The sequence below is a fragment of the Streptomyces lydicamycinicus genome (assembly GCF_000829715.2).
GTDB classification, from domain to species: Bacteria; Actinomycetota; Actinomycetes; order Streptomycetales; family Streptomycetaceae; genus Streptomyces; species Streptomyces lydicamycinicus.
Map to the genome: position 1 here is coordinate 494,284 of NZ_BBNO01000002.1, position 114,882 is coordinate 609,165.

Annotated in this window: 103 protein-coding genes, 3 tRNA genes and 1 pseudogene (2 of these 107 cut by a window edge); 62 read left to right on the forward strand and 45 right to left on the reverse strand. The window is 69.8% G+C overall.

The genetic code is table 11. From position 1 onward, the window contains the following. The 3 genes from TU31_RS07590 to TU31_RS07595 form a co-directional block, all read right to left on the reverse strand. Window positions 1–1,169, reverse strand: partial view of a serine hydrolase domain-containing protein gene (locus tag TU31_RS07590; RefSeq protein ID WP_078885606.1) — the 5' portion only. Its footprint begins 280 nt before the window's first position; 1,169 of the gene's 1,449 nt are visible here — the first part of the coding sequence; its start codon is at window positions 1,167–1,169; the stop codon falls past the left edge of the window. Window positions 1,170–1,345: 176 nt separating this feature from the next. Continuing rightward, window positions 1,346–1,468, reverse strand: a complete 123-nt coding sequence (locus TU31_RS37895) for a MerR family transcriptional regulator (RefSeq protein WP_370682708.1) — start codon at window positions 1,466–1,468, stop codon at window positions 1,346–1,348. Window positions 1,469–1,550: 82 nt separating this feature from the next. Then, window positions 1,551–2,525 (reverse strand): GlxA family transcriptional regulator, encoded by a 975-nt coding sequence (locus TU31_RS07595; protein ID WP_042150933.1) that lies wholly within the window; start codon window positions 2,523–2,525, stop codon window positions 1,551–1,553. A 143-nt stretch (window positions 2,526–2,668) separates the two neighbouring features. Between TU31_RS07595 and TU31_RS07600 the strand changes: the two genes are divergently transcribed. Then, window positions 2,669–3,634, forward strand: coding sequence for an NADP-dependent oxidoreductase (locus tag TU31_RS07600; protein ID WP_042150935.1), 966 nt, complete (start codon window positions 2,669–2,671; stop codon window positions 3,632–3,634). A gap of 80 nt (window positions 3,635–3,714) precedes the next feature. On the opposite strand, the gene TU31_RS07605 is transcribed toward TU31_RS07600, so the two are convergent. Beyond that, window positions 3,715–4,560 carry a helix-turn-helix transcriptional regulator gene (locus TU31_RS07605; RefSeq protein ID WP_042150937.1) on the reverse strand — a complete coding sequence of 282 codons (846 nt, stop codon included), beginning with the start codon at window positions 4,558–4,560 and terminating at the stop codon, window positions 3,715–3,717. A 209-nt stretch (window positions 4,561–4,769) separates the two neighbouring features. After that, the gene (locus tag TU31_RS07610; protein WP_042150938.1) at window positions 4,770–5,309 is read right to left on the reverse strand and encodes a GNAT family N-acetyltransferase; all 540 of its coding nucleotides are present in this window, start codon (window positions 5,307–5,309) and stop codon (window positions 4,770–4,772) included. 189 nt (window positions 5,310–5,498) lie between these two features. Between TU31_RS07610 and TU31_RS07615 the strand changes: the two genes are divergently transcribed. Together TU31_RS07615 and TU31_RS07620 are read left to right on the forward strand one after the other, a co-directional pair. Then, entirely contained in the window at window positions 5,499–5,855 is a 357-nt protein-coding gene (locus tag TU31_RS07615) for a hypothetical protein (RefSeq protein WP_052718845.1), read from the forward strand. Window positions 5,856–5,870: 15 nt separating this feature from the next. Further along, window positions 5,871–6,878: a GNAT family N-acetyltransferase gene (locus TU31_RS07620; RefSeq protein WP_042150940.1), complete on the forward strand. Its 1,008-nt coding sequence runs from the start codon at window positions 5,871–5,873 to the stop codon at window positions 6,876–6,878. Window positions 6,879–6,923: 45 nt separating this feature from the next. Here the strand turns inward: TU31_RS07620 and dnaB are convergent, their stop codons facing one another. Further along, window positions 6,924–8,384, reverse strand: coding sequence for a replicative DNA helicase (dnaB, locus tag TU31_RS07625; RefSeq protein WP_042150942.1), 1,461 nt, complete (start codon window positions 8,382–8,384; stop codon window positions 6,924–6,926). 476 nt (window positions 8,385–8,860) lie between these two features. Here dnaB and TU31_RS07630 point away from each other — a divergent pair, with 476 nt between their 5' ends. Both TU31_RS07630 and TU31_RS07635 read left to right on the forward strand, forming a co-directional pair. Then, the gene (locus TU31_RS07630; RefSeq protein ID WP_042150944.1) at window positions 8,861–10,198 is read left to right on the forward strand and encodes an MATE family efflux transporter; all 1,338 of its coding nucleotides are present in this window, start codon (window positions 8,861–8,863) and stop codon (window positions 10,196–10,198) included. 65 nt (window positions 10,199–10,263) lie between these two features. Beyond that, complete coding sequence (locus tag TU31_RS07635; RefSeq protein WP_245698448.1) at window positions 10,264–11,112, forward strand: trypsin-like serine peptidase; 849 nt, start codon at window positions 10,264–10,266, stop codon at window positions 11,110–11,112. Between the two features lie 79 nt (window positions 11,113–11,191). Here TU31_RS07635 and rplI read toward each other — a convergent pair whose 3' ends face one another. The 4 genes from rplI to rpsF all read right to left on the reverse strand — a co-directional run bounded on the left by rplI (window position 11,192) and on the right by rpsF (window position 12,961). Further along, window positions 11,192–11,638: a 50S ribosomal protein L9 gene (rplI, locus tag TU31_RS07640; protein WP_042150948.1), complete on the reverse strand. Its 447-nt coding sequence runs from the start codon at window positions 11,636–11,638 to the stop codon at window positions 11,192–11,194. A gap of 18 nt (window positions 11,639–11,656) precedes the next feature. Continuing rightward, a complete protein-coding gene (gene rpsR, locus TU31_RS07645; protein WP_003978893.1) occupies window positions 11,657–11,893 on the reverse strand; it encodes a 30S ribosomal protein S18 in 237 nt (78 codons plus the stop codon). 107 nt (window positions 11,894–12,000) lie between these two features. After that, window positions 12,001–12,588 (reverse strand): single-stranded DNA-binding protein, encoded by a 588-nt coding sequence (locus tag TU31_RS07650; protein WP_042150951.1) that lies wholly within the window; start codon window positions 12,586–12,588, stop codon window positions 12,001–12,003. Window positions 12,589–12,670: 82 nt separating this feature from the next. Beyond that, window positions 12,671–12,961 (reverse strand): 30S ribosomal protein S6, encoded by a 291-nt coding sequence (rpsF, locus tag TU31_RS07655; protein ID WP_006604399.1) that lies wholly within the window; start codon window positions 12,959–12,961, stop codon window positions 12,671–12,673. Between the two features lie 228 nt (window positions 12,962–13,189). Here rpsF and TU31_RS07660 point away from each other — a divergent pair, with 228 nt between their 5' ends. The 3 genes from TU31_RS07660 to TU31_RS07670 all read left to right on the forward strand — a co-directional run bounded on the left by TU31_RS07660 (window position 13,190) and on the right by TU31_RS07670 (window position 15,840). Continuing rightward, window positions 13,190–13,504 carry a hypothetical protein gene (locus TU31_RS07660; RefSeq protein WP_042150954.1) on the forward strand — a complete coding sequence of 105 codons (315 nt, stop codon included), beginning with the start codon at window positions 13,190–13,192 and terminating at the stop codon, window positions 13,502–13,504. A gap of 123 nt (window positions 13,505–13,627) precedes the next feature. After that, entirely contained in the window at window positions 13,628–14,746 is a 1,119-nt protein-coding gene (locus TU31_RS07665; protein ID WP_042150956.1) for a lipid II:glycine glycyltransferase FemX, read from the forward strand. A gap of 62 nt (window positions 14,747–14,808) precedes the next feature. Next, complete coding sequence (locus tag TU31_RS07670) at window positions 14,809–15,840, forward strand: alanine racemase (RefSeq protein ID WP_042150959.1); 1,032 nt, start codon at window positions 14,809–14,811, stop codon at window positions 15,838–15,840. A 92-nt stretch (window positions 15,841–15,932) separates the two neighbouring features. On the opposite strand, the gene TU31_RS07675 is transcribed toward TU31_RS07670, so the two are convergent. Both TU31_RS07675 and TU31_RS07680 read right to left on the reverse strand, forming a co-directional pair. Beyond that, window positions 15,933–17,414 (reverse strand): glycosyltransferase family 87 protein, encoded by a 1,482-nt coding sequence (locus tag TU31_RS07675; RefSeq protein ID WP_042150962.1) that lies wholly within the window; start codon window positions 17,412–17,414, stop codon window positions 15,933–15,935. A gap of 122 nt (window positions 17,415–17,536) precedes the next feature. Then, on the reverse strand, window positions 17,537–20,191 hold the full coding sequence (locus TU31_RS07680) for a transglycosylase domain-containing protein (RefSeq protein WP_078885608.1): 2,655 nt from the start codon (window positions 20,189–20,191) through the stop codon (window positions 17,537–17,539). 361 nt (window positions 20,192–20,552) lie between these two features. On the opposite strand from TU31_RS07680, the gene TU31_RS07685 reads away from it, so the two are divergent. The 4 genes from TU31_RS07685 to TU31_RS39060 all read left to right on the forward strand — a co-directional run bounded on the left by TU31_RS07685 (window position 20,553) and on the right by TU31_RS39060 (window position 24,381). Continuing rightward, the gene (locus tag TU31_RS07685) at window positions 20,553–21,233 is read left to right on the forward strand and encodes a PadR family transcriptional regulator (RefSeq protein ID WP_042150964.1); all 681 of its coding nucleotides are present in this window, start codon (window positions 20,553–20,555) and stop codon (window positions 21,231–21,233) included. Window positions 21,234–21,279: 46 nt separating this feature from the next. After that, on the forward strand, window positions 21,280–22,362 hold the full coding sequence (locus TU31_RS07690; RefSeq protein WP_042150966.1) for an inositol-3-phosphate synthase: 1,083 nt from the start codon (window positions 21,280–21,282) through the stop codon (window positions 22,360–22,362). 78 nt (window positions 22,363–22,440) lie between these two features. Beyond that, window positions 22,441–23,700 carry an MFS transporter gene (locus TU31_RS07695; RefSeq protein WP_042150968.1) on the forward strand — a complete coding sequence of 420 codons (1,260 nt, stop codon included), beginning with the start codon at window positions 22,441–22,443 and terminating at the stop codon, window positions 23,698–23,700. A gap of 111 nt (window positions 23,701–23,811) precedes the next feature. Continuing rightward, window positions 23,812–24,381 carry an LppU/SCO3897 family protein gene (locus tag TU31_RS39060; RefSeq protein ID WP_181018559.1) on the forward strand — a complete coding sequence of 190 codons (570 nt, stop codon included), beginning with the start codon at window positions 23,812–23,814 and terminating at the stop codon, window positions 24,379–24,381. An 89-nt stretch (window positions 24,382–24,470) separates the two neighbouring features. Here TU31_RS39060 and TU31_RS07705 read toward each other — a convergent pair whose 3' ends face one another. Further along, on the reverse strand, window positions 24,471–25,946 hold the full coding sequence (locus tag TU31_RS07705; protein ID WP_042150970.1) for a CCA tRNA nucleotidyltransferase: 1,476 nt from the start codon (window positions 25,944–25,946) through the stop codon (window positions 24,471–24,473). A 249-nt stretch (window positions 25,947–26,195) separates the two neighbouring features. Here TU31_RS07705 and TU31_RS07710 point away from each other — a divergent pair, with 249 nt between their 5' ends. The 7 genes from TU31_RS07710 to trxA all read left to right on the forward strand — a co-directional run bounded on the left by TU31_RS07710 (window position 26,196) and on the right by trxA (window position 36,030). Next, window positions 26,196–28,451: a DUF6049 family protein gene (locus TU31_RS07710; RefSeq protein WP_042150971.1), complete on the forward strand. Its 2,256-nt coding sequence runs from the start codon at window positions 26,196–26,198 to the stop codon at window positions 28,449–28,451. A 46-nt stretch (window positions 28,452–28,497) separates the two neighbouring features. Beyond that, the gene (gene murJ / locus TU31_RS07715) at window positions 28,498–30,687 is read left to right on the forward strand and encodes a murein biosynthesis integral membrane protein MurJ (RefSeq protein WP_042150974.1); all 2,190 of its coding nucleotides are present in this window, start codon (window positions 28,498–28,500) and stop codon (window positions 30,685–30,687) included. A gap of 107 nt (window positions 30,688–30,794) precedes the next feature. Then, window positions 30,795–32,507, forward strand: coding sequence for a protein kinase family protein (locus TU31_RS07720; RefSeq protein ID WP_042150976.1), 1,713 nt, complete (start codon window positions 30,795–30,797; stop codon window positions 32,505–32,507). 433 nt (window positions 32,508–32,940) lie between these two features. Continuing rightward, on the forward strand, window positions 32,941–33,624 hold the full coding sequence (gene sigM / locus TU31_RS07725) for an RNA polymerase sigma factor SigM (RefSeq protein ID WP_042151851.1): 684 nt from the start codon (window positions 32,941–32,943) through the stop codon (window positions 33,622–33,624). Continuing rightward, window positions 33,621–34,568 (forward strand): RsmA family anti-sigma factor, encoded by a 948-nt coding sequence (locus tag TU31_RS07730; protein ID WP_042150979.1) that lies wholly within the window; start codon window positions 33,621–33,623, stop codon window positions 34,566–34,568. The genes sigM and TU31_RS07730 overlap by 4 nt, the downstream gene beginning before the upstream one ends. A gap of 114 nt (window positions 34,569–34,682) precedes the next feature. Continuing rightward, window positions 34,683–35,657, forward strand: a complete 975-nt coding sequence (gene trxB / locus TU31_RS07735; RefSeq protein WP_042150982.1) for a thioredoxin-disulfide reductase — start codon at window positions 34,683–34,685, stop codon at window positions 35,655–35,657. Window positions 35,658–35,703: 46 nt separating this feature from the next. Then, window positions 35,704–36,030 (forward strand): thioredoxin, encoded by a 327-nt coding sequence (gene trxA, locus TU31_RS07740; protein ID WP_042150984.1) that lies wholly within the window; start codon window positions 35,704–35,706, stop codon window positions 36,028–36,030. Window positions 36,031–36,119: 89 nt separating this feature from the next. Here the strand turns inward: trxA and TU31_RS07745 are convergent, their stop codons facing one another. The 9 genes and pseudogenes from TU31_RS07745 to rpmH form a co-directional block, all read right to left on the reverse strand. After that, window positions 36,120–36,737 carry a GNAT family N-acetyltransferase gene (locus TU31_RS07745; protein WP_030075726.1) on the reverse strand — a complete coding sequence of 206 codons (618 nt, stop codon included), beginning with the start codon at window positions 36,735–36,737 and terminating at the stop codon, window positions 36,120–36,122. A gap of 309 nt (window positions 36,738–37,046) precedes the next feature. Then, entirely contained in the window at window positions 37,047–38,138 is a 1,092-nt protein-coding gene (locus TU31_RS07750) for a ParB/RepB/Spo0J family partition protein (RefSeq protein ID WP_078885609.1), read from the reverse strand. Beyond that, complete coding sequence (locus TU31_RS07755) at window positions 38,135–39,205, reverse strand: AAA family ATPase (RefSeq protein WP_078885610.1); 1,071 nt, start codon at window positions 39,203–39,205, stop codon at window positions 38,135–38,137. The genes TU31_RS07750 and TU31_RS07755 overlap by 4 nt, the downstream gene beginning before the upstream one ends. Window positions 39,206–39,508: 303 nt before the next feature. Further along, on the reverse strand, window positions 39,509–40,234 hold the full coding sequence (gene rsmG / locus TU31_RS07760; RefSeq protein WP_078885611.1) for a 16S rRNA (guanine(527)-N(7))-methyltransferase RsmG: 726 nt from the start codon (window positions 40,232–40,234) through the stop codon (window positions 39,509–39,511). Window positions 40,235–40,368: 134 nt separating this feature from the next. Next, window positions 40,369–40,875, reverse strand: coding sequence for a Jag family protein (locus TU31_RS07765; protein ID WP_042150991.1), 507 nt, complete (start codon window positions 40,873–40,875; stop codon window positions 40,369–40,371). Between the two features lie 14 nt (window positions 40,876–40,889). Further along, window positions 40,890–42,029 carry a membrane protein insertase YidC gene (yidC, locus tag TU31_RS07770; protein ID WP_042150993.1) on the reverse strand — a complete coding sequence of 380 codons (1,140 nt, stop codon included), beginning with the start codon at window positions 42,027–42,029 and terminating at the stop codon, window positions 40,890–40,892. Window positions 42,030–42,032: 3 nt separating this feature from the next. After that, window positions 42,033–42,350 carry a membrane protein insertion efficiency factor YidD gene (gene yidD, locus TU31_RS07775; protein ID WP_042150996.1) on the reverse strand — a complete coding sequence of 106 codons (318 nt, stop codon included), beginning with the start codon at window positions 42,348–42,350 and terminating at the stop codon, window positions 42,033–42,035. Window positions 42,351–42,436: 86 nt separating this feature from the next. Continuing rightward, window positions 42,437–42,805, reverse strand: a pseudogene (gene rnpA / locus TU31_RS07780) (ribonuclease P protein component); the annotation flags it as partial. A 21-nt stretch (window positions 42,806–42,826) separates the two neighbouring features. Beyond that, entirely contained in the window at window positions 42,827–42,964 is a 138-nt protein-coding gene (rpmH, locus tag TU31_RS07785; protein WP_003949374.1) for a 50S ribosomal protein L34, read from the reverse strand. Between the two features lie 378 nt (window positions 42,965–43,342). Here rpmH and dnaA point away from each other — a divergent pair, with 378 nt between their 5' ends. The 12 genes from dnaA (at window position 43,343) to TU31_RS07840 (ending at window position 58,631) form a co-directional block, all read left to right on the forward strand. Continuing rightward, window positions 43,343–45,250, forward strand: a complete 1,908-nt coding sequence (gene dnaA / locus TU31_RS07790) for a chromosomal replication initiator protein DnaA (RefSeq protein WP_078885613.1) — start codon at window positions 43,343–43,345, stop codon at window positions 45,248–45,250. A gap of 1,019 nt (window positions 45,251–46,269) precedes the next feature. After that, the gene (gene dnaN, locus TU31_RS07795) at window positions 46,270–47,400 is read left to right on the forward strand and encodes a DNA polymerase III subunit beta (RefSeq protein ID WP_018092092.1); all 1,131 of its coding nucleotides are present in this window, start codon (window positions 46,270–46,272) and stop codon (window positions 47,398–47,400) included. A gap of 203 nt (window positions 47,401–47,603) precedes the next feature. Next, window positions 47,604–48,482, forward strand: a complete 879-nt coding sequence (gene gnd, locus TU31_RS07800) for a phosphogluconate dehydrogenase (NAD(+)-dependent, decarboxylating) (RefSeq protein ID WP_042151010.1) — start codon at window positions 47,604–47,606, stop codon at window positions 48,480–48,482. Between the two features lie 67 nt (window positions 48,483–48,549). Next, on the forward strand, window positions 48,550–49,686 hold the full coding sequence (gene recF, locus TU31_RS07805) for a DNA replication/repair protein RecF (RefSeq protein ID WP_042151013.1): 1,137 nt from the start codon (window positions 48,550–48,552) through the stop codon (window positions 49,684–49,686). Further along, window positions 49,683–50,216 (forward strand): DciA family protein, encoded by a 534-nt coding sequence (locus tag TU31_RS07810; RefSeq protein ID WP_042151016.1) that lies wholly within the window; start codon window positions 49,683–49,685, stop codon window positions 50,214–50,216. Before recF ends, TU31_RS07810 begins: the two co-directional genes overlap by 4 nt. A gap of 319 nt (window positions 50,217–50,535) precedes the next feature. Beyond that, window positions 50,536–52,590, forward strand: coding sequence for a DNA topoisomerase (ATP-hydrolyzing) subunit B (gyrB, locus tag TU31_RS07815; protein WP_042151019.1), 2,055 nt, complete (start codon window positions 50,536–50,538; stop codon window positions 52,588–52,590). A 50-nt stretch (window positions 52,591–52,640) separates the two neighbouring features. Then, window positions 52,641–55,262: a DNA gyrase subunit A gene (gene gyrA, locus TU31_RS07820; protein ID WP_042151021.1), complete on the forward strand. Its 2,622-nt coding sequence runs from the start codon at window positions 52,641–52,643 to the stop codon at window positions 55,260–55,262. A 15-nt stretch (window positions 55,263–55,277) separates the two neighbouring features. Continuing rightward, window positions 55,278–55,955 carry a DUF3566 domain-containing protein gene (locus tag TU31_RS07825; RefSeq protein ID WP_042151024.1) on the forward strand — a complete coding sequence of 226 codons (678 nt, stop codon included), beginning with the start codon at window positions 55,278–55,280 and terminating at the stop codon, window positions 55,953–55,955. A gap of 88 nt (window positions 55,956–56,043) precedes the next feature. After that, window positions 56,044–56,117, forward strand: a tRNA-Ile gene (locus TU31_RS07830). 189 nt (window positions 56,118–56,306) lie between these two features. After that, window positions 56,307–56,441 (forward strand): DLW-39 family protein, encoded by a 135-nt coding sequence (locus TU31_RS39360; protein ID WP_003958712.1) that lies wholly within the window; start codon window positions 56,307–56,309, stop codon window positions 56,439–56,441. 356 nt (window positions 56,442–56,797) lie between these two features. Continuing rightward, on the forward strand, window positions 56,798–57,199 hold the full coding sequence (locus tag TU31_RS07835) for a hypothetical protein (protein WP_042151027.1): 402 nt from the start codon (window positions 56,798–56,800) through the stop codon (window positions 57,197–57,199). A 10-nt stretch (window positions 57,200–57,209) separates the two neighbouring features. After that, on the forward strand, window positions 57,210–58,631 hold the full coding sequence (locus tag TU31_RS07840) for a hypothetical protein (RefSeq protein WP_042151854.1): 1,422 nt from the start codon (window positions 57,210–57,212) through the stop codon (window positions 58,629–58,631). A gap of 54 nt (window positions 58,632–58,685) precedes the next feature. Here the strand turns inward: TU31_RS07840 and TU31_RS07845 are convergent, their stop codons facing one another. Further along, window positions 58,686–60,170, reverse strand: coding sequence for a serine/threonine protein kinase (locus TU31_RS07845; protein WP_042151028.1), 1,485 nt, complete (start codon window positions 60,168–60,170; stop codon window positions 58,686–58,688). A 58-nt stretch (window positions 60,171–60,228) separates the two neighbouring features. Next, window positions 60,229–60,777: a helix-turn-helix domain-containing protein gene (locus tag TU31_RS07850; RefSeq protein ID WP_042151031.1), complete on the reverse strand. Its 549-nt coding sequence runs from the start codon at window positions 60,775–60,777 to the stop codon at window positions 60,229–60,231. 127 nt (window positions 60,778–60,904) lie between these two features. Between TU31_RS07850 and TU31_RS07855 the strand changes: the two genes are divergently transcribed. Beyond that, a tRNA-Ala gene (locus TU31_RS07855) sits at window positions 60,905–60,977 on the forward strand. A gap of 174 nt (window positions 60,978–61,151) precedes the next feature. Here TU31_RS07855 and TU31_RS07860 read toward each other — a convergent pair. Further along, window positions 61,152–61,862 carry a DUF5324 family protein gene (locus TU31_RS07860; RefSeq protein ID WP_042151032.1) on the reverse strand — a complete coding sequence of 237 codons (711 nt, stop codon included), beginning with the start codon at window positions 61,860–61,862 and terminating at the stop codon, window positions 61,152–61,154. Between the two features lie 319 nt (window positions 61,863–62,181). Here TU31_RS07860 and TU31_RS07865 point away from each other — a divergent pair, with 319 nt between their 5' ends. Further along, window positions 62,182–62,709, forward strand: a complete 528-nt coding sequence (locus tag TU31_RS07865; RefSeq protein WP_042151035.1) for a peptidylprolyl isomerase — start codon at window positions 62,182–62,184, stop codon at window positions 62,707–62,709. A gap of 150 nt (window positions 62,710–62,859) precedes the next feature. Then, the gene (locus tag TU31_RS07870) at window positions 62,860–63,777 is read left to right on the forward strand and encodes a rhomboid family intramembrane serine protease (protein ID WP_042151038.1); all 918 of its coding nucleotides are present in this window, start codon (window positions 62,860–62,862) and stop codon (window positions 63,775–63,777) included. Window positions 63,778–64,012: 235 nt separating this feature from the next. On the opposite strand, the gene crgA is transcribed toward TU31_RS07870, so the two are convergent. Continuing rightward, the gene (gene crgA / locus TU31_RS07875; RefSeq protein ID WP_018092078.1) at window positions 64,013–64,267 is read right to left on the reverse strand and encodes a cell division protein CrgA; all 255 of its coding nucleotides are present in this window, start codon (window positions 64,265–64,267) and stop codon (window positions 64,013–64,015) included. A 181-nt stretch (window positions 64,268–64,448) separates the two neighbouring features. Between crgA and TU31_RS07880 the strand changes: the two genes are divergently transcribed. The 6 genes from TU31_RS07880 (at window position 64,449) to TU31_RS07905 (ending at window position 69,107) form a co-directional block, all read left to right on the forward strand. Beyond that, window positions 64,449–65,219: a DUF881 domain-containing protein gene (locus TU31_RS07880; protein ID WP_042151041.1), complete on the forward strand. Its 771-nt coding sequence runs from the start codon at window positions 64,449–64,451 to the stop codon at window positions 65,217–65,219. Window positions 65,220–65,256: 37 nt separating this feature from the next. Continuing rightward, window positions 65,257–65,979: a class E sortase gene (locus TU31_RS07885; protein WP_042151044.1), complete on the forward strand. Its 723-nt coding sequence runs from the start codon at window positions 65,257–65,259 to the stop codon at window positions 65,977–65,979. A gap of 81 nt (window positions 65,980–66,060) precedes the next feature. Next, entirely contained in the window at window positions 66,061–66,234 is a 174-nt protein-coding gene (locus TU31_RS39065) for a hypothetical protein (RefSeq protein WP_018092075.1), read from the forward strand. Continuing rightward, entirely contained in the window at window positions 66,231–66,887 is a 657-nt protein-coding gene (locus TU31_RS07895) for an aminodeoxychorismate/anthranilate synthase component II (protein ID WP_042151047.1), read from the forward strand. Before TU31_RS39065 ends, TU31_RS07895 begins: the two co-directional genes overlap by 4 nt. Next, the gene (locus tag TU31_RS07900) at window positions 66,884–68,341 is read left to right on the forward strand and encodes a class E sortase (protein WP_078885615.1); all 1,458 of its coding nucleotides are present in this window, start codon (window positions 66,884–66,886) and stop codon (window positions 68,339–68,341) included. The genes TU31_RS07895 and TU31_RS07900 overlap by 4 nt, the downstream gene beginning before the upstream one ends. Window positions 68,342–68,366: 25 nt before the next feature. Then, entirely contained in the window at window positions 68,367–69,107 is a 741-nt protein-coding gene (locus TU31_RS07905; protein WP_042151048.1) for a class E sortase, read from the forward strand. Between the two features lie 177 nt (window positions 69,108–69,284). On the opposite strand, the gene pknB is transcribed toward TU31_RS07905, so the two are convergent. The 6 genes from pknB to TU31_RS07935 form a co-directional block, all read right to left on the reverse strand. Continuing rightward, a complete protein-coding gene (gene pknB, locus TU31_RS07910) occupies window positions 69,285–71,279 on the reverse strand; it encodes a Stk1 family PASTA domain-containing Ser/Thr kinase (protein ID WP_042151051.1) in 1,995 nt (664 codons plus the stop codon). A 146-nt stretch (window positions 71,280–71,425) separates the two neighbouring features. After that, the gene (locus tag TU31_RS07915) at window positions 71,426–72,895 is read right to left on the reverse strand and encodes a peptidoglycan D,D-transpeptidase FtsI family protein (RefSeq protein ID WP_042151053.1); all 1,470 of its coding nucleotides are present in this window, start codon (window positions 72,893–72,895) and stop codon (window positions 71,426–71,428) included. Beyond that, on the reverse strand, window positions 72,892–74,277 hold the full coding sequence (locus tag TU31_RS07920) for an FtsW/RodA/SpoVE family cell cycle protein (RefSeq protein ID WP_042151054.1): 1,386 nt from the start codon (window positions 74,275–74,277) through the stop codon (window positions 72,892–72,894). The genes TU31_RS07915 and TU31_RS07920 overlap by 4 nt, the downstream gene beginning before the upstream one ends. 23 nt (window positions 74,278–74,300) lie before the next feature. After that, entirely contained in the window at window positions 74,301–75,869 is a 1,569-nt protein-coding gene (locus TU31_RS07925; RefSeq protein WP_042151057.1) for a protein phosphatase 2C domain-containing protein, read from the reverse strand. Window positions 75,870–76,001: 132 nt separating this feature from the next. Further along, window positions 76,002–76,532, reverse strand: a complete 531-nt coding sequence (locus TU31_RS07930; protein ID WP_042151061.1) for an FHA domain-containing protein FhaB/FipA — start codon at window positions 76,530–76,532, stop codon at window positions 76,002–76,004. A gap of 10 nt (window positions 76,533–76,542) precedes the next feature. Next, the gene (locus TU31_RS07935; RefSeq protein ID WP_042151065.1) at window positions 76,543–77,376 is read right to left on the reverse strand and encodes an FHA domain-containing protein; all 834 of its coding nucleotides are present in this window, start codon (window positions 77,374–77,376) and stop codon (window positions 76,543–76,545) included. Window positions 77,377–77,910: 534 nt separating this feature from the next. Between TU31_RS07935 and TU31_RS07940 the strand changes: the two genes are divergently transcribed. Then, a tRNA-Leu gene (locus tag TU31_RS07940) sits at window positions 77,911–77,994 on the forward strand. Between the two features lie 199 nt (window positions 77,995–78,193). Here TU31_RS07940 and TU31_RS07945 read toward each other — a convergent pair. Next, window positions 78,194–79,117, reverse strand: coding sequence for a LysR family transcriptional regulator (locus TU31_RS07945; protein WP_042151068.1), 924 nt, complete (start codon window positions 79,115–79,117; stop codon window positions 78,194–78,196). A 113-nt stretch (window positions 79,118–79,230) separates the two neighbouring features. Between TU31_RS07945 and TU31_RS07950 the strand changes: the two genes are divergently transcribed. Then, a complete protein-coding gene (locus TU31_RS07950) occupies window positions 79,231–80,478 on the forward strand; it encodes an MFS transporter (RefSeq protein ID WP_078885616.1) in 1,248 nt (415 codons plus the stop codon). A 203-nt stretch (window positions 80,479–80,681) separates the two neighbouring features. On the opposite strand, the gene TU31_RS07955 is transcribed toward TU31_RS07950, so the two are convergent. Continuing rightward, complete coding sequence (locus TU31_RS07955; RefSeq protein ID WP_042151071.1) at window positions 80,682–81,332, reverse strand: FMN-dependent NADH-azoreductase; 651 nt, start codon at window positions 81,330–81,332, stop codon at window positions 80,682–80,684. Window positions 81,333–81,457: 125 nt separating this feature from the next. Between TU31_RS07955 and TU31_RS07960 the strand changes: the two genes are divergently transcribed. Then, window positions 81,458–81,820, forward strand: a complete 363-nt coding sequence (locus tag TU31_RS07960; RefSeq protein WP_042151074.1) for a winged helix-turn-helix transcriptional regulator — start codon at window positions 81,458–81,460, stop codon at window positions 81,818–81,820. 83 nt (window positions 81,821–81,903) lie between these two features. Here TU31_RS07960 and TU31_RS07965 read toward each other — a convergent pair whose 3' ends face one another. Further along, window positions 81,904–82,338, reverse strand: a complete 435-nt coding sequence (locus tag TU31_RS07965; protein ID WP_042151077.1) for a MarR family winged helix-turn-helix transcriptional regulator — start codon at window positions 82,336–82,338, stop codon at window positions 81,904–81,906. Window positions 82,339–82,495: 157 nt separating this feature from the next. Here TU31_RS07965 and TU31_RS07970 point away from each other — a divergent pair, with 157 nt between their 5' ends. The 4 genes from TU31_RS07970 to TU31_RS07985 all read left to right on the forward strand — a co-directional run bounded on the left by TU31_RS07970 (window position 82,496) and on the right by TU31_RS07985 (window position 87,197). Next, complete coding sequence (locus TU31_RS07970; RefSeq protein WP_042151079.1) at window positions 82,496–83,860, forward strand: ABC-2 transporter permease; 1,365 nt, start codon at window positions 82,496–82,498, stop codon at window positions 83,858–83,860. A 157-nt stretch (window positions 83,861–84,017) separates the two neighbouring features. Continuing rightward, on the forward strand, window positions 84,018–85,505 hold the full coding sequence (locus TU31_RS07975) for a DUF2252 domain-containing protein (RefSeq protein ID WP_042151081.1): 1,488 nt from the start codon (window positions 84,018–84,020) through the stop codon (window positions 85,503–85,505). Between the two features lie 188 nt (window positions 85,506–85,693). Beyond that, a complete protein-coding gene (locus TU31_RS39070; protein ID WP_181018560.1) occupies window positions 85,694–86,842 on the forward strand; it encodes a J domain-containing protein in 1,149 nt (382 codons plus the stop codon). Window positions 86,843–86,852: 10 nt separating this feature from the next. Next, on the forward strand, window positions 86,853–87,197 hold the full coding sequence (locus tag TU31_RS07985) for a rhodanese-like domain-containing protein (RefSeq protein WP_042151082.1): 345 nt from the start codon (window positions 86,853–86,855) through the stop codon (window positions 87,195–87,197). A gap of 291 nt (window positions 87,198–87,488) precedes the next feature. On the opposite strand, the gene TU31_RS07990 is transcribed toward TU31_RS07985, so the two are convergent. From TU31_RS07990 to paaA, 6 genes are all read right to left on the reverse strand, one after another. Further along, on the reverse strand, window positions 87,489–88,622 hold the full coding sequence (locus TU31_RS07990) for an acyl-CoA dehydrogenase family protein (RefSeq protein ID WP_042151085.1): 1,134 nt from the start codon (window positions 88,620–88,622) through the stop codon (window positions 87,489–87,491). A 512-nt stretch (window positions 88,623–89,134) separates the two neighbouring features. After that, window positions 89,135–90,178: a 1,2-phenylacetyl-CoA epoxidase subunit PaaE gene (gene paaE / locus TU31_RS07995; protein ID WP_042151088.1), complete on the reverse strand. Its 1,044-nt coding sequence runs from the start codon at window positions 90,176–90,178 to the stop codon at window positions 89,135–89,137. Then, window positions 90,178–90,675: a 1,2-phenylacetyl-CoA epoxidase subunit PaaD gene (gene paaD, locus TU31_RS08000; protein WP_042151091.1), complete on the reverse strand. Its 498-nt coding sequence runs from the start codon at window positions 90,673–90,675 to the stop codon at window positions 90,178–90,180. Before paaD ends, paaE begins: the two co-directional genes overlap by 1 nt. Further along, complete coding sequence (gene paaC / locus TU31_RS08005; RefSeq protein WP_042151093.1) at window positions 90,669–91,385, reverse strand: 1,2-phenylacetyl-CoA epoxidase subunit PaaC; 717 nt, start codon at window positions 91,383–91,385, stop codon at window positions 90,669–90,671. Before paaC ends, paaD begins: the two co-directional genes overlap by 7 nt. Then, window positions 91,385–91,711: a 1,2-phenylacetyl-CoA epoxidase subunit PaaB gene (gene paaB / locus TU31_RS08010; protein ID WP_042151096.1), complete on the reverse strand. Its 327-nt coding sequence runs from the start codon at window positions 91,709–91,711 to the stop codon at window positions 91,385–91,387. The genes paaC and paaB overlap by 1 nt, the downstream gene beginning before the upstream one ends. Then, on the reverse strand, window positions 91,708–92,658 hold the full coding sequence (gene paaA / locus TU31_RS08015; protein ID WP_042151099.1) for a 1,2-phenylacetyl-CoA epoxidase subunit PaaA: 951 nt from the start codon (window positions 92,656–92,658) through the stop codon (window positions 91,708–91,710). The genes paaB and paaA overlap by 4 nt, the downstream gene beginning before the upstream one ends. A 169-nt stretch (window positions 92,659–92,827) precedes the next feature. On the opposite strand from paaA, the gene TU31_RS08020 reads away from it, so the two are divergent. The 3 genes from TU31_RS08020 to TU31_RS08030 are packed head-to-tail and all read left to right on the forward strand — an operon-like array spanning window position 92,828 to window position 95,546. Continuing rightward, entirely contained in the window at window positions 92,828–93,499 is a 672-nt protein-coding gene (locus tag TU31_RS08020) for a DUF5819 family protein (RefSeq protein ID WP_042151102.1), read from the forward strand. Further along, window positions 93,496–94,875, forward strand: coding sequence for an HTTM domain-containing protein (locus TU31_RS08025; RefSeq protein ID WP_052718846.1), 1,380 nt, complete (start codon window positions 93,496–93,498; stop codon window positions 94,873–94,875). The genes TU31_RS08020 and TU31_RS08025 overlap by 4 nt, the downstream gene beginning before the upstream one ends. Then, window positions 94,872–95,546: a TrmH family RNA methyltransferase gene (locus TU31_RS08030; RefSeq protein WP_042151104.1), complete on the forward strand. Its 675-nt coding sequence runs from the start codon at window positions 94,872–94,874 to the stop codon at window positions 95,544–95,546. Before TU31_RS08025 ends, TU31_RS08030 begins: the two co-directional genes overlap by 4 nt. 67 nt (window positions 95,547–95,613) lie before the next feature. Here the strand turns inward: TU31_RS08030 and paaN are convergent, their stop codons facing one another. Further along, on the reverse strand, window positions 95,614–97,296 hold the full coding sequence (gene paaN / locus TU31_RS08035) for a phenylacetic acid degradation protein PaaN (protein ID WP_042151107.1): 1,683 nt from the start codon (window positions 97,294–97,296) through the stop codon (window positions 95,614–95,616). Between the two features lie 146 nt (window positions 97,297–97,442). Between paaN and TU31_RS08040 the strand changes: the two genes are divergently transcribed. Together TU31_RS08040 and TU31_RS08045 are read left to right on the forward strand one after the other, a co-directional pair. Further along, window positions 97,443–98,963 carry a 3-hydroxyacyl-CoA dehydrogenase gene (locus TU31_RS08040; protein ID WP_042151109.1) on the forward strand — a complete coding sequence of 507 codons (1,521 nt, stop codon included), beginning with the start codon at window positions 97,443–97,445 and terminating at the stop codon, window positions 98,961–98,963. A gap of 2 nt (window positions 98,964–98,965) precedes the next feature. Then, window positions 98,966–99,556, forward strand: coding sequence for a TetR/AcrR family transcriptional regulator (locus tag TU31_RS08045; protein ID WP_042151113.1), 591 nt, complete (start codon window positions 98,966–98,968; stop codon window positions 99,554–99,556). Window positions 99,557–99,659: 103 nt separating this feature from the next. On the opposite strand, the gene TU31_RS08050 is transcribed toward TU31_RS08045, so the two are convergent. Then, window positions 99,660–100,199: an Lrp/AsnC family transcriptional regulator gene (locus tag TU31_RS08050; protein ID WP_042151116.1), complete on the reverse strand. Its 540-nt coding sequence runs from the start codon at window positions 100,197–100,199 to the stop codon at window positions 99,660–99,662. A 225-nt stretch (window positions 100,200–100,424) separates the two neighbouring features. On the opposite strand from TU31_RS08050, the gene pdhA reads away from it, so the two are divergent. From pdhA to TU31_RS08095, 9 genes are all read left to right on the forward strand, one after another. Next, entirely contained in the window at window positions 100,425–101,618 is a 1,194-nt protein-coding gene (pdhA, locus tag TU31_RS08055) for a pyruvate dehydrogenase (acetyl-transferring) E1 component subunit alpha (RefSeq protein ID WP_042151119.1), read from the forward strand. After that, window positions 101,615–102,649 (forward strand): alpha-ketoacid dehydrogenase subunit beta, encoded by a 1,035-nt coding sequence (locus TU31_RS08060; protein ID WP_042151122.1) that lies wholly within the window; start codon window positions 101,615–101,617, stop codon window positions 102,647–102,649. The genes pdhA and TU31_RS08060 overlap by 4 nt, the downstream gene beginning before the upstream one ends. Further along, complete coding sequence (locus TU31_RS08065) at window positions 102,649–104,238, forward strand: dihydrolipoamide acetyltransferase family protein (RefSeq protein WP_042151126.1); 1,590 nt, start codon at window positions 102,649–102,651, stop codon at window positions 104,236–104,238. Before TU31_RS08060 ends, TU31_RS08065 begins: the two co-directional genes overlap by 1 nt. A gap of 126 nt (window positions 104,239–104,364) precedes the next feature. Then, complete coding sequence (locus TU31_RS08070; RefSeq protein WP_042151133.1) at window positions 104,365–105,282, forward strand: DUF6457 domain-containing protein; 918 nt, start codon at window positions 104,365–104,367, stop codon at window positions 105,280–105,282. Continuing rightward, on the forward strand, window positions 105,279–106,937 hold the full coding sequence (locus TU31_RS08075) for a molybdopterin molybdotransferase MoeA (RefSeq protein ID WP_042151136.1): 1,659 nt from the start codon (window positions 105,279–105,281) through the stop codon (window positions 106,935–106,937). The genes TU31_RS08070 and TU31_RS08075 overlap by 4 nt, the downstream gene beginning before the upstream one ends. Next, window positions 106,934–108,073 (forward strand): potassium channel family protein, encoded by a 1,140-nt coding sequence (locus tag TU31_RS08080; RefSeq protein WP_042151140.1) that lies wholly within the window; start codon window positions 106,934–106,936, stop codon window positions 108,071–108,073. The genes TU31_RS08075 and TU31_RS08080 overlap by 4 nt, the downstream gene beginning before the upstream one ends. Before the next feature lie 94 nt (window positions 108,074–108,167). Beyond that, window positions 108,168–109,145 (forward strand): NAD(P)H-quinone oxidoreductase, encoded by a 978-nt coding sequence (locus TU31_RS08085; RefSeq protein ID WP_042151141.1) that lies wholly within the window; start codon window positions 108,168–108,170, stop codon window positions 109,143–109,145. Between the two features lie 152 nt (window positions 109,146–109,297). Further along, complete coding sequence (locus TU31_RS35825; protein WP_158894288.1) at window positions 109,298–110,185, forward strand: hypothetical protein; 888 nt, start codon at window positions 109,298–109,300, stop codon at window positions 110,183–110,185. A gap of 140 nt (window positions 110,186–110,325) precedes the next feature. Then, complete coding sequence (locus TU31_RS08095; RefSeq protein ID WP_181018561.1) at window positions 110,326–110,892, forward strand: bacterial proteasome activator family protein; 567 nt, start codon at window positions 110,326–110,328, stop codon at window positions 110,890–110,892. Between the two features lie 127 nt (window positions 110,893–111,019). Here TU31_RS08095 and TU31_RS08100 read toward each other — a convergent pair whose 3' ends face one another. After that, window positions 111,020–112,681 (reverse strand): protein kinase domain-containing protein, encoded by a 1,662-nt coding sequence (locus TU31_RS08100; protein WP_042151145.1) that lies wholly within the window; start codon window positions 112,679–112,681, stop codon window positions 111,020–111,022. A gap of 314 nt (window positions 112,682–112,995) precedes the next feature. Here TU31_RS08100 and TU31_RS08105 point away from each other — a divergent pair, with 314 nt between their 5' ends. Beyond that, window positions 112,996–114,570 carry a protein kinase domain-containing protein gene (locus tag TU31_RS08105; protein ID WP_042151149.1) on the forward strand — a complete coding sequence of 525 codons (1,575 nt, stop codon included), beginning with the start codon at window positions 112,996–112,998 and terminating at the stop codon, window positions 114,568–114,570. A gap of 12 nt (window positions 114,571–114,582) precedes the next feature. Here TU31_RS08105 and TU31_RS08110 read toward each other — a convergent pair whose 3' ends face one another. Then, window positions 114,583–114,882, reverse strand: the end of a protein-coding gene (locus TU31_RS08110; protein WP_042151153.1) for a phosphotransferase. Its footprint extends 744 nt past the window's final position; only the last 300 of its 1,044 coding nucleotides appear in the window; its start codon lies beyond the right edge, outside the window — the gene reads right to left on this strand; its stop codon occupies window positions 114,583–114,585.

The window sequence follows — 114,882 nt, forward strand, 5'->3', positions numbered from 1 at the left end:
TACCAGGGTCCGGTCAGCGCCAGCAGCTCCGGATCCAGCGGGCCGGGCAGCGGACGCCAGGGCTCGGGGATCCGCGGCTCGTGCGCGATGACGATCCCGGTGAGGTCAGTGGCGACGGCCCCGGCCGCCGGGCCCGAGGTGCAGTTGGTGAGGACGACCGCGGCCACGTCCTGCTCGACATCGGCCCACAGCGCCGCAAGGAACCCGGGCATCGAGCCGTGATGCCCGACCAGCATCCGTCCATCCCGCCGCAGGAGCTGCGCTCCCAGCCCGTACCCCGCATCCCACGCACCGCTCTCCGGCGGCACGGCCGGTGTCCGCAGCTCCGCCAGACTCGCCGCGTCGAGCACCCGCCCGTCACCCCGCAGCAGGAATACCGCCCAGCGGCAGAGGTCCTGGAGCGTCGACCACAGCTGCCCGGCCGGGCCCATCAAGCCGGTGTCCGCGGCCGGTTCCGGCAGGAGCGCGTCGGCCCACGGGTGCACCGCCCAGCCACTCGCGTATGGCCGCTCGGCCCGCAGCGTCGTACGGCTCATGCCCAGCGGTTCCAGCACCTCGCGCCGCAGCACCTCGCCCCACGGCAGACCGCCCCGCAGCCGTTCGACCAGCGCGCCGAGCAGTGCGTAGCCGACGTTGGAGTAGTGGTGCCGCCGGCCGGCCGGGTGCCGCTGCGGGCGCACGTCGAAGAGGTCGGCCGGCTCGGGCCGCAGCTCACCCGAGGTCCGCTCCCACCACGGCCCCCGCGGCTCGGCCGCCAACCCCGCACTGTGGGAGAGCAGTTGCGCGATCGTCGCGTCCGGCACCGGAGTGTCCGCCAGATGCGCGCCGACCGGGTCCGACAGCCGCAGCAGCCCCTCGTCCCGCAGCCTCAGCACCAGCACGGCGACGAAGGTCTTGGTGAGCGAACCGATCCGGTACTGCACATCACCGTGCGGTACCTCTCCGTCCACCGAGCCCCGGGCCCCGCTCCACACCGCTCGTCCGCCACGGACGACCGCGCCCGTCATCGACGGTGCCCGCCCCTCGGCCTGCCCGACCGCCAGCCGGTGCAGCAACGCTCGCCGGGTCTGCGGCAACAGCTCCGCGCACTCATCGGGTGCACCGGCCGTGCCCGGCTCCCGGCCGACGGCCTCGGAAGGGGGAAACTCCGTGGACTCTGCGATGGTCATGGTGCTCCTCAACAGCGGATCCGGCTCGGCCGGGCCCCATCCTCGCCGCATCACCGGAGCGCTGCCGACCCGCCCACCGCACCCAGTTCCGTCTGCTCGTCCGCCGGCAGCCGGCGCGCAGTTGCCACGGCTTCACCCCCGCGCCGTCTGCCCCTCCCCATAGCGCCGATACCCCGTCACGGCATCCACCCGCGCCGGCCGAGCAGCCCGCGGTCGTCGTAGAACCGCAGGGCACTCGGCGCGAGGCCCACCCGGTGCGCGAAGACGCCGATGGTCAACAGCTGTTCGGTGTCGTCCATGGACGACGCGACTGTGCGGCTTCCACCGGCCTGAAGGTCAACGCCGAGGGCAGCTGCACACGGGCTCCGGTGCGGCGGCGCCTCAGGCGGTCAGCGCCGTGGCGCTGCGGAACGTCCGCCGGTAGGCCAGCGGTGCCACCCCCACCGCACTGTGCAGATGCTGGCGCAGAGAAGTCCCGGTGCCGAAGCCCGCGTGATGGGCAACGAGGTCGATCGACCAGTCCGTGGTCTCCAGCAGATGCCGGGCGCGCTCGATGCGCTGTCCGGCGAGCCACTGACCAGGGCTCATACCGACCTCGTCACGGAAACGCCGGGTGAGGGTGCGCACGCTGACCCGGGCGTGCCCGGCGAGGTCGGTCAGGGTGAGCGGCTCGCCGAGACGCTCCAGGGCCCAGGCGCGGGTGGCGGCGGTGCCGCCCGCCGAGGGCTCCGGCACGGGCTGCCGGATGAACTGCGCCTGTCCGCCGTCACGCCATGGCGGCACCACACACAACCGGGCCACCTCATTGGCGACGGCGCTGCCGTGGTCCCGGCGCACGATATGCACACACAGATCCACCCCCGCCGCGGCCCCGGCCGAGGTGAGGACATCGCCGTCGTCGACGAACAGCACATTGGGGTCGACTCGTACGGTCGTGAAGAGCCGTTGCAGCTGGGTGGCCTCCCGCCAGTGCGTGGTGGCCGGGCGGTGATCGAGCAGCCCGGCCGCGGCCAGGACGAAGGCACCGGTGCAGATGGCCACCATCCGGGTGCCGGGCCGGACGTGCTCCAGCGCCGCCCGCACGTCATCGGACAGCCGGCCGTCCTCCCGGAGCGTGTCCGGCGAGTGGGCCGGCGGGATGACGACGGTGTCGACGTGCGCGAGGACGGAAGCGTCCGCGGAGACCGCGATGTCGTAGTCGGCATCGGTGCGCACCGGACGCCCGTCCGGGCTACAGGTGACGACGGAGTAGAGCGGCTCACCGGCGGCGTCCCGTGCGGCGCCGAAGATCCGCGCGGGAATCCCCAGCTCGAAGGGGACGACACCATCCAGGGCGAGCACTCCGACGCGATGCATGACCCGATTCTTTCAAACGTTGGCCATCAGGACACCGCCGGGCTCCCGGCCGCCGCGCAAAGCTGACGGCACCTCGGGAAACGCGGCTGCCAGGCGGCGCGTGCACCCGATCCCCCGCCATTGGCACAGAAGAAGGAGACACCATGTCCGAGACCGGGACCCCGCAGATGCGGGCCGTCAGCCAGGACACCGCCGGAGGCCCGGAGGTCCTCAAGGTGATCACGACCGCCCGGCCGGTGCCGGGCCCCACGGAGATCCTGGTCCGGGTGCACGCCGCGGGCGTCAACCCGGCCGACTGGAAGACGCGGAACGACGGCCGGTTCCTCAACGGCAGCGAGCCGCCGTTCATCCTGGGCTTCGATGTCTCCGGTGTGGTCGAGGCCGTCGGCCGCGGTGTGACCCTCTACGAACCGGGCGACAAGGTCTTCGGCATGCCGCACTTCCCGCACCCCGCCGGGGCCTACGCCGAGTACGTCACCGCTCCGGCGCGCCAGTTCGCCCACCTTCCCGAGGGCCTGGACCACGTCCGGGGCGCCGCCCTCCCGCTGGCGGCACTGACCGCCTGGCAGGCCCTGGTCGACACCGCGAACGTGCAGCCCGGCGCGCGGGTGCTGATCCACGCCGCGGCGGGCGGCGTCGGTCATCTCGCGGTGCAGATCGCCAAGTCCCGCGGCGCGTATGTGATCGGCACCGCCCGGCGGGCCAAGCATGACTTCCTGCGTGATCTGGGCGCCGATGAGCTCATCGACTACACGGAAGAGGACTTCGCGACCGCGGTAGACGATGTCGACGTCGTCCTCGACACCATCGGCGGCGACTACGGCGCCCGCTCACTGCGCACCCTGCGTCCCGGCGGTTCGCTGGTCTCGATCCTGCCGCTGGACGACGCCTTCCCCGCCGACCGGGCGCGTGAGGCAGGGGTACGTGCGGTGTTCGTCCTCGTCGAGCCCGACCGGTCCGGCCTGCAAGCCGTCGCCGGCCTGGTGACCTCCGGAGAACTGAAGGTCAACATCGACACGGTCGTCCCGCTGGAGGAGGCCGCGAAGGCCCACGCCCTGGGCGAGACCGGTCGCACCACCGGCAAGATCGTCCTCACGGTCACGCCCTGACGACCGGCATCGAGACCCCTCTTGCGGCAACGGGCTCCCGGTGGGGGCCGTCGTGGCGGCCCCCACCCAGCGAACACGCCCTAGGGGCGCGGGTCTTGTGCCGTCTGCCGTCGGGTGGCGTTGAGGGCGCCGAGCAGGGACAGCGCTTCGGCACCGGGGCTGCCCGGTTCGGCGTGGTAGATGACGAGTTGCTGGCCGGGTGCGTCGCGGACGTCGAAGGCCTGGTAGGTGAGGGTGAGCGGCCCGACATCGGGGTGGTTGAACAGCTTGGCGTCCTGGGTCTTGCCGCGCACGGAATGGGCCTGCCACAGAGCCGCGAAGGCGGCGCTCTGCTCGGTCAGGGTGGCGACGAGCGCGTTCAGCCGGGGGTCGTCGGGAGCGAACCCGGCCGCCTGACGAAGGTTGGCCACGGTGGCCTGCGCGGTCCAGTCCCAGCGGGTGTAGAAGTCCCGGGCGGCCGGGTCGAGGAAGGTCATACGGGCGAGGTTGTCCGCCGGGTCGAAAGGTGAGTACAACGCGTCGGCCAGGGCGTTGGCGGCCAGGATGTCCAAGGCGCCGTTGACGACGAAGGCCGGGGTGTGCGGGTAGCCGTCCATGAGCTGGCGCAGCGCCGGGCTGACCACGTTCCGCTGCCGCGTCGGGCGGTCGTTCGGGGCGATACCGGCCAGCCGGTGGAGATGGGCGCGAGCGTCGGTGTCGAGGTGGAGGGCCCGGCTGAGGGCGTCCAGTACCTGCGGCGAGGGGTGGCATTCGCGGCCCTGTTCGAGCCGGGTGTAGTAGTCGACGTTCACTCCGGCCAGCACCGCGACCTCCTCACGGCGCAGCCCGGCGACTCTGCGGACGCCGTAGCTCGCCATACCGATGTCTTCGGGCCGCAGGCCGGAGCGCCGGGCGCGCAGGAAGTCTCCCAGGCTGTTGTCGGACATCCCCCCAGGTTAGGGAGGAGAGCGGTGGCCTGCCTGGGTGTGTGGCACCCAGGCAGGAAGCGTCCTGGTCACCGGCTTCCCGTGCGTCCAGGCGCGGTGGCCGCAGGCGACGACATCGCACGGGAGGACAACCCCTGTGACGGGCCCACGACTTGACGGCACGGTCGCACCGATCACCGAGGCGGGCCGGAGGGTGACGCTCCGCGGACTCACCGGCCGCTGCGGAGTCTCCGACGCTCGACGGAAAACAGCGCCTGGGGTGCGCCGAACTCGACGAAGCGGTCGATGCGCCGCATGCCGATGGCTTCCAGGAGGCGGCATGAGCGGGTGTTGGCCTCTTGGGTGACCGCGATGATGGAGGCGTCGTCCGAGGGGACGTTCACGAAGGCCCACTCAACTACGGCGGCCACGGCTTCCCGTGCATACCCCTGGCCCCAGTGTTCGGGCAGGAGTCCATAGGAGACCTCCCGCCGGTCGTCGAACCGCGACGCCGAATCGATCAGTACGGAACCCACGACGGCCATGTCCTTGCGCGTGGTCACAGCGAACACGTTGGGGCGGCTCGCGAAATGCTGCTGGTAGAGGGGAAGCTTCTCTTCGGCCACCGGCCCGCCGAGGAACCGCCGGACTTCGGGGTCCGTCCAGAGCCGGCTGAATTCCTTCACGTCGGTGGTCTCAGCAGGACGTAGCAGGAGCCTGGGCGTGCTGATGGTGGTGGGCCAGGGGGACGACTCGGACTTCGAAGGCATGCCCTGAGCTTCACACTGCGGACCCACGACCGCTCGCTGTTGTGGCGCTTTCCCGCCACGGCTCTTCCCGGCAGCGGTGACGACCTATCAGCCGAACGGTGACACCCTGGCCGCGATGGTCAACCCAGGTCTTGCATGCCGTGCGAGCCCGCGTAGCCGGTCGCCGGCTCACCCTGCCAGCATCAGCCCATGACCGAGTACTCCTGGCCCGACCACGGCCCCGGGGCCGCCGCCCGGGTGCGGGAAGCGTGCAACCGTACGGTCGCCGATCTGCCGGCCGGAACTCCCGTCACCGGTGAGGTCATCGGCCGCCGGCCGTTCGGCGTCTTCCTCCGCATCGACGGCCACCCCGACGCGGTCGGCCTGGCCGAGGTCGTCCGTATGCCCGGATGCGGGACCCTCCCGCTCATGGGCGAGTGGGTGTCCGGCGAGGTCATCTGGCATGCCGCACACCACCACCAGGTCAAGATCGAGCTCACCGAGTGGGCCGGACATGAAGACCGCCTGTCGGCGCGATCGGCCCGGCCGGCCGGACGCGAGACATAAGGACTCGGGCGCGCTATGGCGAACTCAGAGCTGGTGACCGCCGCGGACGTGCAGCTGATGCGGGGTCTGGCGCAGCGTGTCACCGCCACCCGCCCGGACCTGGTGAACGGCGACGCGACGTACGGCGAACTGGCCTGGAACTGGGGCAAGGGGCAGGCGAGCGACGGCGCAAGCTGGCGGCGTCGGCTGTGGTTCTCCGGCGGTGATTTGGTGGCGTGGAGCTGGGCCCATCTTCCGCACCAGGTGAGGCGGAGCGACGGGTCGGTGCAGGACGTCACCGGCGCCTATCTGGCGTATCAGGTCCATCCCGACCACGCCGGGCTGGTTGACGAGGTGATCGACTGGTACGGCGGTACGGCGGCGGGCATCGAGCGTACGGTGAGGCCGAGAGCCGCCGATGAGTTCGCCCTGAAGCGATGGGCGGCGCACGGCTATGAGACCGACCCCGCCTCGCTGGGCGACACCGGTTCCTGGATCCAGCTCAACGAGCGGGACCTCACCGACCTGGAACAGCCGGTACTGCCCGACGGATTCCGGTTCCGCGCTGCCGACGAGGCCGGGCCGGAGGCCGTGGTCCAGGCCCATTTGGACGCCTGGGCTCCCTCGACGTATACGGCCGAGGGCTACCAGGGCGTCCGGCAGACGGAGGGGTACCGCGGCGACCTGCACATCCTGGTGGAGGCGCCGGACGGAACGATGGCGTCCTCGACGATCATGTGGCTCGACGAAGCGAACGGGACCGCTGAGTTCGAGCCGGTCGGGACGCATCCGGACCACCGGCGTCTGGGGCTGGCAAGGGCGATGCTCCTGCACGGGATGCATCTGGCGCGGGCGGCCGGGGCCCTCCATATGACGGTCGCCTGCCTGGGTGCGCCGGGGCATCCCCAGGCGCGCGGGCTGTACTACAGCGTCGGGTTCCGGGAGTTCACACGGGACGCGCCGCTCATCGGGACCAGGACCGCAGAGCGGCGGCCCGGGCGGGAGCCAGGCTGCGCGGGACGGCCCGCCGGGCAGGGCACGTAGGAGCGTCCACGACCTCGGCCGACAGGGACATCTCCACGACCACCCTCACGTCTGCGCCATATCCACAAACCGCGAGTAGTGGCCCTGGAACGCCACCGTGATCGTGGCCGTGGGGCCGTTACGGTGCTTGGCCACGATCAGGTCGGCCTCGCCGGCGCGCGGGGACTCCTTCTCGTAGGCGTCCTCGCGGTGCAGCAGGATGACCATGTCCGCGTCCTGCTCGATCGACCCGGACTCACGGAGGTCGGAGACCATCGGCTTCTTGTCCGTGCGCTGCTCGGGGCCACGGTTCAGCTGGGAGAGCGCGATGACGGGGAGCTCCAGCTCCTTGGCCAGCAGCTTGAGATTTCGGGACATGTCCGAGACCTCCTGCTGACGGCTCTCGGCGCGCTTCGAGCCGCCGGACTGCATCAGCTGGAGATAGTCGATGACGACCAGCTTGAGCTCATTGCGCTGCTTGAGCCGACGGCACTTCGCGCGGATCTCCATCATCGACAGGTTCGGCGAATCGTCGATGTACAACGGCGCGGCCGAGACATCCGGCATCCGGCGCGCCAGCCGCGTCCAGTCCTCGTCCGTCATGCTGCCGGAGCGCATGTGATGCAGCGCGACCCGCGCCTCGGCGGACAGCAGACGCATCGCGATCTCGTTGCGCCCCATTTCCAGCGAGAAGATCACGCTCGGCAGATTGCTCTTGATCGAGCAGGCCCGCGCGAAGTCGAGCGCGAGGGTCGACTTACCCATGGCGGGACGGGCCGCGATCACGATCATCTGGCCCGGGTGCAGGCCGTTGGTCAGGGAATCCAGGTCGGTGAAGCCCGTCGGCACACCCGTCATCTGGCCCTGGCGGGAGCCGATCGCCTCGATCTCGTCGAGGGCGCCTTCCATGATGTCGCCGAGCGGAAGGTAGTCCTCGCTGGTCCGCTGCTCGGTGACGGCGTAGATCTCCGCCTGGGCGCTGTTGACGATCTCGTCGACATCGCCGTCCGCGGCGTATCCCATCTGCGTGATCCGGGTGCCGGCCTCGACCAGGCGGCGCAGCACGGCACGCTCATGGACGATCTCGGCGTAATACTCGGCGTTCGCGGCGGTCGGTACGGACTGGACGAGGGTGTGCAGATACGAGGCGCCGCCGACCCGTGCGATCTCGCCGCGCTTGGTGAGCTCCGCGGCGATGGTGATCGGGTCGGCCGGCTCGCCCTTGGCATACAGGTCGAGGATCGCCTGGTAGACGAGCTCATGGGCGGGGCGGTAGAAGTCTTCGCCCTTGAGGACCTCCACGACGTCCGCGATGGCGTCCTTGGACAGCAGCATGCCGCCGAGCACGGACTGCTCGGCGTCCAGATCCTGCGGGGGGACCCGCTCGAAGCCGCCGGTCCAGGAGCCGCCGCCGTCGTCGTCGCGGTCCTGCCGGTCGCCGCGGCCGCGGCCCTTGCCCTCGCCCCGCCGGGAGCGGGCGGCCGGCAGCAGGTCGCTGGGACCGGAGTCCGCCCAGGGGTCTTCCATGGGCTCGGGAATGCTCACCCCGGCACCTCCTCCCGTCCGCGACGCGGACCTTGCTGTGCTGTTCTTTCTTACGGCACAGCTCTGACAATCGAGACGCCCGACTCCGGTTACGGCGCGTCGAGTTCGGACGATTTCTCAAGCCGGAACAGGCGGCGGGTGCCGGACCACGGTAGGCCCGCGGGCACCGTCCGCCAATCTGGTTATCCACAGGCCATGTGGATGACTGCCCTTCAGCTGTGGAGAAGTCCCCGGATCCTGTGCACGGCCCGGGGGAAACTGCTGTGGACAAGCACACAATCACCCTGCCCCCAACCCCCTGACCTGCATCTTTCTCATCCATAGCCTGTGGGGGAGAAAAACTTCTGCCAGCGGTTCAAGATCGCGACAAACGGCGCAGGGGAGTGGACTCCACACAGCGGAAAGTAAGGAGTGCACAAGGTTTGCATCTCTTACCTGTGGAAGATTAGATTGCGCGCATGACCCAGGCTCCCGCGACACCACGCCGCACCGGCCGCCGCCATGACCGCGAGATCATCGCCCTCGCGCTGCCCGCCTTCGGTTCTCTGGTCGCGGAACCCCTCTTCGTCATGGTCGACAGCGCCGTCATCGGCCACCTCGGCACCCCCCAGCTCGCCGGCCTCGGCGTCGCCGCCGCCCTGCTGACCACCGCCGTCTCCGTCTTCGTCTTCCTGGCCTACGCCACCACCGCCGCGGTCGCCCGCCGGGTCGGCGCCGGCGACCTGCCCGCCGCCATCCGCCAGGGCATGGACGGCATCTGGCTCGCCCTGCTGCTCGGCGCCGCCGTCATCGCGGCGGTGCTGCCCACCGCGCCCTGGCTCGTCGAGGCCTTCGGCGCGTCCGGCACCGCCGCCCCGTACGCCACGACCTACCTCCGCATCAGCGCGCTCGGCATCCCCGCGATGCTCGTCGTACTCGCCGCCACCGGCGTGCTCCGCGGCCTCCAGGACACCCGGACCCCGCTCTATGTCGCCGTCGGCGGCTTCTCCGCCAACGCCGCGCTCAACATCGGCCTGGTCTACGGCGCCGGCCTCGGCATCGCCGGCTCCGCCTGGGGCACGGTCCTCGCCCAGTGCGGCATGGCCGCCGCCTACCTCGTCGTGGTCATCCGCGGCGCGCGACGGCACGGGGCCACGCTGCGCCCCGACGCCGCAGGCATCCGTGCCTCGGCCCAGGCCGGCCTGCCGCTGCTGGTCCGTACGCTCTCGCTGCGCGCGGTGCTGATGATCGCCACCGCCGTAGCCGCCCGGCTCGGCGACGCGGAGATCGCCGCCCACCAGATCGTGCTCACCCTGTGGTCCCTGCTGGCCTTCGCGCTGGACGCGATAGCCATCGCCGGGCAGGCCATCATAGGCCGCTACCTCGGCGCGGGGGACCGCGACGGTGCCCGGGCCGCCTGCCGCCGCATGGTCGAGTGGGGCATCGCCGCGGGCCTGGTCCTCGGTGTGCTGGTCGCGCTCGCGCGCCCGCTGTTCATCCCGCTGTTCACCTCGGACCCGGCGGTGCAGGGACCGCTGCTCAGCACGCTCCTGGTGGTGGCCGTGACCCAGCCGGTGTCCGGCATCGTCTTCATCCTCGACGGTGTGCTGATGGGGGCGGGGGACGGGCCCTATCTCGCCTGGGCCATGGTCGTGACGCTGGCCCTGTTCGCGCCGGTGGCGCTGGCCGTCCCGCTGCTCGGCGGCGGACTGGTCGCCCTGTGGTGGGCGATGGCCCTGATGATGACCGTCCGGATGCTGACCCTGTGGCTCCGAACCCGGTCCGGCCGGTGGATTGTGACCGGAGCCTCTCGTTGAAGCATCTCCCGTAACACGCAGCGCGTGCTGATAATGACCCTGTGCGCTCGCTTGCCAGGAATTCCGTGCTGCCCCTGACGTTCGTCGTCATGGTGGCTGCTGCTGTGGTGGGGTACGCCACGGAGGAAGCCGATACGAACAGCGGCAGCGGCGGCGGTGGCCGCAGCAGCTTCGGCAAATCCGGCGAGGCGGGCCAGGACCCCCAGGACCAGGATCCCGCCGCGACGGCCCCGGCCGGTGACGGCAATGCCTACACCCCGCGCCGGACCGAGCAGAACGCGCGGGTCGGTGCGGTCTTCGAGAAGGACGACACCGGCGACCACTTCTGCACCGCGAGCGTGGTGCAGAGTCCGGGCCGGAACATGCTCATCACCGCGGCACACTGTGCCTTCGACAGCGATGGCAAGACCCCGGTGGACGACCTGGTCTTCGCCCCGGACTACCGCAACGGTGAGGAGCCCACCGGCCTGTGGAAAGTCAAGAAGGTGGTCCTTGACGACCGCTGGGCCAAGTCCAACGACGAAGATCTCGATGTCGCCTTCCTCATCCTCGACAAGAAGAAGGGCAAGCAGATCCAGGACGTCCTCGGCGGAAACACCCTCGGGATCGACCGTGGCTTCCACAACGAGGTCAAGATCACCGGCTATCCCACCAGCCGCGAGACCCCGATCTCCTGCCAGAACCGCACCACGAAATACAGCAACACCCAGCTGCGCATCCGGTGCACCGACTTCGAGGGCGGTACGAGCGGCAGCCCGTGGCTCGCCGATTACGACCCGAGGAGCCACACCGGCACGGTCATCGGCGTCCTGGGCGGCCACGAAGGCGGCGGCGACGAGGACGATGTCTCCTACGCCGCCTACTTCGACGACGACATCGCCACGCTCTACAAACGCGCCCAGGACGAGGACTGACACAGTCCGTCCGCGCTCCGCACACGGCGAAGGGCCGCACCCCGGTGACGGGATGCGGCCCTTCGGCTGGGTGCTGCGATTACGCGGCGATGACCTCGACGCCGAGCTTCGCGACGACCTCGGCGTGCAGACGCACGGAGATCTGGTGCGCGCCCAGGGTCTTGATCGGCGAACCGAGCTCGACACGACGCTTGTCGACGTCCGGACCACCGGCAGCCTTGATCGCCGAGGCGATGTCGGCCGGGGTGACGGAGCCGAACAGGCGGCCCGCGTCGCCGGCACGGACGGCCAGCTTCACGTTGACGCCCTCGAGCTGGCCCTTGATCTCGTTGGCCTGCTCGATCGTGGCGATCTCGCGGATCTTGCGACCGCGACGGATCTGCTCGACGTCCTTCTCGCCACCCTTGGTCCAGCGGATCGCGAAACCACGCGGGACCAGGTAGTTGCGGGCGTACCCGTCCTTGACGTCAACGACGTCGCCGGCGGTGCCGAGGCCGGAGACCTCGTGGGTGAGGATGATCTTCATGATTCGGTCACCCTTCCCTTATCGCGCGGTGGACGTGTAGGGCAGCAGCGCCATCTCACGGCTGTTCTTCACGGCCGTGGCGACGTCACGCTGGTGCTGAGTGCAGTTGCCGGTGACCCGGCGGGCACGGATCTTGCCGCGGTCGGAGATGAACTTCCGCAGCAGGTTCGTGTCCTTGTAGTCGACGTAGGAGATCTTCTCCTTGCAGAACACGCAAACCTTCTTCTTAGGCTTGCGAGCAGGCGGCTTCGCCATTATCTCTCTCCAATGAGTTCAAGAAGTTTGTGCTGACGCCCTCAAGGCCGTCGGCCGTCGCAGGGCGCGGTTTCACGTGAAACCGCGCGCGGCGGGCCGCTGTGGACCTAGAAGGGCGGCTCGTCCGAGTAGCCGCCGCCGGAGCTACCGCCCCAGCCACCGCCGCCGCCACCCTGCTGGCCACCGCCGGCCGGGCCGCCGGTCGCCCACGGGTCGTCGGCAGGAGCTCCGCCGCCCTGCTGACCGCCGCCGGGGCCGCCGCCCCAGCCGCCGCCACCCTGGCCACCGCCCTGCTGACCGCCGCCGAAGCCGCCGCCCTGGCCACCGCGACCGCTGGTCTTGGTGATCTTGGCCGTGGCGTTCTTGAGGCTCGCGCCCACTTCCTCGACGTCGAGCTCGTAGACCGTGCGCTTCACGCCCTCGCGGTCCTCGTACGACCGCTGCTTGAGGCGGCCCTGGACGACCACGCGGGTACCCCGCGTAAGGGACTCGGCGACGTTTTCCGCCGCCTGACGCCACACCGAGCAGGTCAGGAACAGGCTCTCGCCGTCCTTCCACTCATTGGTCTGACGGTCGAAGGTGCGGGGAGTGGACGCGACGCGGAACTTCGCGACCGCCGCACCGGACGGGGTGAAGCGCAGCTCGGGGTCGTCGACAAGATTGCCGACAACCGTGATGACGGTCTCGCCTGCCATTAGGGGAACCTCTCGGCGGGTGTGCTGCTGGCTGCTGGTGTTGCTGCTACTCGAACCCGGTTACCGCTGGACGCTGACGCGTTCAGTGGGTCTCGGGACGGAGGACCTTGGTCCGGAGGACCGACTCGTTCAGGTTCATCTGACGGTCGAGCTCCTTGACGACCGCAGGCTCGGCCTGGAGGTCGATGACCGAGTAGATGCCCTCGGGCTTCTTCTTGATCTCGTAAGAGAGACGACGACGGCCCCAGGTGTCGACCTTCTCGACCTTTCCGTTGCCCTCACGGACGACGGAGAGGAAGTTCTCGATCAGCGGGGAGACAGCGCGCTCCTCGAGATCGGGGTCGAGGATGACCATCACCTCGTAGTGACGCATGTAGAACCCACCTCCTTTGGACTCAGCGGCCACGGTCGTTCCGTGGCAGGAGGGTCGTATGCGTTCCGCACCCGGCCCGTCCGGTGCTCCGGACAGACATAGGCGCAGACCGTACAGAGTACCTGGCTGATGCCTTCCGGTTGAAATCGGTCCGCTCCACCCCGCAATCTGGAACACAACGGGTGTGAGCGGCGTTACAGTGCGCCGCCTTGTCATCGGAGGTGCCGCATGGCACAGGCACGGACCCAGCGCAGTTTGCTGTCGCTTCTCAACAGCGACGGCAAGGAGCATCCCGTCGAGAACACCTTCGCCATCGTGACCGTGGTGCTCGGCGCGATCGCCATCTTCACCACGCTCTCTCCCAGCCTGCACCTGGTCAGTTCCTGGGTCGGTCTGATCGGGATCGGCACCGGCCTGTGGGGCCAGTTCATCTCGTCGACCACCGGCGAACGCTTCCTGTTGATCATCGGCCTCGGCGCAGCGGCCGTCGGCTTCTACCTCGGCCTGGCACACGGCGGCCTCTTCGGCGGTCTCATCGGCTAGCCGATGCGGCATCCGGGCCCCCAGCCCGTATGGCCCAGACGGGGCGCTCCACGGTCACAGTAGGCTTCGGCGCGAGAGCCGGAGCCCCGACCATGGGGACACACCTGCCGAGGAGCGCCCCGCATGAGCCTGACCCTGAGGACCATCAGCCGAGAGCAGCATCTGGCATATATCCAGAGTCTGCCCGCGGCCAGCCACATGCAGGTCCCTGCCTGGGCGGACGTCAAGGCCGAATGGCGTTCGGAGAGCCTGGGCTGGTTCGACCCGAGCGGTGAGATGGTCGGCGCCGGGCTGGTCCTTTACCGCCAGGTCCCCCGGGTCAAGCGCTACCTCGCGTACCTCCCCGAGGGCCCGGTCATCAACTGGTACGCGCCGAACCTGGAGGACTGGCTGCAACCGATGCTCGCGCATCTCAAGCACCAGGGTGCCTTCACCGTGAAGATGGGCCCGCCGGTCATCATCCGCCGCTGGGACTCCCCGGCGATCAAGGCCGGCATCCAGAACCCGGACGTCAAGCGGCTGCGGGACGTCGAGGCGACCCACATCGAGCCGCGCGCCTTCGAGGTGGCCGACAAGCTGCGCCGCATGGGCTGGCAGCAGGGCGAGGACGGCGGCGCCGGCTTCGCCGACGTACAGCCCCGCTATGTCTTCCAGGTGCCGCTGGCCGACCGTTCGCTGGAAGAGGTCCACAAGGGCTTCAACCAGCTGTGGCGCCGCAACATCAAAAAGGCCGAGAAGGCCGGCGTCGAGGTGGTCCAGGGCGGCTACGACGACCTGGCCGAGTGGCAGCGTCTCTACGAGATCACCGCGGTGCGTGACCAATTCCGGCCGCGTCCGCTGGGGTACTTCCAGCGCATGTGGACGGCCCTCAACGCCGAGGACCCCGACCGCATGCGGCTGTACTTCGCCCGTCATGACGGCGTGAACCTGTCGGCCGCGACGATGCTCGTCGTCGGCGGACACGTCTGGTACTCCTACGGTGCCTCGGACAACATCGGCCGTGAGGTCCGGCCCTCCAACGCGATGCAGTGGAAGATGCTCCAGGACGCCTACGCGCTCGGCGCCACGGTCTACGACCTCCGCGGCATCAGCGACTCGCTCGACGAGAACGACCACCTCTTCGGCCTGATCCAGTTCAAGGTCGGCACGGGTGGGCAGGCAGCGGAGTACCTCGGTGAGTGGGACTTCCCGCTCAACAAGCTGCTGCACAAGGCATTCGACTACTACATGGCGCGCCGCTGACGCTCCACCGCACCGTTCGTTCCCCTGAGACACCAGCCACGAGAAAGGTTCCGGGCCCGGCCATGGCGCTCACCCTCTACGTCGACACCGCGCGCTGGCGGGCGCATCAGCAGAGCGTTCTCCAGCAGTTCCCCGGGTTGGTCCCGGTCTGCAAAGGCAACGGCTACGGCTTCGGCCATGAGCGCCTCGCCGACGAGGCGACCCGCCTCGGTGCCGACATCCTCGCGGTCGGAACGACCTACGAAGCGGCCCGTATCAAGGACTTCTTCAGCGGCGATCTGCTCGTCCTGACCCCGTTCCGCCACGGTGAGGAGCCGGTGCCGCTGCCCGACCGGGCGATCCGCTCGGTGTCGTCGGTCGAGGGTGTGGGCGGTCTGGTCGGGGCCCGGGTCGTCATCGAGGTCATGAGCAGCATGAAGCGCCATGGCGTCAAGCCGGAGGACCTGCCGAAGCTGGCCGCTGCCATCGAGGACGTCCGGCTCGAAGGCTTCGCGATCCACCTGCCGCTGGACCGCACCGACGGGTCCGACGCGGTCGAGGAGGTCATCGGCTGGATGGACCAGCTCCGCTCCGCCCGCCTCCCGCTGCACACCATGTTCGTCAGCCACCTCAAGGCCGATGAGCTGGCCCGTCTCCAGCAGCAGTTCCCCCAGACGCGCTTTCGCGCGCGGATCGGAACCCGGCTGTGGCTGGGCGACCACGAGGCCACCGAGTACCGCGGTGCGGTGCTCGATGTCACCCGGGTCGCCAAGGGCGAGCGCTTCGGCTACCGCCAGCAGAAGGCGGCCTCGGACGGCTACCTGGTCGTGGTGGCGGGCGGCACCTCGCACGGTGTCGGGCTGGAGTCGCCCAAGGCGCTGCACGGTGTGATGCCGCGCGCCAAGGGCGTGGCCCGGGCCGGCCTGGCGACCGTGAACCGTAATCTCGCGCCCTATGTGTGGGCCGGGAAGCAGCGCTGGTTCGCGGAGCCCCCGCACATGCAGGTGTCGATCCTGTTTGTGCCGGGCGATGCCCTGCAGCCGCAGGTCGGCGAGGAGCTGGTGGCCCATCTGCGGCACACCACCACGCAGTTCGACCGCCTCGTGGACCGCTGACCCGGCCGAGCCGCGACGCAGACACGCCAAGGGCCCGGTGCCGCAGACCTTCTCTGCGGCACCGGGCCCGGTGCGTTGCCGGCGGGTGCCGCTCAGTCCCGTACGACGCCCCAGCGCACCTGCGGCGTCGCCTGGAACTGCACCGCATGCCGGGGCGGGTGGTAGGCCCGCCCGAGCACGAACACATCGGGGCTGCGGTCCAGCACGCCGCCCGAGGGATCGTCGTCCCCGTCCCTGCGGGCCACATCGCGCTCCGGCATCAGGATGTCCCGTACGACCAGGGCACACAGGTAGAGCGTGCCCAAGAGGTGCAGGGCGATGGCCAGTTGGTAGCCCTCCGTCGGCAGCCCCTGGTGCTTGTCGCCGCTTCCGGTGTAGGCGAGGTACGTCCAGATCCCGATGAAGTACATGACCTCGCAGGCCTGCCAGATCAGGAAGTCCCGCCAGCGCGGCCGGGCCAGCGCGGCGAGCGGGGTCAGCCACAGCACGTACTGCGGCGAGTAGACCTTGTTGGTGAGGATGAACAGCGCGACGACGAGGAACGCGAGCTGCGCGAAGCGCGGCCGGCGCGGTGCGTAGAGAGCCAGCAGGCCGATGGCGGCACAACCCACGATCATCAGCAGCGTGGCGTAGGTATTGGCGTTCTCCAAGGGGTTCCCGGTGCGCTGCGAGATCAGCAGCCAGATCGAACCGAAGTCGATGGGCCGTTCCTGGCTGAAGGTGTAGAACTTCGCCCAGCCCTCCCGGATGTGGAAGCCCCCGGCGTCATGCGTGATCATCACCGGCAGGTTCACCACCAGCCAGGACGCGACGGCACCGGCCAGCGCCTTCCGGAACGCACGCCAGGCGCCCGCGCGCCAGCACAGCACCAGCAGCGGGCCCAGCAGCAGCACCGGATACAGCTTCGCCGCGGTGGCCAGCCCGATGAGGATGCCGGCCGCCAGCGGGCGGCTGCGTGACCACATCAGCATCCCGGCGGCCGTCAAGGCGATCGCCAGGAGATCCCAGTTGATGGTGGCGGTGAGGGCGGCGGCGGGCGCCAGGGCAACCAGGAGGCCGTCCCAGGGGCGGCGGCGGTGGGTGCGGGCCACGCACACCGCAACGACAGCGGCGCAGATCATCAGCATGCCGGCGTTGACCAGCCAGTAGATCTGTTCGCGGTGCTGGATTCCCCCGCCGTGCGGAGTCATCCAGGAGGCGACCTCCATGAAGACTCCGGTGAGCACGGGGTACTCGAGATACTCCATATCGCCAGGCAGCCGGTCGAAATACGGGATCAGACCATCGGCGAAGCCCCGCCCCGCATAGAGATGCGGGATGTCGGAGTAGCAGGCGTGCGTGTACTGGCTCGTGGCACCGAAGAACCAGCCGCCGTTGTAGCAGGGCAGCTTCTGCACCATGCCGAGCGCGAACATGCCGATGGCGACGAGCGCGATGATCCGCACCGGCGTCAGCCAGTGCATCCCGAGCAGTGCGTGTCGGCCGATCGGCCCCCCGATCAGCTCGCTGCCGGCCGCCGCCACCTCATCCTGCTTCGTCGGCCGTACCGGATCATCCCGTCGCACGCTCGTCATGGCCCCATCCTGCCGTACGGCCGTGGGCAGAAAACGGCGAAGCCCCCGCCCGGTCGATCCGGGCGAGGGCTTCGTTACTCCACGTTTCACGTGAAACTTTCAGCGCGTTTCACGTGAAACGGTCAGCCGGTCGGGCCGCCGAGCCAGCCTCCACTGTCTGTCGGCTCCGTCGGATCAGGCGTCGGGCTCGTGCCACCGGGGCCACCGGCGCCACCCGCGCCATTTCCGTTACCGCCGCCGTTGCCGGCCCCACCGTTGTTCCGGCAGTTCAGGTCCCAGGGGGAACAGCTGTCGGTCGGGGTCGGGCTCGGAGAGTTCGTCGGGGGAGCGGACTCGCTGGGAGACTCCGACGGCGAGCTCGACGGCGTGTCCGACGGCGTGGGAGTCGGCGTCGGCGTCGGCATGCCTTCCTGGTCCAGCCGCTGGCCGACGGGCGTGGCCGGCGGGAAGGACTCCGGGGTGACGCCCTTCATCGCCTGGATCATGTACTCGGTCCAGACCTCGGTGGGCAGCGCACCACCGTGGATCGAGTCAAAGCCGCCGACACCATTCATGGACAGCTGGCGCGGATTCCCCGCGTCCTCACGGAACATCGTGATGGCCGTCGACAGCTGCTTGGTATAGCCCACGAACCAGGCCGACTTGTTCTCGTCGGTGGTACCGGTCTTACCAGCGGCCGGCATGCCCAGCCGCCTGGCGTCCTTCGCCGTGCCGTTGTCGATGACGTTCTCCAGCACCTTGGTCACGTTGTTGGCGACGTTGGCATCCATCGCCGTTTCGCTCTGGGGCTTGTCGAAGCCGTCGAGGTCCCGGCCCTTGTACGTCACCTTCGTCACCGAATAGGGCTCCACCTTCGTCCCGGACTGGGCGAACGTGGCATACGCATCGGCCATACGGATCGCGCTCGGTGTGGAGGTGCCCAGCGCGAAGGACGGGTTCAGGTTCTTGTCGAAGCTGGCCTCCGAGATACCGGCGGCCTCCGCCATGTCCCGGACCTTCTTCATCCCGACATCCATACCGAGCTGCACGAACGGAGTGTTGACGGACTGCTCCATCGCCTTGGTCAACGAGATGTAGCCCCAGGGATGGTTGCTCTCGTTCTCCTGATAGAAGAGCGAGTTGTCCCGCCTCCGGACGTAATTCCCCAGGGCGTCCTTCACCTTGAGGTGGTCATCGCCGTTGTACCGGCTGTCCTGCCTGACCGGCACCCCATGACTCTTGACCGTTCCGTACTTCATCGCCGCCGCGAGCACGAACGGCTTCCAGGTCGAGCCCACCGGCACACCGAAGGTGTCCGCGTTGTTGCTGAAGTGCCCCTTGTCGTAGCCCTCACCGCCGTACAGGGCGACGATCTTGCCGTCTCCCGGCACCACTGAGGCCCCGCCGAACTGGACGAATTTGTCCTTCGCGCGCTTATCGGGGTCGATGTACCGCTTGTTGACCTTCTTGACCGCGGTCTCGAGGTCATTGGTCTTCTTCGAGCTGAAGGTCGTGCGGATCGTGTAGCCGCCCTTGTCGAACTGGGCTTCGCTGAGACCCGAGTGCTTCAGCACGTACTTCTTCGCGGTGTCCATCATGTAGCCGATCTGACCGCTCTTGCCGGCGACCGGCTTCGGTAGCTTCGGCATGGGGAAGTGGCCCCGGTACTTGTCCCGTTCCGCCTTGGTCATGAGGTGGTTCTCGACCTCCCGGTCGAGAATCCAGGACCACCGCGCCTTGGCACGCTTGGTGTTCGCCGCCTTCGTGGCCCCCGGGCTGGTACCACCCGCCGGGTCGTACAGATCCGCGCCCTTGAGCACGGTGGCCAGGAAGGCGCTCTGGTTCGCGTTCAGCTTTCCGGCGTCGACCCCGTAGTACGCCTGAGCCGCTGCCTGGATCCCGTACGCCCCGCGGCCGTAGTAGCTGGTGTTCAGATACCCCTGAAGGATCTGGTCCTTGCTCTTCGACCAGCCGACCTTGATCGCGATGAACAGCTCCTTGAACTTACGGTCAAGGGTCTGCTCCTGGCTCAGCATCGCGTTCTTCACGTACTGCTGAGTGATGGTCGATCCGCCCTGGGTCTCGCCGCCCCTGGCCATGTTGACCACCGCACGCGCGATGCCCATCGGGTCCACACCCGAGTCCGTCCGGAACGACGCGTTCTCCGCGGCGATGGCCGCCTTCTGCATCTCGAGCGGAATCTCGTTGATCGTGACGTTCTGCCGGTTCGTCTCACCGTCCCGCGCCATGACCTTGCCGTCAGACCAGAGGTAGACGTTGTTCTGCGACTTGGCGGCGTCACTCTCGCTGGGCACGTTCACCAGGGCCAGTGCGACGCCGGAGGCACCGACGATCAACCCTATGAATCCGATGCACAGGGTCGTGACCTGCTTCCACGACGGCACAAAGCGCCGCCAGCCCACGCGGTTGGCACGCGGGTAGTCGATGAAACGCTTCTTGGCAGGCTTCCCGCCGCCGTGACCGCGGCCGCGGCCTCCCTCGGGACCGCCGCCGCCACCGCCTCGACGGCCACCGCCACCACGGCCCCCGGCGCCATCACCGGAGGCCATCGCGGCATCGGACGACCGCCGGCGGCCGCCGCGCTGGGCGGCTCTCCGGGCGTCGGCGCGCCCACCCTGCCGCGGCTCGTAGCCGGACGGCTCGGAGTGAGAGGCAGGACCGGCAGCGGAGCCACGGTTAGGGGCGGCACGGCGCCCTGATGGCTGCTGTGCGGCGCGTCGGGCCGCGGCACGTCCGCCACTCTGCGGCTGTGGCGGTTTGCGACGGTGCTCGCTCATGGAACGAATACTCCTCGGGCAGGCGCGCTTTCTCGTCGCCTGAAGGCGGCAGTTGTCTTCAGGTCCCCCCGATGCACGGCCCGCTCCTGAGGCGCGAGCCGCACTACACCGAGGATGAGGACGCCAGATATCGGCCCACGGTTCCCGGCAGTCTGCATGCCGCACAGACTACGCACGGCCAAAACCTGCCCAGTGTTGAAATTCACTCCAAATCAGTCAGGTTGATGAGAACGATTCGGTGATGTGATGCCGTTCACCGTGCCCCCTCTTGTTCCGCCCAGGTGGCCGTTCTATCGTCTGGATGTATCGAGTCGATACATCAGCACGACATAAAGAACGCACCGGACCAAGGAGGCGGAGGATGAGCAGACGTTCCGGCATCCTCGAGTTCGCCGTCCTCGGCCTGCTCCGCGAGTCTCCGATGCACGGCTATGAGCTGCGAAAACGGCTCAACACCTCGCTCGGGGTCTTCCGTGCGTTCAGCTATGGCACCCTCTATCCCTGCCTCAAGGCGCTGGTCGCGAGCGGCTGGCTGATCGAGGAGACGGCCGGCGCCCCGGAGGGCGTACCCGCCGCGGCTCTGACAGGGCGCCGAGCCAAAATCGTCTACCGATTGACCGCAGCGGGCAAAGAACACTTCGAGGAGCTGCTCGCCCACTCCGGCCCGGATGCGTGGGAGGACGAGCACTTCGGTGTTCGCTTCGCGTTTTTCGGCCAGACCTCGCGGGACGTACGGATGCGCGTGCTGGAAGGCCGCCGCAGCCGGCTGGAGGAGCGTCTTGAGAGGATGCGTACCTCCTTGGCCAGGTCCCGCGAGCGCATGGACGACTACACCCTCGAACTTCAGCGGCACGGTATGGAATCCGTGGAGCGCGAAGTCCGTTGGCTGAACGAGCTCATCGAGAGTGAGCGTGCCGGGCGTGATCAGCGCCCCACGGGTTCCGCAGCGCAGGACAAGAAGAACCAGTCAGGAGATACGGGCGGCCTGCCCCGGCACCGGGGTGGATCCCGGCCGGATCCGTCCGATGACACCACCACATGAGGCTCTGCTGTGCAGAGCCTCATCGAGAACACAGGGAGCAACCGGAATGGGTTCGGTTCGCGTAGCCATCGTCGGCGTGGGTAACTGCGCCGCCTCGTTGGTACAGGGCGTCGAGTACTACAAGGACGCCGACCCGAAGAGCCGCGTGCCCGGCCTCATGCACGTGCAGTTCGGCGACTACCACGTGCGTGACATCGAGTTCGTGGCTGCCTTCGACGTCGACGCCAAGAAGGTCGGGCTCGACCTCGCGGATGCCATCGGCGCCAGCGAGAACAACACCATCAAGATCTGCGACGTGCCGAACTCCGGCGTGCAGGTCCAGCGCGGTCACACCCTCGACGGCCTGGGCAAGTACTACCGCCAGACGATCGAGGAGTCCCCCGAGGCTCCGGTCGACATCGTCCAGGTCCTCAAGGACACGCAGGCCGATGTGCTGGTCTGCTACCTCCCGGTGGGCTCCGAGGACGCCGCGAAGTACTACGCCCAGTGCGCCATCGACGCCAAGGTCGCGTTCGTCAATGCCCTCCCGGTCTTCATCGCCGGCACCAAGGAGTGGGCGGACAAGTTCACCGAGGCCGGTGTCCCGATCGTCGGTGACGACATCAAGTCGCAGGTCGGCGCCACGATCACGCACCGTGTGATGGCCAAGCTCTTCGAGGACCGGGGCGTCATCCTGGACCGCACGATGCAGCTGAACGTCGGCGGCAACATGGACTTCAAGAACATGCTCGAGCGCGAGCGCCTGGAGTCCAAGAAGATCTCCAAGACCCAGGCCGTCACCTCCCAGATCCGGGACCGGGAGATGGGCGAGGACAATGTCCACATCGGCCCCTCGGACTTCGTGGCCTGGCTGGACGACCGCAAGTGGGCCTACGTCCGCCTCGAGGGCCGCGCCTTCGGTGACGTCCCGCTGAACCTGGAGTACAAGCTCGAGGTCTGGGACTCCCCGAACTCCGCGGGTGTCATCATCGACGCCCTGCGCGCCGCGAAGATCGCCAAGGACCGCGGTGTCGGCGGCCCGGTGCTCTCCGCGTCCTCGTACTTCATGAAGTCGCCGCCGGTGCAGTACTACGACGACGAGGCACGGGAGAACGTCGAGAAGTTCATCAACGGCGACGTCGAGCGCTGAGCCGCCCGACGCACGCTCCCTCCGCAGGCCCCCGGGTATTCCGCCCGGGGGCCTGCGGGCTGTGTGAGGCTGTGCCTCATGCATGCTGTGCGCGTCCTTCGCGTATTACTCCGGCTACGCGACTTCCGTTCGCTCCTTGCCGCACGGCTCCTGTCCCAGGCGGCCGATGGGGTCTTCCAGGTCGCGCTCGCCACCTTCGTCGTCTTCTCGCCCGAGAAGCAGACGTCACCCGCGGCCATCGCCTCCGCCATGGCGATCCTGCTGCTCCCGTACTCGCTCCTCGGGCCGTTCACCGGAGTGCTGCTCGACCGCTGGCGGCGCCGACAGGTCCTGCTGTACGGCAATCTGCTGCGCGCCCTGCTGGCGATGGCCACCGCGACGCTGATCGCGTCGAAAGCCCCCGACTGGCTCTTCTATGCCTCGGCCCTCTCCGTGACCGCCGTGAACCGCTTCGTCCTTGCCGGACTCTCGGCCGCGCTCCCGCGCGTGGTCGACGGTGAACAGCAGCTGGTCATGGCCAACTCCCTCACCCCCACGGCCGGCACGCTCGCCGCGACGGCGGGCGGGGGGCTCGCCTTCGCCGTCCGGCTGGCGGGATCGGATGTGGACGCCTTCGTCGTGCTGCTCGCCGCGGCCCTCTATTTCTGTTCGGCCCTGACCGCGCTGCGCATGGGCCCACAGCTGCTCGGCCCCGACCCCGATCGTCTCCAACCACACCTGCGGGCAGCCCTGTTGAGCACCGCGCGCGGGCTGTGGGAAGGGCTGCGCCATCTCGCCGAGCGGCGCACCCCGGCCCGTGCACTGATCGCGATGGCCCTGATGCGTTTCTGCTACGGGGCGCTGACGGTGATGGTGCTGATGCTGTGCCGGTACTCCTGGGCCGGGACCGAATCCGAGGGCCTGGCGCTGCTCGGGATCACCCTCGGCGTCTCGGGCGCGGGCTTCTTCTCGGCCGCGATCGTCACGCCCTGGGCCGTCGAGCGGCTCACCGCGTTCGGCTGGATCGCCGGCTGTGCGGCACTGGGCGCGGTACTGCTGCCGGCTCTCGGGCTGTTCTTCACGCCGGGTCCGATGCTGGCCGCCGCGTTCGTCCTCGGCCTGAGCACCCAGGGAACCAAGATCTCCACGGACACGATCGTCCAGTCGACGGTCGATGACGCCTTCCGCGGCCGGTCCTTCGCCATTTACGACGTGCTCTTCAACGTCGCGTTCGTCGGTGCCGCCGCGGTCGCGGCCCTCATGCTGCCGCCGGACGGCCGGTCCGCCGCCCTGCTCGGCATGGTGACGGTGCTCTACGCACTGATCGCCGTGACCACGGTCCGCTCGGGGCGCGGTTAGGCGGCCCTCCCTCGCCGCTCAGCCCCTGGGCCCTGCAACAGAGCACGCACGGACCCGGTACGTTACGGGCTTCCAGCACGAGCCTGTACACATCAATAACGGGGGAATCCCATGACCACGCCGCCTCAAGGCCCTAATCCGTACGGCCAGGCGCCGTACGTGCAGCAGCCATACGGCCAGAGCCCCTATCCGCAAGCACCGCAGGCCCCCTATGGCCAGCCCCAGGGCTACGCCTACCCTCCGCAGCCGCAGGCTCCGTACGGGCAGCAGCCGCCGCCGGGTTACCCCATGGCTCCCCAGCCGCAGCAGCCCTACATGCAGGGCGGAGCTCCGGTGCCGCCGCCGCAGCCCGCCAAACGCCGGTCCCCCAAGGCGATCCTGCGGGCCATCGGCCTCGTCATCGCGGTGATCGTCTTCGCGTTCTTCTGGATCAACAGCCTGGACGACGCGGAGAGCGCTGAGGCCGGCGACTGTGTGCAGAAGTCCAGCAGCTCACTCGACGACGGTCTCAAGGTGGTGGACTGCGGCAGCTCGGAAGCCCAGTACAAGGTGAGCACCGTGCACAACGACACCACAGACCCGTCGGTGTGCTCCGAGGGAGAGTCGGCCTACGTCAAGAGCGTGCACCGTCGCAGGAGCGGCGACACCCGCATGGTGCTCTGCCTGGCCTCGGTGAAGTAGCGCACGCCGGACGCGCCGGAAGACAAAGGAGCGGTGTTTCACGTGAAACACCGCTCCTCGTTTCACGTGAAACACCGCCCGTTTCACGCTCAGCTCTGAGCGGCCCACCACTCCTTCAGCGCAGCGACCGCCGCCTCGCGCTCCATGGGCCCGTGCTCCAACCGCAGCTCCAGCATCTGCTTGTACGCCTTGCCGACCTCGGGCCCCGGGCCGATGCCCAGAATCTGCATGATCTCGTTGCCGTCCAGGTCCGGGCGGATCGCTTCCAGCTCTTCCTGCTCCTGTAGCCGCGCGATGCGCTCCTCGAGCCCGTCATAGGCACGCGACAGGGCACCGGCCTTGCGCTTGTTGCGGGTCGTGCAGTCCGAGCGGGTCAGCTTGTGCAGCCGCTCCAGCTGCGGACCGGCGTCCCGCACATAGCGACGAACCGCGGAGTCCGTCCACTCTCCCGTCCCGTAGCCGTGGAAGCGGAGATGCAGCTCCACCAGCCGTGAGACGTCCTTGACCAGGTCGTTGGAGTACTTCAGAGCGGTCATCCGCTTCTTGGTCATCTTCGCGCCCACCACTTCGTGGTGATGGAAGGAGACCCGGCCGTCCTTCTCGAAGCGCCGCGTCCGGGGCTTGCCGATGTCGTGGAGGAGTGCCGCCAGCCGCAGCACGAGATCGGGCCCGTTCTCTTCCAGGTCGATCGCCTGCTCCAGCACCGTCAGCGAGTGCTCGTAGACGTCCTTGTGGCGGTGATGCTCGTCACTTTCCAGCCGCAGCGCGGGCAGCTCGGGCAGGACATGACCGGCCAGGCCCGAATCGACCAGCAGCCGCAGCCCCTCGCGCGGGTGCGGCGCCAGGAGCAGCTTGTTCAGCTCGTCCCGTACGCGCTCCGCGGAGACGATTTCGATGCGGTCCGACATCGCCTTCATCGCGGCGAAGACCGCAGGGTCCACCTCGAAGTCCAGCTGGGCAGCGAAGCGCGCTGCGCGCATCATCCGCAGCGGATCATCGGAGAACGACTCCTCCGGCGTCCCCGGCGTCCGCAGCACCCGCGCCGCCAGGTCCTCCAGACCGTCGTGCGGGTCGACGAACTCCTTCTGCGGAAGCAGCACCGCCATGGCGTTCACCGTGAAGTCCCGGCGCACCAGATCCTGCTCGATGGAGTCGCCGTACGACACCTCGGGCTTGCGGGAGGTGCGGTCGTACGCCTCGGATCGATAAGTCGTGACCTCGATGTCGAAGGAGTCCTTCTTGCAGCCGACGGTGCCAAAGGCGATGCCGACCTCCCAGACGGCGTCCGCCCACGGCCGGACGATCTTCAGAACGTCCTCAGGGCGGGCATCGGTGGTGAAGTCCAGGTCATTGCCGAGCCGCCCCAGCAGCGCATCCCGGACCGAGCCGCCGACCAGGGCAAGTGTGAACCCGGCCTCCTGGAATCGACGGGCCAGGTCATCCGCGACGGGGGACACCCGCAGCAGCTCGCTCACGGCACGGCGCTGGACATGGTTCAGCGCGTCCGTCGACTGCGGGGTCCGCTCGGCGATCGGGGCAGGGAGGTCATTGTTGGCGTTCGGCACAACAAAACAGGGTACGTGGCCGCGCAGCGCGAGGCGCCACGTAATAAAGAGGTCAGGCCGGGCACCGGGTCTCCGCGCCCGCGATCATGTGGAGCAGTCCCTGGCACTCCGGCCCGGCGGGCCTCGTTACCATTCGTGGACGCACATTCCGACGACCACTGACGACGACGAGGGACGGACGAGCGCGTGGCCGAGGCGGCAGGGTTCCAGGGGACTGAACGGCCGCGTGGTCGATGGCTGCGAAGGACCGTGACACTGCTCACTGGGGTGCTCCTGCTCGTGGGGCTGCTCCAGGCTCCGCACGCCCCCACCGCCGAGGCGGCCCCGACCGGCTCCCGCACCGTCGACGTCACCATCGACTCGATGTCCCCGTCCGCTCCCTCCAAGAGCGACTCGGTCACCGTCTCCGGGACGCTGACCAACGACGGCCGCAGCACGATCACCGACGCGCATATCGGCATGCACCGCGGGGACGCGCTCGGCGGCCGTAGCTCCATCGACAATGTGGCCCGTCGCACCGGCTATCTGCCCGGCGCGGACGGCGAGGAGATCAAGGGCAGCGCGAAGAAGATCGGCAAGCTGGAGCCGGGGGTCAGCCGCACCTTCACGCTCAGCGTGCCGGTCAAGGATCTCCGTCTCGACGAGAACGGTGTGTACCAGCTCGGTGTCTCCGTGTCAGGGCGCTCGCAGGCCACGCACTACAGCCAGGTCCTCGGTTTCGACCGGACGCTGCTGCCCTGGCAGGAAGCTGATGCCGCGAAGAAGACGCAGCTCACGTACATGTGGCCGCTGATCTCCTCCACCCATCTCACCGCCGAGACCGACGCCGATGCCCAGCAGACGCCGGTTTTCCGCAACGACGACCTCGCCGCCGAGCTCGCGCCGGGCGGCCGGCTACAGCAGATGGTCGCGCTCAGCAAGAACCTGCCGGTGACCTTCGTCATCGATCCCGATCTGCTCGCGACCGTCGACGCGATGACCAAGTCCTACCGGGTCAACGGCCCGGACGGGCCCATGGGCAAGAACCAGGCGGTCGCCAAGCAGTGGCTGCACGAGCTCGAAGACGCGGCCAAGACGCATGAGGTCGTCGCGCTGCCCTTCGCCGACCCCGACCTCGCCTCGCTCGCGCACCACGGCAAGCACGTGCCCAGCGCGCTCAGCCACCTCGGCCCGGCCACCGACCTCGCCGAGACGACCGTGGACACCATCCTCGGCGTGAAGCCGCGGACGGACTTCGCCTGGCCCGTCGACGGCGCGATCGACTCCTCGGTCGTGGATGTCGCGACCTCGGCCGGTGCGCACAATGTGATCACCCGCAGCGACAGCCTGCGCGAGACCGGGGGACTGTCCTACACCCCGACGGCGGCCCGTCCCATCGGAGGCGGCAACACCGCCGTCGTCGCGGACGCTCAGCTCTCCCGGGCCTTCGAAGGCGATATGTCAAAGGCCGGGAACTCCGCCCACGCGGTCCAGGACTTCCTCGCCCAGACCCAGATGATCAACCTGGAGGACCCCGGCCGGCAGCGCAGCGTCGTCGTCGCGCCGCAGCGCATGCCCTCGGTCAGCCAGGCCCACGCCATGGCCACCGCCCTGCGGACGCTGGACGACTCCGGAAGCTGGAGCCAGCCGCTGAGCCTCGGCAAGGCGGCCAAGGCCAAGCCCGACCCGTCGGCCACCCGCCGGGTGCCGAGCGGCGCCGCCTACCCGTCCTCGCTGCGCCGGCAGGAGCTCCCCACCTCCGCCTTCCGCCAGATCCGGGGCACCCAGGCCGCACTGGACGACTACCGGGTGATCCTGGCCCAGCCCGAGCGTGTGGTGACCCCCTTCGGCAGCGCCATAATGCGGGAGATGTCGACGGAGTGGCGCGGCGATGCCGCCGGTGCCGCGGGGTTCCGGCGCTCCGTACGCAGCTACCTCGACGGTCTGACCAAGAAGGTGCACCTGATCCAGAAGTCGGGGGCGACGCTCTCCGGGCGCAGCGCCACGATTCCGGTGACGGTCCAGAACAACCTGGTCCAGGGCGTCAAGGACATGACGCTGAAACTGACTTCGTCCCAGCCCAACCGGCTGGACGTGGGCAAGGCGCAGCAGATCACGGTGGACGGCGGCCACAGCCAGTCGTTCAAGTTCGCCACCACGGCGAACGCCAACGGCCGGGCCTGGGTGACCGCCCAGCTCTACACGGCGGACGGAAAGCCCTACGGTGACCGCATGACGTTCCAGGTGAACGTCACGGAGATCACCGCCACGGTGATGCTCGTCATCGCCGGCGGTGTGCTGCTGCTCGTCCTCGCCGGCGTGCGGATCTACCTCCAGCGCAAGCGGGCGGCTGCCCGGCGCGCTGAGGGCGGGTCCGACGACGAGGGTCCCGAGGGCGACACAGGTACGGACGGCGACAACGGCGGCACGGACGGCGACGAGCCCGAGCAGCCGAGTGACCCCAGCCCGGACACCGGATCGGAAAGCTCCGACCCGTCCGGCTCAGGTGAGAAAGTGGACCGTTGATAGTTGGCGGGGCCGGATGGCCGGCGACGGATGAGGTGGGGCAGCGATGAACGCGCCGTATGACGGTGACCGGGGCCGGGGCGCCAATGGCGACCCCACGGGCCCGGTCCCTCCGACGCCCCCGTTGCCCGCGGACCAGGACCCCTACGTCCAGGACGCCTACCGCAACGATCCGTACCGCGCCCAGGACCCGACCGCTCAGGATCCGGTGGCCGAGGCGCGCTACGACCGCGCGGCGCACCCATCGCCGTCCCCGGGGCAGCCCGCGCCTCCGCTCCACCAGCAGCCTCCCGCGGGCCGTCACACGCCCGACCCGCAGCTGTGGGCCCCGTCCCCGCCGGCCACCGGCCTCCCGTACGGCGAGGCCGACACGACGACACTGCCCCTGGGCCTCGACGGCCTCAGGCCCCAGGCCGCCGGCGAGCGTCCGGAGCCCGACGCCTTCGCGCATCTCTACCGGGACCAGCAGCACTACGAGCCCCAGCAGCCCGCTCCGGTGCCTCCGGGCCCCGCGGCGGCCGGTGCGGGGCCCGTCCCGGAGGCCGTGCCCCAGCAGCCGACGCCGGAGCCCGCCCCCGTGGCGGCGGCCGGCAAGCCCGCCGGTGGCCGGGCCGGCGGTCTGCTCAAGTCCAGCGCGGTCATGGCCGCCGGCACGATGGTGTCGCGTCTCACCGGCTTCGTCCGCTCGGCACTGATCGTCGCGGCGCTCGGCGGCGCGGTGCTCGGTGACTCCTGGCAGGTCGCCTACCAGCTTCCGACGATGATCTTCATCCTGACCATCGGCGGCGGTCTGAACTCCGTCTTCGTCCCGCAGCTGGTGCGCGCGATGAAGGAGGACGACGACGGTGGCGAGGCCTATGCCAACCGGCTGCTGACGCTGGTCATGGTGATCCTCGGCGTGCTGACGGTGCTGGCGGTCTTCGCGGCGCCCTTGCTGGTGAAGTTGGTCTCCTTCGACATCTCCCGCGACCCGGCGGCCAACGAGGTCGCGGTCGCCTTCACCCGTTACTGCGTGCCCACGATCTTCTTCATGGGTCTGCATGTCGTGATGGGCCAGATCCTCAACGCCCGCGGCCGCTTCGGCGCGATGATGTGGACCCCGGTCCTCAACAACATCGTCATGATCGCCACCTTCGGCCTGTTCATCTGGGTCTACGGCTCGGCGGAGACCTCGCACATCGGCGTCACCACGATCCCCGACGAGGGCATCCGGCTCCTGGGCATCGGCACCCTCCTCGGGCTCGTCGTCCAGGCGCTGGCGATGATCCCGTATCTGCGCGACGCCGACTTCAAGCTCCGGCTCCGCTTCGACTGGCGCGGCCACGGCCTGGGCAAGGCCGCCAAGCTCGCCAAGTGGACGGTGCTGTTCGTACTCGCCAACCAGGCGGGCGTCCTCGTCGTCACCCAGCTCTCCACCTGGGCCGGCAACACCGCCAACGACCAGGGCCACCCGGGCACCGGCTTCATCTCGTACGCCAGCGCACAGCTGATCTGGAACATGCCGCAGGCGATCATCACCGTCTCCGTGATGGCGGCGCTGCTGCCGCGGCTGGCCCGGTCCGCACACGACGGTGACACCGGAGCCGTCCGCGACGACATGTCGCAGGGCCTGCGCACCTCCGCCGTCGCCATCGTCCCGATCTCGTTCGGCTTCCTCTCCCTCGGCATCCCGCTGTGCACGCTGGTCTACGGCTCGTCCGGCGCCGGCATCCCGATGGGGTACATGCTGATGGCCTTCGGTGTGGGCCTGATCCCGTTCTCGGTGCAGTACGTCGTCCTGCGCGCCTTCTACGCGTACGAGGACACCCGCACCCCCTTCTACAACACGGTGATCGTCGCCGCCGTCAACGCGGCGGCCTCCGGCCTCTGCTTCCTGGTCCTGCCGGCCCGCTGGGCCGTGGTCGGCATGGCGGCCTCCTACGGCCTGGCGTACATCATCGGCGTCGGTGTGGCCTGGCGCAGGCTGAGCAAGCGCATGGACGGCGACCTCGACACCGCCCATGTCGTCCGGACCTATGCACGGCTGGCCGGCGCCAGCATCCCGGCCACGATCATCTCGGGAGCTGCGGTGTACGGGATCATGCAGACACTCGGCAGCGGATTCCTCGGGTCGATCACCGCTCTGGTCGCCGGTATCGGCGCACTTCTGGGCGTGTTCTACGTCGCCGCACGCAAAATGCGCATTGAGGAACTGAACGCCCTGGTCGGCATGGTCCGGTCGAAGCTTGGACGTTAGTTGAGCACAACCATCGACTGCCACCGTGTGTCGTGCATAGTGGCGGACTGTGGGCACAATTGTCTTGGCTCTTTGAGCCTGCAACGGATGGGGAGGCAGGAACGACGGTGGCGGAACGGAGCACGGCTGCCGTCGACGTGGCTGACACGAGCGGTGAGGAACCGCTGACCGCCAAGGCGGGTAAGGCCACGGACGACGGTGCTAAGGCCGAGAAGGTATCCGGCAGGGAACAGGACGCCGCAGGCACCGACGAGGAGCGTGCCGAGGCGATCGAAGCCCAGCCACCGGAACTGCACAGCGGCCACAAGCTTGCCAGACGCTACCGCCTCGAGGAGTGCGTCACCCGTCTGGACGGATTCAGCAGCTGGCGTGCGGTCGACGAAAAGCTGCGCCGCGCCGTCGGTGTGCATATCCTGCCCGCCGACCACCCCAGAGCCCGGCCGGTGCTGTCCGCGGCCCGCTCGTCGGCGTTGCTCGGCGACCCCCGGTTCGTCCAGGTCCTGGACGCCGTCGAGGAGAACGACCTCGTCTACGTCGTCCACGAGTGGCTGCCGGACGCCACCGAGCTCACCACGGTGCTCGCCAACGGCCCGCTGGAGCCGCACGACGCCTACCAGCTCGTCAGCCAGGTCTCCCAGGCCATGGCCGCCGCGCACCGCGAAGGTCTCTCCCATCTGCGGATCACCCCCGGCTCGGTGCTGCGCACGGAGTCCGGGCAGTACCGCATCCGCGGCCTGGCCGTCATGGCGGCACTGCGCGGCATCACCTGCGAGTCTCCGCAGCGCGCGGACACCGAGGCGATCGGTGCGCTGCTGTACGCCGCGCTGACCCAGCGCTGGCCGTACGAGAACGACGCGCACGGCCTCACCGGCCTGCCCAAGGGCGTCGGGCTGATCGCACCCGACCAGGTGCGGGCCGGTGTCCATCGCGGGTTGTCCGAGCTGGCCATGCGCGCACTGATCAACGATGGCGCGACCGCCTCGCGCCAGGAGCAGCCGTGCACCACCCCGGAGGAGCTGGCCAAGGCCGTCGCGGCCATGCCCCGCATCCGGCCCCCGGAGACCGCCTTCTCCACACCTCCGCCGTACCAGCGCACGGGCTACCAGCAGGGCAGCTACCGGCAGTCGTCCGCCCACGGAACGCCGGCACCGCATGTCACGCAGCCGGTCAGCTCGCCTCCGTCGCCGCTACAGAGCCGCACTGGCCGAGCCCTGAAGTGGTCCGTCTCGGCGCTGCTCATCGCGGCACTGGGGCTTGGCAGCTGGCAGCTGGCGGACACGCTGCTGAAGCGGGAAAAGGACCAGGACGCCCCGGGGAACTCACAGCCGGCCGGCGGTCCGAAGAAGCACCCAGGAAAGGCGCTCTCGGTGAAGGGGGCCACGGAGTTCTCGCCCCTGGCCGAGCCTTTCTCGGAGGACCAAGCTCACAATGTCACGGACGGCGATCCAAGCACTGCGTGGGTGACAGGACGGTTCAGGGGCTGGCCCAACTTCGGAAACCTGCCGCCGCGCGCAGATGGCAGCGGAATCATCGTGGACCTCGGGAGCGCCAAGGACATCTCCGGGATACAGGTCTCCATGTATCGGCCGGACCAGACCGTAGAAATCCGCGCAGCAGCACCCTCCGCAACGGATCCGACGACGCTCGGTGATTTCTCACAAAGCGTTTCCAAGCTGGGGAAAGCTGGCGACAAGTTGGATGTGAAGCTCGACCAGCCGGTGAAGTCTCGCTATGTCCTGGTCCACATCACGAAGCTTTCCTCTGATGGAACATCGGATTGGTTCCGCGGCGGCATTTCAGAAATCAAAATCTTCAGCTGACTCACCAGCATTAACTCAGCGCACCGGGAACCCGTAGAAATACGAGATGCGAACGCCCCGTCAACCTTCGGGTCGGCGGGGCGACATCGTGCGGCAGACCCCTGATCGCAGCGCAACTCGGCCCGGGCGCCCAGTGATCACGCCCGTCGGCGGGCAGCCCACTCTCAAGGTCAAAGCGACACCTGAGAAGCCCGCCCCTGAGAAGCAAAAGCAGCAACGCATCCTTTTGCGTTTTCGGGCAAGAAGGTCACTGGTCCACCAGTAGATGAGCTGCCTAGTGGTTCTCCACACACCTGCCTACGATGAACAGTGACGCATTGTTGCTGCAAGTCAGGAGACACTCACAACAGGTAGCAGCAGGTTGGCGATCTTTACGCCGATGTCCTACAGGGGGCAAGATTCCCAGGAGTCGGCGCTAGGTGAGGGGGTATGGGTGGGTCTGCTAGAGGAATCTAGTGATCAAGACCTCATCGCTCGCCATGTCGCTGGTGACCCCGAGGCGTTCGGGGAGATCGTCCGGCGGCACCGCGACCGTCTCTGGGCGGTGGCACTGCGCACCCTGGGGGATCGCGAAGAGGCCGCCGATGCCGTGCAGGACGCCTTGGTCTCCGCCTACCGAGCGGCGCACACCTTCCGCGGTCAGTCCGCGGTGACGACGTGGCTGCACCGCATCACGGTCAATGCCTGTCTGGACCGGGCCCGCAAGGCCGTCTCGCGGCGCACTTCGCCCGTCGCCGAGACCGAGCGGCTGGAGCAGCTGCTGGAGCCCGAGGAATCCGCCGCGGCACCCGCCGAGCGCCAGGATCTGCACCGGGAGCTGCTCAGCGCCCTGCGCACCCTTCCCGAGGAACAGCGGGCCGCGCTCGTCCTCGTCGATATGCAGGGCTACCCCGTCGCGGAGGCCGCGTCGATCCTCGATATCCCGACCGGAACGGTGAAAAGCCGCTGTGCACGGGGCCGGGCTCGGCTCCTGCCCTTGGTCACCCATCTGCGCGCCGACAACGGGGATAGCAAACCCGTGACTGGGGGAAGGAACCGGGCGCAGGGGACATCCGTCCCACCGACGGCAGGGCCGAAGGACACAGGTGCCGTGAAGGGCGGAGGTGGGCGAGCGTGACGTCGACGACCGGCACGGGTGAGCACCCCACAGGTGAGCACCCGGAGGTCTCCGAGATCTCCGAGTTCACGGACGGGCTGCTTTCTCCCTCGCGCACCGCGGAACTGCGCGACCATCTCGCCACTTGTCCCCTGTGCGACGACGTCTATGCGTCCCTGGAGGAAATCCGCTCACTGCTCGGCACGCTGCCCGGCCCGCTGCGGATGCCGGCCGATGTGGCCGGCCGCATCGATGCCGCTCTCGCCGCCGAAGCGCTGCTGAACGCCACCACTCCAGTCGCCACGGCTCAAGTTTCACGTGAAACAGCCACCGCCCCCGTCGTGGTTTCACGTGAAACCGACGAAGAGGCGCCCCGGCGTGGGACACCGGCTGCCCGGCCCGCCGGACGCCCCCGGGGCTCCTCGGGGCCGGGACGGCAGACGCCTGGCGGCCGCGCGTCCCGTGCGCGGCGCTGGCCTCGGATTCTGCTCGGCACCGCGGCAGCCGCGGCGGTCTTCAGCTTCGGCGGCCTGCTCATTCAGAACGCCGCCCTCGACGGCACCCAGGCGAGCAAGCAGAACCGAACCACCGCCACCCCCGAGAAGAAGACCGGCGATGCGGGCGCCCTCACCGCGGCGAGTCTCGAATCACATGTGGAAGAACTGCTGACGTCGAAGGGCTCACACAAGTCACCCGGCATCGGGACCCGGAGCTCCCCCGACTCCCCGATGCGCGGCAGCGCCGACACCATTCCGTCCTGCGTCCGCCATGGCATCGCCCGTCCGGAGACTCCGCTGGCGACCAGCCATACGCGCTACCAGGGCAAGGACGCCTACCTCGTGGTGCTGCCGGATCCGGCCGATCCCCAGCGCGTCTCCGCGTATGTCATCGCTGCCTCCTGCGTCTCTGCCACGCCACCGTCTCCCGGAAAGGTTCTGCTGTCGCACTCGTTCCAGCGAGACTGAGCGACGAGAAGTGCGCTGTGACACTCCGGGAATGCTCGCCCCGTAGGATCCGTTGGGTGGGGTGAGAGAACCGAGAGCCCCAGCAAGCAGTCGGCAGAGACAAGGAAGACACCCGTGAGCGACGTCCGCAACGTGATCATCATCGGCTCCGGGCCCGCGGGCTACACCGCAGCGCTCTACACCGCCCGCGCGTCCCTGAAGCCGCTGGTCTTCGAAGGTGCCGTCACCGCCGGAGGCGCACTGATGAACACCACCGACGTGGAGAACTTCCCCGGTTTCCGCGACGGCATCATGGGGCCGGACCTCATGGACAACATGCGTGCCCAGGCGGAGCGCTTCGGCGCCGAGCTTGTCCCGGATGACATTGTCGCGGTCGATCTCTCCGACGAGATCAAGACCGTCACCGACACCGCCGGCAATGTGCACCGGGCGAAGACCGTGATCGTCAGCACCGGCTCCCAGCACCGCAAGCTCGGCCTGCCCCGTGAGGACGAGCTGTCCGGTCGCGGCGTCTCGTGGTGCGCCACCTGCGACGGGTTCTTCTTCAAGGACCAGGACATCGCCGTCATCGGCGGAGGCGACACCGCGATGGAGGAGGCCACCTTCCTCTCCCGCTTCGCCAAGTCGGTCACAGTCGTCCACCGCCGTGACACCCTGCGGGCCAGCAAGGCGATGCAGGAGCGTGCGTTCGCCGACCCGAAGATCAAGTTTGTGTGGGACAGCGAGGTCGCCGAGATCCACGGTGAGAGCAAGCTCTCGGGTCTGACCCTGCGCAACCTCAAGACCGGCGAGACCTCCGAGCTCCCCGTCACCGGCCTCTTCATCGCGATCGGCCACGACCCGCGGACCGAGCTGTTCAAGGGCCAGCTGAACCTCGACGACGACGGTTACCTCAAGGTCGACGCCCCCAGCACGCGCACCAACCTGACGGGCGTCTTCGCCGCCGGCGATGTTGTCGACCACACCTACCGTCAGGCGATCACCGCGGCCGGCACGGGCTGTTCCGCCGCCCTCGACGCCGAGCGGTTCCTCGCTGCGCTGTCGGACGGCGAGTCGACGCCCGAGCCGGAGAAGACCCCCACCGCCTGACCCGCGCACCCAGCTTTCCCACCACCCACCCAGTAAGGAGATTCCCATGGCCGGCGCCACGGTGACCGTCACGGACGACAACTTCGAAGAGGTCGTCCTCAAGAGCGACAAGCCCGTTCTCGTGGACTTCTGGGCCACCTGGTGCGGCCCGTGCCGCCAGATCGCCCCGTCCCTGGAGGCGATCGCCGCCGAGCACGACGGGATCGTCATCGCCAAGCTGAACACCGACGAGAACCCGGCCACCACCGCCAAGTACGGCGTCATGTCGATCCCGACCATGAACGTCTACCAGGGCGGCGAGGTCGTGAAGACCATCGTCGGTGCCAAGCCGAAGGCCGCGATCGAGCGCGACCTGGCGGACTTCCTCGGCTGAGTCACGCCGCCACGTTTCACAGGAAACGGGCCCGTCCCCCACGAGGGGGCGGGCCCGTTCTCTGTTTCACGGGAAACATCGGCTCGGCTCTACAGCGGTCGCAGTGCGGGTTCTTTCTGGACGGCTCCCAGCAAGCGATCAAGTGCCAGCTCGACATCCTCCTTCCACGAGATGGTCGTACGCAGCTCAAGCCGCAGTCGAGGAAAACGGGGGTGGGGACGCACGGTCTTGAAGCCCACCGCGAGCAGATGATCGGCGGGCAGCACACAGGCCGGTTCACTCCAGCGGGCATCTCCAAAGGCCTCGATGGCTTTGAAGCCGCGCTGGATGAGGTCCTTGGCAACCGTCTGGACCATCACCCGCCCCAGTCCCTGGCCTTGGTAGCCGGGAATCAGCCAGGCCGTCAGCAGCTGCACCGCATCCGGTGAGACCGGGCTCGTGGGGAAGGCCGTGGAGCGCGGCACATAAGCCGGCGGGGCGTACATCACGAACCCGACCGGCACCTCATCGACATAGACCACCCGCCCACAGGACCCCCACTCCAGCAGTACTGCCGAGATCCAGGCTTCCTTTTCGAGCTCAGGGCGACCCGCTTTTACCGCGGCCTCGCCGCTGACGGGGTCGAGCTCCCAGAAGACACAGGAGCGGCAGCGCTTGGGGAGGTCCGGAAGGTTGTCCAGCGTGAGCGGTACGAGCCGACGGCCCATGAACCCAGGTCCTCGCTTTCCTCGCCTGCCACACCTCGCAGCGCCGTCAGCGCCACCTGCTCTCTGAGCAGACCACCAACGAACCCTCCGACGGCTGCGAGACCGAAGCCCGCTGCCAGCAGTCCGGTGCGGCTCACCGATCGCATGGCCCTCTCCTCGGTGTGAGATGTCTCCACATGGATGCGTGCCATACCCGAACGCATCGTATCCACCCTTTACGGGCAGGGGTACCGCAAGAGTGCAAAGGGCGGGCACGTGTTCCGGCATGGGCTCCGGAACACGGCCCGCCCGGGAGCCGAGAGCGTCAGCTCACTCCTCTTCGTCGTTCTCCTCGGCCAGCGACTGGCCCAGGACGCGCCCCTCCCCCGGGGCGAGGGTGCCGAGAATGCGCTCCAGATCGTCCATCGAGGCGAACTCAACGACGATCTTTCCCTTCTTCTGTCCCAGGTCGACCTTCACCCGGGTCTCGAAGCGGTCGGACAGCCGGGAAGCGAGACCCGTGAGCGCGGGGGACACCCGGGTGCCGGCCCGCGGCCCCTTGGCCTTGCTCGCGCCCTTGGGGGCCGACCCCATGAGCGTCACGATCTCCTCGACAGAACGGACGGAGAGTCCCTCCGCGACGATGCGGCGTGCCAAGTGGTCCTGCTCCTCCGAGTCCTCCACGGAGAGCAGGGCACGGGCATGACCCGCGGAGAGCACACCCGCGGCAAGCCGCTTCTGCACGGACGGCGAGAGCTTCAGCAGCCGCAGCGTGTTGGAGACCTGCGGGCGCGAACGCCCGATCCGGTCGGCCAGCTCGTCATGCGTGCACTGGAAGTCCTTCAGCAACTGGTCATAGGCGGCTGCCTCTTCCAGCGGGTTGAGCTGGGCCCGGTGAAGGTTCTCCAGAAGCGCATCGAGCAGCAGCTTCTCATCGTCCGTGGCCCGGACGATCGCGGGAATCTTCTCCAGTCCGGCCTCACGACATGCCCGCCAGCGTCGCTCACCCATGATGAGCTCATACCGCCCCGGCCCCGTCTGACGGACCACCACCGGCTGGAGCAGGCCCACCTCCTTGATGGAGGTGACCAACTCGGCCAGGGCATCCTCGTCAAAGACCTCGCGCGGCTGCCGCGGGTTCGGCTTGATCGCGTCCAGCGGCACCTCGGCGAAGTGCGCGCCGGCCACCTCCGAGATGCCCGCCGCCTCCGTCGCGGCCGGTGCTTCCGTTTCACGTGAAACACCGTGCGCCGGCAGCGACGTCACCTTGGCGGCCGCCACGCCACGCTCCGAGGCCAGGACCGGTACGGACGACGGTGACGTCGCTCCCTGTCCTGCGGGTCCGGCATGATCCGTGCTCTGCGGTGCCGCGGGGATCAGCGCACCGAGCCCACGGCCCAGGCCTCTACGTCGTTCACTCACTGAGTCCCCTCCGAGATGCTGTGCTGTGCTTCATAGTTGAGGCTGAGGCCCTGGCCCCCGGTTTGCGGGACCCCACGCAAGGCGATCTCCCGGGCCGCTTCGAGATAGGACAGCGAGCCGCTGGATCCCGGGTCGTAGGTGAGCACCGTCTGCCCATAGCTGGGTGCCTCGGAGATGCGCACCGAGCGGGGGATGCTCGTACGGAGCACCTCATGGCCGAAGTGGCTGCGCACCTCATCGGCGACCTGGGACGCCAGCCGGGTGCGCCCGTCGTACATGGTGAGCAGAATCGTCGAGACATGGAGCTTGGGGTTGAGATGGCCCCGCACCAGATCGACGTTCCGCAGCAGCTGCCCCAGCCCCTCCAGCGCGTAGTACTCGCACTGAATCGGGATCAGCACCTCGGCGCCGGCGACCAGAGCGTTGACCGTCAGCAGGCCGAGGGAGGGCGGGCAGTCGATGAAGATGTAGTCCAGTGGCTGTTCGTACGCCTTGATGGCACGGTCCAGCCGGCTCTCCCGCGCCACCAGCGAGACCAGCTCGATCTCCGCACCGGCCAGATCGATCGTGGCGGGGGCACAGAACAGGCCCTCCACATCCGCGACCGGCTGCACCACATCGGAGAGCGGTTTGCTGTCCACCAGCACGTCATAGATGGAGGGCACTTCGGAGTGATGGTCGATCCCCAGTGCCGTGGAGGCATTGCCCTGGGGGTCGAGGTCGATCACCAGGACCCGGGCACCGTGCAGGGCCAATGAGGCCGCCAGGTTCACCGTGGTCGTGGTCTTGCCGACCCCGCCCTTCTGGTTGGCAACCACCATGACCCGAGTCTGTTCAGGCCGGGGCAGCCCCTCACCCGCGCGGCCAAGTGCCTCCACCGCAAGCTGAGCTGCACGACCGATCGGGGTGTCGTCCATCGGGGGCGGCGTTTCACGTGAAACGTCGTCCCCGAACGACTCGCTACGGGGACCGGGGACCGGATCGGTCATCGGTCCCGCGATGTTGGCGTCGGACCGCAAGGATTCACTCTCCTCGACATCAGGCTCGCAATGTTCAGAGCCTGCCATGCTTTCGGTGTCGTGAACCAGTGAGGTCCGTTCTCCTGTGGACGAATCCACTTCTGTGGATACTTCGCTGACCCTTGTGGGTCTACGGTCGCGCGGCGCGGCGGCCGCACGACCACGGTCGATGATCCCTTGCAGCAGAGAACGACGTTTCACGTGAAACACGATGCCAGCGTCACGCCTGAATGAGCCGCGACACTCCGTCTTGTGTCGTTTTGATGGCATTTGCGGAATTCGACCGGCCTGCTTTCGCGGACGGAATACCCTCATGCCAATGCCGGCTTCTCGCACGCCGGCAGCAGAGCATCAGCGCCGGCGCCCCCTCGACGCACGGCCCACGCGCGCCGCCTTCGCCCGCTTGGCCGCAAAGCGCACACCGCCGGGGCTCTCGCCCACCTCGACCCGCACGACGGTCGACGGCGGATCCACCACGCCCTCGCCCACATGCACCACTGAGGTCTCCACCACGCCGAGCTTGCTCAGCGCCGCCCGAGCCGCCTTGAGCTCCTCCTCGGCGGTATCGCCCTTGAGCGCCAGCATCTCGCCGTAGGGACGGAGCAGCGGCACACCCCAGCCAGCCAGCCGGTCGAGCGGAGCAACGGCACGCGCCGTCACCACATGCACCTGGGGGAGCTTGCCCATCACCTCTTCGGCCCGCCCGCGCACGACCGTGACATGGTCCAGCCCGAGCAGCTCGACGACCTCCTGAAGGAAGTTCGTACGACGCAGCAGCGGCTCCAGCAGCGTGATCTTCAGATCCGGGCGGACCAGAGCCAGCGGGATACCGGGCAGCCCGGCACCCGAACCCACGTCACAGACCGAGACGCCCTCGGGCACCACCTCGGAGAGCACCGCGCAGTTCAACAGATGCCGCTCCCAGAGCCGCGGCACCTCACGCGGGCCGATGAGCCCACGCTTCACCCCGGCGTCGGCGAGCAGTTCGCCGTACCGCACGGCTTCCGCAAAGCGCTCACCGAATACCTCCTCCGCCGCCTTCGGCGCAGGAGGGAGCTCCGCTGCTTCCTCCGTCACGGGAACCGCCCTTCCTCTGGACTGCTACTTCTGCCGGGAACCCGGGTTACGCCCCGGGATAACACAGAACGCTGACAACTTTTGGCCCCGCCTGCGAGCAGACGGGGCCAAAGAAAAACGGGAGCGCTGAGCGGTCAGGCCGGGAGGACGACCACTCGACGCTGCGGCTCCTCGCCCTCGGACTCGCTCCGAAGCCCGGCCGCCGCCACCGCGTCGTGGACGACCTTGCGCTCGAAGGGCGTCATCGGGTCGAGCTTCACCGGCTGCCCGGTGCCCTTCGCCTCCTCCGCCGCCTTCGCGCCGAGCTCCGAGAGCTCTTCACGCTTACGCGCCCGGAAGCCGGCGATGTCCAGCATCAGACGGCTGCGGTCACCGGTTTCACGGTGAACGGCCAGCCGGGTCAGCTCCTGAAGAGCCTCCAGCACCTCACCGTCGCGGCCCACCAGCTTCTGGAGGTCACGGCTGGTCGAGTCGCTGATGATCGACACCGCGGCGCGGTCGGCCTCGACATCCATGTCGATGTCACCGTCGAGGTCGGCGATGTCCAGCAGACCCTCGAGGTAGTCGGCCGCGATCTCGCCTTCCTGCTCCAGGCGGGTCAGGGTGTCGGTGCCCTTGGTGGCAGGGGTCGTGTCCGTCACGAAAGGACTCCTTCTTACTTCTTGGTCGGGTGCTTGGGGCGCTGCTGGCCCTTGCGCTGTCCGGACTTGGTCGTGCGGGCCCCGGAGGCGCCGCCCTTCCCCTTGCCTTCCTGCGCGTCCTTCTTCTCCAGCGACGGCTTCTTCGCCGCACCCTGACCGGAGCCCGAGGCCCCCGACGCCGATCCGGCACGCGTACGGTTCTGCGCACCGCCGGCCGGAGCGCCGCCGGTCTGCCGCTTGCTCTTCGTCTGGCGCTTGGGCTGCTGGCGGTTCTGGCGCGCTTCCTCGGCGGCCTGCTTCGCGGCGACCTCGGCCGGGTCCTCGACGATCTTGCCCGCGGCCCGCAGCCGCTCCTGGCGCTCCTCGAAGGCCTTGCTGCCGGGGGTCGGGTTACGACGGATGACGAACATCTGCTGGCCCATGGTCCACACGTTGGTGGTCAGCCAGTAGACGAGAACACCGACGGGGAAGTTGATGCCGAAGACGGCGAACATGATGGGGAAGACGTACATCAGCATCTTCTGCTGCTGCATGAACGGCGTCTTCACCGTGAGGTCGACGTTCTTGGTCATCAGCTGGCGCTGCGTGTAGAACTGCGACGCCGACATCAGGACGATCATGACGATCGTGACCACGCGGACGTCGACCACAGAAGCACCCAGGCTCTGGATCTTCTCCGCGCTGTCCATGAACTTCGCCGCCAGCGGCGCACCGAAGATGTGGGCCTTCTGCGCGCTCTCCAGAAGCGGCTGGTCGATGACACCGACCACCTTGTTCTGGGCGATGTGGTTCAGGACCTGGTACAGCGAGATGAAGAACGGCGACTGGGCCAGAATCGGGAGACAGCTCGAGAGCGGGTTGGTGCCCGTCTCCTTGTAGAGCTTCATCATCTCTTCGGACTGGCGCTGCTTGTCGCTCTTGTAGCGCTCCTGGATCGCCTTCATCTTCGGCTGAAGCGCCTGCATGTTCCGCGTCGACTTGATCTGCTTCACAAAGAGCGGGATCAGGCAGATACGGATCAGCACCACCAGCGAGACGATGGACAGACCCCACGCCGCGCCACTGTCCTTGTCAAAGATGAGGCTGTAGAACGAGTGGAACTGGACGATGATCCAGGAAACAGCGATATAGAGGGGACTGAGGATCGTGTCCACGAATCAGGCTCCTTGGACGTTGGGCTGAGTCTCGGGCTGGGCGACAGGCTCAGGGACGGTGGGCCCGCCCAGGCGGCTCCTCAGCCGCTGATGCCAAACCGGACGCTTCCGGGGAGGGACGTGGTCGACGCCCCCGAGCGACCACGGATTGCACCGCAGGATGCGCCAAGCTGTCAGCGCAGTCCCTTTCACCGCGCCGTGCCGGTCGATGGCCGTGTAGCCATAGTGCGAGCACGACGGGTAGTACTTGCAGACCGGTCCCAGCAGGGGGCTGATGGTCCACTGATAGATCTTGATCAAAAGCAGCAGCGGGTACTTCACTGTGCGCTCCCTCCCGGGTCCCGTCCGGAGCTCCGGGGGCCCGCGGGGCAGCTGCTGTCGGTCGCAGCCCCCGGGGGATTGCAGCCTCTCGGCGCCCCTCCCAGCAGCCGCTCAAAGGCGGCGTCCAGGTCGCGGGCCAGCTGATCGTGATCCGCGTCACCCGCACCGGGCAGGGCCCGTACGACAACCAGGCTACCGGCGGGCAGCCGGTCCAGCCGATCGCGCACGAGATGGCGGAGTCTGCGCTTGACCTTGCTGCGCACGACAGCGATGCCCACTGCCTTGCTCACGACGAAACCCGCACGTGCCGGGGGAACACTTTCCCCCGACCCGTGCGGGTCCGTTGCACCGCTGCGAAGATGAACGACAAGGAGCGGGCGCCCGGCCCTGCGTCCCCGGCGTACCGCGGTCGCAAAGTCCTCGCGCCGCCTCAGCCGATACTCGGTAGGCAGCACGTCATGGACCTAGGTTGCTGCTCAGGCCGACAGGCGGGCGCGACCCTTGCCACGGCGGGACGCGAGGATCGCGCGGCCGGCACGGGTCCGCATGCGCAGACGGAAGCCGTGGGTCTTCGCGCGACGGCGGTTGTTCGGCTGGAAGGTGCGCTTGCTCACTCGGGGGCTCCAGGAATGCTTGTTGTCTCAGGAGAGACAGATGTGGGGCGTCGACTGGCTGTCACCGTGCGCCCACGAGTAGCTCGCAACGCCTAAGTGCACCGCTACACGATCACTTCGAGCGTGATCTTTGCCCATCGGAGGCAGGCGGCAGCAGCCATCGACAACTCGACCTGGTCACGGTACGCGCGGCTACGCCATCCGGTCAAACCGGCTCCTTGGCATCGCCTGCCGACCCCTTGTCAGGACACACTATGCACAGCCTGTGGACAACAACTTGAATCCCCAGGCCCGCCCTGACTACCGTGGCTGAACTTCGATTCCTTCCCGCCCGTCCTGAGAATCACACATTCGTGGGACTGTGAGAGAGCGTGCCCTGTGGCTGATGTACCTGCCGATCTTGCCGCAGTGTGGCCCCGCGTGCTCGACCATCTCCTCCGTGCGGAGGCCGACGGCCTCAAGCCCAAGGACCAGGACTGGCTCAAGCGCACCCAGCCGCTGGCGCTGGTCGCCGACACCGCGTTGCTCGCTGTCCCCAATGAATTCGCCAAGGGTGTGCTCGAAGGCCGGCTGGCGCCGCTGATCGGGGAGGCCCTCAGCCATGAGTGCGGCCGCCCGATCCGGATCGCGATCACCGTGGACGACTCTTCCGAGGAGCCCCCGGCGCAGTCCGCACCGCCGGCGCCTCAGCACCAGTCGTCCCAGCAGCACCCGCCGCACCACCAGCAGACGCATCAGTCTCAGCAGCAGCACGATGCGTACGACGGCTACGAAACCCGGCACGAGTCCCGGCACGACAGCCGGCAGGGCTATGGCCACCAGGGCGACGACCTGCCCGGCGTCCGGCCCGCCTACCCGGACTACCAGCAGCCCCGGCACGAGCCCGGCGGCTGGCCGCAGATGGGCGGCGGCCCCGGTCCGCGCGACGACTACGGCTGGCAGCAGCAGCACCTCGGCGGCTTCCCCGAGCGTGACCCGTACGCCTCCCCGTCGTCCCATGTCCCGCAGCATCAGCAGCGGCAGAACGACTACCGTCCGCAGGCGCCCGACCGCAACGGGCCGCCGCAGCACTCCGACGGTCCGCGCTCCCCTTATGACCAGCCGCGCCGCGACCTCTCCGAGCACCAGCCCGGCGGGCACACCGGCCGCTCGGGCACCCCCGGCTCCGGCCCCGGCGCCGTGCTTCCCGCCCCCAGCGGTGCGCCCAGTCCGCTCGCCGCGCAGCCCGCGCCGGCCACCGGCCCCGGTGAGCCGACCGCGCGGCTGAACCCGAAGTACCTCTTCGACACCTTCGTCATCGGTGCCTCGAACCGCTTTGCGCACGCCGCCGCGGTGGCCGTCGCCGAGGCGCCGGCCAAGGCGTACAACCCGCTGTTCATCTACGGGGAATCGGGGCTGGGCAAGACCCACCTGCTGCATGCGATCGGGCACTACGCGCGGAGCCTGTATCCGGGCACCCGGGTGCGGTATGTGAGCTCGGAGGAGTTCACCAACGAGTTCATCAACTCCATCCGCGACGGCAAGGCGGACGCGTTCCGCAAGCGCTACCGCGACATGGACATCCTGCTGGTCGACGACATCCAGTTCCTGGCGAGCAAGGAGTCGACGCAGGAGGAGTTCTTCCACACCTTCAATACGCTGCACAACGCGAACAAGCAGATCGTGCTCTCCAGTGACCGGCCGCCCAAGCAGCTGGTCACCCTGGAGGACCGGCTGCGCAACCGCTTCGAGTGGGGTCTGATCACCGACGTCCAGCCGCCCGAGCTGGAGACCCGGATCGCGATTCTGCGGAAGAAGGCGGTGCAGGAGCAGCTGAACGCGCCGCCGGAGGTGCTGGAGTTCATCGCGTCCCGGATCTCGCGGAACATCCGTGAGCTGGAGGGCGCGCTGATCCGGGTCACGGCGTTCGCCTCGCTCAACCGGCAGCCGGTGGACCTGGGGCTGACCGAGATCGTGCTGAAGGATCTGATCCCCGGCGGCGAGGATGCCGCGCCGGAGATCACCGCGACCGCGATCATGGCCTCGACCGCGGACTACTTCGGGCTGACCATCGACGATCTGTGCGGCTCCTCGCGCAGCCGGGTCCTGGTGACCGCCCGCCAGATCGCCATGTATCTGTGCCGCGAGCTGACCGACCTCTCGCTGCCGAAGATCGGCGCGCAGTTCGGCGGCCGGGACCATACGACCGTGATGCACGCCGACCGCAAGATCCGCGCGCTGATGGCCGAGCGACGTTCGATCTACAACCAGGTCACCGAGCTGACCAACCGCATCAAGAACGGCTGAGGCCGGCCCACAGGACGCCCAGGGCGCTCCGGGATCCGCTCCCGGTGCGCCCTTCGTCATACGGGGACCGCCGCCCGGCGAGCGGCCCTGCCACACCGTTCTCCTGGATGCTCCCGGCTCCCTTCCGCTTCTCTCTGCGGCGTCCTGCGCGCTCCTGTCGCGCGCCTCCGATCGCGAAACGCACCTCTCCCGGACCCGCTGTGAGCCCCCGACCCCCCGCTCCGATACGCCCCGCCGTCGTCCCAAACCTGTGGAGCGCGCCTGCTGTGTTCGATTCCGCGGCGGGACACGGCCTCTCTCCACAGATTGGGCAAGAATCTTCCGTCCACACCTTGGGGAGGGGAAAGTTATCCCTGTGGGATCCACAGGCTGGTGTACTGACGGGGCATCGGGGGAGGTCAGCCGCATGTGGATTTGTGGCCAACCTTCTTCCACAGGGTGTGGACAGCGGATTCGTCCACAGGGCGGCCGACGTCTTGTCCACCGCCCGCCCACAGGCAAGCCGTTGTTGTCCCCAGCAATCCCCAGCTTCTCCACACCGCTGTCCACTGTTCGGCAACACGACACCCGCCCTCACCGGGCCGAGTGAAAGCCGTCACACCAAGGTGGTCGGTTGGGCTGTGGGGAACGTGGGTAAAGCTGGGGATGGCACTGGGGAGAAGTACCTGTCTCCTGTGCATCGGGTGTGCAGAACTTCCGGCGGTCCACAGAACCGCCCGCTTATCCACGGCCGCCACCCACAGGGGCGGTGGACAAAAAATCCGCGTTGACCTGCGCAAAAGCGGTTGTCCACGGTTTCCACAGCCCCTACTACTACGACCACGGATATCTACCGGGGAACTCGTTCGGAAACGGGGCCTGTGCACAAGTTGGCTGCCGGGTGTCCGCCCTCGGCCGAGTCGACTTGACCCCGAGCCGCACCGACTGTCGGTGGCGTGCGTCAGACTGGTCTCCGGCAACCCAGCCGACGACGAAGGCCAGCAGGGCGAAGAGCCAGCAACAGCAGGAGGCGGTTTCCGGTGAAGATCCGGGTGGAGCGCGATGTACTCGCGGAGGCAGTGGCCTGGGCGGCCAAGAGCCTCCCGGCCCGTCCGCCGGTGCCCGTCCTCGCGGGCCTGCTGCTGAAGACGGAGGACGGCACGCTGAGCCTCTCCGGCTTCGACTACGAGGTCTCCGCACGGGTCTCGGTGGACGCGGAGGTGGAAGAAGAGGGCACCGTCCTCGTCTCCGGCCGGCTGCTCGCCGACATCTGCCGTGCGCTTCCCAACCGCCCGGTGGAGATTTCCACCGACGGTGTACGGGTCACCGTCGTCTGCGGCTCCTCGCGGTTCACCCTCCACACCCTTCCTGTGGAGGAGTACCCGTCCCTGCCGACCATGCCCACCGCCACCGGCACCGTCCCCGGTGAGGTCTTCGCCGCGGCCGCCGCCCAGGTCGCCATCGCCGCCGGCCGTGACGACACCCTTCCGGTGCTCACCGGCGTACGGATCGAGATCGAGGGCGACACGGTCACCCTGGCCTCCACCGACCGCTACCGCTTCGCCGTGCGCGAGTTCCTGTGGAAGCCGGAGAGCCCGGACGCCTCCGCGGTCGCGCTGGTCCCCGCCAAGACGCTGCTGGACACCGCCAAGTCCCTGAGCAGCGGTGACACCGTCACGCTGGCGCTGTCCGGCTCGGGCCAGGGCGAGGGCCTGATCGGTTTCGAGGGCGCCGGACGACGGACGACGACCCGTCTGCTGGAAGGCGACCTGCCGAAGTACCGCACGCTCTTCCCGACCGAGTTCAATTCGGTCGCCGTGATCGAGACCGCCCCGTTCGTCGAGGCCGTCAAGCGTGTGGCTCTGGTGGCCGAGCGGAACACCCCGGTCCGGCTGAGCTTCGAGCAGGGTGTGCTGATCCTGGAGGCCGGCTCCAGCGACGATGCACAGGCTGTGGAGAGGGTCGACGCCGATCTGGACGGCGACGACATCTCGATCGCCTTCAACCCCGGCTTCCTCCTGGAGGGCCTGTCGGCCATCGACTCCCCTGTGGCGCAGCTGTCCTTCACGACCTCGACCAAGCCCGCGCTGCTGAGCGGCCGGCCGGCCAAGGACGCCGAGGCGGACGACGCGTACAAGTACCTGATCATGCCGGTGCGGCTGTCGGGCTGACGGCCGGAGCACGGGTCACGCGGGTGGCGGCATGCCGTCGCCCGCTCTCCCGCGGCCGCCGGACAGCGGCCCAGGCCACGGGCCTTGCGGCGGCCGGCTGACGGGCCCTGATGAGCGGCTGAGCCCACAGGTGTGCGCGGACCTGCGGGCGTAGGCTCGGTCCCGGGTACACCAGCAACGTCTACGTGCAAAGAGGGTCTCTGATGGAGCTCGGTCTCGTCGGTCTCGGCAAGATGGGCGGCAATATGCGTGAGCGCATTCGCCGCGCCGGCCACACCGTCATCGGATACGACCGCAACCCGGACCTGGCGGATGTGAACAGCCTCCAGGGGCTTGTGGAGAAGCTCAAGGGTCCGCGGGTCGTCTGGGTCATGGTGCCGGCCGGTGCCGCCACCCAGTCCACGATCGACGAGCTGGCCGAGCTGCTCTCGCCGGGCGACATCGTCGTGGACGGCGGCAACTCCCGCTGGACCGACGACGAGAAGCACGCCGAGGAGCTGAAGGCCAAGGGCATCGGTTTCGTCGACTGCGGTGTCTCCGGCGGTGTCTGGGGCCTGGAGAACGGCTACGCCCTGATGTACGGCGGCGACAAGGACGATGTCGCCAAGGTGCAGCCGATCTTCGACGCGCTGAAGCCCGAGGGCGACTTCGGTTCGGTGCACGCCGGCAAGGTCGGCGCCGGCCACTTCGCGAAGATGGTCCACAACGGCATCGAGTACGCGATGATGCAGGCCTTCGCCGAGGGCTGGGAGCTGCTGGAGAAGGTCGACTCCGTCACGGACGTCCGGGAGATCTTCCGCTCCTGGCAGGAGGGCACGGTCATCCGTTCCTGGCTGCTCGACCTGGCCGTCAACGCGCTCGACGACGACGAGCACCTGGAGAAGCTGCGCGGCTTCGCCGCCGACTCGGGCGAGGGGCGCTGGACGGTCGAGGCCGCCATCGACAACGCCGTGCCGCTGCCCGCGATCACGGCCTCGCTCTTCGCGCGGTTCGCGTCCCGTCAGGACGACTCCCCGCAGATGAAGATGATCGCCGCGCTCCGCAACCAGTTCGGTGGGCACGCGGTCGAGAGCAAGAAGTAGCGGACACCGCGCACACCGCAGCAACCAGCAACAGTAAGCAGCAGCCGGGGGAGGTCGGCGCCCAGCCATGCACGTATCGCATCTGTCCCTCGCCGACTTCCGCTCGTACGCCCGGGTCGAGGTGCCGCTCGATCCGGGCGTCACGGCGTTCGTGGGCCCCAACGGGCAGGGCAAGACCAACCTGGTCGAGGCGGTCGGCTACCTCGCCACGCTCGGCAGCCACCGGGTCTCCTCGGATGCCCCGCTGGTGCGGATGGGCGCCGAACGGGCCATCGTCCGGGCCGCGGTCGTCCAGGGCGAGCGGCAGCAGCTGATCGAGCTGGAGCTCAACCCGGGCAAGGCGAACCGCGCCAGGATCAATAGGTCTTCGCAGGTCAGGCCGCGGGATGTACTGGGCATCGTCCGGACGGTGCTGTTCGCGCCGGAGGACCTGGCGCTGGTCAAGGGCGATCCGGGGGAGCGCCGGCGGTTCCTGGACGAGCTGATCACCGCGCGCTCGCCGCGGATGGCCGGGGTGCGCTCGGACTACGACCGGGTCCTCAAGCAGCGCAACACCCTGTTGAAAACCGCCGCGTTGGCGCGGCGGCACGGCGGCCGGCAGATGGATCTGTCCACCCTCGACGTATGGGACCAGCATCTGGCCCGCGCGGGCGCCGAACTGCTGGCGCAGCGGCTCGATCTGATCGCCGCGCTGCGGCCGCTCGCGGACAAGGCCTATGACCAGCTGGCGCCGGGCGGCGGGCCGCTGGCGCTGGAGTACCGCGGTTCGGCGGGCGAGGCGATGGCCGACGCCACCACCCGCGAGGACCTGTACGGCGTGCTGCTGGCGGCGCTCGGCGAGGCCCGTAAGGGAGAGATCGAGCGCGGGGTGACGCTGGTCGGCCCGCACCGCGACGATCTGGTGCTCAAGCTGGGGCAGCTCCCGGCGAAGGGCTACGCCAGCCATGGCGAGTCCTGGTCGTACGCGCTGGCGCTGCGGCTGGCCTCGTACGACCTGCTGCGGGCGGAGGGCAATGAGCCGGTGCTCGTCCTGGACGACGTCTTCGCCGAGCTGGACGCGCGCCGTCGTGAGCGGCTGGCGGAGCTGGTGGCCCCGGGCGAGCAGGTGCTGGTGACGGCCGCGGTGGACGACGATGTGCCGGGCATCCTGGCCGGGGCGCGCTACGCGGTGTCCGACGGCGCCGTGGAGAAGGTGACCCCGTGAGCGAGGAGCAGCCCGAGCGGCCCAAGGCCCCGGAGCTCTCCGGGGTGGATCTGGCCCGTCAGGCGCTGGTGGCCGCCAAGGAGCAGGCGCGGGCGCGGGGCGCGGCCGCGCAGCAGAAGAAGCAGGCCAGGCGCGGCGGACTGCGCTCGGGGGCGCGCGCGGACGGCCGCGATCCGCTGCCGCTCGGTGCGGCGATCAACCGGCTGATCACGGAACGCGGCTGGGAGACCCCGGCCGCGGTCGGCGGGGTGATGGGGCGCTGGCCGCAGCTGGTCGGGCCCGAGGTGGCGCAGCACTGCGAGCCGCAGAAGTACGACGAGGACGCCCGGGTGCTGACGGTCCAGTGCGATTCGACGGCGTGGGCGACGCAGCTGCGGCTGCTGGCCCCGACGCTGGTGGCCCGTCTCAACGAGGACCTGGGCCACGGCACCGTAAAGGTGATCAAGGTGCTGGGCCCGGGGGGTCCTGCACGGCGCTACGGATCGTTGCGCGCCCCGGGCAGCAAGGGCCCCGGCGACACCTACGGCTGAGCCCCCGGCCCCATGGGTGACCTGCGCAAGACGCCTGTATACGGGTGAGGCGGATGAGACTCCGCTCACCGTAGCCGCCGGTTGACAGTCCGAAGCGCTGAGTGCCCGTGTGAGCGTCCTGAGGCCCCGTCTCGGATATGGGGAGTCGGCGGACGCCAGTTCAGGGCGGCACATGACGACTCAGGTACCTGCAAACCCCCATGAGTGTCGGCGCCACCGGTACACTGGTAGCAATCCCGCCCACTCGCGGAACATGTCGAACGACGCAGCCGCTCCCGCCTGTCCTCCTGGGGTGACCCGCACAGGCGCGGAAGGGCTTGTGCTGTGCCAGAAAGGGCGCTTCGTGGCCGACTCCGGCGACCTCAACGAGAACAACACGGCTTCTACTGAAGAGGGGGTTCCTGTCGGCCCGACGGGCGACTCCGCGGTGGAGAAGTCGTACGACGCCAGCGCGATCACCGTCCTCGAGGGCCTGGACGCGGTCCGCAAGCGTCCCGGCATGTACATCGGCTCCACCGGTGAGCGCGGTCTGCACCACCTCGTGCAGGAGGTCGTCGACAACTCCGTCGACGAGGCGCTGGCCGGTCACGCCGACACCATCGACGTGACGATCCTGGCCGACGGCGGTGTGCGCGTCGTCGACAACGGCCGGGGTATCCCCGTCGGCATCGTGCCGTCCGAGAACAAGCCGGCCGTCGAGGTCGTGCTGACCGTGCTGCACGCCGGCGGCAAGTTCGGCGGCGGCGGGTACGCGGTCTCCGGTGGTCTGCACGGCGTGGGTGTGTCCGTCGTGAACGCCCTGTCGCAGCGGGTGGCGGTGGAGATCCGCACGGACGGCTACCGCTGGACCCAGGAGTACAAGCAGGGCGTGCCGACCGCCCCGCTGGCCCAGCACGAGGCCACCGAGGAGTCCGGCACCTCGGTCACCTTCTGGGCCGACGGCGAGATCTTCGAGACCACCACGTACAGCTTCGAGACGCTGTCGCGGCGCTTCCAGGAGATGGCGTTCCTCAACAAGGGGCTGACCATCTCGCTCAAGGACGAGCGCCCGGACCACGTGGACGAGGACGGCAAGCCGCTCTCGGTGCGGTACCACTACGAGGGCGGCATCGTCGACTTCGTGAAGTACCTCAACTCCCGCAAGGGCGAGCTGGTGCACCCGACGGTGGTCTCGGTGGAGGCCGAGGACAAGGAGCGCAGCCTCTCCGTCGACCTCGCGATGCAGTGGAACACCCAGTACAGCGAGGGTGTCTACAGCTTCGCGAACATCATCCACACCCATGAGGGCGGTACCCACGAGGAGGGCTTCCGCGCCGCGCTGACCGGCCTGATCAACCGCTATGCGCGCGACAAGAAGCTGCTGCGCGAGAAGGACGACAACCTCACGGGTGAGGACATCCGCGAGGGTCTGACGGCGATCATCTCGGTCAAGCTCGCCGAGCCGCAGTTCGAGGGGCAGACCAAGACCAAGCTGGGCAACACCGAGGTGAAGACCTTCGTCCAGAAGGTGGTCCACGAGCACCTCAACGACTGGCTGGACCGCAACCCCAACGAGGCTGCGGACATCATCCGCAAGGGCATCCAGGCGGCCACCGCGCGCGTGGCGGCCCGTAAGGCGCGCGATCTGACCCGCCGCAAGGGGCTGCTGGAGACGGCGTCGCTGCCCGGCAAGCTGAGCGACTGCCAGTCCAACGACCCCGAGAAGTGCGAGATCTTCATCGTCGAGGGTGACTCCGCCGGCGGCTCGGCCAAGTCCGGCCGTAACCCGGAGTACCAGGCGATCCTCCCGATCCGAGGCAAGATCCTCAACGTCGAGAAGGCCCGGGTCGACAAGATCCTCCAGAACAACGAGGTCCAGGCGCTGATCTCGGCGTTCGGCACGGGCGTGCACGAGGACTTCGACATCGAGAAGCTCCGCTATCACAAGATCATCCTGATGGCGGACGCCGACGTCGACGGTCAGCACATCAACACCCTGCTGCTCACCTTCCTCTTCCGCTTCATGCGGCCGCTGGTCGAGGCCGGGCATGTGTACCTCTCCCGCCCGCCGCTGTACAAGATCAAGTGGGGCCGGGACGACTTCGAGTACGCCTACTCCGACCCGGAGCGGGACGCGCTGATCGAGCTCGGCAAGCAGAACGGCAAGCGGATCAAGGACGACTCGGTCCAGCGGTTCAAGGGTCTCGGTGAGATGAACGCCGAGGAGCTGCGGGTGACGACCATGGACACCGATCACCGTGTCCTCGGCCAGGTCTCCCTGGACGACGCGGCCCGCGCGGACGACCTGTTCTCCGTGCTGATGGGCGAGGACGTCGAGGCGCGCCGCTCGTTCATCCAGCGCAACGCCAAGGACGTCCGCTTCCTCGACATCTGAGCCCTGTCGGCCCGTACAACAGCCGCAGCTCGAAAGGACTTTGAACCACCATGGCCGACGAGAACCCCCCTGTGACCCCGGACGGCGTGACCGCCGAGGGCGCCGCCCCCGCCATCGAAGGCGTCGGGATGCGCGTCGAGCCCGTCGGGCTCGAAACGGAGATGCAGCGCTCCTACCTCGACTACGCGATGTCCGTCATCGTCTCGCGTGCGCTCCCGGACGTCCGGGACGGCCTCAAGCCCGTCCACCGTCGCGTCCTGTACGCGATGTACGACGGCGGCTACCGCCCCGAGAAGGGCTTCTACAAGTGCGCCCGCGTCGTCGGCGACGTCATGGGTACGTACCACCCGCACGGCGACTCCTCGATCTACGACGCCCTGGTGCGCCTGGCGCAGCCCTGGTCGATGCGGATGCCGCTGGTCGACTCCAACGGCAACTTCGGCTCCCCGGGCAACGACCCGGCGGCCGCCATGCGGTACACCGAGTGCAAGATGGCGCCGCTGTCGATGGAGATGCTCCGGGACATCGACGAGGAGACCGTCGACTTCCAGGACAACTACGACGGCCGTAACCAGGAGCCGACGGTCCTGCCGGCGCGCTTCCCGAACCTGCTGATCAACGGGTCGGCCGGTATCGCGGTCGGTATGGCCACCAACATCCCGCCGCACAACCTGCGCGAGGTCGCGGCCGGTGCCCAGTGGGCGCTGGAGCACCCGGAGGCCTCCTCCGAGGAGCTGCTGGACGCGCTGATCGAGCGGATCAAGGGCCCGGACTTCCCCACCGGTGCGCTGGTGGTGGGCCGCAAGGGCATCGAGGAGGCCTACCGCACCGGCCGCGGCTCGATCACGATGCGCGCGGTGGTCGAGGTCGAGGAGATCCAGAACCGCCAGTGCCTGGTGGTCACCGAGCTCCCGTACCAGGTCAACCCGGACAACCTCGCGCAGAAGATCGCCGACCTGGTCAAGGACGGCAAGGTCGGCGGCATCGCGGACGTCCGCGACGAGACCTCCTCCCGTACGGGCCAGCGTCTGGTCATCGTCCTCAAGCGGGACGCGGTCGCCAAGGTCGTCCTCAACAACCTCTACAAGCACACCGACCTGCAGACCAACTTCGGCGCGAACATGCTCGCGCTGGTCGACGGGGTGCCGCGCACGCTCTCGCTGGACGCCTTCATCCGCAACTGGGTGACGCACCAGGTCGAGGTCATCGTCCGCCGGACGAAGTTCCGCCTGCGCAAGGCCGAGGAGCGGGCGCACATCCTGCGTGGTCTGCTCAAGGCGCTGGACGCCATCGACGAGGTCATCGCGCTGATCCGGCGCAGTGAGACGGTCGAGGTCGCGCGCGAGGGCCTGATGGGCCTGCTGGAGATCGACGAGATCCAGGCGAACGCGATCCTGGAGATGCAGCTGCGCCGGCTGGCCGCCCTGGAGCGCCAGAAGATCACCGCCGAGCACGACGAGCTCCAGCGCAAGATCAACGAGTACAACGCGATCCTGGCCTCCCCGGAGCGGCAGCGCCAGATCATCAGCGAGGAACTCGCCGCGATCGTCGAGAAGTTCGGCGACGACCGGCGCAGCAAGCTGGTGCCCTTCGAGGGCGACATGTCCATCGAGGACCTGATCGCCGAGGAGGACATCGTCGTCACGATCACCCGTGGCGGCTATGTGAAGCGGACGAAGACCGACGACTACCGCTCGCAGAAGCGCGGCGGCAAGGGCGTCCGGGGCACCAAGCTCAAGGAAGACGACATCGTCGACCACTTCTTCGTCTCGACGACCCACCACTGGCTGCTGTTCTTCACGAACAAGGGCCGGGTCTACCGCGCCAAGGCGTACGAACTCCCCGACGCGGGACGGGACGCGCGGGGTCAGCATGTGGCCAATCTCCTCGCCTTCCAGCCCGACGAGCAGATCGCGCAGATCCTGGCGATCCGCGACTACGAGGCCATGCCGTATCTGGTGCTCGCCACCAAGGCCGGCCTGGTGAAGAAGACGCCGCTCAAGGACTACGACTCGCCGCGGTCCGGCGGTGTCATCGCGATCAACCTGCGCGAGCAGGAGGACGGCACGGACGACGAGCTGATCGGCGCCGAGCTGGTGTCGGAGAACGACGATCTGCTGCTGATCAGCAAGAAGGCCCAGTCGATCCGCTTCACGGCGACCGACGAGGCGCTCCGGCCGATGGGCCGGGCCACCTCCGGTGTGAAGGGCATGAGCTTCCGCGAGGGCGACGAGCTGCTCTCCATGAACGTGGTCCGCGCCAACACCTACGTCTTCACCGCCACGGACGGCGGCTACGCCAAGCGCACCGCGGTCGACGAGTACCGCGTCCAGGGCCGCGGCGGTCTGGGCATCAAGGCCGCCAAGATCGTCGAGGACCGGGGTTCGCTGGTCGGCGCGCTGGTCGTCGAGGAGACGGATGAGATCCTCGCGGTGACGCTCGGGGGTGGCGTGATCCGTACGCGGGTCAACGAGGTGCGGGAAACGGGCCGTGACACCATGGGCGTCCAACTGATCAACCTGGGCAAGCGTGATGCCGTCGTCGGCATCGCATGGAACGCCGAGGCCGGCCGGGAAGCCGAAGAGGTCGACGGGGGCGGCGAGCCCGACGAGACCGCGGCGGACGGGGCCGTTCCCGCAGAGACCGAGGGCGAGCAGCCCGCGGCGGAGTAACACGAGGAGTAGATCGTGAGTGGAGCCACGGGCGCTGCGGCGGGTGGAACGGGAGCCGAGAAGGACTCCTCGTCCGGACCCGCGACCGTGACGGAGGACAGCGCCCGTGGCTCCGCCGTTTCCGACACCGCCCCCCGGGACGAGGGCTCACATCAAGGGGAACCCGTGACCGATGCCCGCCAGCCGCAGCCGCAGCCCCAGGGGACGGCCGGGAGCGGCGCACAGCAGCCGTACCAGCCGCCTCAGGCGTATCCCACCGAGGGCGGACAGAGTGGCGGGCAGGCGGTGCGCCGGCCCCGTACGGGCGCCACCACGGCCCCGCGGACCCGCAAGGCCCGGCTGCGGGTGGCCCGCGCCGATCCGTGGTCGGTGATGAAGGTCAGCTTTCTGCTCTCCATCGCGCTGGGCATCTGCACGGTCGTGGCCGTCGCCGTGCTGTGGATGGTCATGAACGCGATGGGCGTCTTCTCCACGGTCGGCGCGACGGTCAGCGAGGCCACCGGCTCCGGTGACGGCGGCGGCTTCGATCTCCAGTCGTTCCTGTCGCTGCCGCGGGCGCTGCTGTTCACCTCGATCATCGCGGTGATCGACGTGGTGCTGGCGACGGCCCTGGCCACGCTCGGTGCCTTCATCTACAACCTCTCGGCCGGGTTCGTCGGGGGCGTGGAGCTCACCCTCGCCGAGGACGAGTGAGTCCCTCGTGGGAGGGCGTTCGGGAGGCTCCGTGAACCGATTTTGGGAACGCCTCTGAAGTGCGCTAATCTTTCGGTGCAGCGAACGCGCGGCTATAGCTCAGACGGTTAGAGCGCTTCCCTGATAAGGAAGAGGCCCCAGGTTCAAGTCCTGGTAGCCGCACTGCACAATCGGCCCGGCCGGGGAACTCCCCGGCCGGGCCGATTCGTTGTACGGAGGCGGAAGTTGGCTCGTGGTGCGTGCCTCGGAAGAGGTGTTGCCGACCGCGGGCTAGGTAACCGATCGGTATCGGTCGGTGTGTATCATCGGCCGACATAGGTCCCCTACGTCAACGAAAGACGAGGTCGCGCGGTGAAGAAGCTTCTCCTGGTCGCACTGGCCGCCATCGGCGGGCTCCTCGTGTACCGCCAGATCCAGGCGGATCGCGCCGAGCAGGATCTGTGGACGGAGGCGACCGACTCCGTGCCCGCAGGTTCGGGTGTCTGAGACCCCTCCACGCACAGCAGGTTCGTACGGACCCCGATTGCCTCCGGGCGGTCGGGGTTTCGTGCGTCCGGGGGCGGGCGGGGTGCTCTGCTGCCCCGGGGCAGCGGCGGTGCCGGAGTGGCTGATTCTCGTTGTCGCACCGTGACGGCGATCCCCTTGTCTTTGCTATAGCACACCATTGGCTTGCAATAGCAAATCTTCTGACTGTGGTGTGACCAGCAGGACACAAGGGGGAACAGGGTATGGCGCGACGGCCACGCCGGGGGTGGTGGCGTTGCTCGGGGGCTTGTGCCGGCCCTGACCGCCCCATCGCTTCAGGCCACCGCCGCCACACCGGCCATGCCATCGGTTTCCCGGTGGCGGGCACGGCTCGCGCGCAGCTGGAGTGCATCGCCGAGGCCGGCAAGCGCTCGGACGCCGCTCGGTGGCCGATGGAGCTGACGTTTCACGTGGAACATCCGCTGAAGAAGGGCGTCACGCCCGCGCAGTCGGCCGGCTGGGGCCAGCAGCTGTGCTGCGACGTGGAGTTCGCCAACGAGCCGCAGGTCCGGGGCTACGGCGCCCCTACGTCCTTCGGCGGCACCCAGGGGCGAATTGCGGTGCCGGGCAAGGAGAAGAGCGGCCCGCAGGACAGGGCCGCCGTGGTCGCGGCCGATGCCTCCCGGGGCGATTCGGGCTCCTCGGCGGACGAAACGCCGGGTGGCGGTGGAGGATGGCCCACAGGACGTGTGGCGGCGGCGGGAATTCGGATCCGATGAGGGGTGGCTCGTGGTGACGGGGCGCACGACGTACAGAGGCATAGCCGTGTTGGCGGCGCTCGCCGCGGTGCCGATCCTGCCGGGGGCGGTGGGCGTGGCCTCCGCCGACGACGTTCCCCACTACCGCATGGCGGAGGGCGCCACGAAGATCGCGGGCAGCCCCAAGTCCACGGACGCGCCGTCGCTCAAGCCCGGTCTGCACACCGACGCCATCAAGCGCGGCGAGCAGAAGTGGTACGCCGTCAATCTGGACGCCAGGACCAATGCGTACTTCTCGGCCGTCGCGGCGCCCACGCCCGGCACCAAGGTCACGGACTACGGCGACAAGCTGACCCTGAGCGTCCAGGACAGCAACGGCACGACCTGCGGCTCGGAGGCACGGCCGTCCTTCAACGGCGGCGGCATGGCGTACCCGATCGCCGACTACGTCACCCGCCGCATCGGCGCCGACCGTACGGAGTGCCAGAAGGCCGGCCCGTACTACCTCGTGATCACCCGCGAGGGATCGAAGACCTCCGGCCCCGACACCTGGCCGCTGGAGATCAACTACCTCAACGAGCCCCGGCTGGAGGGCAGTACCCCCGCCAAGCCCGGCCAGGGCACCTGGAGCACCGAAACACCGGCACCGCGTACGGACGCCACCAAGCGTCGTGCCAGGGGCGGCACCGGCTTCAATGACGCGGGCTCGGTCGCCCCGGGGGTCTGGAAGGACCGGATCAGGCCGGGCGAGACGCGCTTCTACCGCGTACCGGTGGACTGGGGACAGCGGCTCAACCTGAGCGCCGAGCTGCCGAACGCGACGTCGGCCCGGTCCTCCGCCTTCCTCGCCAGGGTGCTCGGGCTGGCCGTCTACAACCCGGCGCGCGGTGCGGTCGGCGACCCCAGCTTCGTCTCGTACACCGGGAAGCCGGCCGCCGCCAAGGAGTTCACCGCGCCGGTCGACTACGGCAACCGCTTCGACTCCACCGGCTCGGTCAACGCGATGCGGTTCGCGGGCTGGTACTACCTCGCGGTGAGCCTGCACCCCGATGCCACGCAGTACTTCCCCAAGGGCGCGGAGCTCACCCTCCGGGTGGATGTCCGGGGCACCGCCAAGGCCGGGCCCGGCTACGCGGGGCCGGCCGGCGTCTTCTCCGTCACGCCCGAGGACCAGGAGACGGCGCAGAAGGGCCAGACCGCCCAGGAGGCGGCGAAGAGCGGCACCTTGATGACGGTCGCCTACGCGGGGATCGGCACCGGTGTGGTGCTGCTGCTGGGACTGGGCGCGTGGACGCTGGTGGCCCGGCGGTCCGCGGCCGGTGCGGCGGGCCCGTCGGCCGGACCGGCTGCCGCGGGCGGGCCGGGCAGCCGGCCCACGCTGCCGGGACAGTCGACGGACTCGACCCAACAGGCGCCACAGAACACCCGGTTCGGGCCCCCACAGGGCTGGTAGCGGCGTCCCGAGGGGCAGGGTGCACCTCGGCCCCACCGGCGCCGTGGCGGTGCGTCAGGCGGCGATCAGGGCCCAGACGCCGACCGCGATGCACAGCAACGCCACGATCAGCACCGGAACCGCGACCTTCGCGGGCGGACCCGGCTTTCTGTACGGGACGGGGTGTGCCGGGGACGGCACGGTGACGGCGGTGCCCGCCGGGGGCTGTCCCGGGACCGGCAGCGGGCCCGCCGTGTAGGGGCGGGTCGCGGACCGTTCCGGGGGGACGGCGGCCGTCGGCTCGTACGCGGGCGCCGGCGGCGGGGGCGGCGCCGGTGTCGGGAGCGGCGGCACGCCGGACGACGCGGGCGGCCCGGCCGGGACGCCATTGCCGGTGGGCGTACCGCCGTGGCCGGTGACGGCGTCGCCGTGGCCCGTGAAGGTGCCGCCATGACCCGAGGGGGTGTCGCCGTGACCGGTGGGTGTGCTGCCGTGGCCCGTGTACGGGCTGCCCGGCGTGGCCCCCGGCATCGGGGTGGGCGTGGGGGCCGGGGTCGGCGGGGCGCTCGGCTCGGGCGGGGCGAGCTGGAAGCTGCCGGTGTCCGACATGGAGACCTGTCCGCGGGCCCCGGTGCCCGTGGTGGCGCCGGCCGTCGCGGGTCCCGCCGGGCCACGGGGGCGCAGCGGCCCGTCCGGCCCGAAGCCGGCCGGCAGCGGCCCTATGTGATCGAAGACCTCGACGATCTCTTCCTCGATCGTCACGTCCGGCAGGAGCTCGACCGCCGAGAGAATCGCCTTCCGCGCCCCGGTGGCCGTCTTGAACCGCGCCTCCGGATCCGGGTGCACCAGAGAGGCCAGCACCTGCCACAGCGGCTCCGGGACGCCCTCGGGCGCGTTCGGGATGCCGTGCTGGGTGAAGTGCCGGCTCATCGCCTCGGCGTCCGGCTTGGTGCCGGTGATCAGATAGAGCGCGACCAGGCCGACCGCGAACAGGTCCGCGGGGAAGTCCGGCTCGGCGCCCAGCAGTTGCTCGGGAGCGAAGTAACCGGGGGTTCCCACCACGTAGTTGGCCTCGGTGAGCCGTGGCTCGCCCTTGCGCATCGCGATGCCGAAGTCGGACAGCCGCAGATGCGGCCGCCCGGTGCCGGTGGCCTCCAACAGCACGTTCGCCGGCTTGATGTCGCGGTGCACCACCCCTTCCGCGTGCACCGCGGTCAGCCCGGCCAGCAGCTGATCCAGGAGCGTGCACACGAACCGCGGCGACAACGGGCCGTAATCCCCGATCAGATGCGCCAGCGAGCCGCCGTTCACCAGATCCATGGTGAACAGCACCTTGTCGTCGTCCGCGGCCCAGCTCGCCGGGGCCAGCACATGCGGATGGTCGATCCGCAGTGCCTGTTCGCGGACGAAGCGCAGCAGGGTGTGCGCGTCGCTCTGTTGCAGCACCTTGGCGGCGACGTAGCGGCGGCGCCGGGCGTCCCAGGCGCGCCAGACCGCGCCCACCCCACCCCGTCCGATCGGGTCGATCAGCTCATACCGACCGGCGAAGACCTCACCCATTGCGCCCCGTCCGCTTTCCGAATTCGCGACGTCCCCTGCGGCTGACTCTGGTGCGCCTCTAACTCTGGTGCGCCTCGTAATGGGCGACCGCGTCCGCGGTGCGACCGGCACCGTAGACCCGGAGGAACTCTGCCAGTTCGGGGTGAGCCGGGGCGAGGGTGTTCGCCGCATCGATGATGTCCCCGGCGTCGGCCACCGACCGCAGCAGCGACTGGATCTCCCGCACCACGCGCCGCACCGTGGTCGCCCCCGTCGACGACGTCTGCTGCGCGGTGTTGTTCAGCACCGAGCCGCCCGCCGTCTTCTTGATCTCCTCCATGCGGTCGGTGGCCTCGGCGGCGCTGACGCTGCCGTCGGCGACCTGTCCGGCCAGGTCTTGCAGCGCCTGCACCCGCTGCACCACGGCCGGGTTGCCTATCTTCGCGCGCTGCCCGCTCATCAGCTGGGACAGCATCGGGGCGGAGAGGCCCAGCACAGCGGCCAGCCGGGCCTGGTTCAGGCCGAGATCGTCGATGAGACGGCGGAACAGCGCACCCAGAGGCTCCCCGTACCAACTGCGCTGGAGCTCCCGGGCCCGCGCGGTGGCTTCCTGCTGTGCTGAGTCCATACCGTCTCCCCTGTCTCCCCGATCGCTTCGCTGCCGCGAATCTCGCGAAGCATCCTACGGAGAGCAACGGTGTGCGGCGATACCCGGTCGGGAAAGCGGTCGGACACCGGGTACCCTGGTCCGCGAAGGGGCCTTAGCTCAGTTGGTAGAGCGCTGTCTTTGCATGGCAGATGTCAGGGGTTCGACTCCCCTAGGCTCCACTCCTCAAAGCCTTCCCGATCGGCGAAATCGCTGGTCAGGAAGGCTTTTCTGGTTCTGACGGAGAGTTGGCCGCGCTCCAGGCCGGCGCCCTTCCCACCTACGCGACCGGGCCGGGCCCGCCGCCCTCGCTGGGGTGACGGGCCCGGCCCGGTGAGGTGTCCGGTGCTCCGGTGTCAGGCCGTGCCGCCGCGGCGTTCATCGGCCTCGGCCTGCTTGGCCTGGACGTCGGGGTCCAGCGCGGCGCCCTCGCTGCCGTCGACCGCGCTCAGCCGGCCGCGGTCGCTGACCTCGGTGGGAGCCGGCGGCTCGACCAGCCAGTCCGGGTTGGCCTGCTTGTCCCACCACTTCCAGGCGGCGATCGCCCCGCCGGCCAGGATGCCCAGCACGGTGAGGCGCTTGGCGAGCTTGCCGCACTTGGCCCGGCGGCTGTGCTTCTTCTGGAGCTTGGCGATCTCGGCGGCCGTCACCTGGCCGCGCAGCGCGGCGAGCGCGGCGGTACCGCGGGCGACCGCCTCCTCGCGAACCGGCTCGGCCGCGGCACGGGCGTGGGTCACCGCGTGCTCCAGCCGCGGTGCCGTGTAGTCGGCAGCCTGGCGGGCCGCCTTACGGGTCCGGCAGGCAGCCCGGGTCGCCGCGGCATCCACCTTGGGCGGCAGCGTGCCCCGGGCGTGCTCGATACGCGGGTGCAGATGCGCGTCGTACTGCGCACGTGCCTGATGAGCGGCCTCGGCCACCTTGGGGGCCGCTCGTGTGCGGGCCTCGTGAGCGAAGTGCACGGCGGCTTCCTTGGCCGTACCGGCATACGGAGCCACCACCTCCGCGGCGTGCCGCACGCTGTCCTTGGCCGTATCGGTCGCGGCGCGCACGCTTTTCTTGCGGGTCACGGGATCCTCCTCCTCGGTGGCGTGTCCGGGGCTTGGGGGTTGGTCCCCCGTGTCTTCTCTGTCGCCTGTCCACCCGTTTGAAGATCATGCCCGCTCATGCGTGGTCTGGCATGTGCGAGCGGGCATCCGGGTCATTGCGGACCTTCCGGAGTCTTGTTGACGACAATGCCACGATTCGCCGCTCCCGGCGCTGGAAATACGCACGAAAACCGGCAAGAGGTGCGCGCAGGACGGCGCGCACAGGGCGCGCGGAGGCCTTCGGCGGGCCGGTCCATGCGAGGATCAGGAACCGTCAGTGAAGACTTATGGAAGGTAGAACGTGGCTGAGCAGCTCTACGCCACCCTGAAGACGAACCAGGGCGACATCGAGATTCGGCTCCTGCCGAACCATGCACCGAAGACGGTCAAGAACTTCGTCGAGCTCGCCAAGGGTGAGCGGGAGTGGACGCACCCGGCGACCGGCAAGAAGTCCACGGACCGGCTCTACGACGGCACCGTCTTCCACCGGGTGATCAGCGGCTTCATGATCCAGGGCGGCGACCCGCTGGGCAACGGCACCGGCGGCCCCGGCTACGAGTTCGGGGACGAGTTCCACCCCGACCTGGCCTTCAACAAGCCGTACCTGCTGGCCATGGCCAACGCCGGGCCGGGCACCAACGGCTCGCAGTTCTTCATCACCGTCGGGGCCACCGCGTGGCTGACCGGCAAGCACACCATCTTCGGTGAAGTCAGCAACGAGGCGAGCAAGAAGGTCGTCGACGCCATCGCCGCCACCCAGACCAACCCGCGCACCGACCGTCCGCTCCAGGACGTCGTGATCGAGTCGGTGGCAGTCGAGACCCGCTGACCCGCGTCGCCGGCCCCGGACGGATCCGGGGAACCATTGCGCCCCGCCCGGTCGTACATCAGGCGGGGCGCGACGCTCGTCCACGGGGCCGGAGGCCGGGCGGAGAAGGCGAAGCGCTGACGCGCCCGGACGGAGAGGACGAGGGGACGGATGGACCAGGTGCCAGGCAGCCCGAAGGAGCCGCAGGACGCGCGGGATGACGATGGCCTGCCGGGCTGCCACCGCCACCCCGATCGCCCCACCGGCATCCGCTGCACCCGCTGTGACCGGCCCATATGCCCCGAGTGCATGGTCAGTGCCTCGGTCGGCTTCCAGTGCCCGGAGTGTGTGCGGGGCGGTGGCGGCACCGGCCACGCACCGCAGGCCGCCGCGCCGCGCACGATCGCGGGCGGCACGATCGCGGCCGATCCGCGGCTGATCACCAAGATCCTGCTGGGCCTCAACGCCGCCGTGTTCGTCGCCGTGCTGGCGACGGGCGGTGACCTGAGCCCGCTGGTCAACCGGCTCGATCTGCTCGGGCTCGCCGCCGACCCGAGCCGGTATCAGCTCATCGGTGTCGCCGAGGGCGAGTGGTACCGCCTGCTGACCGCGATGTTCCTGCACCAGCAGATCGCGCACTTCGCGTTCAACATGCTCTCGCTGTGGTGGCTGGGTCCGCCGCTGGAGGCGGCGCTCGGCCGGCTGCGGTTCATCGCGCTCTATCTGCTCGCCGGCCTGGGTGGCAGCGCCCTGTCGTATCTCCTCGCCGCGCCGGGCCAGCCCTCGCTGGGCGCCTCCGGCGCGATCTTCGGGCTGCTCGGTGCCACGGCCGTACTCCTGCGGCGGCTGAATTACGACATGAAGCCGGTGCTGATCCTGCTCGGCATCAACCTGGCCTTCACGTTCCTGTGGCCGAACATCGCCTGGCAGGCTCATGTCGGGGGCCTGGTGGTGGGCGCCGTGGTGGCGTTCGGGATGGTGCATGCGCCGCGCGACCGCCGGACGCTGGTGCACGCCGCGACCTGCGCGGTGGTGTTCCTGGCGATCACCGCGGTGGTGTGGGTACGGACTCTTCAGCTGGTGGGCTGAGAGTCCGTCCCGGCACGTTGTCCACAGTGCGTGGCCGATCTTGTGCATGCTGTGCGGAAGTTTCCTTCCGCTCCGCTTCGGGCTGCGTTTCCCCAGCAAGGAACGGGGGAGCCGCAGCCCGGCGGAGGGTGCCGCCGATCACACCGGCGTCAACCTCCGGAGGGTTATCCACAGATCTTCTGAAGTTTTCCCCGGCTGTGGATAACCGTGTGGATGGCCTTGGGCAGGGCTTGCGCTACTTCCACTGGGTGGATACGCCGAAGCCCACCGCGATGAAGCCGAAGCCGCACACGATGTTCCAGTTGCCCATGGCCGCGATCGGCAGATCGCCCTCGGAGACGTAGAACATCACGATCCACACCAGCCCGATCAGGAACATCGCCAACATCAGCGGCGCCACCCAACCACGGCCTGAGCTCATCTTCAGGTTGGTGGTCTTCGCCGGCGGCGGCGTGAAGTCGTCCTTCTTGCGGATCCGTGACTTCGGCACGAGGAACTCTCCTGTCGATGCGCTGCTCCCCCGCTCTCCTGGTCGCTCGAGCGGGCGGTGCCCCCATCCGCGGGGGAGGTACGAGGTGTACGCCAGGGCGCGGACGCGGTGGGGAGCGGATTCCTTTCCCGGGCGTCCGTTAGCGTAGTGCTTCCGTGGCGTCGTAAGGAGTAAGGGTACGTTGAGCAATTCCGCTGACTCCCCCGACCGCCCCACCCGTTCCCGCCTGCGGCCCGTACGGCTCCTCACCCTGGTCGTGTTCGCGCTCGCCGGGCTGTTGTTCTGGCTGAGCTTCGACACCGCACGGGGCACGAATCTCCGCTCGGACGACTCGATGCTGCGGCTGTCCGACCTCATCCAGGAACGCAGCCACAAGAACGGCGCCCAGGACGACCGCAACGCCACCCTGCGGGAAGAGGTCGACGCGCTCGCGCAGCGCGACAACGGCAGCTCCCGGGCCGAGGAGGCCAAGCTCAAGGCGCTGGAGAAGAACGCCGGCACCAAGCCGGTGAAGGGGCAGGGCGTGACGGTCACGCTCACCGACGCCCCGCCCAACGCCACCGCCAAGATCCCCGGGTTGCCCGAGCCGCAGCCCAACGACCTGGTCATCCACCAGCAGGATCTCCAGGCCGTGGTGAACGCCCTGTGGCACGGCGGCGCCAAGGGCATCAAGGTCATGGACCAGCGGCTGATCTCCACCAGCGCGGTGCGCTGCGTCGGCAACACCCTGATCCTCCAGGGCCGGGTCTACTCCCCGCCGTACAAGGTCACCGCCGTCGGCAACCGCGAGGCCCTCACCAACGCGCTGACCGCGTCCCCCGCCATCCAGAACTACCTCCAGTACGTGAACGCCTACGGCCTGGGCTGGAAAGTCGACCAGCACGAGGCGGTGACTCTTCCCGGCTACTCCGGCACAGTGGATCTCCACTACGCACAGCCTGTGAAGCCGTAGCCCGCACGCCGCGGGCGCCGGGGAGGGGCGGGGCCGGATGACGCTGCGGAGCCGGACGACGGTGCGGTGGATCGTGCGGACGCTCAGCGAGATCTGTGTGACCGCCGGCGCACTGATCGTGCTCTTCGTGGCCTACCTCCTCTTCTGGACCGGCGTACGGGCCGACAGCGCCATGGACGGCGAGATCGGCAGGCTCCGGCACCAGTGGTCGACGGGCCGGGGCACCGCCCCCGACCGCACACCGGCCCCCGATGACGACGCCACTCCGGCCGAGCGGCCCCGCCGCTACACCCCGGCCACCTCGTTCGCCGTCATGTACATCCCGCGCCTGGGCGCCGACTGGACCAAGCCCGTCCTGGAAGGCACCGCGACCGACGTCCTCAAGCGTGGCCTCGGCCATTACGCCCGCACCGCCCGTCTCGGCGAGATCGGCAACTTCTCCGTCGCCGGCCACCGCCGGACCTACGGCGACCCCTTCAAGGACTTCCCGCGGCTGCGCCCCGGCGACGCGGTGGTGCTGACCGACGGCACGACCTGGTTCACCTACCGCATCGACAACCGGCCCTACACGACGCTGCCCGGCGACATCGGGGTGATCGACCCCGTCCCGCGGAAGTCCGGCTTCAACGGCCCCGGACGCTATCTCACGCTGACCACCTGCGAGCCGGAATGGGGCCACAGCCACCGGCTGATCGCCTGGGCACACCTGGATTCCACCCAACCCGTGGCACAGGGAAGGCCATCGGCTTTGACCGGCTGACCCACCTGGGCCCGCCCTCGCCCCTTACTCTGGTGTCGCAATCGACATCGTCATCGGCATCGGCAAGGGGACAGCGACAGCATGTACGGCTGGATCTGGCGGCATCTGCCGGGCAACACATGGGTGAAAGCGCTGATTTCCCTGGTGCTCGTGCTGGCGGTCGTCTTCGTGCTTTTCCAGTACGTCTTTCCGTGGGCGGAGCCGCTGCTCCCCTTCAATGACGTCACTGTCGATGAAGGGATGGCCGCCCGATGACCGCACGGATTCTCGTCGTCGACAACTACGACAGCTTCGTCTTCAACCTCGTCCAGTACCTCTACCAACTCGGCGCCGAATGTGAGGTGCTGCGCAACGACGAGGTCGCGACGCGGCACGCCCAGGACGGCTTCGACGGGGTGCTGCTGTCGCCCGGCCCCGGCACACCCGAGCAGGCCGGCGTCTGCGTCGACATGGTCCGGCACTGCGCGGACACCGGCGTCCCGGTCTTCGGCGTCTGCCTGGGCATGCAGTCGATGGCGGTCGCGTACGGCGGCGTGGTGGACCGCGCCCCCGAGCTGCTGCACGGCAAGACCTCGCTGGTCCACCACGAGGACGTCGGCGTCTTCTCCGGGCTGCCGTCCCCCTTCACCGCCACCCGCTATCACTCCCTCGCGGTCGAGCCGGACACCGTCCCCGACGAACTGATCGTCACCTCTTGGACGGAAGCCGAAGGCGTACCCGGGGGACGGATCGTCATGGGCCTGCGGCACCGCGAACTCCGGGTCGAGGGCGTCCAGTTCCACCCCGAGTCGGTACTGACGGAGTGGGGGCACCGGATGCTCGCCAACTGGCTCGTCGAATGCGGTGACAAGGGGGCGGTGGAGCGCTCGACGGGGCTGGCCCCGGTGGTCGGCAAGGCAGGCGGGTGACCGCCCTGCGCCCGGAACGTGAAGGGAGATCCTACGAGCCGAACGAGCCGGACCGGTCCTCCACTCCGCAGGACCCGTACCGGCAGCCCGATCCGTTCGAGGCGGCAGTGGAGCGGCTGGCCGACCCGCTGACCGATCCGCTGCCCGGCCAGACGCCCCCGGCACCCGCGCCCGGCCCGTACGGACAGCCGGGTCGTGGCCGCCGGCGGGGCAAACCCGCTCAGGAGGGCGGGAGGCAGGGCTCACCGTGGTTCCGCCCGCATCTGGAACCCGAAGAGCCGTCCCGGCCGGATCCGCAGGCGTACGGCCCTCAGACGGCCGCCTACGGCCAGGCGTACGGCGCCGGCTACGTCCCCCGACCCGCCACCGCCGAGTCGATATCCCGGCGCGAAGCCGCCCCGGAGGCACCGGCGTCCCCGGCCCCCGCTCCGCGGGTGAGCCCGACTCCGGCCGTGAGCCCCACTCCGGCCGGGGCCGCTGCCCCCGCCTCGCGGCAGGACGACGAGACCATGGCGCTGCGGCAGGCGGAGAAGCCTGACGGGGACAGCGTTTCACGTGAAACAGGCACGACGGTTTCACGTGAAACCGCGACAGGGACCCCGGCGCCCGGGGGCCGAGCGGCCCGGCGCAAGGCCGCGCAGGAGGCCGCCAAGCGGGGCGGCAGGCGCGGACGCCACACTGGCTCCGCCGCCGCTACAGCGGCCGCTGCTTCCGCTTCCGAACCGGCCTCCGCCCCCATGTCCCGGCTGGAGGCCCGGCAGGCCGCACGAGCCGCCAAGGACAGCCCCAGCCTGATCGCCAGCCGCGCGCTGGGCGAGGTCTTCATCACCCTCGGCGTGCTGATGCTGCTGTTCGTCACCTATCAGCTCTGGTGGACGAATGTGCTGGCCGAGCAGGAGGCGGGCGGCGCCGCCAACAACCTTCAGCACGAATGGGACAAGGGCGGCGGCGAGAAGAAGAACCTCGCGGACGGCGAGCGCTTCGGGATCATGTATATCCCCAAGCTGGATGTGAAGGCGCCGATAGCCGAGGGGATCGACAAGCACAAGGTGCTGGACCACGGCCTGATCGGTCACTACGACAAGAACAGCGGGATCAAGACCGCGATGCCCTGGGACAAGAAGGGCAACTTCGCGGTGGCGGCCCATCGCAACACGCACGGCGAGCCGTTCCGCTACGTCAACCGGCTCACCAAGGGCGACAAGATCATCGTCGAGACGAAGAGCTCGTACTACACCTACGAGATGGAGAGCATCCTCCCGCAGACGTCGCCGAGCAACACCAGCGTGATCGGCCCGGTGCCGCCCGGCTCGGGATTCACCGGGCCCGGCCGCTACATCACCCTGACGACCTGCACCCCGGAGTTCACCAGTACCTATCGGATGATCGTCTGGGGCAAGATGGTCGACGAGCGGCCGCGGAGCAAGGGCAAACCGGATGCGCTCGCCGGCTGAGCAAACATAAGAGGGGTGCTACGCGGTGACTGCCACCGGAAACGACGAGGCATGCGACCGGTCCGCGCCGCCACTCAAGCCGCGCCGGGTGCGCCGGGCCCTCGCCTCCATCGTCAGTGTCATCGGTGAGCTGCTGATCACGGTCGGGCTGATCCTGGGCCTGTTCGTCGCCTACTCCTTGTGGTGGACCAACGTCCTCGCCGACCGCGAAGCGCACAAGCAGGGCGACCAGGTGCGCCGGCACTGGGCGAGCAACGGGCCCAAGGGGCCGGGCGAGCTGGACACCAAGGACGGCATCGGGTTTCTGCACGTACCGGCGATGAACAACGGCGAGGTCCTGGTCGAGAAGGGCACCGACTCCGAGATCCTCAACGAGGGGGTGGCCGGCTATTACACCAAGCCGGTCAAGTCGGGGCTGCCCAAGGACAAGAAGGGCAACTTCACCCTCGCCGCGCACCGCGACGGCCACGGCGCGAAGTTCCACAACATCGACAAGCTCAAGGACGGCGACCCGATCGTCTTCGAGACCAAGGACACCTGGTACGTCTACAAGGTCTTCGCGACCCTGCCGGAGACCTCGAAGTTCAACGTGGATGTCCTCGACGACATCCCGAAGGAATCCGGCAAGCGCAAGGCGGGCCGCTACATCACCCTCACGACCTGCACCCCGGTCTACACCTCGACCTACCGCTATGTCGTCTGGGGCGAACTGGAGCGGACCGAGAAGGTCGACGCGGACCGCACGCCCCCGAAGGAACTCCGCTAGGCCGCGCGGCCCGCGGAGCTTCCCAGGAGGGCCTGCGCTCCTCAGTAGGGCCCCGGCACTCCCCGGCGGGGCCCCGACCCTCCCGCCTCCGGACCCGCCTTCGCAGAACAGAAAGCCCCGGCGCCCTCTGAAGGGCTGCCGGGGCTTCGTGTCTGCCGGGCCGAAGCGGCCGGGCTGCTAGCCGAACGGTCCGCCGATGAATCCGCCGCCGTCATCGCCGCCGTTGCCGTTGCCGCCCCCGCCGCCGCCGATGGTGGTCAGCGTCACGGTGGTGGTCTTGGGGTCGGACGGTGTCGTCGGCTGCGGGTCCTGGGCGGCCACGCGGGCGTTGTCGTCCGGCGAGCTGCCACCGGCGAACTGGATGTTGGTGAAGCCGGCCTGCTGGAGCGCCTTCTTCGCGTCCTTCACCGTCTGGCCGACGACACTCGGAACCGGCGTCTGCGCCCCCGCCTTGCCGACCGTGAGGGTCACGGTGGAGCCGAGCTTGGCCGGGGTGTTTCCGTCAGGGCTCTGGCTCTGCACCTTGCCGACCTGGGCCGGATCGGTGACGTCCTGCTCGATCTTGTTGACCTCGAAGCCCAGGTCCTCAAGCTGCTTCTTGGCCGCCTCGAAGTCCTGGCCCGTGACGGGCGGGACATTTGCCTTCGGGGACTCCTGAGCAACGGTGAGGACGATCTCCGTGCTCTTGGCCGCCTCGCTCTGGGCCTTGGGATTCTGGGCGATCACGGTGCCCGGGTTCCGGTCGGACTCCTTCTTGACCGGTCGGACATTCGTGAAGCCCTTGCGCTTGAGGCGTTCGACCGCCTTTTCGTACGAGAAGTCCTCCACGTCCGGAACGGTCACCTTGATGGCCCCGGTGCACAGCGTGACCTTGACCGCCTCATCCTTCTCGACCTCGCCGCCGGCCTTCGGGGTCTGCTCGGTGACCTGGCCCCGCTTGACGTTGTCGCAGGCCTTGCGGCCCGCCTCGGCGACCTTGAAGCCGCCGTTCCGGCCGGACGCCTTGGCATCCTTGAAGGACTTGCCGATGAGGCTGGGCACCGGTGTCGTGCCGCCGCCGTTGGTCTTGGTGAACATCGCCTTGCCGATGAAGATCGCACCGATCAGGACGAGGACCGCCGCGATCACCAGCAGGATCGTCGAGGTGTTGCTCTTCTTCTGGCCGCCACCGCGGCGGCGGTCGCCGCGGTCGTCATAGCCGTAGCCCCCGTCGTCCGGGTTCATCGGCGGAAGCATGGAGGTCTGGCCGGCCGGGTCCTGCGGACGCAGCATGGTGGTCGGCTGGTCCTGGTCGTAGCCGCCCGCGCCCATCGCGGAGGCCGCCGCGACCGGCTGGCCGTCCAGTGCCGCCTCGATGTCGGCACGCATCTCGTCGGCCGACTGATAGCGGTAGTCCGGGTCCTTGACCAGCGCCTTCAGGACGATGGCGTCCATCTCCGGCGTGATCTCGGGGTCGAAGTTGCTCGGCTTCTGCGGCTCCTCGCGGACATGCTGATAGGCCACCGCGACCGGTGAGTCACCGACGAACGGCGGCCGTACCGTGAGCAGTTCGTAGAGCAGACAGCCGGTGGAGTACAGGTCGGAGCGGGCGTCGACCTGCTCGCCCTTGGCCTGCTCGGGCGAGAGGTACTGGGCCGTACCGATGACCGCCGCGGTCTGCGTCATCGTCATGCCGGCATCACCCATGGCCCGGGCGATACCGAAGTCCATGACCTTGACCTGGCCGGTGCGCGTCAGCATGACGTTGGCCGGCTTGATGTCGCGGTGGACGATGCCGGCCCGGTGGGAGTACTCCAGAGCCTGGAGGACGCCGGTGGTCATCTCCAGCGAGCGCTCGGGCAGCAGCTTTCTTCCGGAGTGCAGCAGCTCACGGAGCGTGGAGCCGTCGACGTACTCCATGACGATGTACGGGATCGAGACACCGTCGACGTAGTCCTCGCCGGTGTCGTAGACCGCGACGATCGACGGATGGTTCAGCGAGGCGGCCGACTGGGCCTCACGGCGGAACCGGGCCTGGAAGGACGGGTCACGGGCGAGGTCCACCCGCAGCGTCTTCACAGCCACGGTGCGGCCCAGGCGGGTGTCATGCGCGAGGTACACCTCGGCCATGCCACCGCGGCCGAGCACCGAGCCCAGCTCGTACCGGCCGCCGAGGCGACGCGGCTCTTCCATAAGCTTCTCCAGCCCTCTCCGTCAGTCCCGACCGCACCGGTGTGTGGTCCGGCGGTGTGCTGTCCGGGCATACGGTACCCGCCACGCCGTACCGGACCGGGCCGGAGCCGCAACCTGATACGTGACCGCTATTGGCATGATCCGCGTCACTTCTCGCCTTCGAGTACCGCCTGCATGACGCGCTTCGCCACCGGAGCTGCGAGCTTGCCGCCGGCGATGTCATCGCGGAGCGTGTCGGATCCCTCAATGACGACGGCCACCGCGACGGGGGTGCCCTTGTCGGTCTTGGCGTAGGAGATGAACCAGGCGTACGGATTGTCCTTGTTGTTCTCGCCGTGCTGTGCGGTTCCGGTCTTACCGCCGACGGTGACGCCCGGGATCTGGGCGTTGGTTCCCGTACCCGACTTGACCACGGTCTCCATGATGCTCTGGACCTTCTGCGCGTTCTCCGGGCTGAGCGGCTGGCTCATCTCCTGCGGAGTGTGCTGCTGGACCACATTGAGGTTCGGCGCGACCAGCTTGTCGACCATGTACGGCTTCATCAGCTTGCCGCCGTTGGCGACCGCCGAGGCGACCATGGCCATCTGGAGCGGCGTGGCCCGGTTGGAGGCCTGGCCGATGCCCGCCATCGCGTTCTGCGGCCGGTTGTCCTTGGGGAAGATGCTCTCCGAGGCGCGGACCGGGGTGTAGATCTCCGGGTTGTTGAAGCCGAACTTCTCCGCCTCGTCCATCATCTTCTTGTTGCCGAGGTCGGCGCTGATCTTGCCGAACACGGTGTTGCAGGACACCCGCAGCGCTTCCCGGAGGGTGGCGTTCTTGCAGGGGATGTTGCCCTCGTTCTTCAGCTCGATGCCCGAGGTGTCGGGGAGCGTGTAGGGCAGCGGCGACCGGGTGTTGGAGTCGACGTCGTCGTAGAGACCGTTCTCCAGAGCGGCCGAGGCCGTGACGACCTTGAAGGTGGAGCCGGGCGGGTAGGTCTGGCGCAGCGCCCGGTTGAGCATCGGCTCGTCGGGGTTCTTCTTCTTCTGGAGCGCGAGGTACGCCTCGGCGTCCTTGTTGCTCATCCCGGCGAAGGTGGAGGGGTCGTAGGACGGGGTGCTGGCCAGGGCCAGGATCGCGCCGGTCTCCGGGTTGATCGCGGCGACCGCGCCCTTCTGGTGGCCGAGACCCTCGAAGGCGGCCTTCTGGGCCTTGCCGTCAAGGGTGGTCACCACGTTGCCGCCCTTCTGCTTGCTGCCGGTGAACATGTCGACCGTGCGGCTGAAGAAGAGCCTGTCGTCGGTGCCGCTGAGAATGCCGTCGTTGAGCTTCTCGAGCTGGTTGGCGTCGAAGGCCTGCGAGGCGTAGCCGGTGACCGGCGCCCACATCTTGCCGTTCTTGTACGTCCGCTTGTACTTGAAGTCGCCGCTGTCGGTGGTCGTGGAGCCGGTGATGGCCTTGCCGTCCACGATGATGTTGCCGCGCGGGGTGCTGTAGCGCTCGATGGCGACCCGGCGGTTGTGCGGGTCGTTCTTGAGCTCGTCACCCTGGACGAACTGCACCCAGTTGACGCGGACCAGCAGGGCGAGGACGAGCAGGCCGCAGAAGATCGCGACCCGGCGCAGAGGCTTGTTCACGGACGGACCACCTGGGTCATCTCGGCGTCGGTGGAGGGGGCGGGGGCCGGCGCCGGGCGGCGCGCGGTGTCACTGATCCGCAGCAGGATGGCGACCAGTGCCCAGTTGGCGATCACGGACGAGCCACCCTGGGCGAGGAACGGCATCGTCATACCCGTCAGCGGGATCAGGCCCGTCACACCGCCGGCGACGACGAAGACCTGAAGGGCGAAGGCACCGGACAGGCCGATCGACAGCAGCTTGCCGAACGGGTCGCGGGCCGCCAGCGCCGTACGGATACCGCGCTCGATCAGCAGGCCGTACAGCAGCAGGATGGCCATCAGTCCGGCGAGCCCGACCTCCTCGCCGACCGTGGCGAGGATGTAGTCACTCTTCGGCGCGATACCGAGGATGAGGCGGGAGTAGCCCTGGCCCAGTCCGGAGCCGAGGATGCCGCCGGAGCCGAAGGAGTACATGGCCTGGGCGGTCTCGGTGACACCGCCGTCGAGCAGCTCCAGCGGGTTGAGCCAGTTGTGGACACGCGTCTGGACGTGCGACTCGAAGGTCGCCACCGCGACCGCGCCGCCCGCGCTGAGCAGCAGACCGAACACGATCCAGCTGGTCCGCTCGGTCGCCACGTACAGCATCACGACGAACAGGCCGAAGAACAGCAGCGAGGTACCGAGGTCGGTCTCGAAGACCAGGATCATCAGGCTCAGCGCCCAGATGACGAGGATCGGGCCGAGGTCGCGGCCGCGGGGGAGGTAGAGCCCCATGAAGCGGCGGCTGGCCAGGGCAAGCGCGTCCCGCTTCACCATCAGATAGCCGGCGAAGAAGATCGCGATGATGATCTTCGCGAACTCACCGGGCTGGAGCGAGCCGAGACCCGGGATCGTGATCCAGATCTTCGCGCCGTTCACTCCGGGGAAGAACATCGGCGCGACCAGCAGCACCAGCGCGACCACCATCGAGATGTAGGTGTAGCGCTGGAGGACGCGGTGATCCTTGAGGAAGATCAGGATGCCCAGGAAGAGCGCGACGCCGAACGTCGACCACATCAGCTGGTTGGGGGCCATCGCCTTGCCCAGCGACGGTTCCTGGTCCAGCCGCCAGATGAAGATCAGTCCCAGGCCGTTGAGCAGGGTGGAGATGGGCAGCATCAGCGGGTCGGCGTACGGCGCCCACTTGCGGACGACGAGATGCGCGACGCCCGCCAGCAGGCCCAGCCCGAGGCTGTAGCCCAGCACACCGGCCGGCACCGTACCGTCCTTCGCCAGACCGACGTTGACGTATGCGAACACCGGAATCAGCACCGCGAACACGAGCATCGCGAGCTCGGTGTTGCGGCGGCTCGGGGCTCCGATGGTGCCGATGGTGGTGGTGTTGGTGGTGCTGCTGCTCATGTGATCTACGGCCCCCTACGCCCTCACTGCTGGGTGCTGCAATTCTTTTCCAGCTTCTGCTGCTCCTGGGAAGGGGCCTGGCTGGGAGTGGCTGTGGGAGACGGAGACGTGGTCGCCGCCAGCGCGCCGGCCGTGCCGGTGCCGCCGTTCTTGCCGGTGCTGCCGGGCTTGGCGCTCGGCGAAGCGGGCTGCGACGGGGAACCGGGCTTGCTCGGCGTGCCCGTCTGGCCGTGGCCCGGGTGGCGCGCCGCATCACGCTCGGCGGCCTCCCGCTGCTCCTTACTACGGCAGGCGTTGGCCTGCTTGCTCAGCTCGGTGACCTTTTCGCTCGCTTGCGTGCGATTGTCGACCGCGATCGTCTCCTTGACCTGATTGCGCTGATACGGCGGCAGGTACTTGAGTTCGATCTCGGGGTGCTCCTCGTCCACATCATTGAGCCTGATCCACGCGAGGTCCTGGCTGATACCCCGGTAGAGCGCGATGTGGTCGTCCTTGGCACCGACGAAGTACTGGGTCTGCGTCCAGTTGTAGCCCGCGTAGCAGCCGCCGCCCACGACGGCCAGCGCCAGCGCAATGAACAGTGACCGCTTGAGCCACCGCCCGCGCCGCCGGGGCTTGACGAAGTCCTCGTCCATGAACGCGCCGAACGAGCCGTGCGGCGGCCCGCCGACCTCCGGATCACCGCTGCCGGGCGGCCCGAAGGCACCACCGGGCGCACCCGGGTTCGGCCCGCCGGGCCGGCCGAGCTCGGCGGCCCGGGCGGCGGGTGTCTGCATCGTGCTCGGGTCGCTGAGCTGGTGCTGGTTCTCCGCGACGGCACCGACGATGACCGGGGTGTCGTTGAGCTGGCCGGCCAGCGTCTCGTTGCCGTCCACGTCCAGGACGTCGGCGACGATGCAGGTGATGTTGTCGGGTCCGCCGCCGCGCAGCGCGAGCTGGATCAGCTCCTGCACCGTCTCCTGCGGACCGTGGTAGCTGGCGAGGGTCTCCTCCAGCGTCTGGTGGCTGACCACCCCGGACAGCCCGTCCGAGCAGATCAGATACCGGTCGCCGGCCCGCACCTCGCGGATCGACAGATCGGGCTCGACATGATCGCCGCTGCCCAGCGCCCGCATCAGCAGCGACCGCTGCGGATGGGTGGTGGCTTCCTCTTCGGTGATCCGGCCCTCGTCGACCAGCCGCTGCACCCAGGTGTGGTCCTGGGTGATCTGGGTCAGGACGCCGTCGCGCAGCAGGTACGCCCGCGAGTCGCCGACGTGGACGAGGCCGAGCCGCTGCCCGGTCCACAGCAGGGCGGTCAGGGTCGTGCCCATGCCCTCCAGCTGGGGGTCCTCCTCGACCATCACCCGCAGCTGGTCATTGGCGCGTGTGACGGCCGTGCCCAGGGAGGTGAGGAGGTCGGAGCCGGGGACGTCGTCGTCGAGCTGGACGAGGGTGGAGATCACCTCGGACGAGGCGACCTCACCGGCGGCCTGGCCGCCCATGCCGTCGGCGATGGCGAGCAGCCGTGGCCCGGCGTAGCCGGAGTCCTCGTTGCCCTCGCGGATCATGCCCTTGTGCGATCCGGCGGCGAAGCGCAGTGACAGACTCATGCGCACCTCACCCGTCGGCTCGGGGTACAGCCGGTCTCTTCGAGCCACACTGCCCACCCTCCGGTCGGGAGCACGCCCGGGTCCGCCGAGTGGACCGCCGCGGCTCGCTCGCTCCGCTCGCTCATTGTCGTACTACTTCCGCAGCTCGATGACGGTCTTGCCGATGCGGATCGGGGCTCCCAGCGGAATCGGTGTCGGGGTCGTCAGTCGGGTCCGGTCCAGGTACGTGCCGTTGGTGGAACCGAGGTCCTCGACGATCCACTGGCCGTCACGGTCCGGGTAGATCCTGGCATGCCTGCTGGACGCGTAGTCGTCGTCCAGCACGATCGTGGAGTCGTGTGCTCGGCCCAGAGAGATGGTCTGGCCTTGGAGGGCGACGGTGGTGCCGGTCAGCGAGCCTTCGGAGACCACGAGCTTCGTGGGCGCTCCGCGGCGCTGCCGGTTGTTGTTGCCGCGGCCGCCTTCCTGGCGGCGCTGCTGCTGCGGCGGCGCGGCAGCCTGACGCTGCGCACGCGCTTCCTGCCCGCCGCGACGGGCGGCACCGCGTTGTGTGACGCGCGTGCCGAACAGATCGCTGCGGATGACCTGAACGGCCACGATGACGAACAGCCACAGTACGGCGAGGAAACCCAACCGCATGACCGTGAGGGTCAGCTCTGACATTGCCCCCGCTTCACCCTTCGGCTTGCCGGTAAACGATGGTGGTACTGCCCACGACAATCCGCGAGCCGTCGCGGAGATTAGCGCGGGTGGTGTGCTGCCCGTCTACCACGATGCCGTTCGTGGAACCCAGATCCTGGATCGTGGGGGGCGTTCCGACCCGGATCTCACAGTGACGCCGGGAGACACCCGGGTCGTCGATCCGTACGTCAGCGTCGGTGCTGCGACCCAGCACGAGCGTGGGTCGCGAGATCTGGTGGCGGGTGCCGTTGATCTCGATCCAGCGCCTGGTTTGCGCGTGGGGCTGCGGTCCTGCACCGGGCGGTGCCGTACGGGGTACGGACTGTGCGCCGCCGGGAGGCGGGGACGAAGGCATGGGGGGCGGGCTCACATGGCCGCCGCCGGGCTGGCCGCCGCGAGGCGCCGCGGCGGAGCGCCGGTCGGCCGCCGGGCCCGGCTGGTCCTGCGAGGAGCTGGAGGCGAGCGTGCGGCTGCGCACGCGGTACAGGCCGGTGTCGAGATCGTCGGCCTTCTCCAGATGGACCTTGATCGAGCCCATGAAGGTGTACCGCTGCTGCTTGGCGTAGTCGCGGACCATGCTGGAGAGCTCGTCGCCGAGCTGCCCGCTGTAGGGGCTCAGCCGCTCGTAGTCGGGGGTGCTCAGCTCGACGATGAAGTCGTTGGGGACGACCGTGCGGTCGCGGTTCCAGATGGTGGCGTTGTTGTCGCACTCGCGCTGTAGCGCGCCGGCGATCTCAACGGGCTGCACCTCGGACTTGAACACCTTGGCGAAGGTGCCGTTGACGAGACCTTCGAGACGCTGCTCGAAACGCTTCAGTACTCCCACGGGGCACCTCCTTCCTCAGTCTTCGTCGGGGTCGTCCTGATCGAGTCGTCCTGATACTGCTTACTGATCGTATCCACGCGTAGGGAAATCGGCTGGTTCCCCTTTCCCGCCTTGAGGACGAGTGTCGCCCCTCACAGGGTTGCCCGGTGCTTGTCTGCTCCTTGTCCAGTGCTTGTGCACTGCGATCGTAGATGTGCCCCGAAGACAGTGTCCCGCAACCGTCGACCACTCCGGCCGGGCGGGGGCCGGAGTCGGACATGACGCGGGACCGGCCGGGTCGGCCGGCCCCGAGGCGGACCGGGTGGCCCGCACCCTGATTGCGGCTACCGCGAGTGTGACCCCTAGGGGCGGCGCGCGGCGAATGCCCGGGGTGGGGCGGGGTGCCGCCCGGGTTGCCGCAGGGCGGGGACCGGGGGAAAGGCGTGTGAAGTCACCCCTGACAGCGTGCTAGTGTTCTGGATGTCGGCAGGCGCTCGCACAAGACCCGGACGGAATAGCCCGGATCACGTGAGAGAATCAACCGGCAGCACCCATGCGCGGGTGGCGGAATAGGCAGACGCGCTGGATTCAGGTTCCAGTGCCCGAAAGGGCGTGGGGGTTCAACTCCCCCCTCGCGCACAGATGAGACCCCCGGTCTCCGGAGAAATCCGGAGACCGGGGGTCTTTCGTTGTGTTCGTCACTTGTTGCCCATGTCACGGGTGCGGGGCTCCGGCGGCAGCCTCAGCCGGGCCGTTGAGGGCTACGTCACATCCGTGCCCTCCACCGCCCTCGCCGGGCCCGTTTCCGCCCGCGCCCCCGATCGCCACGTGGCCTCCGTCACCCGGCGATCTCCGTGACGACCGTACGGAAGGCGCGGACGCGGGCGTTTTCGCGGGCGGTGTGGTGGACCAGGCCCAGGACCGATCCCGGCAGGCCGGTGACGGGGACGAAGACGAGGTCGCGGCGGCCGTGGTAGTCGGCGGTGGGGCGGCACAGCAGCATGCCGCCGCGGTCGGCTGCGGCGAGGGTGAGGCCCTCCTGGAGCGTGCTGACGGCGGGACCGGCGGGGATCGGCCGCCCCTGCGGTGTGGTGGCCGGGGCGTGGGCCGCGCGCCAGTACGCGGGCGCCGGGCCGGCCGCGGAAATCAGGGGGGTGGTCGCCAGATCCTCGGCGCCGATGGTGGCGCGGGACGCCAGGGGGTGCCGTACGGAGACGGCGAGGGTCTGCTGCTGGGCCGGGAAGACGGGGCCGAGGGTGAGATCGGGCTCGGTCACGGGCAGCAGCGTGACGGCCGCGTCGACCGCGCCGCTGCGCAGCGCGCCGAAGGGGTCGCACAGCGGGATCTCGACGATCTCGGTCGCGCAGCCCGGGTGGCGGCGGTGGAAGACGTCGAGAGCCCGCATGATCCGGTCGTCGGCGGTGCCCTGGAAGCCGACCGTCAGCCGGCCGTCGATACCGCGGGCGGCGCTGCGGGCGCGCTCCACGGTGCCGCGCAGCGCGTCGTAGGCGGGGCGCAGCGACGTACGGAACTCCTCGCCGAGCGGGGTCAGGCGGACCCGGCGGCTGGTGCGGTCCACGAGACGGGCGCCGATCCGGGACTCCAGGGCGCGCAGCAACTGGCTGACGCGGCTCTGCGAGACATAGAGCCGCTCGCCGGTGCGGCCGAAGTGCAGCTCCTCGGAGAGTACGAGGAAGCATTCCAGTTCGCGGAGTTCGAGGCCGGGGGCGGGCAGGCCGGTGGTGGCGGTCGGGCCGCTCATGGGTGCCTCCGGGGATCGGTCGGTGGTCTGCACGGGGATCGATGAGCCCTGCTCATAGAAGCGTGAGAGGTGGGCCGTTGTTCCCCCGTGAGGGCGGGCGTTGGCTTGGGGGCATGACGAACATCGAGGGCGGGGCGGCGCCGAGCGGCGCCGAAGTGGCCGCGCGAGCAGGGGAGTCGGGGCGGAAGCGGGGCGGTGGGCTGCCGGCCGTCGGGGCGCTGGCCGCGGCGACGTTCACGGTGGTGACGTCGGAGATGCTGCCGGTGGGGCTGTTGACCCCGATCGGCCGGGAGCTGCGGATCTCGGCCGGTACGGCGGGCCTGACGCTGACGGTCACGGGCCTGGTGGCGGCGGTGTCGGCCCCCTTGCTGACGATGCTGGCCGGGCGGCGGGACCGACGGGCGCTGCTGGTGGCCCTGATGGGCACGCTGGCGGCGGCCAATCTGCTGGCGGCGTATGCGCCGAATGTCGTGGTGCTGCTGGTGGCCCGAGTGCTGGTGGGGCTGGCGATGGGCGGGGTGTGGTCGATCGCGGCGGGGCTCGCGGTGCGGCTGGTGCCCGCGCGGAGCGTGGCGGCGGCGACGTCCCTGATCTTCAGCGGGGTCGCGGCGGCGTCCGTACTGGGGGTGCCGGCCGGCACCTTCCTGGGCGAACTGGGCGGCCGGCGCACCGCGTTCGGGGCGATGGCCGTGGTCTGCGGAGCGGTCGCGGTCGCGCTGGCCGTACTGCTGCCACCGCTGCCGGAAGCTGCCGGGGTGCGGCTGAACGGGGTGCTGGGGGTGCTGCGCGGCGCCCCCGTACGGACCGGGCTCGTCCTGGTGGCGCTCCTGGTGACCGGGCACTTCGCCGCGTACACGTATGTGCGGCCGGTGCTGGAGGAGGTGGCCGGCGCGGACGCCGGGCAGATCAGCACGCTGCTGCTGGCCTTCGGCCTCGCGGGTCTGGCCGGGAATTTCCTGGCCGGGGCCGGGGCGGCGCGGTCGCCGCGGGCGGCGTTGCTGGTGATCTGCGGGGTGCTCGCGGGGGCGGTGTCGCTGATGCCACTGCTGGCACGCGGCGCAGGGGTACCGGGGGCCGCCCTGGTGGTGACCGTATGGGGGCTGGCCTACGGGGGCGTTTCGGTCAGCACGCAGACCTGGCTGATGGCGGCCGCTCCGGGGGCCCGTGAGGCGGCCTCCGCACTGTTCGTGGCGGTGTTCAACGGGGCCATCGCGCTCGGGGCGCTGGCCGGCGGGCGGGCCGCGGACGGCTGGGGCGCGACCGGTGTGATGTGGCTGGGCGGGGCGCTCGCTGTGGGGGCGCTGGTGGCGGCGGGGGTGGGGAGGGCGCCGGGGCGGGAGGTGCGCTCGTGGCCGGCGTGAGGGGCAGGCGCACGTGAGGTCGAGGTGCGGCGCGGTGGACGCGGGCACGGGGTGGCGGAGCCGGGCGCCGGTGACCCGGGGCGGGCGCGTGGTGGCGACCGGGCGCCGCGCCCTCCCGGCGGTGCCCGCCGGGAGGTGGCTGCGTCGGGCGCGGGCAGCCGTGCCGCCCGCCCGCGCCCCGCTCGGGTGTCCTATGGCCGGGCTCAGGCGGCGAGGCGCGCGACGAGGGCCTTGGCCTTGGCCGCCGCGTCCTCGTGGGCCTTCTCGCGGGAGGTCTCGTACAGCGGGATGAGCTCGGCCATCGCCGGGTTGTTCGGGGCCATGGTCAGCTCGGGGACGATGAAGTCGACGTCCAGGCCCAGCCCGCCGTTCAGCACGGCCGCCAGGTAGTTCTGGACGTACTCGAAGGACTCACGGGGCGTGCCCGGCGCGTAGGAACCGCCGCGGCTGGCGACGACGGTGACCGGGGTGCCCTTGGCCGACGGCTGCTCACCCGCCGTACGTCCCATGATGATCACCTGGTCGAGCCACGCCTTGAGCGTGGAGGGGATCGTGAAGTTGTACATCGGCGCGCCGATGACGATCGCGTCGGCCCGCTCCAGCTCCTCGACGAGCTCGACGCGCAGTGCGAAGGCCGCCTGCTGCTCGGGGGTGTGGGTGGCCGGATCGGAGAAGGCGGCGGAGGCGCCGGCACCGTCGAGGTGCGGCAGCGGATCGGCGGCCAGATCGCGGTGGATCACGGTGCCTTCGGGGTGCTGCTCCTCCCAGGCCTTGCGGAAGGCCGCGGTGACCGAACGGGAGGCGGAACCGCCCTCGGGGAAGACGGACGAGTCGATGAGCAGAAGCGTGGCCATGGGATCGGTCCTTCGGTAGGCGGCCGGGCGGCGCTCGACCACTGGTTGAATTCCGTACGTCACTATTGATAGCACAGGAACTTACTTTTCCGCAGTAGCCAACGGGAAGGCGGTACTCTGGGTGTATGGCGGACCACGGCGAGGCGATGTGCAGGCAGGTCGACGGCAGGATGACGCGCGTCTTCGAGCTGTTCGGGAAGCGCTGGACGGGGCTGATCGTCGCCACCCTGATGCCGGGTCCGGTGCACTTCGCCGATCTGCGGCGGGCCATCCCCGGTATCAGCGAGCGGATGCTCTCCGACCGCCTCATGGAGCTGGCGTCGACCGGCCTGGTCGTCCGCGAGGTGGACGCCGGACCGCCACTGCGCGTCTCCTACCGGCTGACGGAGGCCGGTCTGGCGATGGAGCCCGCGCTCAAGGAGCTGGGGCGCTGGGCGGAGACCTATCTCGCCGATGGCGGGCAGTGTCCGGAGAGGTTCCGGAAGTAGGTGTCCCGGACTGAGAGGCGCCGGTAGGTGCGGCGGCCTCCGCCTATGGGTGCGCGCTCAGGCGGGTGCCCTGGACGGGTGCCTTACCCCAGTCGTTCCTGGGCGGCGTTGTAGCGGCGCAGATAGGTCGCGAAGCGGTCGAGATCTTCCTCGTCCCAGTCGGCCAGCCGCTCGTGGAACGCCCGGCGGCGGCTGGCGGTGACGTTGGCGAGCACCCGGTCGCCCTTCTCGGTGGGGTGCAGCACCTGGACGCGATGGTCCTCCGGGTCGACACGGCGCTCGACGAATCCGAGCTTCTCCAGCGCGGCGATCTGCCGGCTGACCGTGGACTTGTCCAGGAAGTAGTGCGCCGCGAGGTCCGTGGCGCGGCATCCCTGCTGGTCATCGAGGTGCGCAAGCAGGGTGTAGGAGACCAGTGACAGCTCGGGGTGCATCCGGGCGGCGGTCGCGCGGGCCCGGCGGGCGAACGCGGTCATCTCCTGCTGGATGGTCTCGACGGAGTCCTCGCGGTGAGCCACGGGTTGCCTTTCGTAGAGGTAGTTGTATAGTACAACGCAATAGAGAGTTGTAATAGCCAACTACTGGCCGGCGGCCCCCGAGGCGTCGCGGGTCCGGGCTGATGCGAAACCGGCCCCAGTGGCGACAGCTGAGCCGACGAGCGGAAAGGCCTGGCCCATGAGTACGGTCCGACGTCCCGACCACCGAAGCGCGCACCGATCCGCGCCCGCCGCCCACACCACCGGGCTGCGTCATGTCGTGACGCATCTGATCACCCCGCTGCTGATGTGCATCGGGATGGGCCTGGCGTACCTGGGGGCCTTCGCGCATCCCGCGCCGCACCATCTGCCCGTGGCGGTCGTCGGGTCCGGCCGGAGCGCCCAGCTGCTCGCCCAGTCGATCAACGACAGGGCGGGCGGTGACCTGGAGGTACGGACCGTCGGTGACCGGGCGGCGGCGGTGGACCGGCTCACGCATCAGGACATCTTCGGGGCGTATGTGATGCCTGCGAAGGGGGCGCAGGGGGCGTCGGGTGTGGCGGATGCGTCGGGGTCGAAGGGCGCGTCGGGCAGGGCGGACGGGTCTGGTGAGGCGGGTGCGTCGAGTAGTTCGGCTGGGTCGAGTACGTCGAGTGGGGCGGCGGGCAGGGGCGGGGCCGGTGAGGCGGCGCGGCCCGGGAAGCCGGTGCCCGAGCTGCTGGTGGCGATGGCCGGTTCGGACACCAGCGCAACCGTCGTCCAGAAGGTCTTCACCCCGATCGCGGCGCAACAGGGCGCGCCGCTGAAGGTCACGGACGTGGCGCCGACCGCCGAGGACGACCCGACCGGTCAGGGCATTTTCTTCCTGCTGGTCGCGATCAGCATCGGCTCGTACGCGTCGGTCGCGGTGATCGGCGGCGCCGGAGCCGTGCTGCCGCTGCGGCTGCGGACGGCGCTGGCCATCGGCACCTCGTTCGTCGTCGGCCTCATCGGGGCGGCGTTCGCCGGTCCGGTCTTCCACCTGGTCGACCACGGTCTCAGCGGGCTGTGGGGCATGGCCTGGCTCTACTCGGCGGGCGTTCTGCTGATCGGCACCGGACTGCACACCTTCCTCAAGCGCTGGACGACGCTCGGGGTGATGACCCTCTTCGTGATGCTCAACTTCACGTCCTCCGGCGGGATCTTCCGCCCCGAGATGCAGAACGGATTCTTCGCGGCGCTGCACTCCTTCTGGAACGGCGCGGGCTTCGTGGAAGGCGTCCGCAGCCATGTCTACTTCGACGGATATGGCCTGGCAGGACACCTGTGGACGCTGGTGGGGTGGCTGGTCGCCGGCTTGGTGGTGATCGGTGTGGCGGCGCTGGCAGAGAAGCGGCGGCGTAGCGCGGAGGCGGAGGCGGCGGCTCATGCCGCGGCGGTGGCGGCGGCCGCGGTGGCGGCGACGGTGCCGGAACCGGCTCGGAGCGGCCGGCCGGCCGGGGGCGTGGAGCCGGGAGCGGGCCACGGGTCCGCGAACGCCGCCGCGGCGCTGGAGGAGGAGTGGGAAGAGGCGGTGGGCGTCTAGCGCTATCCACAGGCTCTGCGGGCCGCGCGGGGACGTCGGTAACGTCATGGGCGTCGGCAGGCCGGAACCGCCCGGCGCGCCGACGAACGCAGAACGCAGCGACACTGAAGCGCAGGGACAGCAAGAACACAGGTCGTGAAGGGGGAGGTGGCCCGCTATGCCGCGTGTGCCGTACGTACCGGGGTTTGCCCGTCAGGATGCCCAGGGGCCGTCGCCCAAGGCGGTGGGGCGGGCGCTGCGGGAGCGGCTCCCGCGTTCCGAGCAGGCCGGGCTGTCGATTGCGGACGGGCGGCCGGACGCGGTCGCGGCGGTCGAGGAGTCCAACGCCGGCCGGCTGCCCGAGCTGACGCCTATACGGGTCGGCCGGATGGCCGCGAGCCCCTTCGCCTTCCTTCGCGGCTCCGCCGGCCTGATGGCGTACGACCTGGCCGTCGACCCGGTGACCGGCATCGGCACACAGATATGCGGAGACGCGCACGCCGCCAACTTCGGCCTCTACGGCGATGCCCGCGGCGGCCTCGTCATCGACCTCAACGACTTCGACGAGACCCTGCACGGGCCGTGGGAGTGGGATGTGAAGCGGCTCGCGGCGTCGGTGGTGCTGGCCGGCCGGGAGGCGGGCGCGGGCGAGGAAGACTGCCACAGGGCGGCGCAGGACGTGGCGGGCTCCTATCGGCGCACGATGCGGCTGCTGGCCAAGCTGCCGGCGGTGGAGGCGTGGAACGCGATCGCCGACGAGGAACTGGTCTCGCACACCGACGCCCGGGATCTGCTGGGAACGCTGGAGCAGGTCGCGGAGAAGGCCCGTAAAAACACCAGCGCGCGGTTCGCGGCCAAGGCGACGGAGCCGACCGCGGACGGCGGCCGCCGGTTCGTGGACGCGCAGCCGGTGTTGCGAAGGGTGCCGGACGCGGAGGCGGCAGCCGTGGCCGCGTCTCTCACCGGCTATCTGGACACGATCGCCGAGCACCGGCTGCCCCTGCTGGCCCGGTACGCGGTGCACGATGTCGCCTTCCGCGTGGTCGGCACGGGCAGCGTGGGCCTGCGGTCGTATGTGGTGCTGCTGCTGGACCACCGGGGCGAACCGCTGGTTCTCCAGATGAAGGAAGCACGCGGTTCGGTGCTGGCGCCCTTCGTGGAGAAGGCGGGCTTCCCGGTGCCGTCGGTGGTGCACGAGGGCCGCCGGGTGGTGCTCGGCCAGCGCCGGATGCAGGTGGTCAGCGACATCCTGCTGGGCTGGACGACGGTGCCGGGCATGGGGTCGTCGGGGGGTGGTGGCGCGGGTGGCGCGGCCGGCACGGGCGGTGCAGCGGGCACGGGTGGTGCGGGTGCGGACAACGCCCCGCGGGACGGACTGCCTTTTCAGGTCCGCCAGTTCAGAAACCGCAAGGGGAGCGTGGACCCGACGCAGCTGTCCGGCGACCAGATGGACGACTACGCCCGGATGACCGGCGCCCTCCTGGCCCGAGCACACTCACACAGCGCCGACCCACGCCTGCTGGCCGGCTACTGCGGCAAGAACGAGGAACTGGACGAGGCCATAGCGACCTTCGCGGTCTCCTACGCGAACCGCATGGAAGCAGACCACGCGGCCCTGACCACAGCGGTGAAGAACGGCCGGATCGCGGCAGAGATGGGGGTGTGAGGGGGAGCGGGGGGCTGGGTCCGGGGGCTCCGTGGGGGCCGGGGCCGTCTGGGGTGTGGACGCAGTTTTCTGGGGGTGGAGGCGGAGGGGGTGGGTGGGCTTGGGGGGAGGGGAAGCCCCCAGGCCCAGCAGGAAGCGATTGAATGGCCGTGGAGGGCCGCGCCCCGGTAGGGCCGTACGCTGGCCGGGTGACGAACTCGCACGCGGAGAACGCGCAGGACGGCCAGCACCGACCGGACGTACCGGGCACCCCGGACGCCCAGGCCGACCCGCAGGCACCGGACGCCCGCGGCAGTGGGCAGGGTGCCCAGCTCGGGCACGTCGGCGGCCCGGAGGATCAGGTCGCGGGCTCGGAGGGGCTTGATGTCGGCCTTGGGGCCCAGACCGATTCACCCGTAGGCCAGGCCGCGGAAGGTGCCGGGCCGGGCCTTGGTCAGGCCACACAAGGACACGAGCCGGGCGTCGGACAGGCCGGGGCGGGGGCCGGATCAGGCGTTGATCAGGCCGGCCCGGCGGCCGCCGAGACGGGCGGAGGGGCCGACGAGCAAGCGGCCGCGGCTCAGGACGAGGCGACCCGGCGGCTGGCGAAGGCCGTGCTCGCCGCGGAGCAGGCGCTGATCGAGTTCGAGATCGCGGTGGAGACCTTCCGGGTGGAGGTGGATAACTTCTCCCGCCTGCACCATCAGCGGCTCGGCCCCATGTACGCGCGGCTGGACGAGCTGGATGCGCAGATCGCCGAGGCGGTGGCGGCGCGTACGGGCGACCCCGAGGACCTCCGTAAGGCGCGGGAGGCGCGGGCGTCGGTGCTGCCGATGCCGGAGGTCGAGGAGCTGTTCCACGGCTGGATGGGGTCGGACGGGCTGTTTCCGGAGGCTCAGGCGATGCTCACCGAGCAGTCGGTGCGGCCCCCGCAGAAGGTGCGGCCCAGCGAAGAGGCCCGCAAGGTCTACCGCGACCTGGTGCGCAAGGCCCACCCGGATCTGGCGCGGGACGACGCGGAGCGTGCCCGGCGGGACGCGTTCATCGCACGGGTCAACGCGGCGTACGCCCAGGGCGACGAGGCGGTGCTGCGCGAGCTGGCGCGGGAGTGGGAGGCAGGCCCCGCACCGGCCGAGGAGCGGCTCAGCGAGAGCGAGGAGCTCTACGCGCGGCTGGAGTGGCTGGCCGAGCGCAAGGAGCTGCTGGCCGCGATGGCCGCCGAGCTGGAGGAGAGCGCGATCGGCGCGATGATCAAGATGGCGCCGGAGGACCCCGACGCGCTTCTGGACGAGATCGCCGAGAAGCTGCTCGCCGATGTCGCGGAACGCGAGACGTACCTCGCGCAGCTGGTCCGGTAGCGTCGGGAGCATGCAATTTGGTTCTGTGCCCACGGTCGGTGTCGACGCTCTCACGTCGGAGGACTTCCTCCTGGACGTGCGCGAGGACGATGAGTGGGAGGCGGGGCACGCCGAGGGTGCGCTGCACATTCCGATGAGTGAATTCGTCGCCCGTTACGGCGAGTTGACCGACGCAGCGCCCGACGCCGGCAAGGTGTATGTGCTGTGCCGGGTCGGCGGGCGCTCGGCGCAGGTGGCGCAGTATCTGATCCAGCAGGGCATTGACGCGGTGAACGTCGCCGGCGGCATGCAGGCATGGGAGGCCGCCGGCCGCCCCGTCTCGGACGGCAAGGGCGGCTCCGGGTCGGTCATCTAGCCGCGGAGACGGCGAGCCGGGCTGCTGGGCAGCTTGGATGGCTGGAGGGTTGTCCGGTCGGGCGGTGGTGAACCGCCCCTCCGGACTTGCCGTCGGCCCTGAACGGTCGGTAGTCCCGCCTCCCAGATGGTCGGGGGAGGCCGCACCAGATGATCGTCCGGGCCGCGGGAGGAACGTTCGGCACCGGCTCGATTTCCGGGACGTGCGGGGCCGTGGCCACATCCCTGAACCCGGCGCCCGTACGGCACCCCGTCCGCCCCTGCCCCGGCACCCGTTCCACTCGCTCCCGAGTCACCCCAGGGGATGTGCCGCGAGCAGCTCGCCGAGGGACTCCTCGTGGGCGGCGGCCGGGCCGAGGGAGAGTTCGAGCTGTTTGGCCCAGGCGTGGTAGCGGTGCAGCGGGTAGTCGGTGTCGGCGCCGAAGCCGCCGTGCAGATGCTGGGCGGTCTGGACGACCCGGCGTACGCCCTCCGAGGCCCAGATCTTGGCCACTGCGACATCTCCCGTGAGCGGTAGCGAGCCGGCTGCTTCGGTGGTGAGGCGCCAGGCGGCCTGCCAGAGGGTGGCTTCCATGGCGCGCAGATCGATGAAGCGATCGGCGGCCTGGCAGGCGACGGCCTGGAAGGTGGCCACCGGGTACCCGAACTGTTCGCGCTTGCTGGTGTAGTCGCTGGTCATGTCCAGTACACGTGCGCCGAGACCCAGAGCGAGTGCGCAGGTGCCGGTGGTCAGCACGTTGCGCAGCCATTCCCAGGCGGCGGGGTCGGCGATCACTTCCCGGTTGCTGATGCGTACGGAATCCAGCCGGACCTCGGCGTGTGGCTCTCCGCTGGTGGAGATCTGGTCGTCGAGCGTGATGCCCGGGTGGGTGCGGAGGACGAGGGCGAGTACGGCGTGCCCGTCGGGGGTGTGGGCGGGGATCAGGATCCCGTCCGTGGTCCGGGCCCAGGGGACAGCGGTCTGGACGCCGTCGAGGACCCAGTCGGAGCCTTCTTGCTGGGCTGCCACGGCGAGATCGGCCGGTTCGTGCCCGGTGCGGCCATGGGCGGCGACGGTCACGACGAGGTCCCCGGCGCCGATCCCGGGGAGCACCTCCGCGCGGAGTTCTTCGGTCGCATAACGCTGGAGGGTGAGCGCGGCGGCGCCGGACTCCAGCAGCGGTACCCGTGCCAGCACCTTGGCCGACTCGCGGAGTACGAGGCAGAGCGCGATCGGGTCCAGGCCCGCGCCGCCGTGCTCGGGCGCGATCGGCAGGCTCAGCAAATCAGCGTCGGCGAGCTTGCGCCACAGCGCGCGGTCGAAGTCGTCGGCGACCGCACCGGGGGTGAGCGCCGGGCTGGGCACACTGTCCGGAGCGACCCCCGAGAAGACGGCCTTCGCCGCTTCGACGGCGGCCTGCTGCTCCTCGGTGAAGGTGAAGTCCACTGCTCTGTCCTCCCACGCGGCACCTTGATCTGACGAAGCGTCAAGGTAGAACAGGTTGCAGGAATTGGGAATGGTGGAAGCGGTGCAGGGGCGCGGGAGTTGAGGGTGGTGGGGAGCGAATAGGGAGCGGGAGAACGTGCGTGGGCATCGGCCGGCGCGGGCTCCGGAGGGCGCCTCGCGCCCCCGGGTACTGCCTATGCCGGTGGCCTGCCGGGAGGAAGCCGAAGCGACAGCGGAAGCCGACGCCAGTGCCGGTGCCGGTGCCGGTTGTCGACGCCGACCCTCGCCCACAGGCTCAGCGCCCGGGTCATCGGCGTTGAAGGCGGACCCTTGCTGCCTGCTGCAAAGTGGCTCGGGCGTCCCCCAGATTCAGGCTAGGGATGTGATCACGCGCCGTGCGGAGTCCGGTTCCGGGACGCCGCCCTCAGCCGGTGGGACGGACGGGATGGTGGCTGGTGTGGTGTGGCGTCCGGCAGCCCCCGGATCGTGCGGCCGGTGCGCTCGCGTCGGCTCTACCGATCGAAGTCCAGCTCCACCTTCTCCGTGACCGGGTGGGACTGGCAGGCCAGCACGTAACCCGCGTCGACCTCGTCGGATTCCAGGGCGAAGTTGCGGTCCATGCGGACCTCGCCCGAGACCAGGAAGGCGCGGCAGGTGCCGCAGACGCCGCCCTTGCAGGCGTACGGGGCGTCCGCGCGGTTGCGCAGGACCGCTTCGAGCAGCGATTCGCCGTCGTGGACGGGCCAGTTGCCGGAGCGGCCGTCGAGGGTGGCGGTCACGGTGCTGTGCGCGGGGGTGGTGGTTATGGGGGCGGTCGGGGTGCCGTTGTCGACGTGGAAGATCTCTTCGTGGATGCGGGTGCGGGGCACATCGAGGGCGCGCAGGGCGCGTTCGGCGCCCTGGACCAGGCCGTAGGGGCCGCAGAGGAACCAGCCGTCGACGGAGTCGATCTTCAGGAGGGCGGGCAGGAGGGAGCGGAGACGAGGCTCGTCCAGACGGCCGGAGGGCAGGCCGGCCTGTTGTTCCTCGCGGGAGAGGGTGTGGATGAGCTGGAAGCGCTGGGGGTAGCGGTCCTTGAGGTCGGCCACCTCTTCCAGAAACATCGTCGACGCCGCCGTACGGTCGCTGCGGATGAGACAGAAGCGGGCGTCCGGCTGCTGGGCGAGCAGGGTGGCGGCGATGGACAGCACCGGGGTGATGCCGCTGCCGCCGACGATTCCGACGAAGTGGCCGGGGCGCGGTTCGAGGGTGAAGCGGCCTGCCGGGGCCATGACGTCCACCGTGTCGCCGACCGCCAGTTCCTTGAGCGCGTACGTCGAGAACGAGCCCTCCTCGACCAGCCGGATGCCCACCCGTAGGACGGGCTCGTCGGTGGCCGGGGTGCAGATGGAGTACGTACGGCGGATCTCCTGGCCGTCGACCGATCTGCGCAGCGCGATGTGCTGCCCGGGGGTGTGCCGGAAGGTCGTGCGCAGCTCGGGCGGGACCGCGAAGGTGACGGCGACCGCATCGTCGGTGAGCCGCTCGATCTCCCGGACCTGGAGCGGGTGGAACATCACAACTCCTTGAAGTGGTCGAAGGGTTCGCGGCAGGACTCACAGCGGCGCAGGGCCTTGCATGCCGTGGAGGAGAACCGGCTCAGCAGGGTGGTGTCGGTCGATCCGCAGTGGGGGCAGCGGATGGTGAGGTCGATGGCGATCGGCCCGCCGGCCGGGCCGGTGGGGCGTGGCGGTGAGATACCGAATTCGGCGAGCTTGCGGCGGCCCTCGGCGGTGATCGCGTCCGTGGTCCACGGCGGGCTGAGGACCGTACGGACCTCGACCTCGGGTATGCCGTGGTCGTGCAGCACCCGCTCTATGTCGGCCGACATCGCCTCGATGGCGGGGCAGCCGGTGTACGTCGGAGTGAGCTGCACCTCGACGCGGCCGGGGGCGGTGAGCTGCACACCGCGCAGCACGCCCAGCTCGGCGAGGGTGAGCACCGGCAGCTCGGGGTCGGGAACCGAGCCGGCCAGCGCCAGCAGTTCCTCTTCGAGGGCGGTGGTGGTCACCATGTTGCCCCCGGGTGGCTGCGGTGGAGGTGCTGCATCTCGGCGAGCAGCCGTCCGAACGATTCGGTGTGCAGGCCCTGGCGGCCCGCGCCGGCCCGCCAGGCGCCGTGCCTGGGGCCTTCGGGGACGGTGAGCGTGGCCTGCTCCAGGGTGGTGGTGATGCGGGTGGTCCAGTCGTCGTGCAGGGCGGACCAGGGCACCGTTTCCAGTCCTTCCACCGGCTCGAAGAGTTCGCCGGTGAACTGCCACAGGGAATCCAGGGCGCGTTGCATCCGGGTGTGGCTCTCGTCCGTGCCGTCGCCGAGGCGCAGTGTCCACTGGTGGGCGTGGTCGCGGTGGTAGGCGACCTCCTTGACGGCTTTCCCGGCCAGTGGCGCCAACTCGCTCTCGGTCGCTGCGAGGTGGTCGAACAGCAGCTCCTGGTAGGTGGAGAAGTAGAGCTGGCGGGCGATGGTGTGGGCGAAGTCGCCGTTGGGCTGTTCCACGAGCTGGAGATTGCGGAACTGCCGCTCCTCGCGCAGATAGGCCAGCTCGTCCTCGTCACCGGCCAGTGAGAGCAGCACTCGGGCCTGGCCGAGCAGGTCCAGCGCGATGTTGGCCAGGGCGACCTCCTCCTCCAGGACCGGGGCGTGGCCGGCCCACTCGCCCAGGCGGTGGGAGAGGATCAGGGCGTCGTCCCCGAGGGGCAGGGCCGGGGTGGCGGTGATGTTCATCAAAGGTGATGCACCCCGTCCGGGATCTCGTAGAAGGTCGGGTGGCGGTAGGGCTTGTCGCCGGCCGGCTCGAAGAAGGCGTCCTTCTCGTCCGGTGAGGAGGCGGTGACCTGCGCCGAGGGCACCACCCAGATGGAGATGCCTTCCGAGCGGCGGGTGTAGAGGTCCCGGGCGTTGCGCAGCGCCATTTCGGCGTCCGGGGCGTGCAGGCTGCCGGCATGGGTGTGCGAGAGACCGCGGCGACTGCGGACGAAGACCTCCCACAGCGGCCAGTCGGTGGGTGCTGCGGCGGTCGCGCCGGTTTCGGCGGGGCGTGGTGTCGTCATCGGGTGGCCTTCCCGTGCTTGGCCGCGTGGGCGGCGGCTGCCTCGCGGACCCAGGCGCCATCCTCATGGGCCTGTCGCCGGCGGCTGATGCGTTGTGCGTTGCAGGGGCCGTTGCCCTTGAGGACCTCACGGAACTCGGCCCAGTCGATCGGGCCGAAGTCCCAGTGACCGCGCTCGTCGTTCCAGGTCAGATCCGGGTCGGGGAGCGTCAGTCCGAGGGCCTCGGCCTGGGGGACGCAGATGTCCACGAAGCGCTGGCGCAGCTCGTCGTTGGAGTGCCGCTTGATCTTCCAGGCCATGGACTGCGCGGAGTGCGACGACTCGTCGTCCGGCGGGCCGAACATCATCAGGGACGGCCACCACCAGCGGTCCACCGCGTCCTGCGCCATGGCGTGCTGCGCCTCGGTGCCGCGGCTGAGGGTCAGCAGGAGCTCGTAGCCCTGGCGCTGGTGGAAGGACTCCTCCTTGCAGATGCGGACCATGGCGCGGGCGTAGGGACCGTACGAACACCGGCACAGCGGGACTTGATTGGTGATCGCCGCGCCGTCCACCAGCCAGCCGATGGCTCCGACGTCGGCCCAGGTCAGGGTCGGGTAGTTGAAGATCGAGGAGTACTTCTGGCGGCCCGAGTGCAGCTTGTCCAGCAGCTCATCGCGGCTGGTGCCCAGGGTCTCGGCGGCGCTGTAGAGATACAGGCCGTGGCCGGCCTCGTCCTGCACCTTCGCCATCAGGATCGCCTTGCGGCGCAGGGACGGCGCCCGGGTGATCCAGTTGGCCTCCGGCTGCATGCCGATGATCTCGGAGTGGGCGTGCTGCGCTATCTGCCGCACGAGTGTCGAGCGGTAGGCGTCCGGCATCCAGTCCCGCGGTTCGATGCGCTCTTCCGCGGCCACGGTGGCGTCGAATACGGCCTCTCGGGCCGTCTCTTCCGGCGCGATCGTCGTCATGTGGTGCCCCCTCGCTGCTCCCGACCGACCGATCGTTCGGTTCAATGGTGAGTGGGTGGACCTCGGGTGTCAAGCCTGTGGATAACTCAGGAGAGGTGTGCCCGGCCGGGCCGCCTAGGTACGGTTCCGAAGCGGAGTTGGCCGCATGGATTCTGGGAACGGGGCGGGAATGCAGTCATACGGGGACGAATCGCGGCCACTGGCCGCGCTCTCGCTGCCCTCGCGGATCGTCATAGGAGTGGCGGCCTGTGCCATCGCGGTCGCCGTCGCCATTCATCTCGCGATGATGTTCCTGCATGTCGCACCGTCGAACACGCTCAGCAAACAGCAGGGCGCTCTGCTCAGCGACTATGTCTATCCCGAGTACGAGCAGAACTGGAAGCTGTTCGCGCCCAACCCCCTCCAGCAGAACAACGCGGTCCAGGTCCGCGCACAGCTGCGCACCGAGGACGGCACCGCGCGGACCACCGGCTGGACCGATCTGACCGCCCGCGACGGCCAGGCCATCCGGCACAACCCGATGCCCAGCCACACCCAGCAGAACCAGCTGCGCCGTGGGTGGGAGCTCTTCGTCAACACCCACAACGCGCAGAACCGCCCGGTCGGCCTGCGCGGTGAGCTGTCCGAGCGCTACATCCGGCGGCTCGTGCTGTTCCGGATGGACGACGAGTGGACCAGGGGCGGCGGTCGGGTCGAGCAGATCCAGGTCCGCTCGCAGACGACGGCGGTCCGTCCGCCGCCGTGGAGTACCGAGAAGATCAGCGACAAGCCCGTGTTCCGCGTGCTGCCCTGGTGGCAGGTCACCGCAGCCGACCTGCCCGAGGGGGCGACCCACCAGTGACGTCACCGACGCCCCAGCAGCCTCAGCAGGCGCCCGGCGCACAGCAGCCCGCGCACCTCACCGAGCCGGCCGACGTGCCTGAGCAAGCGCCGGCATCCCAGGTGCCTCAGGAGCCCGAGCCCTACGAAGAGACCCGGATCGAGCGCGCCATCGGCCGCGGCTTCCGGTACGCCACCGGCCGGGCGCTGGCCCCGTACCAGACCGCCGTGATCCGGATCGGTTTCTCCGCGACCTGGTTGTTGTTCCTGCTGCGGGAGTGGCCGCATCGCGCGGTCCTCTACGGGCCCGACAGCCCCTGGACCCTGGACATGGCGCGCCGGCTGCTGGCCGGCAACCATGCCTTCTCCGTGCTGCCCTGGTCCGATGGCCGCGGCTGGTTCGAGTGCGTCTATCTGCTGGCCATCGTGGCCGCCGCGCTGCTGATGCTCGGCTGGCGCACCCGCACCATGTCGGTGCTGTTCATGATCGGCGTGATCTCGCTCCAGAACCGCAGCATCTTCATAGGGGACGGCGGCGACAACGTCATCCACCTGATGTCGATGTATCTCGTGCTGACCCGGTGCGGGCAGGTCTGGTCGCTGGACGCGCGCCGTGCGAAGCGGGCGGCGGCTGCCGCGGACGGAACCGACGGCGCGGCCTCCCGCGATCTGCCCGGCATCATCCTGTGGGCCGTGCTCGGCCTCGCCCTGGCCGTCGCCCAACTGGGCGGCAACTACGGCCTCAGCTGGTTCGACCACGGCCCGTTCCCGCACATCGGCTGGAGCCTGGTGCTGTGGGGGCTGTGGGTGACGCACGGGCTGTGGTGGGCGGTGCAGCGGTACGCGCCCGGCGAGCCGCGCGTCGTACTGGACACCCTCGCCAAGCTCGCCCACAACGGCGCACTGCTGGTGATCATGGTCGAGGTCTGCCTGATCTACGCCACCGCCGGCTGGTACAAGATCCAGGGCAGCCGCTGGCAGGACGGCACCGCCGTCTACTTCCCGATGCACCTGGACTACTTCTCCCCCTGGCCGGCGCTGTCCGAGCTGCTGGGCAGCAACGGCGTGATGATCATGCTGATCACCTACGGCACGGTGATCGTGCAGGTCGCCTTCCCGTTCACGCTCTTCAACCGCCGGCTGAAGAATGTGCTGCTGGTCATGATGATCTGTGAGCACCTCTCGATCGCGATCCTGCTGGGGCTGCCGTTCTTCTCGCTCGCGATGATCACCGCGGACGCGGTCTTCCTGCCGACGAACTTCCTGACCTGGCTCTCCGCGCGCCTCTCCGGCCTGCGGGAACGACTGTTCTCGCGCGGCGGGCCGGCCCGCCCGGCCGGCGGTGAGCCGGACACCCGTACGGAGCACAGCGGCGGTGGCCATACGCTCGTGGGGTGAGCAGCGAGAAAACCGCCCCCGCCGAGCCCCTCCAGTACGACGAGGGGTACGGGCCGCAGATCGGCGTCGGGCCGCACCCGGAGCCCTGGCCGCAGGACGAGCGGTTCGACCCCGAGCTGCTCGCCCATGGCGACCGCCGCAATGTCGTCGACCGGTACCGCTACTGGACGCGCGAGGCGATCGTCGCCGACCTCGACACCCGCCGCCATGACTTCCATGTGGCCGTCGAGAACTGGGGCCACGACTTCAACATCGGCTCGGTCGTCCGGACCGCGAACGCGTTCCTGGCCAAGGAGATCCATATCGTCGGGCAGCGACGCTGGAACCGCCGGGGTGCGATGGTGACCGACCGCTACCAGCACGTCCGCCACCATCCGGACACCGCTGACCTCACCGCCTGGGCGGCGGCCGAGGAACTGCCGATCATCGGGATCGACAACCTGCCCGGCTCCGTGCCGCTGGAGACGACCGAGCTGCCGCGCCGCTGTGTGCTGCTCTTTGGCCAGGAGGGTCCGGGGCTGACCGAGGAAGCGCGCCGGCACGTCTCGCTGGTCTGCTCGATCGCGCAGTTCGGCTCGACGCGCTCGATCAACGCGGGGGCCGCGGCGGCCATCGCGATGCATGCCTGGATCGGCCGCCATGCGCGGATCGAGGGGCCGGGCGCCCCCTGACGGGCCCGGGGCCCGCCGACGGCCCGGCCGGGGCTCAGGAACAGGTCCCGGGCCCCACCCGCACCGGTCACGCCGGGCGGCGCACCTCCACCGTCCGGAAGCGGTTCGCCACGAAGGCGCTGTCGCACAGCACCGCATTGGCCGCCGGGTTGCCGCCCGAGCCATGGAAGTCCGAGAACGCCGCGGTCTGGTTCACATAGACCCCGCCGGTCAGATTCAGCGACAGCTGGGCGCACTCCTCCAGGCAGGCCTCCTCCACCAGCTTCTCGACATCCGGCGAGGTGGTGTACGCGCCGACGGTCATGGCGCCCTGGTCGCGGACCGTGCGCCGGAGCAGATCCACCGCGTCGGCCGCGGAGTCGACGGCCACCGCGAAGGACACCGGGCCGAAGCACTCCGACAGATAGGCCGCCTCGTCGTCCGGCTTGGCGCCGTCCAGCTTGACGATCACCGGCGTACGGACCGTGGCCCCGGGGAACTCGGGGTTGGCCACCTCACGGGAGGCCAGCGCCACCTCACCGAGCCCGGCAGCCGCGTCGATCCGCTCCTTGACCTGCGGATTGACGATGGCGCCCAGCAGGGCGTTGGCCCGTGCGTCATCGCCCAGCAGGCTGCTCACCGCGCCCGCGAGATCGCTGACCACCTCGTCGTACGACTTCGGTCCGGTCTCCGTCCCGATGCCGTCCCGCGGGATCAGCAGATTCTGCGGGGTGGTGCACATCTGTCCGCTGTAGAGCGACAGCGAGAAGGCGAGGTTGCTGAGCATGCCCTTGTAGTCGTCGGTGGAGTCGATGACGACGGTGTTGACGCCGGCCTTCTCCGTGAAGACCTGCGCCTGCCGGGCGTGCGTCTCCAGCCAGTCGCCGAAGGCGGTCGAGCCGGTGTAGTCGATGACGCGGACCTCGGGACGGACGGCCAGCATCTTGGCCAGGCCCTCCCCCGGCTTGTCCACGGCCAGGCACACCAGGTCGGCCGGGAAACCGGCCTCGGCGAGCACCTCGCGGGCCACCTTGACGGTCATCGCCAGCGGCAGCACGGCGCGCGGATGCGGCTTGACCAGCACCGGGTTACCGGTCGCCAGAGAGGCGAACAGGCCCGGGTAGCCGTTCCACGTCGGGAAGGTGTTGCAGCCGATCACCAGGGCGACACCGCGCGGCACGGACGTGAAGCTCTTGGTCAGTTCGAGTGGGTCACGCTTGCCCTGCGGTTTGGACCACGGCGCCTGCTCCGGGGTGCGGACCTGCTCGGCGTACGCATACGCCACCGCCTCCATGCCGCGGTCCTGGGCATGCGGCCCGCCCGCCTGGAACGCCATCATGAAGGCCTGTCCGCTGGTGTGCATCACGGCCTGGGCGAATTCATGGGTGCGCGCACTGATCCGGGCCAGGATCTCCAGGCACACGGCCGCCCGCGCCTCCGGGCCGGCGTCCCGCCAGACGGGGAGCGCGGCGCGCATGGCCGGCAGCAGCTCGTCCACATCCGGATGCGGATAGCTGATGCCCAACTCGGGCCCGTACGGCGAGACTTCCCCGCCCGTCCAGTCATCCGTGCCGGGCTGGTCGAGCTCGAACCGCTTGCCGCGCAGCGCCTCGAAGGCGGCCAGCCCGTCGGGTGCGGCGGTCTCGCCGTACGCCTTCGGGTGCTCGGGGTGCGGGGACCAGTAGGCGCGGGTGCGGATCGCCTCCAGCGCCTGGTCGAGGGTCGGACGGTGCTTCTCGATCAACTGCGCTGTGGTCATTTCGGCGGCCATCGATGACCAACTCCTCGTCGAGCTGGGCGGAAGTGGATAAGGGCTGGGAGTGGACAGGGCAACGGAGTTAGAGTAACCGAACGATCGGTCGGGGCAAGAGGGCCCGGCCAGCCTGTGGAAAAGTCGGTCGGGGAGGATCAGCTGGCATGACGGCACTCGGGACCAGCAGCACCGTGGCAGTGGTGGGCACCGGCACCATGGGACAGGGCATCGCGCAGGTGGCGCTGGTCGCCGGCCATCGCGTACGCCTCTATGACACCGCCCCCGGGCGCGCCGAACAGGCCGCCGAGGCGATCGGGAGCCGGCTGGACCGGCTCGTCGAAAAAGGCCGGATCTCGGCGGACGAGCGGGACGCCGCCCGCGCGCGCCTCTCCCCCGCCACCGCCCTCGCGGAGCTGGCCGACGCCGCACTGGTCATCGAGGCGATCCTGGAGCAACTTCCGGCCAAACAGGAGCTGTTCAGCGCCCTGGAGGACGTCGTCACGGCGGACTGCCTGCTGGCCACCAACACCTCCTCGCTGTCCGTGACCGCGGTCGCGGGCCGGCTGCGCCACCCCGGCCGCTGCGTGGGCTTGCATTTCTTCAACCCCGCGCCGCTGCTCCCCCTGGTCGAGGTGATCAGCGGCTTCGCCACCGACGAGGCGGCCGCCACCACGGCGTACGACACCGCCGCGGCCTGGGGGAAACAGCCGGTGCGCTGCGCCGACACCCCCGGTTTCATCGTCAACCGCATCGCCCGCCCCTTCTACGCCGAAGCCTTCCGGGCCCACGAGGAGCGGATCGCCGACCGCGCCACCATCGACGCGGTGCTGCGTGAGGGCGCCGGATTCAAGATGGGGCCCTTCGAGCTGACCGACCTCATCGGGCAGGACGTGAACGAAGCCGTTACCCACTCCGTGTGGCAGGCCTTCTTCCAGGACCCGAAGTTCACCCCCTCCCTGGCGCAGCGCCGGCTGGTCGAGTCCGGGCTGCACGGCCGTAAGGCGGGGCGCGGCTGGTTCGACTACTCCGAGGGCGCCCGCCGGCCGGAACCGCGGACCGCGGAGCCCTGCCCGGCGCCCGAGGCCGTCGGCCTGCACGCGAAGCTGCCCGGCCCCGCGGTGGTGCTGCGCGAGCTCATCGAGGAGGCGGGCATCAAGGTCACCCGCGACCGCACGCCAGGGGGGTCGGAGGGCTTCCTTCGTCTTCCCGGCGGGGCCTGTCTGGCGCTGACCAACGGCTATCCGGCCACGACCCTCGTCTACGAGAACTACATCCGCTTCGACCTGTCCCTGGACTACCGTGCCGCGACCCGGATCGCCCTGGCGGCCTCGTCGGCGGTCTCCGAGGAGGACCTCGCGGAGGCTGTCGGGCTGTTCCAGGCGCTGGGCAAGCAGGTCAGCGTGATCGAGGACGTGCCGGGAATGATCGTCGCCCGGACGATCGCGATGATCATCGACTTCGCCGTGGACGCCGCGGCCCGCGGGGTCGCGACCCCCGAGGACATCGACACGGCCATGCGGCTGGGCGTGAACTACCCCGGCGGCCCCATGGAATGGGTCGAGCGGCTGGGTGCCCATTGGGTGTGGGATCTGCTGCATTCGATGCACCACCAGGACGCCGGTGGACGCTACGCACCGTCCTGGGCGCTGCGGCGCCGTGCAGACCTCGAGGAATTGGTGCTCTAATCATGACCATGGCCAAGCGCGACACCTATACGCCCGATTCGCTGCTCGCGGTCGCCGTCGAGGTGTTCATCGAGCGCGGCTACGACGGCACGTCCATGGAGCACCTCTCCAAGGCGGCCGGTATCTCGAAGTCCTCGATCTACCACCATGTGCGCAGCAAGGAAGAGCTGCTGCACCGTGCCATAAGCCGTGCGCTGGACGGGCTGTTCGGCGTGCTGGAGGAGCCGGGCGCCCTCCAGGGGCGGGCGATCGAGCGGCTGGAGCATGTCACCCGGCGCGTGGCCGAGGTGCTGATGGACGAACTCCCCTATGTGACGCTGCTGTTGCGGGTGCGCGGAAATACGGACACCGAACGGTGGGCCATGGAGCGCCGCCGGGAGTTCGACCACGAGGTGTCCGACCTGCTCAAGCAGGCCGCCGCCGACGGCGATCTACGGGACGACGTGGACATCCGGCTGGCCACCCGGCTGCTCTTCGGCATGATCAACTCGATTGTGGAGTGGTACCGGCCGGGGCGGGGCGGCTCGGCGAGCCGTGACGAGGTCGCCGAGGCCGTGGTGCGTACGGCGTTCGCGGGGCTGCGCAAGGCCTGATCCGCGCCATCGGACGGCCCCTGAGAGCCGTGATCCAGGGGCGTGATCCCGGCCTCCCCTGAGGGGCGCGGTCCCCGGTGAGCCCCGGCGGCGGCCCGGCCGGTCATTCCTCTTCGGGGCCGAGATCGGTCTCCTCGAAGACCAGCAGGGTGCGGGTGCTCAGGACCTCCGGTATCGACTGGATACGGGTGAGGACCAGCTCGCGCAGCTCGCGATTGTCCTTGGTGTGGACCAGCAGCAGCACATCGAAATCGCCGCTGACCAGCGCGATATGCGTGGCCCCCGGCAGTGCCGTGAGCTGCTTGCGCACGGTCCGCCAGGAGTTCTGCACGATCTTCAGCGTGATGTAGGCGGAGGCGCCCTGACCTGCACGTTCCTGGTCGATGAGGGCACTGAAGCCGCGGATCACCCCGTCGTCGATCAGCCGGTTGATCCGGGCGTAGGCATTGGCGCGCGAGACATGCACCCGCTCGGCCACGGAGCGTATCGAGGCCCGGCCGTCGGTCTGGAGCATGCGCAGGATCGAGCGGTCGATGGTGTCCAGCGGGCGTGCGGCCGGCGAGGGCGGGGCGGACGGCGTCGGTGGCGGTCCGGCAGGCGTCGCCGGTTGCCCCCCGGAATTGGCCATCTGTTCGTCCGGCATGTGGTCCCGCCTCCCCTTGGTGGACGCCCTGGCTTCATCTCAAGCTGTGGAGAACCGTTTGTCCACAGGCTGAGCCCGCCTGTAGCCAAAATGCATCAGCGACCGAACAATCGGTAGGGCAGGGCGTACCCGCCCTGGCCGAGTCCATCCTGCCCGCCCGCCGTCCGCCCACCACCCCTATGAGGCGCCTGGCGCCGCCCCCTTCGATCCGAGGAGGTGCTCGACATGACGGTCCTTGAGCAGCCCGGCAGCAGCAGGAACAAGAGCAGCCTGGCCGGTCCGCCGCCCGCCTGGCAGCCGCGAGTCGACCCCACGCCCCTCCTGCCCGACGCGGAGCCCTACCGCCTCCTGGGCACGGACGCCGCCGCCCGGCTCGAATCCGGACTGCTGACCCGGCTGTACACCCAGCTGGTCCGCGGCCGCCGGTACAACGCCCAGGCCACGGCACTGACCCGGCAGGGACGCCTGGCGGTCTACCCGTCCTCCACCGGCCAGGAGGCCTGCGAGGTCGCCGCCGCGCTGGCCCTCGAAGACCGGGACTGGCTCTTCCCCAGCTACCGCGACACCCTCGCCGCCGTGGCCCGCGGGCTCGACCCCGTACAGGCCCTGACCCTGCTGCGCGGCGACTGGCACAACGGCTACGACCCCCGCGAACACCGCATCGCCCCCCTGTGCACCCCGCTCGCCACCCAGCTTCCGCATGCCGTGGGCCTGGCGCACGCCGCCCGCCTCAAGGGCGACGAGGTGGTCGCGCTGGCCATGGTCGGCGACGGCGGCACGAGCGAGGGCGACTTCCACGAGGCGCTGAATTTCGCGGCGGTCTGGCAGGCGCCGGTCGTCTTCCTCGTGCAGAACAACGGCTTCGCGATCTCCGTGCCGCTCGCCAAGCAGACCGCCGCGCCCTCCCTCGCCCACAAGGCGGTCGGCTATGGCATGCCGGGCCGCCTGGTCGACGGCAACGACGCCCCCGCGATGCACGAGGTGCTCACCGAGGCCGTGGCGCGCGCCCGCAGGGGCGGCGGTCCCACCCTCGTCGAGGCCGTCACCTATCGCATCGAGGCGCACACCAACGCCGATGACGCCACCCGCTACCGCAGCGACGCCGAGGTCGAGACCTGGAAGGCACACGACCCGATAGCCCTTCTGGAGCACGAGCTGGCCGCCCGCGATCTGCTGACCGATGATTTCGTCGGTGCCACCCGGGACGGTGCCGAGCACATGGCCGCCGACCTCCGGGAGCGGATGAACGCCGACCCGGAGGTGGACCCGATGGACCTGTTCACCCACGTATTCGCCGAGCAGACCAGCCAATTGCGTGCCCAGGCCGCACAGCTGCGTGCCGAGCTGGACGCCGAGGCCGCCGGACACACCGAGGACGCAGCGGGCACCGACGGGTCCGCCGAGGAGGCCAGGCCATGACGACCACCGCTCCGGCGACCGCGCGCAAGCCCGCCACCATGGCGCAGGCGCTGACCCGCGCACTGCGCGACGCCATGGCCGACGACCCGTCCGTGCATGTCATGGGTGAGGACGTCGGCACCCTGGGCGGCGTCTTCCGGGTCACCGACGGCCTCGCCAAGGAATTCGGCGAGGACCGCTGCACGGACACCGCGCTCGCCGAGGCCGGCATCCTGGGCACCGCCGTCGGTATGGCGATGTACGGGCTGCGGCCGGTCGTCGAGATGCAGTTCGACGCGTTCGCCTACCCGGCCTTCGAGCAGCTGATCAGCCATGTCGCCCGGATGCGCAACCGCACCCAGGGCGCGCTCACGATGCCGCTGACCATTCGTGTCCCCTATGGCGGCGGCATCGGCGGCGTCGAGCACCACAGTGACTCCTCCGAGGCGTATTACCTCGCCACCCCGGGGCTCCAGGTCGTCACCCCGGCGACCGTCGAGGACGCCTATGGACTGCTGCGCGCCGCGATCGCCTCCGACGACCCGGTCGTCTTCCTCGAACCCAAGCGGCTGTATTGGTCCAAGGCCGACTGGTCGCCCGATGCACCCACCGAGGTCGCGCCCCTGGGCCAGGCCGAGATCCGGCGCCGCGGCAGCAGCGCCACGCTGATCACCTACGGCCCGTCGCTCCCGGTCTGTATGGAGGCCGCCGAGGCCGCCCGCGCCGAGGGCTGGGACCTGGAAGTGGTCGATCTGCGGTCCCTGATGCCGTTCGACGACGAGACGGTCTGTGCCTCGGTGCGGCGGACCGGGCGGGCCGTGGTCGTCCATGAGTCCAACGGATTCGGCGGCCCCGGCGGCGAGATCGCCGCCCGTATCACCGAACGCTGCTTCCACCACCTGGAGGCGCCGGTGCTGCGCGTCGCCGGCTTCGACATCCCGTATCCGCCGCCGATGCTGGAGCGGCACCACCTTCCGGGCGTGGACCGGATTCTGGACACCGTCGCCCGCCTCCAGTGGGAGTCGGACTGGACCGAGGGACGTGGTGAGTGATGGCCGTGGTCCGCGAATTCACCCTGCCCGACCTGGGGGAGGGCCTCACTGAGGCGACGATCGTGCACTGGATGGTCGAGGTCGGCGAGGTGGTGGCCATCGACCAGCCGGTGGTGGAGGTCGAGACCGCCAAGGCGATGGTGGAGGTGCCGTGCCCGTATGGGGGCGTGGTGACCGCCCGCTTCGGCGAGGAGGGGGCCGAAGTCCCGGTGGGGGCACCGCTGGTGACCGTCGCGGTGGGGGCCGTGCCGGATGACCTCGCGGGGGCCGGCCCGGGGACGGGGCCGGACGCCGGGGCGGGTGCGGAAGGCGGTGCGCCCGATGCGGATGGGGCCTCGGGGGCGCCTGCGGACGGCGCGGCGGATGCCGGGTCCGGGAATGTGCTCGTCGGGTACGGCACCAGTGCGGCGGCGGCGCGTCGGCGCCGTATCCGGCCGGGGCCCGGAGCGGGCCCCATGGCGGGAGTGCCACGGCCGCCCGGCGGGGTGGCGGACGGCTCGGCCGGGGCCGGTGCGGCCGAGGGGACGCCCGGTGTTTCAGGGGCGCCTGCGGCCGGGGCGACGGCCGTGGGGGCGGCCGGGGCCGGGGCGGCCGGGGCCGGTGCGGTGGAGGACGACAGCCGTACGGTGGCCGTCATCTCCCCGCTCGTGCGCCGGATGGCGCGGGAGAACGGCCTGGATCTGCGGGAGTTGACGGGATCCGGACGGGACGGTCTGATCCTCCGTACGGATGTCGAGTGCGCGATCCGGGCGCGGCAGGAGCGGGAGACGGCCGCTGCCGCCGGAACAGCCACCACCACTGCCGGTGCTGACAGGACAACCGGTGCCGGTGGGACGGGCGGGGCGCGCGCCGGTGCCGTGACGGTGGTCGGGGCCGCGACCGGGGCCGGTGCCGTGGCAGGTGAGGAGCGGATCCCGCTGAAGGGGATGCTCGGTGCGGCCGCAGAGAAGTTCAGCCGCAGCCGCCGGGAGATCCCGGAGGCGACCTGCTGGGTGGAGGCCGACGCCACCGAGCTGCTCGCCGCCCGTAGGGCGATGAATGTGCCGGGCACCCCCAAGGTGTCGCTGCTGGCAGTGCTGGCCCGGATCTGTACGGCCGCGCTCGCGCGGTTCCCGGCGCTCAACTCCACCGTCGACACCGAGGCCCAGGAGATCGTCCGGCTGCCCGCCGTCCATCTGGGCTTCGCGGCGCAGACCGACCGCGGCCTGGTGGTGCCGGTCGTACGGGACGCCCATGCCCGTACGGTCGAGGAGCTGTCCGCCGAGATCGCCCGGCTCACCGAACGGGCCAGGGCCGGCGGGCTCTCCCTGGCCGAGCTGACACACGGCACCTTCACCCTCAACAACTACGGCGTGTTCGGCGTCGACGGCTCCACGCCGATCATCAACCACCCCGAGGCGGCGATGCTCGGCATCGGCCGGATAGCCGCCAAACCCTGGGTACACGAAGGTGAGTTGGCCGTCCGGCAGGTCGTCCAGCTTTCGCTCACCTTCGATCACCGGGTGTGTGACGGCGGCACCGCCGGCGGCTTCCTCCGGTTCGTGGCCGACTGTGTGGAGCAGCCCGCGCTGTTGCTCCGGACGCTGTGACGGGAGTGCGGCCGGAGGCAGCGGCGATGCCTCCGGCCGCCCCGGCCGGGTCCGCTGTGGCGGAGCTGACAGCCGCTGTCGCTCCGGCAGCGGTGTGAACCGGGTGCCCCCGGCGATACTCAAGGGGTGAACGACCTCACCGACCACGACGTCGTCGTGCTGGCCGGGGGCGCGGCCCGGCGGCTCGGCGGGGCGGACAAACCCGCCCTGTCCGTCGGCGGCCGTCCGCTGCTGGACAGGGTGCTCGCCGCCTGCCCCGACGCGGCGACGGCCGTGGTGGTCGGGCCCGCGCGCCCGACCGCCCGCGCCGTCGTCCACGCCCTGGAGGACCCGCCGGGCGGCGGTCCGCTCGCCGCGCTGGACGCCGGCCTGCGGCACACCACCGCCCCCACGGTGCTCGTCCTCTCCGCCGATCTCCCGTTCCTGACGGCCGCGACGGTACGGGGCCTCCTGGCGGCTACGCCCACGCCAGGCGCGGCCGGGCCGGGCGGGAGCCCCGCGCCGCACGACGGGGCGATGCTCCGGGACGCCTCGGGGCGGGATCAGCCGCTGGTGGCGGCCTACCGGGCCGAGCCGCTGCGCCGTGCCCTGGCACGGATACGAGCCGCACACGGCGGCCTGGCCGGACTCCCGCTGCGCGCGCTGCTGGCCGAGTTGGCGCTCGAACGGGTCCCGGACCCCACCGCCACGGCCTCCTTCGACTGCGACACCTGGGAAGACATCAGCGCGGCACGCGCCCGTATCAGGGAGCATGGGAACGTGTTGGACGAATGGATCACCGCAGTCAAGGCCGAACTGGGCATCGAGCTCGATGTCGACACGGCGGCGCTTCTCGATCTCGCGCGGGACGCGGCCCATGGCGTGGCCCGCCCCGCCGCGCCGCTGACGACCTTTCTGATCGGTTACGCGGCGGGCCGTCAGGACCGGGATGTGCAGGAACTTGCCGACCGGGCCGCCGCGCTGGCCCACCGCTGGGCGGCCGAGGCCGAGGACGCGTCCGACGCCGGCGGCGCCACGGGTGCCGAAGCGAAGCCCGCGGAATGACCGGCCGGGAGTGGGGCGGGGAGGCCGGCGGCGGGGTGGGCCGACCGTGGGACGAACCCTCGGCCGAGGGCCGCGGCGACCCCTTCGACGATGCGCTCGCGCTGGCCAACGGCAGGGCACCGCTGCGCGTAGGGCCCGGGGAGGGGCCCAAGATCACGACCGTCACCGCGCCGTACGCCGCCGGAGGGGCCGTGGCAGCCGCCTCCTCCGCGACCGACGGCGGCGGCGACGCCCCGTACACACCGGACGACCCCTTCGCGCCGGACGACCCCGCCGCCGCCCGGAGCGGCCCCTCCGGCCCCGTGGACCCCGCGCCTCCCACCGGCCCCGGCCCGCGCCCCACCCCGGCCGCCGTCCCCTGGCACACCGCCCGCCGCCTCGCCGAGCGGGCCGCCCCCGGGCCGCTCGCGCCCGAGACCTCGGCGCTCGGCGCGACGCTCGGCCGTACGCTCGCCGCACCCCTCACTGCGCTCACCGATCTGCCGTCGTTCGACACCTCGGCGATGGACGGCTGGGCGGTCGCCGGCCCCGGCCCCTGGCGCCTGGACCAGCCCGCCGACGCATCCGAGGCGGGCCCCCCGTCCGGCATCCTCGCCGGTCACGCCTCCACCGAGGCGCTCCTCGACGGCCATGCGATCCCGATCGCCACCGGCGCGCGCGTCCCTTCCGGAGCCACCGCCGTATTGCGCAGCGAGCACGGTGAGGTCCGTGAGCTGAGCGACGGCGGACGACGGCTGTACGCACCGCGGCCCGCGCCGCCCGGCCAGGACATCCGCCCGCGGGGCCAGGAGTGCCGCCGCGGCGACCAACTGCTGCCCGCGGGCGCCCTGGTGACCCCCGCCGTCCTCGGCCTGGCCGCGGCGGCCGGCTACGACGAGCTGACCGCCTACCGCCGACCGCGCGGCGAAGTCTTCGTCCTGGGCGACGAGTTGCTGGACGAGGGGCTGCCGCGGGACGGCCGGATCCGCGATGCCCTCGGCCCGATGCTCGCCCCCTGGCTGCATGCGCTGGGCGTCGAGGTGGCGGCGCCCCGCCATCTCGCCGACGAGGCCGATGCCCTGTACGCCGCCCTCGCGGAGTCCACTGCCGACGTGGTGATCACGACGGGCGGTACCGCGTCGGGCCCCGTCGACCATGTGCACCCCACCCTGCGCCGGCTCGACGCGGAGGTGCTGGTGGACGGGGTGGCGGTACGCCCCGGGCACCCCATGCTGCTGGCCCGCCTGGCCCCGCGCCGGTATCTCGTCGGCCTGCCGGGCAACCCCCTCGCCGCCGTCTCCGGCCTGCTCACCCTCGCCGAACCGCTGCTCCGTACGCTCACCGCCCGCCGTCCCGCCGCGCCGTACCGCACGCCGCTGGCCGCCGCGGTCACCGGGCATCCGCGGGACACCCGGCTCATCCCGGTGTCCTACCGCGACGACGAACGGCACGGCCTGACGGCGGTACCGCTGCGCTTCCACGGCCCGGCCATGCTGCGCGGGATCGCCGCCGCCGAGGGGCTGGCCGTCGTCCCGCCCGGGGGCGCGGAGCGTGGCACCGAACTCGAAATCCTGGAACTCCCCTGGCCAGCAGGCTGGTCGGCGGGCTGGACGCCCGGCTGGGCCGCCCCCGGGGACCCCTACGGCCCCCCTGAGGCCACCGGAGGCCGCGCGTGAAGCTCCCGTCCCAGGACGCCGCGGCGCGGGAGGTGCCCGAGGACCGTTCGCACCGGGTGCTGCTGCCGCGCCGCGCCCCCAAGCCGCCGCTGCGGCAGGTCGCCCGCCGGCTGCTGATGGCGCTGCTCGTGCTGCTCGCGACGGTCCTCATCGTCTGGATCGACCGCAACGAGTACCACGACAACGCCGATGACAAGGTCGATCTGCTCGACTGCTTCTACTACGCGACCGTCACGCTCTCGACCACGGGATACGGCGACATCGTCCCGTACGGCGACAGCGCGCGGCTGCTGAACATCCTGCTCATCACGCCGCTCCGGGTGCTGTTCCTGATCATCCTGGTCGGCACCACACTGGAAGTGCTCACCGAGCGCACCCGCGAGCAGTGGCAACTGAAACGCTGGAGAAACGCCTTGCGCGACCACACCGTCATCGTCGGCTTCGGGACGAAGGGCCGTTCCGCAGCTCAGACCCTGTGTGCGACGGGGCTGCACCCAGACCGCATCGTCATCGTCGACCCCAGCAGCAAAGTGATCGACGCGGCGGTGGCCGACGGGTTCGCGGGGGTGGTCGGCGATGCGACCCGCAGCGATGTGCTCCTCCGGGCCGAGATCCAGCGCGCCCATCAGGTCGTGATCGCCACGCAGCGCGATGACACCGCCGTGCTGGTCTCGTTGACCGCCCGTCAGCTCAACAAGCGGGCGAACATCGTCGCGGCGGTGCGGGAGGAGGAGAACGCCCCGCTGCTGCGGCAGTCCGGCGCCAACTCCGTGATCACGTCGGCCAGCGCGGCCGGCCGGCTGCTGGGGCTCTCCGTGCACAGCCCCAGCGCGGGCACCGTCATGGAGGACCTGATCCAGCAGGGCAGCGGCCTCGACCTGGTGGAACGCACGGTGGTGAAGGCGGAGGTCGGCAAGTCCGTACGGGAGACGGACGACTTGGTCGTCTCCGTGCTGCGTGGTCACCGGCTCCTCGGTTACGACGATCCGGAGGCCAGTCCGCTACAGAGCACGGACCGTCTGATCACCATCGTGCGGGCGGCCCCGGCGGAGGCGGCGGACCACTCCGGCAAGCAGTCCGCCAAGCCGACCCTCCCCGGCACCGGCGTCGCCCCGATGCGCCGCGCGGATGAATAACCGCACGTCGTGCGGGGGTGGATGGCCGACCCGGTGGTAGTCGTCGGCCCCCGCACCTTCGCTCCGTGCGGGGACGGCGAGTAGCCTCGCGCCCATGCGAGCGATCACTATCCCGGAGCCCGGTGGCCCCGAAGCACTTGTCTGGGCGGACGTGCCCGATCCGCAGCCCGCCGAGGGCGAGGTCCTGATCGAGGTCGCGGCCAGCGCCGTGAACCGCGCGGACCTGCTCCAGCGCCAGGGCTTCTACGACCCGCCGCCCGGCTCCTCCCCCTACCCGGGGCTGGAGTGCTCGGGGCGGATCAGCGCGCTCGGCCCCGGGGTGCACGGCTGGGCCGTCGGCGACGAGGTGTGTGCGCTCCTGGCAGGCGGCGGATACGCCGAGAAGGTCGCCGTCCCGGCCGGCCAGGTGCTGCCGGTGCCGTCCGGCGTGGACCTGGTCACGGCCGCCGCGCTGCCCGAGGTGACCTGCACGGTCTGGTCGAACGTCTTCATGATCGCGCACCTGCGGCCCGGCGAGACGCTGCTGGTCCACGGCGGTGCCAGCGGCATCGGCACGATGGCGATCCAGCTCGCCAAGGCCGTCGGCGCACGGGTCGCGGTGACCGCGGGCGGCCCCGAGAAACTGGCCCGCTGCGCCGAGCTGGGCGCGGACATCCTCATCGACTACCGCGAACAGGACTTCGTCCAGGAGATCCGCAAGGCCACCGACGGCACGGGCGCGGATGTCATCCTCGACATCATCGGCGCCAAGTACCTCCAACGGAATGTCAAGGCGCTGGCGGTCAGCGGCCGGCTGGCGATCATCGGGCTTCAGGGCGGGGTGAAGGCGGAGCTGAATCTCGCGGCCTTGATGGCCAAGCGCGCCGCGATCACCGGTGCCGGGCTGCGCGCCCGCCCGCTGAACGAGAAGGCGGCCATCGTCGCCGCGGTACGCGAGCACGTCTGGCCGTTGATCGCCAACGGCCAGGTCCGGCCGATCGTGGACCGCGGTCTCCCGATGGCGGACGCCGCCGAGGCACACCGGGTCGTGGACGCGAGTGCCCATGTCGGCAAGGTCGTGCTGACGGTCTGAGCCCCCGGCCGCGCCCCGGCCACGCGCGCTGTCCGCGCCCACCCCTCCCGCGTATGCGCCCGGTAACCCGCCCGACATGTCCAGGATGCCGTGAATCTCATCACATGTGACGCTGGGCAGGTCACTCGACGGCTCGGCACGGGAGGGGCACTGTGGTCGCTCCAGGATTCCGTTCGCGCATCGCCACCGGTCTGTTGGTGGCTGCCGTCGTGCTGCCCGTACCGATAGGGGCCACCTCCGCGGTGGCCGCGGACCGGCGGGCCACTCCGGTCGACCGTCCCCCGCTTCTCGCCCGCCCGGGCGACCAGCCCGACGATGTCCCCGGCGCCGACGGCTTCGGTCTGGACGGGTTCGATGACTTCGCGATCGGCCCGCCGCCGGTCGAGGGGCCCGGGGGTGGAGGGGGCCGGGTGCGTGCCGGGCACCGGGGCCACCCGGGGGCCCCGGCGCTGCCGGACCGCTACCCCGGCCTGCCGGATGCCCTTCCGGGCGTCCCGCACCGGCCGTCGCATCACCACCACTTCGGAGGGCTCCGCGGGCACGGACGGTGGCGCCACCACCCGCATCACCCGTTTGGCCCAGGCTTCCCGCCGTACTCCATCTCGGGGCCCGACGGCGGCAGTGCCGACTTCCCGAGGCCCGGCAGGCATCGGCACCCGGACGCGACGGGGCCCTCCGACGCCGACCGTGCGCACGCGCGGCCCGGTCGGCGCGCCCCGAAGAAGCACCGCAAGCCCGCGGCGTCCGAATCCCACGCGGCGGCGGCCACCCCGTCACGGCCCGCTCCTTCCCGCCGTTACGACGTCGCGGACCGGTTCAGCCGGCGGACCTACGAGGCCTTGCCGCCCCTCCCCACGCCCGCCCCGGAGGGGGTTCGCCCCGCACCGGAGCGCACGGATGACGATGCGGCGGCCACGGCGACCCCGTACGCCATGGAGACCCCTGTGGCGCCGGTCGAGCGGGTTCTCCCGATGGGTGCCGGGCTTGCTCTCACCGGTCTGGGGCTGGCCTTCTTCGCCCTGCGGCTGCGCCGGGGCTGACGATTTCGGTGGTTTCACGTGAAACGGCGAGAATCCGCTGTTTCACGTGAAACAGCGGCCGCCGGGTCCGCTCGGAAGGGTGGATCACCTTCTCCCCGGGGCACCACTTGTCTGGAGCCCGCGTACGAGAGAATGGCGGCATGGATATGCCGATGAATGAACGGTCGCAGGAGAATCCGCACGTCCTGGTGGTCGGCCCGGACGGCATGGCGCTCGGCGGCGGCGCGGGCTCCGGTGGCGGGGAAGACGGCGAAGAGTCCCGGGAGACCCCCTTGACGGACATGGTCGAACAGCCTGCGAAGGTCATGCGCATCGGCAGCATGATCAAGCAGTTGCTGGAAGAGGTGAAGGCCGCTCCTCTGGACGAGGCGAGCCGGGTCCGGCTCAAGGAGATCCACTCCAGCTCGGTCAAGGAGCTGGAGGACGGCCTGGCCCCCGAGCTGGTCGAGGAGCTGGAGCGGCTGTCGCTGCCGTTCACCGATGAATCGGTGCCGACGGATTCGGAGCTGCGGATCGCCCAGGCCCAGCTGGTCGGCTGGTTGGAGGGTCTCTTCCACGGCATCCAGACCGCGCTGTTCGCCCAGCAGATGGCGGCCCGTGCCCAGCTGGAGTCGATGCGCCGTGCGCTGCCGCCCGGTGCCGTTCCGATGGAGGGCGAGGAGGGCGCGCCCGGTCACGGCGGCGCCCGCTCGGGCCCGTACCTCTGAGCCCGGGGTCCGCGGGGCCTGCCGGAGCACACCTGCCCCGCAGCACCAGGACACACAGAAGGGGCCGGCACGCAGTCCGCGTGCCGGCCCCTCCGTCATGTACGGAAGGCCCGTGGGCCGTACGGCGTCAGCCGCTGCGACCGGTTGAGACGGTCAGCTCGATGGGGTCGTTCTTGCTCGGGTACCACCAGTCGGACGACGGGCTCTGGTTGGTGACGGTGTTCTTGCCCCAGAGCGAGCTGTCCTCGTGGGCGACGACCTTGTACTTCCAGCCGGCCGCCTCGATGCACTTCTTCACCGAGTCCAGATTCTTGAAGCGGAAGTGCGGAATGAGGATCTTGCGCGGGTCGACGGAGCTCTTGGTCGGGTTGGTGCACTCGGACGTCAGGATCGTCGCCGTCTTGTCCTCGGGCCGGACGCTCTCGGTGGGCGAGGCGGTGTCGGAGTACGCCGACGTCGGGCTGAGGTCCCCGCCGTTGTCGTCGCTGGAGCCGGCGCTCAGACCGATACCGATCGCGATCGCGGTGACCACGACGACCCCGATGATCGCCGAAACGACGATCACCGCGCTGTTGTTCTTCCGCCGGGCGGGACCGCCGGCCGACGGCATCGAGGCCGTCACCGGGGGCGGGGTGTACGCCGGCGGCTGGTAGCCACCCGTATTGAACGGCGCCGGACCCGGAACGGGGCCCGGCGCGGGCGTCGGGTAGGTGTTGTTCGGCGGCAGGGGCGGGGGCGTCGAGGGGCCGAAGGCGGCCGCCTGGGTCGGCTGGTACGGCTGCTGCACGTTCGGCGGGGCCGGGGTGTGCGGGTTGCCGGAGGCGGTGGGGAAGACCGCGGAGGAGACCGACGCACCGCTGGTACGGGCCCGCGGACCCTCGCTGATGATCAGCGGCGTCGAACCGGACTGCCCGGACCCGACGATCCGCAGACACTCGTCCCGCATCGCCTCGGCGGTGGGGAACCGTTCATTGGGATTCTTCTTCAGCGCACGGGCCACCAGTGCGTCCACGGCCGGCGGCAGCGAGCTGTTGATGCTCGACGGGACCGGGGGCTCTTCCTGGACATGGGCGTAGGCGATGGCGAGCGGGGAATCCGCGTCGAACGGCAGCTGGCCGGTCAGCAGCTCGAAGAGCATGATGCCGACGGAGTAGAGGTCGGAGCGGGCATCCACACCGCGGCCCAGCGCCTGCTCGGGCGACAGATACTGCGGGGTGCCGACGACCATGCCGGTCTGTGTCATGGACGTCACACCGGACTGCATGGCACGGGCGATACCGAAGTCCATGACCTTGACGACGCCGCGCTTGTTCAGCATCACATTGCCGGGCTTGATGTCCCGGTGGACCAGGCCCATTTCATGGCTGACCTCGAGCGCGGCCAGGACATCGGCCGTGATCTTCAGGGCTTTTTCCGTCGGCATCGCGCCATGTTGGGCGACGTCGGTGTCCAGATCGGAGCGCAGCGGCTGACCCGCGACGTACTCCATGACGATGTACGGCACCATGCCGCCGTCGAGCTCGTCCTCACCGGAGTCGAAGACGGAGACGATATTGGTGTGCGTGAGTTTCGCCACGGACTGGGCCTCACGGCGGAAGCGCTCACGGAAGGCCTGCTCGCGCCCGAGCTCGGTGTGCAGCGTCTTGATCGCGACCTCGCGGTCCAGCACGCTGTCGTAGGCGAGGTGCACGGAAGCCATTCCGCCCGCGCCGAGAAGATCACGAAGCTGGTAACGTCCCCCGCCGACCGAACGGCCCTCGAATTGGCCCTGAGCGCCGTCCTGGCTCATCGTTCCGCTTCCCCCTAGGCCGCACTACCCGTACGTATAGCGATCAAAATCTGGAATTTCGCAGCCAAGTCTGCCCCAGGCCCCGGACACGTCAAGCCGTGTGCCCGTTCCGTGACCAGATGTGCAAGATCCCGTCACGGCGGTGCGACGTTTTGGCGCCTGATTACCCCTGGTGAACTTGCGATCTGTGGCTTCCGGCGGGTGTGATGACCGGTCCACGACGGACCGGTGGGTGTCGCGGAACCTGTAGCGTGCTCTAGCGAAGACCGATGACCTTACCGCTCTCATGCGGATCGATTCGACGGCGAGGACCGATGGCACCGACGCAGAGCCCCCAGGGCCCGTCCGACCCTGAGGCCACCGGCTCCAATATCCCCGACGCACCGGAGATGTGGGGCAACGGCGGGCTGGTCGGCGACGGCCGCTACCGGCTCACGCGACGGCTCGGCCGCGGCGGCATGGCGGAGGTGTTCGCAGCCGAGGACGTCCGTCTCGGCCGTACCGTCGCCGTGAAGCTGCTGCGCGCAGACCTCGCCGAGGACCCGGTCTCCAAGGCCCGGTTCACGCGGGAGGCACAGTCCGTGGCCGGACTGAACCACCACGCCGTGGTCGCCGTCTACGACTCCGGTGAGGACCTGGTCGGCGGCAATACCGTGCCGTACATCGTGATGGAGCTGGTCGAGGGCCACACCATCCGCGATCTGCTGCTCAACGCCGACGCCCCGCCGCCGGACCAGGCGCTGATCATCGTCTCCGGTGTGCTGGAGGCGCTGGCCTACAGCCACCAGCACGGCATCGTGCACCGTGACATCAAGCCCGCGAACGTGATCATCACGAACAGCGGCGCCGTCAAGGTCATGGACTTCGGCATCGCCCGTGCGCTGCACGGCGCCCAGTCGACCATGACCCAGACCGGCATGGTCATGGGCACCCCCCAGTACCTCTCCCCGGAGCAGGCGCTCGGCAAGACCGTCGACACCCGCTCCGACCTCTACGCCACCGGCTGTCTGCTCTACGAACTCCTCACGCTGCGGCCGCCGTTCACCGGCGAGACCCCGCTCTCGGTCGTCTACCAGCATGTGCAGGACATGCCGGTGGCGCCGTCCCAGGTCGCCGACGCGGTGCCGCCGGAGCTGGACGGCCTGGTCATGCGGTCGCTGGCGAAGGACCCCGATGACCGCTTCCAGTCCGCCGAGGAGATGCGCGGCCTGGTCCAGTACTCGCTCCAGATGCTGCATGAGCAGGGCGGCCACACCGGCACCTGGAGCACCGGCCCGGTCGCCGTGCACGAGGGCGGCCTCGCTCCGGCCATGGGGACCGCGGCCACCACGGCGCTGCCGCACCCCGACGCCGGCCAGACCACGGCGCAGCCGATCCTGACGCCCGGTATGCGGGACGACGACGGCGGTTTCGAGGGCGGGCCCCGGGGGACCAAGAGCGGCCGCGGCAAGATCTGGCTGATCGCGGCACTGGCGGTGATCGCCATCGTGGTGGGCGTGGCCTTCGCGATGCGGAACACCGGCGGTGAGGGCCAGAAGCACGAGACCCCCACCTCGCAGTCGCCGACGCCGTCGGAGGACGACAAGACGAGCGAGCCGCCGACGGAGGAGCCGAGCACTCCGGAGACCGAGCCCGAAGACACCGGTGACAGCGGCACCTACTCCGAGCCGCCGACCCAGCAGCCCAGCACACCGGAGACGTCCGAGCCGCCGACCTCGGAGCCGCCGACCTCGGAGCCGCCGACGTCCGAGCCGCCGACGTCCGAGCCGCCGACCGGCCCCACCGATCCCACCGACCCCACCGGCGGGACCGATGACGGGGGCACCGGCGACGGAGGCGCCGCCGACGGTGGTGCGGACGCCGGCGTGACCGCGGGCGCGACCGGCTGACGGGCCCCCGCTTCAGCGGGTGAACGCGTTCCGTACGGCCCGGTACTCGCGGGTCCACCAGATGGCCAGGGCGGCCGCCGCCGGGAATTGTGGATCGGTGCGGCGGTCGCCCAGCTGGTAGCGCCAGGTGAGCATCCAGAAGTCGTTCAGCCGCTCCCACCACACCCGGTGGACGGCCGCCGCGAGTTCCTCGGCACCGGCCCCGCAGGCCCTGCGGTAGGCGCCCGCGTACGCCGCCACCTTGCCCAGGTCCAGCGTGCCGCAGGGGCGTACGAAGAAGATCGCGGCGGCGCGTACCGCCTCCTCGGCGCG

Bases quoted from the DNA above. Each gene is read 5' to 3' on its own strand.
- TU31_RS07695 (WP_042150968.1), top strand. From the start codon at position 22,441: ATGCATGCTGTGCGCGTCCTTCGCGTATTACTCCGGCTACGCGACTTC.
- recF (WP_042151013.1), top strand. From the start codon at position 48,550: ATGCACGTATCGCATCTGTCCCTCGCCGACTTCCGCTCGTACGCCCGG.
- TU31_RS07665 (WP_042150956.1), top strand. From the start codon at position 13,628: ATGAGCCTGACCCTGAGGACCATCAGCCGAGAGCAGCATCTGGCATAT.
- TU31_RS07680 (WP_078885608.1), bottom strand. From the start codon at position 20,191: ATGAGCGAGCACCGTCGCAAACCGCCACAGCCGCAGAGTGGCGGACGT.
- rpsF (WP_006604399.1), bottom strand. From the start codon at position 12,961: ATGCGTCACTACGAGGTGATGGTCATCCTCGACCCCGATCTCGAGGAG.
- TU31_RS07960 (WP_042151074.1), top strand. From the start codon at position 81,458: ATGGCGGACCACGGCGAGGCGATGTGCAGGCAGGTCGACGGCAGGATG.
- trxA (WP_042150984.1), top strand. From the start codon at position 35,704: ATGGCCGGCGCCACGGTGACCGTCACGGACGACAACTTCGAAGAGGTC.
- pknB (WP_042151051.1), bottom strand. From the start codon at position 71,279: ATGGAAGAGCCGCGTCGCCTCGGCGGCCGGTACGAGCTGGGCTCGGTG.
- paaE (WP_042151088.1), bottom strand. From the start codon at position 90,178: ATGTTCCACCCGCTCCAGGTCCGGGAGATCGAGCGGCTCACCGACGAT.
- TU31_RS08105 (WP_042151149.1), top strand. From the start codon at position 112,996: ATGGCACCGACGCAGAGCCCCCAGGGCCCGTCCGACCCTGAGGCCACC.
- TU31_RS07600 (WP_042150935.1), top strand. From the start codon at position 2,669: ATGTCCGAGACCGGGACCCCGCAGATGCGGGCCGTCAGCCAGGACACC.
- TU31_RS07870 (WP_042151038.1), top strand. From the start codon at position 62,860: ATGGACCAGGTGCCAGGCAGCCCGAAGGAGCCGCAGGACGCGCGGGAT.
- TU31_RS07925 (WP_042151057.1), bottom strand. From the start codon at position 75,869: ATGAGTCTGTCACTGCGCTTCGCCGCCGGATCGCACAAGGGCATGATC.
- TU31_RS07945 (WP_042151068.1), bottom strand. From the start codon at position 79,117: ATGAGCGGCCCGACCGCCACCACCGGCCTGCCCGCCCCCGGCCTCGAA.
- TU31_RS07630 (WP_042150944.1), top strand. From the start codon at position 8,861: ATGACCCAGGCTCCCGCGACACCACGCCGCACCGGCCGCCGCCATGAC.
- TU31_RS07595 (WP_042150933.1), bottom strand. From the start codon at position 2,525: ATGCATCGCGTCGGAGTGCTCGCCCTGGATGGTGTCGTCCCCTTCGAG.
- paaN (WP_042151107.1), bottom strand. From the start codon at position 97,296: ATGGCCGCCGAAATGACCACAGCGCAGTTGATCGAGAAGCACCGTCCG.
- paaB (WP_042151096.1), bottom strand. From the start codon at position 91,711: ATGACGACACCACGCCCCGCCGAAACCGGCGCGACCGCCGCAGCACCC.
- TU31_RS07985 (WP_042151082.1), top strand. From the start codon at position 86,853: ATGCAATTTGGTTCTGTGCCCACGGTCGGTGTCGACGCTCTCACGTCG.
- TU31_RS08100 (WP_042151145.1), bottom strand. From the start codon at position 112,681: ATGAGCCAGGACGGCGCTCAGGGCCAATTCGAGGGCCGTTCGGTCGGC.
- gnd (WP_042151010.1), top strand. From the start codon at position 47,604: ATGGAGCTCGGTCTCGTCGGTCTCGGCAAGATGGGCGGCAATATGCGT.
- TU31_RS07850 (WP_042151031.1), bottom strand. From the start codon at position 60,777: ATGGACTCAGCACAGCAGGAAGCCACCGCGCGGGCCCGGGAGCTCCAG.
- TU31_RS07605 (WP_042150937.1), bottom strand. From the start codon at position 4,560: ATGTCCGACAACAGCCTGGGAGACTTCCTGCGCGCCCGGCGCTCCGGC.
- murJ (WP_042150974.1), top strand. From the start codon at position 28,498: ATGAACGCGCCGTATGACGGTGACCGGGGCCGGGGCGCCAATGGCGAC.
- TU31_RS07930 (WP_042151061.1), bottom strand. From the start codon at position 76,532: ATGTCAGAGCTGACCCTCACGGTCATGCGGTTGGGTTTCCTCGCCGTA.
- dnaB (WP_042150942.1), bottom strand. From the start codon at position 8,384: ATGGAAGACCCCTGGGCGGACTCCGGTCCCAGCGACCTGCTGCCGGCC.
- TU31_RS08020 (WP_042151102.1), top strand. From the start codon at position 92,828: ATGCAGTCATACGGGGACGAATCGCGGCCACTGGCCGCGCTCTCGCTG.
- TU31_RS07950 (WP_078885616.1), top strand. From the start codon at position 79,231: ATGACGAACATCGAGGGCGGGGCGGCGCCGAGCGGCGCCGAAGTGGCC.
- TU31_RS07690 (WP_042150966.1), top strand. From the start codon at position 21,280: ATGGGTTCGGTTCGCGTAGCCATCGTCGGCGTGGGTAACTGCGCCGCC.
- TU31_RS07685 (WP_042150964.1), top strand. From the start codon at position 20,553: ATGAGCAGACGTTCCGGCATCCTCGAGTTCGCCGTCCTCGGCCTGCTC.
- TU31_RS08045 (WP_042151113.1), top strand. From the start codon at position 98,966: ATGACCATGGCCAAGCGCGACACCTATACGCCCGATTCGCTGCTCGCG.
- TU31_RS07885 (WP_042151044.1), top strand. From the start codon at position 65,257: ATGACGCTGCGGAGCCGGACGACGGTGCGGTGGATCGTGCGGACGCTC.
- TU31_RS07745 (WP_030075726.1), bottom strand. From the start codon at position 36,737: ATGGGCCGTCGGCTCGTACCGCTCACGCTGGACAACCTTCCGGACCTC.
- TU31_RS08060 (WP_042151122.1), top strand. From the start codon at position 101,615: ATGACGACCACCGCTCCGGCGACCGCGCGCAAGCCCGCCACCATGGCG.
- rpsR (WP_003978893.1), bottom strand. From the start codon at position 11,893: ATGGCGAAGCCGCCTGCTCGCAAGCCTAAGAAGAAGGTTTGCGTGTTC.
- TU31_RS07620 (WP_042150940.1), top strand. From the start codon at position 5,871: ATGGCGAACTCAGAGCTGGTGACCGCCGCGGACGTGCAGCTGATGCGG.
- TU31_RS07675 (WP_042150962.1), bottom strand. From the start codon at position 17,414: ATGACGAGCGTGCGACGGGATGATCCGGTACGGCCGACGAAGCAGGAT.
- TU31_RS39065 (WP_018092075.1), top strand. From the start codon at position 66,061: ATGTACGGCTGGATCTGGCGGCATCTGCCGGGCAACACATGGGTGAAA.
- TU31_RS07615 (WP_052718845.1), top strand. From the start codon at position 5,499: ATGACCGAGTACTCCTGGCCCGACCACGGCCCCGGGGCCGCCGCCCGG.
- rplI (WP_042150948.1), bottom strand. From the start codon at position 11,638: ATGAAGATCATCCTCACCCACGAGGTCTCCGGCCTCGGCACCGCCGGC.
- TU31_RS07920 (WP_042151054.1), bottom strand. From the start codon at position 74,277: ATGAGCAGCAGCACCACCAACACCACCACCATCGGCACCATCGGAGCC.
- TU31_RS07650 (WP_042150951.1), bottom strand. From the start codon at position 12,588: ATGGCAGGCGAGACCGTCATCACGGTTGTCGGCAATCTTGTCGACGAC.
- TU31_RS08050 (WP_042151116.1), bottom strand. From the start codon at position 100,199: ATGCCGGACGAACAGATGGCCAATTCCGGGGGGCAACCGGCGACGCCT.
- paaC (WP_042151093.1), bottom strand. From the start codon at position 91,385: ATGAACATCACCGCCACCCCGGCCCTGCCCCTCGGGGACGACGCCCTG.
- pdhA (WP_042151119.1), top strand. From the start codon at position 100,425: ATGACGGTCCTTGAGCAGCCCGGCAGCAGCAGGAACAAGAGCAGCCTG.
- TU31_RS08075 (WP_042151136.1), top strand. From the start codon at position 105,279: ATGACCGGCCGGGAGTGGGGCGGGGAGGCCGGCGGCGGGGTGGGCCGA.
- TU31_RS07975 (WP_042151081.1), top strand. From the start codon at position 84,018: ATGCCGCGTGTGCCGTACGTACCGGGGTTTGCCCGTCAGGATGCCCAG.
- gyrA (WP_042151021.1), top strand. From the start codon at position 52,641: ATGGCCGACGAGAACCCCCCTGTGACCCCGGACGGCGTGACCGCCGAG.
- TU31_RS37895 (WP_370682708.1), bottom strand. From the start codon at position 1,468: ATGGACGACACCGAACAGCTGTTGACCATCGGCGTCTTCGCGCACCGG.
- TU31_RS07895 (WP_042151047.1), top strand. From the start codon at position 66,231: ATGACCGCACGGATTCTCGTCGTCGACAACTACGACAGCTTCGTCTTC.
- TU31_RS39060 (WP_181018559.1), top strand. From the start codon at position 23,812: ATGACCACGCCGCCTCAAGGCCCTAATCCGTACGGCCAGGCGCCGTAC.
- TU31_RS07955 (WP_042151071.1), bottom strand. From the start codon at position 81,332: ATGGCCACGCTTCTGCTCATCGACTCGTCCGTCTTCCCCGAGGGCGGT.
- TU31_RS08040 (WP_042151109.1), top strand. From the start codon at position 97,443: ATGACGGCACTCGGGACCAGCAGCACCGTGGCAGTGGTGGGCACCGGC.
- TU31_RS08095 (WP_181018561.1), top strand. From the start codon at position 110,326: ATGGATATGCCGATGAATGAACGGTCGCAGGAGAATCCGCACGTCCTG.
- TU31_RS07755 (WP_078885610.1), bottom strand. From the start codon at position 39,205: ATGGCAGGCTCTGAACATTGCGAGCCTGATGTCGAGGAGAGTGAATCC.
- TU31_RS07610 (WP_042150938.1), bottom strand. From the start codon at position 5,309: ATGCCTTCGAAGTCCGAGTCGTCCCCCTGGCCCACCACCATCAGCACG.
- TU31_RS08065 (WP_042151126.1), top strand. From the start codon at position 102,649: ATGGCCGTGGTCCGCGAATTCACCCTGCCCGACCTGGGGGAGGGCCTC.
- TU31_RS07845 (WP_042151028.1), bottom strand. From the start codon at position 60,170: ATGGGTGAGGTCTTCGCCGGTCGGTATGAGCTGATCGACCCGATCGGA.
- TU31_RS08085 (WP_042151141.1), top strand. From the start codon at position 108,168: ATGCGAGCGATCACTATCCCGGAGCCCGGTGGCCCCGAAGCACTTGTC.
- TU31_RS07670 (WP_042150959.1), top strand. From the start codon at position 14,809: ATGGCGCTCACCCTCTACGTCGACACCGCGCGCTGGCGGGCGCATCAG.
- paaD (WP_042151091.1), bottom strand. From the start codon at position 90,675: ATGGTGACCACCACCGCCCTCGAAGAGGAACTGCTGGCGCTGGCCGGC.
- paaA (WP_042151099.1), bottom strand. From the start codon at position 92,658: ATGACGACGATCGCGCCGGAAGAGACGGCCCGAGAGGCCGTATTCGAC.
- TU31_RS07660 (WP_042150954.1), top strand. From the start codon at position 13,190: ATGGCACAGGCACGGACCCAGCGCAGTTTGCTGTCGCTTCTCAACAGC.
- TU31_RS07970 (WP_042151079.1), top strand. From the start codon at position 82,496: ATGAGTACGGTCCGACGTCCCGACCACCGAAGCGCGCACCGATCCGCG.